At 59.3% G+C, this 115,343-nt stretch carries 93 protein-coding genes and 1 pseudogene (1 of these 94 running past the window's edge); 55 read left to right on the forward strand and 39 right to left on the reverse strand.

Annotation, left to right across the window (positions count from 1 at the left end; all coding sequences use genetic code 11):
• Positions 1-119: 119 nt before the first annotated feature.
• Both GYN01_RS13670 and aptA read right to left on the reverse strand, forming a co-directional pair.
• Positions 120-1,613: a CoA-acylating methylmalonate-semialdehyde dehydrogenase gene (locus GYN01_RS13670; RefSeq protein WP_048400349.1), complete on the reverse strand. Its 1,494-nt coding sequence runs from the start codon at positions 1,611-1,613 to the stop codon at positions 120-122.
• An 81-nt stretch (positions 1,614-1,694) separates the two neighbouring features.
• On the reverse strand, positions 1,695-3,044 hold the full coding sequence (gene aptA, locus GYN01_RS13675) for an omega-aminotransferase AptA (protein WP_048364310.1): 1,350 nt from the start codon (positions 3,042-3,044) through the stop codon (positions 1,695-1,697).
• Positions 3,045-3,167: 123 nt separating this feature from the next.
• Between aptA and GYN01_RS13680 the strand changes: the two genes are divergently transcribed.
• From GYN01_RS13680 to GYN01_RS13690, 3 genes are all read left to right on the forward strand, one after another.
• On the forward strand, positions 3,168-4,088 hold the full coding sequence (locus tag GYN01_RS13680) for a LysR family transcriptional regulator (RefSeq protein ID WP_048400351.1): 921 nt from the start codon (positions 3,168-3,170) through the stop codon (positions 4,086-4,088).
• A 61-nt stretch (positions 4,089-4,149) separates the two neighbouring features.
• Positions 4,150-4,752: an IMPACT family protein gene (locus GYN01_RS13685; protein ID WP_048400352.1), complete on the forward strand. Its 603-nt coding sequence runs from the start codon at positions 4,150-4,152 to the stop codon at positions 4,750-4,752.
• A gap of 409 nt (positions 4,753-5,161) precedes the next feature.
• On the forward strand, positions 5,162-5,845 hold the full coding sequence (locus GYN01_RS13690; RefSeq protein WP_048364313.1) for an SDR family oxidoreductase: 684 nt from the start codon (positions 5,162-5,164) through the stop codon (positions 5,843-5,845).
• A 34-nt stretch (positions 5,846-5,879) separates the two neighbouring features.
• Here the strand turns inward: GYN01_RS13690 and GYN01_RS13695 are convergent, their stop codons facing one another.
• Positions 5,880-6,965: a calcium:cation antiporter gene (locus GYN01_RS13695; protein WP_203307306.1), complete on the reverse strand. Its 1,086-nt coding sequence runs from the start codon at positions 6,963-6,965 to the stop codon at positions 5,880-5,882.
• A 223-nt stretch (positions 6,966-7,188) separates the two neighbouring features.
• Here GYN01_RS13695 and GYN01_RS13700 point away from each other — a divergent pair, with 223 nt between their 5' ends.
• Positions 7,189-8,142 (forward strand): adenosine deaminase, encoded by a 954-nt coding sequence (locus GYN01_RS13700; protein ID WP_048400356.1) that lies wholly within the window; start codon positions 7,189-7,191, stop codon positions 8,140-8,142.
• Between the two features lie 69 nt (positions 8,143-8,211).
• On the opposite strand, the gene GYN01_RS13705 is transcribed toward GYN01_RS13700, so the two are convergent.
• Positions 8,212-9,117: a LysR family transcriptional regulator gene (locus GYN01_RS13705; RefSeq protein WP_059761701.1), complete on the reverse strand. Its 906-nt coding sequence runs from the start codon at positions 9,115-9,117 to the stop codon at positions 8,212-8,214.
• A 122-nt stretch (positions 9,118-9,239) separates the two neighbouring features.
• On the opposite strand from GYN01_RS13705, the gene GYN01_RS13710 reads away from it, so the two are divergent.
• Positions 9,240-10,253: a zinc-binding alcohol dehydrogenase family protein gene (locus GYN01_RS13710; protein WP_048400358.1), complete on the forward strand. Its 1,014-nt coding sequence runs from the start codon at positions 9,240-9,242 to the stop codon at positions 10,251-10,253.
• A gap of 124 nt (positions 10,254-10,377) precedes the next feature.
• The gene (locus tag GYN01_RS22690; protein ID WP_371260596.1) at positions 10,378-10,548 is read left to right on the forward strand and encodes a hypothetical protein; all 171 of its coding nucleotides are present in this window, start codon (positions 10,378-10,380) and stop codon (positions 10,546-10,548) included.
• A 1-nt stretch (position 10,549) separates the two neighbouring features.
• On the opposite strand, the gene GYN01_RS13715 is transcribed toward GYN01_RS22690, so the two are convergent.
• Positions 10,550-11,746: a multidrug effflux MFS transporter gene (locus GYN01_RS13715; RefSeq protein WP_048364318.1), complete on the reverse strand. Its 1,197-nt coding sequence runs from the start codon at positions 11,744-11,746 to the stop codon at positions 10,550-10,552.
• Positions 11,747-11,867: 121 nt separating this feature from the next.
• On the reverse strand, positions 11,868-12,071 hold the full coding sequence (locus GYN01_RS13720) for a heavy-metal-associated domain-containing protein (protein WP_048364319.1): 204 nt from the start codon (positions 12,069-12,071) through the stop codon (positions 11,868-11,870).
• A gap of 145 nt (positions 12,072-12,216) precedes the next feature.
• On the opposite strand from GYN01_RS13720, the gene GYN01_RS13725 reads away from it, so the two are divergent.
• The 3 genes from GYN01_RS13725 to cueR all read left to right on the forward strand — a co-directional run bounded on the left by GYN01_RS13725 (position 12,217) and on the right by cueR (position 15,497).
• Entirely contained in the window at positions 12,217-12,597 is a 381-nt protein-coding gene (locus tag GYN01_RS13725; protein ID WP_048364320.1) for a hypothetical protein, read from the forward strand.
• A gap of 97 nt (positions 12,598-12,694) precedes the next feature.
• The gene (locus GYN01_RS13730) at positions 12,695-15,082 is read left to right on the forward strand and encodes a heavy metal translocating P-type ATPase (protein WP_275296439.1); all 2,388 of its coding nucleotides are present in this window, start codon (positions 12,695-12,697) and stop codon (positions 15,080-15,082) included.
• A gap of 13 nt (positions 15,083-15,095) precedes the next feature.
• Positions 15,096-15,497, forward strand: a complete 402-nt coding sequence (gene cueR / locus GYN01_RS13735; protein WP_048364321.1) for a Cu(I)-responsive transcriptional regulator — start codon at positions 15,096-15,098, stop codon at positions 15,495-15,497.
• A gap of 13 nt (positions 15,498-15,510) precedes the next feature.
• On the opposite strand, the gene GYN01_RS13740 is transcribed toward cueR, so the two are convergent.
• From GYN01_RS13740 to GYN01_RS13750, 3 genes are read right to left on the reverse strand one after another with little or no spacing between them, the layout of a single operon-like run.
• Positions 15,511-16,317, reverse strand: coding sequence for a sulfite exporter TauE/SafE family protein (locus GYN01_RS13740; RefSeq protein ID WP_048400361.1), 807 nt, complete (start codon positions 16,315-16,317; stop codon positions 15,511-15,513).
• A 7-nt stretch (positions 16,318-16,324) separates the two neighbouring features.
• On the reverse strand, positions 16,325-17,890 hold the full coding sequence (locus tag GYN01_RS13745) for a bifunctional protein tyrosine phosphatase family protein/NAD(P)/FAD-dependent oxidoreductase (protein ID WP_082149351.1): 1,566 nt from the start codon (positions 17,888-17,890) through the stop codon (positions 16,325-16,327).
• Between the two features lie 49 nt (positions 17,891-17,939).
• Positions 17,940-18,269, reverse strand: coding sequence for an ArsR/SmtB family transcription factor (locus GYN01_RS13750; protein WP_048364323.1), 330 nt, complete (start codon positions 18,267-18,269; stop codon positions 17,940-17,942).
• Between the two features lie 92 nt (positions 18,270-18,361).
• Between GYN01_RS13750 and GYN01_RS13755 the strand changes: the two genes are divergently transcribed.
• A complete protein-coding gene (locus GYN01_RS13755) occupies positions 18,362-19,225 on the forward strand; it encodes an MBL fold metallo-hydrolase (protein WP_048400363.1) in 864 nt (287 codons plus the stop codon).
• Between the two features lie 46 nt (positions 19,226-19,271).
• Here the strand turns inward: GYN01_RS13755 and GYN01_RS13760 are convergent, their stop codons facing one another.
• Positions 19,272-20,165, reverse strand: coding sequence for a PA4780 family RIO1-like protein kinase (locus GYN01_RS13760; RefSeq protein ID WP_048364325.1), 894 nt, complete (start codon positions 20,163-20,165; stop codon positions 19,272-19,274).
• A 207-nt stretch (positions 20,166-20,372) separates the two neighbouring features.
• Positions 20,373-21,167, reverse strand: coding sequence for an AraC family transcriptional regulator (locus tag GYN01_RS13765; RefSeq protein WP_048400365.1), 795 nt, complete (start codon positions 21,165-21,167; stop codon positions 20,373-20,375).
• 82 nt (positions 21,168-21,249) lie between these two features.
• On the opposite strand from GYN01_RS13765, the gene GYN01_RS13770 reads away from it, so the two are divergent.
• Positions 21,250-22,281 carry a bile acid:sodium symporter family protein gene (locus GYN01_RS13770; protein ID WP_048400367.1) on the forward strand — a complete coding sequence of 344 codons (1,032 nt, stop codon included), beginning with the start codon at positions 21,250-21,252 and terminating at the stop codon, positions 22,279-22,281.
• A 59-nt stretch (positions 22,282-22,340) separates the two neighbouring features.
• On the opposite strand, the gene GYN01_RS13775 is transcribed toward GYN01_RS13770, so the two are convergent.
• A complete protein-coding gene (locus GYN01_RS13775) occupies positions 22,341-23,615 on the reverse strand; it encodes an acetyl-CoA C-acetyltransferase (protein ID WP_048400369.1) in 1,275 nt (424 codons plus the stop codon).
• Positions 23,616-23,737: 122 nt separating this feature from the next.
• On the opposite strand from GYN01_RS13775, the gene GYN01_RS13780 reads away from it, so the two are divergent.
• The 7 genes from GYN01_RS13780 (at position 23,738) to GYN01_RS13810 (ending at position 30,654) form a co-directional block, all read left to right on the forward strand.
• Complete coding sequence (locus tag GYN01_RS13780; RefSeq protein WP_203307307.1) at positions 23,738-25,090, forward strand: 3-oxoacyl-ACP reductase; 1,353 nt, start codon at positions 23,738-23,740, stop codon at positions 25,088-25,090.
• A 3-nt stretch (positions 25,091-25,093) separates the two neighbouring features.
• The gene (locus tag GYN01_RS13785) at positions 25,094-25,948 is read left to right on the forward strand and encodes a MaoC/PaaZ C-terminal domain-containing protein (RefSeq protein ID WP_048400373.1); all 855 of its coding nucleotides are present in this window, start codon (positions 25,094-25,096) and stop codon (positions 25,946-25,948) included.
• A gap of 101 nt (positions 25,949-26,049) precedes the next feature.
• Entirely contained in the window at positions 26,050-26,355 is a 306-nt protein-coding gene (locus GYN01_RS13790) for a MazG-like family protein (protein WP_048364331.1), read from the forward strand.
• The gene (locus GYN01_RS13795; RefSeq protein ID WP_203307308.1) at positions 26,352-27,101 is read left to right on the forward strand and encodes a methyltransferase domain-containing protein; all 750 of its coding nucleotides are present in this window, start codon (positions 26,352-26,354) and stop codon (positions 27,099-27,101) included. The genes GYN01_RS13790 and GYN01_RS13795 overlap by 4 nt, the downstream gene beginning before the upstream one ends.
• Positions 27,102-27,125: 24 nt before the next feature.
• Complete coding sequence (locus GYN01_RS13800) at positions 27,126-27,752, forward strand: DUF4136 domain-containing protein (protein ID WP_048364333.1); 627 nt, start codon at positions 27,126-27,128, stop codon at positions 27,750-27,752.
• Between the two features lie 24 nt (positions 27,753-27,776).
• Positions 27,777-28,376, forward strand: a complete 600-nt coding sequence (locus GYN01_RS13805; RefSeq protein ID WP_048364334.1) for a DUF4136 domain-containing protein — start codon at positions 27,777-27,779, stop codon at positions 28,374-28,376.
• 274 nt (positions 28,377-28,650) lie between these two features.
• The gene (locus tag GYN01_RS13810) at positions 28,651-30,654 is read left to right on the forward strand and encodes a pilus assembly protein TadG-related protein (protein WP_048364335.1); all 2,004 of its coding nucleotides are present in this window, start codon (positions 28,651-28,653) and stop codon (positions 30,652-30,654) included.
• Here the strand turns inward: GYN01_RS13810 and GYN01_RS13815 are convergent.
• Both GYN01_RS13815 and GYN01_RS13820 read right to left on the reverse strand, forming a co-directional pair.
• Positions 30,651-33,404, reverse strand: coding sequence for a PAS domain-containing sensor histidine kinase (locus tag GYN01_RS13815; protein WP_203307309.1), 2,754 nt, complete (start codon positions 33,402-33,404; stop codon positions 30,651-30,653). The two genes, GYN01_RS13810 and GYN01_RS13815, sit on opposite strands and share 4 nt — an antisense overlap.
• The gene (locus GYN01_RS13820; RefSeq protein ID WP_048364337.1) at positions 33,401-33,841 is read right to left on the reverse strand and encodes a TadE/TadG family type IV pilus assembly protein; all 441 of its coding nucleotides are present in this window, start codon (positions 33,839-33,841) and stop codon (positions 33,401-33,403) included. Before GYN01_RS13820 ends, GYN01_RS13815 begins: the two co-directional genes overlap by 4 nt.
• Before the next feature lie 71 nt (positions 33,842-33,912).
• On the opposite strand from GYN01_RS13820, the gene GYN01_RS13825 reads away from it, so the two are divergent.
• Positions 33,913-34,386: a prepilin peptidase gene (locus GYN01_RS13825; RefSeq protein ID WP_203307310.1), complete on the forward strand. Its 474-nt coding sequence runs from the start codon at positions 33,913-33,915 to the stop codon at positions 34,384-34,386.
• Positions 34,387-34,505: 119 nt separating this feature from the next.
• Positions 34,506-35,285, forward strand: a complete 780-nt coding sequence (locus GYN01_RS13830; protein WP_420850434.1) for a response regulator transcription factor — start codon at positions 34,506-34,508, stop codon at positions 35,283-35,285.
• Positions 35,286-35,412: 127 nt separating this feature from the next.
• Here the strand turns inward: GYN01_RS13830 and GYN01_RS13835 are convergent, their stop codons facing one another.
• From GYN01_RS13835 to cpaB, 8 genes are read right to left on the reverse strand one after another with little or no spacing between them, the layout of a single operon-like run.
• Positions 35,413-35,682, reverse strand: coding sequence for a DUF3613 domain-containing protein (locus GYN01_RS13835; RefSeq protein WP_203307311.1), 270 nt, complete (start codon positions 35,680-35,682; stop codon positions 35,413-35,415).
• 13 nt (positions 35,683-35,695) lie between these two features.
• On the reverse strand, positions 35,696-36,388 hold the full coding sequence (locus tag GYN01_RS13840; protein WP_203307312.1) for a tetratricopeptide repeat protein: 693 nt from the start codon (positions 36,386-36,388) through the stop codon (positions 35,696-35,698).
• Positions 36,389-36,402: 14 nt separating this feature from the next.
• The gene (locus GYN01_RS13845; RefSeq protein WP_048364341.1) at positions 36,403-37,287 is read right to left on the reverse strand and encodes a type II secretion system F family protein; all 885 of its coding nucleotides are present in this window, start codon (positions 37,285-37,287) and stop codon (positions 36,403-36,405) included.
• Between the two features lies 1 nt (position 37,288).
• A complete protein-coding gene (locus tag GYN01_RS13850; RefSeq protein ID WP_203307313.1) occupies positions 37,289-38,173 on the reverse strand; it encodes a type II secretion system F family protein in 885 nt (294 codons plus the stop codon).
• Positions 38,174-38,183: 10 nt separating this feature from the next.
• Positions 38,184-39,461: a TadA family conjugal transfer-associated ATPase gene (locus GYN01_RS13855; protein ID WP_048364343.1), complete on the reverse strand. Its 1,278-nt coding sequence runs from the start codon at positions 39,459-39,461 to the stop codon at positions 38,184-38,186.
• A complete protein-coding gene (locus GYN01_RS13860) occupies positions 39,458-40,648 on the reverse strand; it encodes a CpaE/TadZ family protein (protein WP_203307314.1) in 1,191 nt (396 codons plus the stop codon). The genes GYN01_RS13855 and GYN01_RS13860 overlap by 4 nt, the downstream gene beginning before the upstream one ends.
• Positions 40,645-41,871, reverse strand: coding sequence for a type II and III secretion system protein family protein (locus GYN01_RS13865; protein WP_203307315.1), 1,227 nt, complete (start codon positions 41,869-41,871; stop codon positions 40,645-40,647). Before GYN01_RS13865 ends, GYN01_RS13860 begins: the two co-directional genes overlap by 4 nt.
• A gap of 28 nt (positions 41,872-41,899) precedes the next feature.
• A complete protein-coding gene (gene cpaB / locus GYN01_RS13870; protein ID WP_048400391.1) occupies positions 41,900-42,835 on the reverse strand; it encodes a Flp pilus assembly protein CpaB in 936 nt (311 codons plus the stop codon).
• A gap of 349 nt (positions 42,836-43,184) precedes the next feature.
• On the opposite strand from cpaB, the gene GYN01_RS13875 reads away from it, so the two are divergent.
• Together GYN01_RS13875 and GYN01_RS13880 are read left to right on the forward strand one after the other, a co-directional pair.
• The gene (locus GYN01_RS13875; RefSeq protein ID WP_048364347.1) at positions 43,185-43,412 is read left to right on the forward strand and encodes a Flp family type IVb pilin; all 228 of its coding nucleotides are present in this window, start codon (positions 43,185-43,187) and stop codon (positions 43,410-43,412) included.
• 51 nt (positions 43,413-43,463) lie between these two features.
• Positions 43,464-43,874 carry a response regulator gene (locus GYN01_RS13880; RefSeq protein ID WP_048364348.1) on the forward strand — a complete coding sequence of 137 codons (411 nt, stop codon included), beginning with the start codon at positions 43,464-43,466 and terminating at the stop codon, positions 43,872-43,874.
• 109 nt (positions 43,875-43,983) lie between these two features.
• Here the strand turns inward: GYN01_RS13880 and GYN01_RS13885 are convergent, their stop codons facing one another.
• From GYN01_RS13885 to pbpC, 3 genes are all read right to left on the reverse strand, one after another.
• Complete coding sequence (locus GYN01_RS13885) at positions 43,984-45,666, reverse strand: ShlB/FhaC/HecB family hemolysin secretion/activation protein (RefSeq protein WP_203307316.1); 1,683 nt, start codon at positions 45,664-45,666, stop codon at positions 43,984-43,986.
• Between the two features lie 182 nt (positions 45,667-45,848).
• A complete protein-coding gene (locus GYN01_RS13890; RefSeq protein WP_203307317.1) occupies positions 45,849-47,567 on the reverse strand; it encodes a collagen-like triple helix repeat-containing protein in 1,719 nt (572 codons plus the stop codon).
• A gap of 382 nt (positions 47,568-47,949) precedes the next feature.
• Positions 47,950-50,292 carry a peptidoglycan glycosyltransferase PbpC gene (pbpC, locus tag GYN01_RS13895; protein ID WP_203307441.1) on the reverse strand — a complete coding sequence of 781 codons (2,343 nt, stop codon included), beginning with the start codon at positions 50,290-50,292 and terminating at the stop codon, positions 47,950-47,952.
• 87 nt (positions 50,293-50,379) lie between these two features.
• On the opposite strand from pbpC, the gene GYN01_RS13900 reads away from it, so the two are divergent.
• A complete protein-coding gene (locus GYN01_RS13900; protein WP_048364350.1) occupies positions 50,380-50,673 on the forward strand; it encodes a hypothetical protein in 294 nt (97 codons plus the stop codon).
• 47 nt (positions 50,674-50,720) lie between these two features.
• Here GYN01_RS13900 and GYN01_RS13905 read toward each other — a convergent pair whose 3' ends face one another.
• A complete protein-coding gene (locus GYN01_RS13905; protein WP_203307318.1) occupies positions 50,721-55,613 on the reverse strand; it encodes an alpha-2-macroglobulin family protein in 4,893 nt (1,630 codons plus the stop codon).
• A 174-nt stretch (positions 55,614-55,787) separates the two neighbouring features.
• On the opposite strand from GYN01_RS13905, the gene GYN01_RS13910 reads away from it, so the two are divergent.
• A complete protein-coding gene (locus GYN01_RS13910) occupies positions 55,788-57,134 on the forward strand; it encodes an MATE family efflux transporter (RefSeq protein WP_203307319.1) in 1,347 nt (448 codons plus the stop codon).
• A 75-nt stretch (positions 57,135-57,209) separates the two neighbouring features.
• Here GYN01_RS13910 and speA read toward each other — a convergent pair whose 3' ends face one another.
• From speA to GYN01_RS13930, 4 genes are all read right to left on the reverse strand, one after another.
• Positions 57,210-59,126, reverse strand: coding sequence for an arginine decarboxylase (speA, locus tag GYN01_RS13915; RefSeq protein ID WP_048364353.1), 1,917 nt, complete (start codon positions 59,124-59,126; stop codon positions 57,210-57,212).
• A 217-nt stretch (positions 59,127-59,343) separates the two neighbouring features.
• Positions 59,344-59,715, reverse strand: coding sequence for a translation initiation factor Sui1 (locus tag GYN01_RS13920; protein ID WP_048364354.1), 372 nt, complete (start codon positions 59,713-59,715; stop codon positions 59,344-59,346).
• Between the two features lie 218 nt (positions 59,716-59,933).
• Positions 59,934-60,482 (reverse strand): NUDIX hydrolase, encoded by a 549-nt coding sequence (locus GYN01_RS13925; RefSeq protein WP_048400401.1) that lies wholly within the window; start codon positions 60,480-60,482, stop codon positions 59,934-59,936.
• Positions 60,483-60,485: 3 nt separating this feature from the next.
• A complete protein-coding gene (locus GYN01_RS13930; RefSeq protein WP_048400403.1) occupies positions 60,486-61,553 on the reverse strand; it encodes a DUF2333 family protein in 1,068 nt (355 codons plus the stop codon).
• A 285-nt stretch (positions 61,554-61,838) separates the two neighbouring features.
• Between GYN01_RS13930 and GYN01_RS13935 the strand changes: the two genes are divergently transcribed.
• The 14 genes and pseudogenes from GYN01_RS13935 to GYN01_RS14000 all read left to right on the forward strand — a co-directional run bounded on the left by GYN01_RS13935 (position 61,839) and on the right by GYN01_RS14000 (position 80,490).
• Positions 61,839-63,509: a response regulator gene (locus GYN01_RS13935; RefSeq protein ID WP_048400405.1), complete on the forward strand. Its 1,671-nt coding sequence runs from the start codon at positions 61,839-61,841 to the stop codon at positions 63,507-63,509.
• A 1,499-nt stretch (positions 63,510-65,008) separates the two neighbouring features.
• Positions 65,009-65,524, forward strand: a pseudogene (locus GYN01_RS22695) (methyl-accepting chemotaxis protein); the annotation flags it as partial.
• A 124-nt stretch (positions 65,525-65,648) separates the two neighbouring features.
• Positions 65,649-67,421 carry a protein-disulfide reductase DsbD gene (locus GYN01_RS13945; RefSeq protein WP_203307321.1) on the forward strand — a complete coding sequence of 591 codons (1,773 nt, stop codon included), beginning with the start codon at positions 65,649-65,651 and terminating at the stop codon, positions 67,419-67,421.
• A gap of 130 nt (positions 67,422-67,551) precedes the next feature.
• Entirely contained in the window at positions 67,552-68,007 is a 456-nt protein-coding gene (aroQ, locus tag GYN01_RS13950; protein WP_019408789.1) for a type II 3-dehydroquinate dehydratase, read from the forward strand.
• Positions 68,008-68,032: 25 nt separating this feature from the next.
• Positions 68,033-68,491, forward strand: a complete 459-nt coding sequence (gene accB / locus GYN01_RS13955; RefSeq protein WP_003439221.1) for an acetyl-CoA carboxylase biotin carboxyl carrier protein — start codon at positions 68,033-68,035, stop codon at positions 68,489-68,491.
• A gap of 17 nt (positions 68,492-68,508) precedes the next feature.
• Complete coding sequence (gene accC / locus GYN01_RS13960) at positions 68,509-69,870, forward strand: acetyl-CoA carboxylase biotin carboxylase subunit (protein WP_059763400.1); 1,362 nt, start codon at positions 68,509-68,511, stop codon at positions 69,868-69,870.
• 249 nt (positions 69,871-70,119) lie between these two features.
• Entirely contained in the window at positions 70,120-70,998 is an 879-nt protein-coding gene (prmA, locus tag GYN01_RS13965; RefSeq protein ID WP_048364360.1) for a 50S ribosomal protein L11 methyltransferase, read from the forward strand.
• Between the two features lie 30 nt (positions 70,999-71,028).
• Complete coding sequence (locus tag GYN01_RS13970) at positions 71,029-72,264, forward strand: DUF3426 domain-containing protein (RefSeq protein ID WP_203307322.1); 1,236 nt, start codon at positions 71,029-71,031, stop codon at positions 72,262-72,264.
• A gap of 174 nt (positions 72,265-72,438) precedes the next feature.
• The gene (gene dusB / locus GYN01_RS13975; RefSeq protein ID WP_048364362.1) at positions 72,439-73,452 is read left to right on the forward strand and encodes a tRNA dihydrouridine synthase DusB; all 1,014 of its coding nucleotides are present in this window, start codon (positions 72,439-72,441) and stop codon (positions 73,450-73,452) included.
• Entirely contained in the window at positions 73,449-73,769 is a 321-nt protein-coding gene (fis, locus tag GYN01_RS13980) for a DNA-binding transcriptional regulator Fis (protein ID WP_019408796.1), read from the forward strand. The genes dusB and fis overlap by 4 nt, the downstream gene beginning before the upstream one ends.
• A gap of 81 nt (positions 73,770-73,850) precedes the next feature.
• On the forward strand, positions 73,851-75,458 hold the full coding sequence (gene purH / locus GYN01_RS13985; RefSeq protein WP_048400415.1) for a bifunctional phosphoribosylaminoimidazolecarboxamide formyltransferase/IMP cyclohydrolase: 1,608 nt from the start codon (positions 73,851-73,853) through the stop codon (positions 75,456-75,458).
• A 178-nt stretch (positions 75,459-75,636) separates the two neighbouring features.
• The gene (gene purD, locus GYN01_RS13990; RefSeq protein ID WP_048364364.1) at positions 75,637-76,935 is read left to right on the forward strand and encodes a phosphoribosylamine--glycine ligase; all 1,299 of its coding nucleotides are present in this window, start codon (positions 75,637-75,639) and stop codon (positions 76,933-76,935) included.
• 99 nt (positions 76,936-77,034) lie between these two features.
• A complete protein-coding gene (locus tag GYN01_RS13995) occupies positions 77,035-79,812 on the forward strand; it encodes a response regulator (RefSeq protein ID WP_203307323.1) in 2,778 nt (925 codons plus the stop codon).
• A gap of 81 nt (positions 79,813-79,893) precedes the next feature.
• Positions 79,894-80,490 (forward strand): MarC family protein, encoded by a 597-nt coding sequence (locus GYN01_RS14000; protein ID WP_048364366.1) that lies wholly within the window; start codon positions 79,894-79,896, stop codon positions 80,488-80,490.
• A 48-nt stretch (positions 80,491-80,538) separates the two neighbouring features.
• Here GYN01_RS14000 and GYN01_RS14005 read toward each other — a convergent pair whose 3' ends face one another.
• The 8 genes from GYN01_RS14005 to GYN01_RS14040 all read right to left on the reverse strand — a co-directional run bounded on the left by GYN01_RS14005 (position 80,539) and on the right by GYN01_RS14040 (position 92,866).
• Positions 80,539-81,153 (reverse strand): hypothetical protein, encoded by a 615-nt coding sequence (locus GYN01_RS14005; protein WP_125828531.1) that lies wholly within the window; start codon positions 81,151-81,153, stop codon positions 80,539-80,541.
• 7 nt (positions 81,154-81,160) lie between these two features.
• Positions 81,161-81,910, reverse strand: a complete 750-nt coding sequence (locus GYN01_RS14010) for a hypothetical protein (RefSeq protein WP_203307324.1) — start codon at positions 81,908-81,910, stop codon at positions 81,161-81,163.
• Between the two features lie 24 nt (positions 81,911-81,934).
• Positions 81,935-82,732, reverse strand: coding sequence for a hypothetical protein (locus tag GYN01_RS14015; protein WP_203307325.1), 798 nt, complete (start codon positions 82,730-82,732; stop codon positions 81,935-81,937).
• 417 nt (positions 82,733-83,149) lie between these two features.
• Positions 83,150-84,823 (reverse strand): precorrin-3B C(17)-methyltransferase, encoded by a 1,674-nt coding sequence (gene cobJ, locus GYN01_RS14020; RefSeq protein WP_203307326.1) that lies wholly within the window; start codon positions 84,821-84,823, stop codon positions 83,150-83,152.
• A complete protein-coding gene (locus tag GYN01_RS14025) occupies positions 84,820-85,551 on the reverse strand; it encodes a precorrin-2 C(20)-methyltransferase (protein WP_048364371.1) in 732 nt (243 codons plus the stop codon). The genes cobJ and GYN01_RS14025 overlap by 4 nt, the downstream gene beginning before the upstream one ends.
• Positions 85,551-86,177 carry a precorrin-8X methylmutase gene (locus tag GYN01_RS14030; RefSeq protein WP_203307327.1) on the reverse strand — a complete coding sequence of 209 codons (627 nt, stop codon included), beginning with the start codon at positions 86,175-86,177 and terminating at the stop codon, positions 85,551-85,553. Before GYN01_RS14030 ends, GYN01_RS14025 begins: the two co-directional genes overlap by 1 nt.
• Entirely contained in the window at positions 86,170-87,504 is a 1,335-nt protein-coding gene (gene cobG / locus GYN01_RS14035; RefSeq protein WP_276325349.1) for a precorrin-3B synthase, read from the reverse strand. Before cobG ends, GYN01_RS14030 begins: the two co-directional genes overlap by 8 nt.
• A 106-nt stretch (positions 87,505-87,610) precedes the next feature.
• Positions 87,611-92,866 carry a dermonecrotic toxin domain-containing protein gene (locus GYN01_RS14040; protein WP_203307328.1) on the reverse strand — a complete coding sequence of 1,752 codons (5,256 nt, stop codon included), beginning with the start codon at positions 92,864-92,866 and terminating at the stop codon, positions 87,611-87,613.
• A gap of 239 nt (positions 92,867-93,105) precedes the next feature.
• Here GYN01_RS14040 and cbiE point away from each other — a divergent pair, with 239 nt between their 5' ends.
• The 13 genes from cbiE to GYN01_RS14105 all read left to right on the forward strand — a co-directional run bounded on the left by cbiE (position 93,106) and on the right by GYN01_RS14105 (position 106,836).
• On the forward strand, positions 93,106-94,317 hold the full coding sequence (cbiE, locus tag GYN01_RS14045; protein WP_203307329.1) for a precorrin-6y C5,15-methyltransferase (decarboxylating) subunit CbiE: 1,212 nt from the start codon (positions 93,106-93,108) through the stop codon (positions 94,315-94,317).
• A complete protein-coding gene (locus GYN01_RS14050; protein ID WP_203307330.1) occupies positions 94,310-95,407 on the forward strand; it encodes a cobalt-precorrin-5B (C(1))-methyltransferase in 1,098 nt (365 codons plus the stop codon). Before cbiE ends, GYN01_RS14050 begins: the two co-directional genes overlap by 8 nt.
• Positions 95,404-96,132, forward strand: a complete 729-nt coding sequence (locus GYN01_RS14055) for a cobalt-precorrin-6A reductase (RefSeq protein WP_203307331.1) — start codon at positions 95,404-95,406, stop codon at positions 96,130-96,132. Before GYN01_RS14050 ends, GYN01_RS14055 begins: the two co-directional genes overlap by 4 nt.
• A 209-nt stretch (positions 96,133-96,341) precedes the next feature.
• Positions 96,342-96,632, forward strand: a complete 291-nt coding sequence (locus tag GYN01_RS14060) for an addiction module antidote protein (RefSeq protein WP_203307332.1) — start codon at positions 96,342-96,344, stop codon at positions 96,630-96,632.
• Positions 96,633-96,739: 107 nt separating this feature from the next.
• Positions 96,740-97,138 (forward strand): DUF2946 domain-containing protein, encoded by a 399-nt coding sequence (locus GYN01_RS14065; protein WP_048364379.1) that lies wholly within the window; start codon positions 96,740-96,742, stop codon positions 97,136-97,138.
• 47 nt (positions 97,139-97,185) lie between these two features.
• Entirely contained in the window at positions 97,186-97,680 is a 495-nt protein-coding gene (locus tag GYN01_RS14070; RefSeq protein WP_048364380.1) for a copper chaperone PCu(A)C, read from the forward strand.
• 48 nt (positions 97,681-97,728) lie between these two features.
• Positions 97,729-98,097 (forward strand): DUF2946 domain-containing protein, encoded by a 369-nt coding sequence (locus GYN01_RS14075; RefSeq protein WP_048400437.1) that lies wholly within the window; start codon positions 97,729-97,731, stop codon positions 98,095-98,097.
• Between the two features lie 100 nt (positions 98,098-98,197).
• Positions 98,198-100,288 carry a TonB-dependent copper receptor gene (locus GYN01_RS14080; protein ID WP_048364382.1) on the forward strand — a complete coding sequence of 697 codons (2,091 nt, stop codon included), beginning with the start codon at positions 98,198-98,200 and terminating at the stop codon, positions 100,286-100,288.
• A gap of 85 nt (positions 100,289-100,373) precedes the next feature.
• Entirely contained in the window at positions 100,374-101,750 is a 1,377-nt protein-coding gene (locus tag GYN01_RS14085; RefSeq protein WP_048364383.1) for a PepSY-associated TM helix domain-containing protein, read from the forward strand.
• A 166-nt stretch (positions 101,751-101,916) separates the two neighbouring features.
• Positions 101,917-104,043 (forward strand): TonB-dependent receptor, encoded by a 2,127-nt coding sequence (locus GYN01_RS14090; protein WP_203307333.1) that lies wholly within the window; start codon positions 101,917-101,919, stop codon positions 104,041-104,043.
• A gap of 50 nt (positions 104,044-104,093) precedes the next feature.
• Positions 104,094-104,882: an ABC transporter ATP-binding protein gene (locus GYN01_RS14095; protein ID WP_203307334.1), complete on the forward strand. Its 789-nt coding sequence runs from the start codon at positions 104,094-104,096 to the stop codon at positions 104,880-104,882.
• A complete protein-coding gene (locus tag GYN01_RS14100) occupies positions 104,879-105,829 on the forward strand; it encodes an ABC transporter substrate-binding protein (protein WP_048364386.1) in 951 nt (316 codons plus the stop codon). The genes GYN01_RS14095 and GYN01_RS14100 overlap by 4 nt, the downstream gene beginning before the upstream one ends.
• Positions 105,826-106,836 carry a FecCD family ABC transporter permease gene (locus tag GYN01_RS14105; protein ID WP_048364387.1) on the forward strand — a complete coding sequence of 337 codons (1,011 nt, stop codon included), beginning with the start codon at positions 105,826-105,828 and terminating at the stop codon, positions 106,834-106,836. Before GYN01_RS14100 ends, GYN01_RS14105 begins: the two co-directional genes overlap by 4 nt.
• Before the next feature lie 39 nt (positions 106,837-106,875).
• Here GYN01_RS14105 and GYN01_RS14110 read toward each other — a convergent pair whose 3' ends face one another.
• Entirely contained in the window at positions 106,876-110,280 is a 3,405-nt protein-coding gene (locus tag GYN01_RS14110) for a hypothetical protein (RefSeq protein ID WP_203307335.1), read from the reverse strand.
• Positions 110,281-110,576: 296 nt separating this feature from the next.
• Between GYN01_RS14110 and urtA the strand changes: the two genes are divergently transcribed.
• The 4 genes from urtA to urtD form a co-directional block, all read left to right on the forward strand.
• Complete coding sequence (urtA, locus tag GYN01_RS14115; RefSeq protein WP_203307336.1) at positions 110,577-111,842, forward strand: urea ABC transporter substrate-binding protein; 1,266 nt, start codon at positions 110,577-110,579, stop codon at positions 111,840-111,842.
• 134 nt (positions 111,843-111,976) lie between these two features.
• Positions 111,977-113,479, forward strand: a complete 1,503-nt coding sequence (gene urtB, locus GYN01_RS14120; protein ID WP_048400446.1) for an urea ABC transporter permease subunit UrtB — start codon at positions 111,977-111,979, stop codon at positions 113,477-113,479.
• Positions 113,479-114,555 carry an urea ABC transporter permease subunit UrtC gene (urtC, locus tag GYN01_RS14125; RefSeq protein WP_203307337.1) on the forward strand — a complete coding sequence of 359 codons (1,077 nt, stop codon included), beginning with the start codon at positions 113,479-113,481 and terminating at the stop codon, positions 114,553-114,555. Before urtB ends, urtC begins: the two co-directional genes overlap by 1 nt.
• On the forward strand, positions 114,555-115,343 hold the 5' portion of the coding sequence (gene urtD / locus GYN01_RS14130; RefSeq protein ID WP_203307338.1) for an urea ABC transporter ATP-binding protein UrtD. The gene runs 72 nt beyond the window's last position; only the first 789 of its 861 coding nucleotides appear in the window; it begins with the start codon at positions 114,555-114,557; its stop codon lies off the right edge, out of view. Before urtC ends, urtD begins: the two co-directional genes overlap by 1 nt.

A 115,343-nucleotide genomic window follows, 5' to 3' on the forward strand; every position in this document is an offset into this window, starting at 1 on the left:
CCGCTGGAATCCTGCGTCAAGCACTGATTTCATATTTTTGTCATATCGTCATATAAGTGCCGAAATGCAGAGGCCAGCCTTACGGCTGGCCTCTCGTCATCAGCGCACTGACCTGCGCCTTACAGGCTCGGGAAAGCGAACTGCGATGCTTCATGACTGGCGCGTTGCGGCCAGCGCTGAGTAATTGCTTTACGACGCGTATAAAAACGTACCCCGTCCGGCCCATATGCATGCAGGTCACCAAACAAGGAGCGCTTCCAGCCACCAAAGCTGTGATAGGCCACCGGCACAGGTAACGGCACATTAACCCCCACCATCCCCACTTCGATCTCATCACAAAACAGACGAGCCGCCTCGCCATCACGGGTAAAGATGCAAGTTCCGTTACCGTACTCGTGATCATTGATCAACTGCATCGCAGCCTCCAGGCTATTCACCCGAACGATGCACAAGACCGGTCCAAAAATCTCCTCTTTATAGATACGCATTTCTGGCGTCACACGATCAAACAGGCAGCCGCCCAAAAAGAAGCCTCCCTCGTGATCCTTAACACTCAGTCCGCGCCCATCAACCACCAGCTCTGCACCAGCCGCTACACCCTGCGCCACATAGCCGCTGACCTTGTCACGCGCCGGGCCAGATACTAATGGCCCCATGTCCAAACCGCATGAAGTTCCCGCGCCAATTTTGAGCGCCTTGATCTGCGGAACCAGCTTGGCCACCAACGCATCCGCAACCTGATCGCCCACACACACAGCAACAGAAATCGCCATGCAGCGCTCGCCACACGAACCATAAGCCGCACCCATCAACGCACTCACCGCATTGTCCAGGTCAGCATCCGGCATCAGCACCGCATGGTTCTTCGCACCACCCAGCGCTTGCACACGTTTGCCGCGCTTGGTCCCTTCGGCATAGATGTACTCAGCAATCGGCGTCGATCCTACAAAACTCAGGGCTTTGACTTCCGGCGCCTCGATCAGTGCATCCACAGCGGCCTTATCGCCATGAACCACGCTCAAGACCCCCTTGGGCAGCCCCGCCTCTTGCAGCAACTGTGCTATCAGCAGTGTTGAACTTGGATCACGTTCCGAGGGTTTCAAGATGAAACAGTTACCGCACACAATCGCCAACGGGTACATCCACAGCGGAACCATGGCTGGAAAGTTGAAAGGCGTAATCCCGGCAACCACACCTATCGGTTGAAAGTCTGACCACGCATCAATGTTCGGCCCTACGTTACGACTGTACTCACCCTTCAAGATTTCCGGAGCCGAGCACGCGTACTCAACGTTCTCAATCCCACGTTTCAACTCGCCCGCAGCATCCTCTAGCGTTTTGCCATGCTCTTCACTGATCAGCTGCGAAATGCGTGCTTCGTTCTGCTCCAGCAACTGCTTGAACCGGAACATCACTTGAGCGCGCTTGGCTGGAGGCGTATTACGCCAGGCCGGAAACGCCGCCTTGGCCGTGTCTATGGCTTTTTGAATGGTCTCGCGGTTGGCCAAAGGCACCTGGTGAATCACTTTGCCAGTCGAGGGGTTAAACACATCCGCCGTACGACCGGCATCACTCACCATCTCACCATTGATCAAATGTTGAATCGTGCTCATTGCAACTCCAAAAACATGCTTGCAGGCGTGAACGGTACACGCCTGTCCAAAAACGAAAATGTCTCTTCTATATAGAAGGGATCAGTCGACCTGATTCAACGCCTCACCCACTGCATCGAACAATCGATCCAATTCTTGGGGTTTGCTGTTAAACGTTGGCCCAAATTGAAGCGTGTCACCGCCAAAGCGCACGTAGAAACCCGCCTTCCACAGTTTCATTGCCGCATCGAAAGGCCGCACGATCGCATCGCCATCTCGCGGGGCAATCTGAATCGCACCGGCCAAACCATAATTGCGAATATCGATTACGTTTTTAACGCCTTTCAAACCATGCAACGCATTCTCAAAATACGGCGCTATTTCAGCCACGCTTTGTACCAGGCTTTCTTTTTGCAGCAGGTCCAGCGCGGCAATCCCCGCAGCACACGCCACGGGGTGCGCCGAATAGGTATAACCGTGTGGGAACTCAACCGCATACTCAGGCGTAGGTTGATTCATGAATGTCTGATAAATCTCGGTTGTCGCAATAACGGCGCCCATCGGAATCGCACCGTTCGTGACCTGTTTGGCGATGCACATCAAGTCCGGTGTGACGCCGAAGCTGTCAGCGCCGAACATCGAGCCGGTACGACCAAATCCGGTAATCACCTCATCGAACACCAGCAAGATGTTGTGCTGATCGCAGATTTCACGCAGACGTTTCAGATAACCCTGCGGCGGCACCAGGACACCGGCCGAACCCGCCATCGGCTCGACAAACACAGCGGCGATGTTCGACGCGTCATGCAACTCGATCAACTTGAGCAGTTCATCAGCCAACGCAATTCCGCCCAACTGCGGCATACCGCGCGAGAATGCGTTGCTGGCTAATAGCGTGTGCGGTAAATGATCGACGTCCGCCATGGCCTGACCAAACATCTTACGGTTGCCGTTCACACCGCCCAGGCTCGTGCCGCCAATATTCACGCCGTGATAACCACGGGCACGGCCAATCATTTTGGTCTTGGTCGACTGGCCTTTCAGGCGCCAATAAGCACGCACCATTTTCACTGCGGTATCCGCACACTCGGAGCCCGAGTCCGTATAGAACACATGATTGAGCGTACCTGGCGTCAGCTCGGTGATTTTCTCGGCCAACTGAAACGACAGCGGGTGTCCATACTGAAAGGCCGGCGAGTAATCCAGCGTGCCCAATTGTTTGGCGACCGCTTCCTGGATCTCGGTGCGGGTATGTCCAGCCCCGCATGTCCACAGACCTGACAATGAATCGTAAATTTGCCGACCTTTGTCATCCGTCAGATAACTGCCTTTTGCGCCGATGATAAAACGCGGGTCGCGATGGAAGTTACGGTTTGCCGTGTAAGGCATCCAGTGAGCATCCAGCTTGAGCTGGCTAGCCACGTTTAACTCGGCGTTTTCAGGCATGTTCATCAGCAAAACCTCGCAAGACAGAAAGCAGCGTGGGATCGAAATCGTTGTTGCAGCTAAATTGCCACGCCTATAAAGTCGGTGAAATGCAACTTTTCTAACCTTTAGTTAGGCATTTACTAAACTATGAGCAGCCGCCGCTCCGATGCTTTAGCGCAAGTCAGTGACTTTGATATACGCCTGCTACGCATCTTTCGCAGCGTTGTGGAGTGCGGTGGTTTTTCAGCGGCCGAAACCGTTCTTGGCATAGGCCGCTCAGCCATCAGCCAACAAATGAGCGACCTGGAGCAGCGCCTGGGTTTGCGCTTGTGCCAACGTGGGCGAGCAGGGTTTTCCCTGACAGAAGAAGGTCGCGAGGTGTATCAGTCGTCGCTGCAATTGCTCGGAGCCCTTGAAAGCTTTCGTACAGAGGTCAACGGCCTGCATCAACACCTGCGCGGCGAGTTGACGATCGGCCTGACTGACAACCTCGTTACCCTCCCCCACATGCGCATCACCCACGCACTGGCCCAACTCAAAGAGCGTGGCCCGGACGTACAAATCCAGATCCGCATGATTTCGCCGAATGAAGTCGAACAAGGCGTGCTCGATGGACGCCTCCATGTAGGGGTGGTGCCTCAGGCCAGCGCACTCTCCGGCCTGGAATATCAGCCGCTCTACAGCGAGCGTTCGCTGCTTTATTGCGCCGTTGGCCATCCGTTGTTCTATGTGGATGACCATCAGCTACCCGATAAACGGCTCAATGAACAAGACGCCATTGCGCCAACCTTTCGCCTACCGTCCGATATTCAAGCGCACTACCAGGCACTCAACTGCACCGCCAGCGCCTCGGACCGTGAAGGCATGGCGTTTCTGATTCTTACCGGGCGCTACATCGGCTACCTGCCAGACCACTACGCCAGTTTGTGGGTTCAACAAGGCCGCCTGCGCGCACTTAAACCCGCAGCACGCTTTTATGACTTGAGTCTGGCCTCGGTCACCCGCAAGGGTCGGCGCTCGCACCTGGTACTCGAAAGTTTCCTTGAGAGCCTTGAAGCGACACGCTAACGTTCGCCCACCTTGTGCCCCATCGCGATGGTCCTAAACCTGCCTCCAGCCCGGAACTGATATGCCCTCAACCCTGACCGGCCTTTGCGAGTATCGCGAAGAAATCCGTAAAAGCCGCTTTATCACCCTCGCCGCACCGATCACCAGCGCCCAACAGGCACATACGTTTATTGATCAACACAGCGACCTCAACGCCTCCCACAACTGCTGGGCGTGGAAACTGGGCGATCAATACCGCAGCAGCGATGACGGAGAACCCGGCGGCACTGCCGGACGTCCGATTTTGTCCGCGATAGAGGCCCAGGACTGCGATCAAGTTGTGGTATTGGTGATTCGTTGGTACGGCGGTATCCAATTGGGGACTGGCGGGCTGGCCCGGGCCTACGGCGGCGGGGCAAACAAATGCCTGCAAAATGCCGACAAGTTTCCCTTGGTCACGCGGGTGGCACTGCGGTGCGCATGCAGCTTCAGCGAATGGGTGTTAGTCAAACTGCGTATCAGCGAGCTAAATGGCGTACTCAGCGAAGAAACCTTTACCGCTAACGGCGTTGATTTGCAGCTGGCCATAGCCGAAGAACACATTCAGCCACTGCAACAACAACTTGCCGACCTCAGTCGCGGCAGGATTGTGCTTGAACGTTATTCACTCAAAGCGAATGACTGATCGCCCTTATTCCCACACAAACAGTTGCCCACAGCCACTGTGCACCCGACTGTGGATAACCTGAGCACACACGCCTGAAAGCCACGGCCTGCGGGGGTTACAGAAATTTGTACGTTTTATGACCAATTCCACCCACCCCACTTAAAACTGTCCTACAAACAGTGCGTTAAGCGTATTTATTGCCCTAAGACACTTATCCCGCTGCGCTTATAACCCTGCGCACGAGTTGCACACAGTTCCTGTGGAGCAACCTGTGGATAACCCGTGCAAACCCAACGCGAATGCGCTGCCTGTAAAGTCCGCCTCAGTCTGTACGTTTTTTAACCAACCCGTATGGGTGTGCATCCGCCCCGTGAAGGAGTAAAACCTTCAGCGTTGATCCCTTCCTTCCCCTATAAGGACGCAACTTATGACTGTAAAAAAAGCACTCATCATCGGCGCATCACGTGGGCTGGGCTTGGGCCTGGTGAAAGAACTTTTGAACGATGGCTGGCACGTCACGGCCACGGTTCGCAACCCGGACAATGCACAGCCCCTTAAAGCGCTCGGCGCGGTGCGTGTCGAAGAACTGGACATTGACGAGCAACAGGCCATCAAGGCGCTGAGCCAGAAACTGGACGATGAGGTTTTTGATCTGGTCTTTATAAACGCCGGTATCAAAGGCCCGGACGATCAACTCTCGGGGGACGCCAGCCTTGCCGACATCGGCCAACTGTTTCTGACTAACAGCGTGGCACCGATCAACGTGGCACAGGCTTTTGTCAGCAAAATCCAAAAATGCAGTGGCGTTCTGGCCTTTATGAGTTCCGGCATTGGCAGCATCAAGTCACCCGACGCACCAGAAATGGCGCTTTACAAAGCCAGCAAAGCCGCACTTAACTCGATGACCAACACATTTATCGGCCAACTGGGTGAAGACCGCCCTACCGTGCTGAACCTGCACCCTGGCTGGGTGAAAACTGATATGGGCGGTGAAGACGCAGAAATTGATGTGCCCACCAGCACCCGTGGCCTGGTCGAACAGGTAAACGCGTACGCGGGCAAAGGTGGCCATCACTTCATCGACTACAAAGGCCAAACCATTCCCTGGTAAGCAGGCTGGGCGGTAGGCGTCTACCGCCCTTCCGTTAAAGGCCCAACAACGACAGCATGATGAACGTTGCAAACAGCACAAAATGCGTCATGCCTTCAATTGCATTGGTCTCGCCGTCATTCAAGTTGATGGCACTGACCACCAGCGTGATCAACACCATCACCGTTTGCACCGGCGTCATCGCCATCTGAAATGGCTGACCGGTGTACAACGCCATCGCCTCCATCACTGGCACGGTCAAAATAACCGTCGACAAAGAAGCACCCAACGCCACGTTAACCACCGACTGCATCCGATTGGCCAATGCTGCGCGCAAAGCCGTCAGAATTTCCGGGGCCGCAGAGATCGCCGCCACCAGTATCGCCGTGATGACCGGCGGTGCCCCCGTCCCTTCCAAACCAAGGTCGAGGGTCTTGGACATCACTTCAGCCAGTGCGCCGATCACAATGATGCCGAACACCAACACCCCGACCGACAACGTCAAAGGGGCGGGCGAGCCTTCAGGTGCGCGCTTGCGGCCTTTTTTCTCCGGGTAGCTGTAGCTGAAAAAGTAGCTGTGCGGCCCGACTTGCATGCGCAGGAACAAGGTGTAAAGCAGCACCATCGCGCCAATGGTGAACGCCGAGTAAATTTTCCAGTCTGCTTCGGGGATAAATTCGGGCACCACCATCGACACGCCCATGGCGGTCAAAATCATCACACTGTAGGTCCGCGCAGAGTCGTCGTTGTAGGACTGCTCACCGTGTTTGATGCCGCCCATCAACGCAGCCAAGCCGAGGATGCCGTTGATATCGAGCATCACAGCCGAATAGATCGTGTCCCGTACCAACGTCGGTGATGCTTCATTGCTCATCATGATCGCGAGGATTACGACCTCAACCAGTACGGCTGACAGCGTCAGAATCATCGTCCCATAGGGGTCACCAAACTTTTCGGCCAAGACTTCGGCGTGATGGGCCACGCGCATGGAGGCACAGACGATGGCCGCGATCAGCACAAAGCCTGCGATCAATGCCGTCATCTGCCCGCTGCTGAGCAACCAATGCTCCAGCGGGAAGGCCACACACGCCATAACAATCGCCAGCAGCAGGAGTTTTTCATCTTTCAATAAAGTCAGCATCGCGAGCCTTTTACCTGAGAACCAATACACGTCGTTGGGTTACAGACTGCCGCAGCCCGCTAACGTTTCGTTACATATTAGTTCACGACCCGTGTCACTCGATGGATTCAAACCTGTGCAGTCACCGCGCTGTGGCAAATAGCTTGGTCGGGTTTTACCAAATATGTCGCAGCTGACCTGTAGAATGCCGCCATCTGCACCTGATTTGATGAGAAAAACTGTTATGTACGACTGGCTCAACGCCCTGCCAAAAGCTGAACTGCATTTGCACCTTGAAGGCTCTCTGGAACCTGAACTGCTGTTCGCCCTGGCGGAACGCAACAAGATCGCCCTGCCGTGGAACGATGTTGAAACGTTGCGCAAAGCGTACGCGTTCAACAACCTGCAAGAATTCCTCGACCTGTATTACCGGGGCGCTGACGTCTTGCGTACCTCGCAAGACTTCTATGACCTGACGTGGGCGTACCTGTTGCGCTGCAAAGAGCAGAACGTGATTCATACCGAACCGTTCTTTGACCCCCAGACCCACACCGACCGTGGCGTGCCGTTCGAAGTCGTACTCAACGGCATCGCCGCTGCACTCAAAGACGGTGAGCAGCAACTGGGCATCAGCAGCGGTTTGATCCTCAGTTTCTTGCGCCACTTGAGCGAAGAAGAAGCCGAAAAAACCCTCACCCAAGCCCTGCCTTTTCGCGATGCTTTTATTGCGGTCGGCCTGGACAGCTCGGAAATGGGCCACCCGCCCAGCAAGTTTGTGCGCGTGTTTGACCGTGCCCGTGACGAAGGCTTCCTGACCGTAGCCCACGCGGGTGAAGAAGGCCCGCCCGAATACATCTGGCAAGCCCTCGATCTGTTGAAAATCGAGCGTATCGACCACGGCGTGCGAGCGATTGAAGACGAGCGCTTGATGGCGCGCATCATCGATGAGCAAATCCCGTTGACCGTGTGCCCGTTGTCCAACACCAAGCTCTGCGTGTTTGATCACATGTCGCAACACAACATCCTCGAGATGCTGGAACGCGGTGTAAAGGTGACCGTGAACTCGGATGACCCGGCGTACTTCGGCGGTTACATGACCGAGAACTTCCACGCGCTGCACACCCATTTGGGCATGACCCAGGATCAGGCCAAGCGCCTGGCGCAAAACGGTCTGGATGCCCGTTTGGTCAAGCCGTAAACACGAGCGCCACGAACGCTGCGATCGTTTGAGCGAGCACCGCAAAACGATCGCAGCCTTGGGCCGTTGCTACAGGTCACGCGCCAACATTGCACAACGCTCACTGAGCATGTCACGCAACAATTTCACCGGTTTACTCAACTGCGCGCGGTGTGCACATAGCATATTTAACGGCGCCCGCTCGCCCTCAAGCTCTGGCATCAGCACCTTGAGCCTTCCCGCCCGCACATCTGCCGCCACGTCCAGCCAGGACTTGTAAGCAATGCCCGCCCCGGCCAACGCCCATAAACGCACCACATCAGCATCATCGCTGAACCTGTCGCCGCTCACTGTCAGCCCCAACTCTCGCTTGCCATCATGAAACTGCCAATGGTCGTGCACCCGTGTGCCGAGCATGTACAACAGGCAATTGTGTTGCAGCAATTGTTCAAGCTGGCGCGGTTCGCCAGCGCGCGCGATATAGGCGGGCGAGGCACATAACACCCGGCGATTGTCCGGCGCGACCGGCAACGCAACCAAACTGGAGTCCTCAGGTTCGCCATAGCGCAAGACGATGTCCACCGGTTGGCGAAACAGATCAACAATCCGATCCCCAAGCAGCAGCCGCACCGTCAGCTTCGGATGCTCACGCTGAAACTCATCCAGCCACGCCAGCAATACATTGCGCCCGAAGTCCGACGGTGCTGACAGCTGCAACACGCCACTCACTTGATCCTGCCCGCGCGCCAAAAGCCGTCGTCCTTCATCCAGACTGCTCAGCGCCTTACGTGCATAGTCGAGAAAGCCCTGGCCTTCTGCGGTCAAACGCAAGCTACGCGTGGAGCGCGCCAGCAAGCGCGCGCCCAGCTGAGTTTCGATCCGTTTGAGTGCCGCACTCGCCACCGCAGGCGACATGTCCATTACTCGCGCAGCCGCAGACAAGCTGCCCAGGTCAGCAGCGCGCACAAACAATTGCAGATCGTCAAAACGCAGCATGGTGAATAAAACCGTCGATTATCAAAAAAATATTGAAAGAGCCTGCTGTTTTAGCCGGTTTTACTGCGCGGTGAAATAGCGAATCATCGCCTTCTCCAGTTTCCCTTCACAGGATGCGCCCCATGAAAGCTGTCGCTTACTACCATTCGCTGCCGATTCAAGACCCGCTGGCCCTGCAAGACATCGAGCTTCCAGAGCCGGTTGCTGGGCCACGCGACCTTTTAGTGGAGGTCAAAGCGATCTCGGTCAACCCTGTGGACACAAAGGTGCGTGAAAACGTACAGCCCGACGCTGGCACGGCCAAAGTCCTGGGCTGGGACGTGGCAGGCGTGGTCAAGGCCGTCGGCAGTGACGTGAGCCTGTTCAAGGTGGGTGACAAGGTGTTTTACGCAGGTTCCATCGCCCGTGCGGGGGCCAACAGTGAGCGTCATGTGGTCGACGAGCGCATTGTCGGGAATATGCCAAAGAGCCTCGGTTTCGCTGAAGCCGCGGCACTGCCACTGACCGCCATCACCGCATGGGAGTTATTGTTTGAGCGCCTCGCCATCGCCCAAGGCCAAACGGATCTGCAACAAAGTTTGTTGATTGTCGGCGCAGCAGGCGGCGTCGGCTCCATCCTGACGCAACTGGCCAGCCAGCTCACGGCGCTTAAGGTCATTGGCAGCGCCTCGCGCCCTGACACTCAAGCCTGGGTACGCGAGCTGGGCGCCGACGTTATCGTCGACCACAGCCAGCCGTTAAGCGCAGAGCTGAAACGCCAAGGCATCGACGCCGTCACTCACGTGGCCAGTCTGACCCAAACCGATCAGCATCTGGACCAACTGGTCGAAGCGCTGGCCCCACAAGGCAAGCTGGCGTTGATTGATGACCCCAAGGCCCTCGACATCACCAAGCTCAAACGCAAAAGCCTGTCGCTGCACTGGGAGTTCATGTACACCCGTTCGCTGTTCCAAACCCAGGACATGATCGAGCAGCACCACCTGCTGAACCGCGTCGCCGAGCTGATTGATGCTGGCACCCTGCGCACCACGGTCGGCGAGCACTTTGGCGCCATCAACGCGAGCAACCTGCGACGTGCCCATGCACTGCTGGAAAGCGGTAAAGCCAAGGGCAAAATCGTGCTCGAAGGGTTCTGATCAAACACGAGAAGGGACGAATGCGGCCATTTTTCAACCGTCAGTCAGAGACTTGATGCCCGTCATATTTCATCGCGTTTTCGGGCATACACTGGCCTCCTTTGCGAACCTGAGGAGGCCAGAAATGAAAATCCTGATAAAAGCGTTAGCAAGATCCCGCGACTGCCAATGGCAGGTACAAATCGACCAGCAAGCCGTTAACTTTCGCAGTGAATCCGAGGCCAGAGCCTTTGTGGATACACTGCGAACACGCCTGCAAGCCCCGCACAGATTGCCTGAGCGCATGGCGGGGTAGATCAGATCGACGTTTGAGCGGCAATCCGCGCGGTGTACAACCGCCGGGTTGCCACCGCAATCGACACCGCCAGCACACCGCACAAGCTGATGACCATCGCCATCGGCATGGCACTGCCATCATGCAGCAACCCCACCAACCAGGCGGCCGCTGCGGCCACGCTGAACTGCAAGCAACCCAGCATGGCCGAAGCACTGCCAGCACGTGCGCCCTGCCCGCTCATTGCACACGCCGAGGCATTAGGGATGATGCAGCCAAGGCTGGCGATGCAGATAAACAGCGGGATCAATAGCGGCCACAGCTGTTCGGTGTGCAAAGAACTGATCGCCAACAGCGTCAAGCCCGCCGCCAGATACACCCACACCATGCGCGACAGCAAAAAGGCCGGTCCGCGCTTGGCCAGCAAACGGGCGTTGATTTGCGCCACCAAAATAAAGCCTGCGGCGTTACTGCCAAACAGCCAGCCGTAGTGCTCGGCGGGCACGCCATACAACTTGATGAAAACAAACGGCGAGCCCGCGATATAAGCAAACATCCCGGCCATTGCGATCCCGCCGGTCAATGCATGCCCCAGAAACTCGCGATCTTTGAGCAACCGACCGTATTGACGCAGCGCACCCGACAGGGGTTGACGCGGCACGTTGGCCGGCAAGCTTTCCGGCAGGCCCAATGCCACCGCCAAGGCCGCCAGGGCGCTGAAGCCCGTCAATACGATGAAAATCGCTTGCCAGCCATACAGATTGACCAGCAAACCACCGAGCATCGGCGCCAGAATCGGTGCCAGTCCCATGACCAGCATCAGTTGCGAAAAAACTTTCGCCGACCCCACCGCATCGCACTTGTCGCTGACAATCGCCCGCGACAGCACCATGCCCGCACACCCCCCAAGGGCTTGCACAAAGCGCGCCCCGATCAGCCATTCCAGCGATGGCGCAAACGCGCAGGCAAAGGAGGCCGCAGTGAACAGCCCCACCCCGACCAATAAAGGCAGGCGCCGACCGAAACGGTCCGCGATGGGGCCGTATACCAACTGGCCAATGGACAAACCCAGAAAATAAACGGCCAGCGTGAGCTGGATGTGTTTTTCATCGGTTGCGAATGCTTGCGCCATCGCCGGGAAGCCCGGCAAGTAAAAATCGATGGCCAAGGGGCCGAAGGCGCTCAAGGCGCCCAGAATCAGGATGGTTCTAAAATTCATCAGGTGTCCAGGTCAGGCTGCTGTCTGCGCGGCCCGATAGTCTAGCCGTGCCTGAACACCTTGAACATAAAGATAGCGAGCTAGCTAATAAAAACCTGACGCGCCAGCGGCAAAAGTTTATTCACGCATGGGTGCTACGCGCTTCAAACCCGGCCGTGGTGATGACGTCGATGATTTGCACGGCGGGCAGATGGCTATCAACTTTGACCGTATGGCTCGCCAGATCCACGTCCACTTTGGCGTCTTTGTCTAAGCTCTGCACCGCACGGGTCACTGCACCCACACAGCCGCCACAGGTCATACCGTCAACTTTAAATGTTTGCATGATGATTGCTCCTTGGTGAGAGGCTTTGAGTGTTGACCTTGCCATCGTGGCAAGGTCAAGCGTGTTGTTGCCAACCGATGCTGGCAATCTGTTTCGCGGTCGGCCAAGCTGCAAACCTTATGATTTAAAAACAGGATACGTAGCCATGCGCTGGTCCGCTTTGAGCCTAGTCAGCCTTTTGGGCCTTGCCAGCTTGCCGTTGTGGGCAAATGCGAGTGAGGACTACGGGGTGTTAATCATTTCCCGCGAACGTCTTGAGGTGCCCACCAACTGTGAGATTGGTCTCTATGTAAATGACCAATTGGCCGGACGCTTGTTCCAGGAACAAGCCACCTCTTTCAATTTCCCACCGGGCCAAATCAGCTTGCGGCTCAAGCTTTTGCCTGGGCAAGCCCCCGGCTGCTTGCCCGGCATGCTCGCGCCACCCTCACAAGCCATCACCTTGAAGGCAGGCGATGTCCGTAAATATCGCATTGCCCAGAAAGAACACGGGATGTACCTGCTACCCGCCAAGCTGGAGTATTAAGCGCCACTCAAAGGTCGGCCGTAACGATCAACAAGGGGCCTTGACCTTGCCACGGGGTCAAGGTCGATTCTATGGAGAGATAACTTCTTGAGGAGGATTGCTCGTGCCCACCCAATACGACCTGCCTATCGCTGGCATGACCTGCGCCAGTTGTGCTGGACGCGTGGAAAAAGCCCTGACCAAAGTGCCCGGCGTTACAGCGGTCAGCGTTAATTTGGCCACTGAACAAGCCCGCGTCGAAGCGCCCGCCGACAGCCTGCCCGCACTGGTTGAAGCCGTCACCCACGCCGGTTATAGCGTGCCCAGCCATAGCCTGGAACTGAGTATTGGCGGCATGACCTGCGCCAGTTGTGCGGGTCGTGTTGAAAAAGCACTGGCCAAGGTCGCCGGCGTCAAAAGCGTCAGCGTCAATCTGGCCAGTGAGCGGGCACATGTCGACCTGCTGGGCCACGTCGATCCCACCGTACTGATTGAGGCTGTTGGCCAAGCCGGCTACACCGCTCAATTGACCGAAAATGTGCAAGCCGTTGAAGACGATCAACACACACGTCTGCGCCGTGAGCGATGGTCCTTGGTGGCCGCCATTGTGTTGGCGTTGCCGCTCGTGTTGCCGATGCTGGTCGAGCCCTTTGGCCTGCACTGGATGCTGCCTGCGTGGGTGCAATTTTTGCTCGCCACCCCGGTGCAATTCATTCTGGGTGCGCGCTTTTATGTCGCCGCCTGGAAAGCCGTCAAAGCCGGTGCGGGCAATATGGACCTGCTGGTCGCGCTGGGCACCAGTGCCGGTTATGGGTTGAGCCTGTACGAATGGGCCATCGCAGCGCCCGGCAGCATGCCGCACCTGTATTTCGAAGCGTCTGCGGTGGTCATCGCCTTGGTGCTATTGGGCAAATACCTCGAAAGTCGCGCCAAACGCCAAACCGCCAGCGCAATCCGCGCGCTTGAAGCGTTGCGCCCCGAACGCGCCCTGCGAGTGGTCGATGGTCAGGAACAGGACGTAGCCATCAGTGACTTGCGCCTCAACGATCTGGTACTCGTCAAACCCGGCGAACGTTTCCCGGTAGACGGCGAAGTGGTCGAAGGTCAAAGCCACGCCGACGAAGCCCTGATCAGCGGTGAAAGCCTGCCCGTGCCCAAGCAGCCTGGGGATAACGTCACCGGCGGCGCCATCAACGGCGAAGGTCGCCTCGTGATCAAAACCCTGGCCCTGGGCACCGAAACCGTTCTGGCCCGCATCATTCGCCTGGTTGAAGACGCACAAGCCGGTAAAGCCCCGATCCAGAAGCTGGTGGATAAAGTCAGCCAGATTTTCGTCCCGGTGGTGTTGCTGATTGCCTTGGCCACCTTACTCGGCTGGTGGTTCTATGGCGCGCCGATTGAAACCGCGCTGATCAACGCCGTGGCCGTACTGGTGATCGCCTGCCCGTGCGCACTGGGCTTGGCCACACCGACAGCAATCATGGCCGGCACCGGCGTCGCGGCCCGCTACGGCATTTTGATTAAAGATGCCGAAGCGCTGGAGCGCGCCCACGAAGTCAGCGCCGTGGTGTTCGACAAAACCGGCACCCTGACCTCCGGCACCCCGCAAATCGCTCACTTCAGCGCGTTGGATGGTGATGAAGCACGATTACTGCAAGCAGCAGGCGCCTTACAACGTGGTAGCGAACACCCCTTGGCCAAGGCCGTGCTGGACGCTTGCGCTGCGCGAAACCTGAGCGTGCCCGACGTCACCGACAGCCAGTCACTGACCGGGCGCGGCATTGCTGGCACGCTGCTGGATCGGCGGCTGGCGCTGGGCAATCGTCGCCTGCTGGAAGAAACCGGCCTCAACCCCGGCACCCTTGCCGACGCGGCCACCGCCTGGGAGGCCGAAGGCCGCACCTTGTCGTGGCTGATCGAGCAAAGCCCGCAGCCCCAAGTGCTGGGCCTGTTTGCCTTTGGTGACACGCTCAAAACCGGCGCGCTGAGCGCGGTGCAACAACTCACCGAACGCCACATCAGCAGCCACCTGCTGACGGGCGACAACAAAGGCAGTGCCCGGGTCGTGGCCGAGGCGCTGGGCATTAAAGACGTGCACGCCGAAGTGCTGCCCGCCGACAAAGCCGCAACCGTGGTCGAGCTGAAAAAGACCGGCGTGGTGGCGATGGTCGGCGACGGCATCAACGACGCCCCGGCGCTCGCCGCAGCCGATATCGGGATTGCAATGGGCGGCGGCACTGACGTGGCCATGCACGCAGCGGGCATCACGTTGATGCGCGGTGACCCGCGACTGGTGCCCGCCGCCTTGGAGATCAGCCGCAAAACCTACGCCAAAATCCGCCAAAACCTGTTTTGGGCGTTTATTTACAACGTGATCGGTATTCCGTTGGCCGCCTTTGGCTTCTTGAACCCAGTGTTGGCGGGCGCCGCAATGGCCTTCTCCAGCGTCAGCGTGGTCAGTAACGCACTGTTACTGAAGTTCTGGAAACCCAAGGACCTTGAGTGAGGAGACAGTCGTCATGAATATCGGCCAAGCCGCCAAGCACAGTGGGTTGAGCGCCAAGATGATTCGTTATTACGAAGCCACCGGCCTGCTCAAGCCAGCCCACCGCAGTGACAGCGGCTACCGCCTGTACAGTGACGAGGACTTGCACACCCTGGCGTTTATCAAACGCTCGCGGGACCTGGGGTTTTCATTGGAAGAAGTCGGCAAACTGCTGGCCCTGTGGCAGGACCGCCAGCGGGCCAGTAGCGATGTAAAAGCCCTGGCGCGTCAGCACATCGACGAACTGAACCAAAAGATTGTCGAATTGAGCAGCTTGCGCGACACCCTGCAAGACCTGGTTGACACCTGCCAGGGAGATCACCGGCCCGACTGCCCGATCCTCAAAGGGTTGGAGTCGGGGAGTTGCTGCGCCTGAATCGGCTGTTTCGTCAAAGGCTCATCATGAGCACTTTGGCGAACATCAGCACACTGACCGCCGCACATAGCACCGCAAAGCCTTGTTGCAGCACCTGAGCTGACACCTTGGGTGCAATCATTCGCCCCGCGATCATCCCGGCGAGTGTTGCCGCAATAAACAACACACCGTCGCCCGACAGGCTCACGCCCTGACGCATCAAGTTGCCCAACGTACCCAGCGACACCAGCGCCACCACCATCAGCGAAGTGGACACCACCGCGTGGATACGCACGTCACTGAACTTGCGAAAAGCCGGCACGATCAGAAAGCCGCCACCCACACTCAACAACCCGGTCAGCAAACCCGACGTAGCGCCGATCGACACCAGTGTCATGCTGCACCGCGCATTCCAGGTCAAACGCCCGGTGCTCGGGTTGAGCATGCAGTTTTTCTCCAGCACACTTTCGCTCGCGTCCTCCCGCGCATCGGCTCGCGCCTGCCAAAACATGCGCCCCGACACAAACACCATCACCCCGCCAAACAGCAGTACCAGCACCTTGGCCGGTAACAGCTTGGCCAGATACAACCCCAGCGGCGAAGTGATTGAGCCGATCGTCGCCATCAACGCAGCCGCCTTGTAACGCACCAGGCCTTTGCGCAGCCCGTCCAGCGCACCCAACGCCGCTGCCGTGCCCACCGCCAACAAGGCAACAGGCGTCGCTTGCGCCAGGGTCCAGCCCAAACCCAGGGTCAACGCCGGAATCGCCAGAATGCCGCCCCCGGCACCGGTCAACCCCAGCACCACGCCCACCAACATACCTAACAGAATGATCAACATAGCCGGCTCAGTTATCCGCGCAGTCGGTGAACCACTCGCGCCCTTTGAGCATGCCTTGCCAATAAAACCACGGCAGGAAGGACGCCTTGAGGAACCACGCCGACGAGCGTGCCACGGTCGGGTCCAGCGCAAAGGTGGGCAGCAGTTTCCCGCCATAACCGAATTCGGCCAGAATCACTTTGCCTTTTTCGACCGTCAGCGGGCAGGAGCCATAGCCGTCATAACGCTTGGGCAATGCCGCGCCTTTGCGCAAAGCGATCAGGTTTTCAGCCACCACCACGACCTGCTTACGTACTGCTGCGGCGGTTTTGGCATTGGGCGTACCGCACACATCCCCCAGCGCAAATATGTCGGCATGACGCGGGTGTTGCAGCGTGGCCGGGTCGGCCTCAAACCAGCCGCCACTGTCGGCCAACGGGCTGCGGCGAATCACATCCGGTGCTTGTTGCGGCGGGACGACATGCAGCATGTCGAAGGTTTTGGCATGACGCGTGACGTGGCCGTCAGCATCGGTCACCTCAAACCACGCAGTTTTGTTCGGGCCGTCGACCTTCACCAAGGTGGACTGGAAGGCCAGCTTGGCCTTGTAGGCTTCAACGTATTTCATCAGCGGCGGCACAAAGGTGGGCACACCAAACAGCACGGCGCCCGCCAGGTTGAACTCCACGTTCATGGCATCCAGCACCCCCTGCTTGCGCCAATGGTCACAGGCCAAGTACATCGCTTTTTGTGGCGCACCTGCACACTTGATCGGCATGGGCGGTTGGGTAAACAGCGCAGTTCCGCCGCGCAGGGTGCGCACCAGCTCCCAGGTATAAGGTGCCAGGTCGTAGCGATAGTTGGACGTCACACCGTGCTTGCCCAACGTGTCTTCCAGTCCTTCGATTTTTTCCCAGGCCAGCTCCAGCCCCGGGCAGACGATCAATTGTTGATACGCCAGTTCAGAGCCATCACTCAACAGCACCACCTTGCGCTCTGGGGCGAAAGCCGACAGCGACGCCTTGATCCATGTCGCGCCTTTGGGCATCACTTCGGCGGTGGCCCGCACGGTGTTTTTAACGTCATAGGCGCCACCGCCCACCAGCGTCCAGGCGGGCTGATAGTAATGCTCGGCACAGGGTTCGACCACCGCAATGCGCAGCGCTGAATCACGTTTGAGCAAACTGGCACTCACCGAGATACCCGCCGAGCCACCGCCAATCACTACCACGTCATACGCTGCGGCTTCGCGAGGCGGTTGGGTGGCCGCCTCATACAGTTTGGAAGACCGGTTGCCCGTGCGGCAGAAGGCCAGAATCGGTGTGGGCAGTTGCGCCAGCAATGCGCGCATCTGCTCAACATCCTGCGCGGTGGCGCCACGGGTGCTTATCGGCAGGTACACAAATCTTAAGCCCAGAGCTTGCGCCGCCTGCTGCAAGGCTGCGTGCTCAGGTTGTTGGGACCCACCTTCATGATCGGGCCGGTTGCACATCACACTGGCGAATCCCAGCGCGACTAATGAGTGGAGATCAGACTGACCGATTTGACCCGCCACCGAAAAGGACGCGTCGATTCGCTTGATGTTTTGCTCCATTGAGCACTCCAGGCACCGTAAAAATGAAAAGTTCAGGTCTCGCAGCGCATCACTTTTTCAGCGCTTGGCCGCAGTACAAACCCGACAGGGTTTGCATCACAGAGACCACTTCGAAACTGGCGAGCGAGTAAAAAATAAACTTGCCCATGCGCCGGGTATTGACCAACCCTTCATCACGCAAAACGCCCAGTTGTTGAGAAAGCGTAGGCTGTCGAATACCTGTCAGCGCTTCAAGCTCGCCCACGTTGCGCTCACCCTGGGTCAGTTGGCACAGCAATAACAGGCGATCTTCGTTGGCCAGCACCTTGAGCAGCGTGCACGCTTTGGACGCAGAGTCGCGCAGTAGACCGATTTCTTCACCCGTAAGTTGAGCAGTCATGTGAGCCTCCGTGACATGATGCTCGACAGTTTACGACTCGATAATATATGTTTCAATATATTGATAACTGTATCAATTGATGTGAGGCCGCCATGCTCCCCGAAATCAAGGGCTTTTACGATCCCGCGACGTCCACCGTCAGCTACGTGGTGTACGAGACCAACGGTTGCGCCTGCGCGATCATCGACCCCGTACTCGATTACGACGCTAGCGCCGCACGTATCAGCACCCACAGTGCAGACCTGATCGCTGAGTTTGTGCAGGCACAGGGCCTGACCGTGCAATGGTTGCTGGAAACCCACGCCCACGCCGATCACCTGTCCGCCAGTGCCTACCTCAAGCAAAAACTGGGGGGCCAAATCGGCATCGGCGCGCCCATCACTCACGTACAACGGGTGTTCCGCGACATTTATAACCTTGAGCCTGAGTTCAGACAGGACGGTTCGCAATTCGACAAATTATTTAAAGCCGATGACGTGTTTTACATCGGCACCCTCGAAGTACGCGCGCTGCATGTGCCGGGGCACACACCGGCCGACATGGCCTACCAGATTGAAGGCAACAGCATTTTCGTCGGCGACACCTTGTTCATGCCCGATGTCGGCACCGCGCGTTGCGACTTTCCCGGTGGCGATGCGCGCCAGCTGTATCAATCCATCAAACGCCTGCTGGCGCTACCGACCGACACCCGCTTGTTCATGTGCCATGACTACCCGCCCGAAGGCCGTGACGTCGCGTGGTCAACCACGGTTGGCGAGCAACGCGCGAGCAATATCCATGTGAATGACAGCATCGACCTTGAAGGTTTTGTGACGATGCGCACCACCCGTGACGCCACGCTCTCAGTGCCGCAGCTGCTGATCCCGGCGATTCAGATCAACATCCGCGCGGGCAACCTGCCACCGGCCGATGACAGTGGCTTGTGCAGTTTGAAAGTGCCGCTGAACCGGTTTTGAACGGGCACAAAAAATCCGGCCTAAGCCGGATTCTTTATTCCGCGAATCACTGCATCCAGGGCGGAGGCGGCTCTTCGGTTTTGCCAGGGGGCGCATCATCGGCAGCACGTACCGCCTGACGACGTTCTTCGTCCAGACGTGCTGCTTCAATCTCACGAATAACGCCGCCGACATCTGCCAGCTCGTCCGGCTCGTCAAACTCGCCTGTCAACACGCTGCCAGGGTGCAAGGTGCCCGCTTCGTAAAGCGCCCACATTTCCTTGGCATATTTGGTGCTCTTCAATTCAGGCGCAAAACGCCCGAAGTAAGACGCCATGTTGCCCACATCACGTTCCAGCATGCTGAACGCGTGGTTGTTACCCGCTGCATCAACCGCTTGCGGCAGGTCAATAATGACCGGGCCCGTCGGTGTGAGCAGTACGTTGAACTCGGACAAATCACCGTGAACCAGACCGGTGCACAGCATCAGCACAATCTGCTGAATCAGAAACGCGTGGTATTCACGGGCCTGATCCGGCTCTAGCACGACGTCGTTCAGACGCGGCGCAGCGTCGCCGTATTCATCGGCCACCAGCTCCATCAACAGCACGCCCTCAAGGAAGTCGAACGGTTTGGGAACCCGCACACCCGCGCCCGCCAGACGGAACAGGGCGGCAACCTCGGCGTTCTGCCAGGCGTCTTCGGTTTCTTTGCGACCAAACTTCGAGCCTTTGGCCATCGCTCGGGCCTGACGGCTATTGCGAACCTTGCGACCCTCCTGATATTCGGCGGCCTGACGAAAACTTCGTTTATTAGCCTCCTTATAAACCTTGGCGCATCGCAGCTCATTGCCGCAACGGACTACGTACACAGCTGCTTCTTTACCACTCATGAGTGGGCGCAGCACCTCGTCGACCAGACCGTCTTCGATCAGGGGTTCTAAGCGTTTTGGAGTCTTCATCAGCTTTTATTGAGGGTCCTTTATTACCAAACACGCGAATGTCACTCGTTATACGGCAATCCGCGCATCTCGGGGAGAGGGGCACCGTGTTCCAAGTCGCTTGCAAGCACTCCCTGTGCGCATAAATCTCGTCTGTCGCCTCGTGCGTCAAACGCTCTGGATGATAGACGAGCGCCAGATTTTGAACAGCGTCTAATCCTTGCGGCCTCAACCTTGGCGAAACAGCTCCCCCGGTGTAAAGCCAAACATTTTTTTGAACGCCGCGATAAACGCCGAAGTGGACTCATACCCGCAGGACAGAGCGGCACGAGTGACATGCCCACCCTCCTCCAACACCCGCAATGAGGCCAATAAGCGCGCCCGCTGACGCCAGCCGCGAAAGCTCAAACCTGTCTCACGCTGAAACAATCGCATCAGGGTTTTATCTGACATGCCCAAACGGGCCGACCACAGCCCCACGCTGACTTCGGCATCGGGTGTTGCAATTAATTCATTGCACAACACCAGCAATCGCGCATGACGCGGTAACGGCAACGAAAAACCGACCTCAGGCAAGTTCGCCAACTGGTCCAGCAGCACCTGCACCAGCCGCTGCTCGGGGCTACCGCCTTCGGGGTAGTTCACCGGCATTGCACAAAAGCTTTTAATCAACTCGCGGGCCAGTGGCGTGACCTCCAGCACCCGGCACTGTTCGGGCGCCCAAAGACAATCCTCGCGGCGCACATACACGCTGCGCATTTCCGCGCGCATCGAGGTGAGCACCTCATGCTCCAGCCCCGCCGGAATCCAGATGCCCCACTGCGGTGGCGCAAAGAAGCTGCCTTCGTCGGTATGCACGCCCAGCACGCCGCTAATGGCGTAGGAAAACTGCACCCAATCGTGCTGATGGCGTGGCGTCCACGAACCCGCCCCCAAACTCTCGGCACGCGCATAGAGCGGGCGCGGCAGCACAGCAAGCTCAGGTATCGCCCGCTGGGGGCCACGTTGTCCGTTTGGCGGCATGGATTGGCCTTATATCGCAAGACGACTATTAAGGCCGACGTTAGGCTATGTCATCAATTCTTACAATGTCCCGGTACCTGCCATGTCCGTGCTCAAACACTTAAAACGCGTATTCACCGACTGGTTTCTGTGCGGCATGTTGCTGGCGACATTGCTGGCGTATGTGTTTCCGCGTTTCGGCAGCACGGGTGGCGCCATGCACGCCGAATGGGTGATCAACATCGGTGTGTTTCTGGTGTTTTTCCTGCACGGGGTCAACCTGTCCAGCGAGCAAATCAGTCACGGCCTGAAAAACATGCGCCTGCACCTGATGGTGCAAGGCTTCACCTTCATCGTCTTCCCGCTGCTGTGGCTGCTGGCCGACACACTGCTGGGCACACGCATTGCGCCGTTGCTGATGCTCGGTTTCTTCTACTTGTGCGCCTTGCCATCGACCATTTCTTCTTCCGTGGCGCTCACCGGCAGCGCAGGCGGCAACGTCCCTGCGGCGATTCTGAATGCCAGCCTGTCGAGTGTGCTGGGGATATTTTTGACCCCGTTACTGGTGAGTTTCGTGGTGGGCAGCGGCTCGGGCGGGATTGATCTGGGTGCCACCCTGCTCGACCTGTGCGCCATGTTGCTGCTGCCCCTGGTGCTTGGCCAACTGGTGCGCCCGCTGTTGGGGGGCTTCTTCGCCCGTCACAAGCGATACACCAACATCGTCGACAAAGTGGTGATTCTGCTGCTGGTGTACGCCGCGTTCTGCAACTCGATGGTCTCGGGGATGTGGCAACAACAAGGGGCTGCGGTCATCCTTGGCGCCTTCATCGGCAGCGCGTTGTTGCTCGCAGCCATCCTGTGGATGACCACCCGTACCGCCCGCGCCCTGAAATTCAGCACGGCGGATGAAATTGCCGCGGTGTTCTGCGCCAGCAAAAAATCACTCGCCGCCGGTGCGCCGATGGCCGCGCTGATCTTCGGGGCCAACCCGGGGTTGGGGCTGATTTTGCTGCCGATCATGATCTACCACCCATTGCAGTTGATCGTGTGCTCGGTGATGGCAGAGAACTACGCAACGCGCACTCGGCAAGAGGCACAACACCTCGTTCGCGCGGCGGCCCCCGCTCCGTTGTAGGCGCTGGCGAAGGGGGCGAGTGTTTGAACCTCTAAAGGCTCGCAGCCTTCGGGCCTGGGTTAACGTTCGATGATGGCGGTTACACCCTGCCCGCCCGCCGCACAGATCGAGATCAACCCGCGGCCACGGCCTGCGGCGTCGAGTAACTTGGCCAAGTTGGCCACGATGCGCCCGCCCGTCGCGGCAAACGGGTGCCCCGCCGCCAGCGAGCTGCCTTTGACGTTGAGCTTGCTGCGCTCAATGGCACCCAGCGGTGCGTCCAGGCCCAGCCGGGTTTTGCAATACTGGGGGTCTTCCCACGCTTTCAACGTGCACAGCACCTGCGCGGCAAACGCTTCGTGAATCTCGTAGTAGTCAAAGTCCTGCAAGCTCAAGCCATTACGCGCCAGCAGCCGTGGGACGGCATACACGGGGGCCATCAGCAAACCTTCGGCACCCTGCACGAAATCCACCGCTGCCGTTTCGCCGTCCCGCAGATAAGCCAAAATGGGCAACCCTTGGGCCTTGGCCCACGCTTCACTGCCCAGCAACACGACCGAGGCGCCGTCGGTCAGCGGCGTGGAATTGCCCGCCGTCAGCGTGCCTTTGGCACTGCGCTCAAATACCGGCTTAAGGGCAGCCAATTTTTCCAGGGTCAAATCCGGGCGCAGGTTGTTGTCACGGGTCAGCCCCAGAAACGGCGTGACCAAATCATCTTCCCAGCCCTCGTGATACGCCGCCGCCAGCGCCTGATGACTGTGCAAGGCCAAGGCATCCTGCTCGGCGCGCGGGATGGCCCAGGTTTGCGCCATCAGCTCACAATGCTGGCCCATCGACAACCCGGTGCGCGGCTCGCCATTACGCGGGAACGCAGGCTTGAGAAACTGCGGGCGCAATTGCAACACCGTCTTGAGCTTGTCCAGCGGTGCCTGGGTGCGATTGAACTGCAACAGCCATTTGCGCAGGCCGTCATTCAACCCGATCGGCACATCGGACGTGGTGTCGACACCGCCTGCAACCCCGCACTCGATCTGCCCCAGCGCAATTTTGTTGGCCACCAGCAAGGCCGCCTCCAAGCCGGTGCCACACGCCTGTTGCAGGTCGTAGGCCGGGGTTTGCGCGCACAGCCGCGAGCCGAGCACGCACTCACGCGTGAGGCCCAAATCCCGCGAGTCCTTCAGCACGGCCCCGGCCACCACTTCGCCCAACCGTTGGCCGTGCAAGTTAAACCGTTCGATCAGCCCTTCCAGCGCGGCCGTCAACATCGCCTGATTACTGGCGTTCGCATACGGCCCGTTGGCGCGGGCAAACGGAATTCGATTCCCGCCAATAATCGCCACACGGCGCAGAGTCATACGTTTTCCCCTTTGATTGAGTCGCCACTTGTCGTTACAAGCGTAGGCGTTATCACCCTTAACGAACGACCCTTGTCTTTTAGTGGTCAACCCTTTGAACCCCATGTGCCGGAGAGTGTTCCATGTCAGACCGTTATATCGACTTCGCCAACTCATTCCTCGGCCAGCGGCTGGTCAGTGCGGTAGGGCTTGCGTCACCGGTGCGACTGGAACGCTGGCAGGCTGGCCGCTTGCGCCCGGTCGAAGGCCCATTACTGCTTGGCGGCGGACCGTTGGTCGGGCAAATCAATCACTTTGCCAGCAAGCTCACCGACGCGGTTTTCAGTTATGGCCCCGAACCGCTGGTGGTCACCCCGTGGATTCCAGGCCAAGGCCCAACCCTCAAGGCCGTGGTGTTTGATGCCAGCCACCTGCTGCACACCGATCAACTCAAGCAGCTGCGCGAGTTTTTTCAGCCATTGCTGCGCAGCCTGCAACACAGCGCCCATCTCGTGATACTGGGCCGCGCGCCCGAAACCCTGAGCGACCCGTTTGCCGCCAGCGCCCAGCGCGCGCTCGAAGGCTTCAGCCGTTCATTGGCCAAGGAGCTGCGCAACGGCAGCACCCTGCAACTGGTGTATGTGGCCGAGGGCGCCGAGGACCAGCTCGAAGGTGCGCTGAGGTTCTTTCTGTCACCCAAAAGCGCGTTCATCAGTGGCCAAGTGTTACGCCTGACCCCGTGTGCAACCCACGTCACCGATTGGACGCGGCCGCTGGCCGGGCGCAAGGCATTGGTCACCGGGGCGGCGCGCGGCATCGGTGCCGCCATCGCCGAAACCCTGGCCCGCGATGGTGCCGAGGTCACGTTGCTCGACGTACCGCAGGCCAAAAATGACCTTGAAGCGCTGGCTGCGCGTTTGGGCGGGCGCAGCATCACGCTGGACATTTGCGCGCAAGACGCCGCCACACAGCTCATCGGGCAATTGCCGGAGGGTGTCGACATCGTGGTGCATAACGCCGGTATCACGCGGGACAAAACCTTGGCCAACATGACCCCCGAGTTTTGGGACGCGGTGTTGGCGGTCAACCTCAACGCCCCGCAAGTGCTGACCAAAGCCCTGCTGGACAGCGGCACCCTGCACGATGACGGCCGGGTGATTGTGCTGGCGTCCATCAGCGGCATTGCCGGTAATCGCGGGCAGACCAACTACGCCGCCAGCAAAGCCGGGCTGATCGGTTTGGCCCAAGCCTGGGCACCATTGCTGAGCGAGCGCGGCATCAACATCAATGCGGTGGCACCGGGGTTTATCGAAACCCAAATGACCGCGCATATTCCGTTTGTGCTGCGTGAAGCAGGCCGACGCATGAGTTCACTGGGCCAGGGCGGCTTGGCGCAAGATGTCGCCGAAGCCGTGGCGTGGCTCAGCCAACCGGGGTCAGGCGCGATCAGCGGGCAGGCGCTGCGCGTGTGTGGCCAAAGCCTGTTGGGGGCATGAGCCATGAACGTTAAGTGGCTCGACCTCGACACTGCGCCGCACTTGCCCGCGCTCTATGCCCATGCCGCGACCAAACGCAGTATCACCGGTGACACGTTGCCCGAAACAGGATTGCGCTGCTGGGTGGCGGTTCAAGCCAAACCGCTGCAAGCGTTTCGCGCTGTCTGCGACGTGCCCGATAGCCCGCTTTTACCGCCAACGTACCCCCATGTGCTGGCCTTCGGGCTGCAAATGCAGTTGCTGAGCGACCCGCACTTTCCTTTCCCGTTGCTGGGGCTGATTCACCTGAGCAATCAGATTCGGGTGTTACGGCCTATGGGCGGCGTCACCCAATTGCGCATTGGCGTCTACGCCCACAACCTGCAAAAGCATGCCAAAGGCGCGACGTTCGACGTGGTGACACAGGTGGATGACCTGCTCGGCCCGCTGTGGGAAGCGCAAAGCACCTTGCTGTGCAAAGGCGTGGAAATGCCGGGCGAGGTACCCGAGCATGCCGCCAGCGTGGTCAGTGGCATGAGCGAACTGACGCGCGGGTACGCGGCAAACGACATTGGGCGCCGCTACGCGAAAGTGTCCGGTGACTACAACCCGATTCACCTGAGCACTGCCAGCGCCAAGCTGTTCGGTTTGCCGAGTGCCATCGCCCACGGCTTGTGGCTCAAAGCCCGCACGCTGGCGGCACTGGGTTCACACCTGCCCGCAGCGAATATTGAGATCACCGCCGACTTCAAAAAACCGGTGCGCTTGCCCAGCGAGGTGATTTTGCTGACCAGCGCGGCAGGGTCCAGTGGCGACTTTCAGCTCAATGGCCACGGGGACCTGGTGCACATGACAGGCCGCTGGCGACCGTTGGGATAACGCGTAATCGCGGCGGTAAACCCCGTAGGCTGCGACAGCGACTACTTGCACACACGCGCATTCAGTCGCAAGCTTTGCGCCTTCTGGAGAGCACACCTGCAATGAACCTCGACGAACTGACCCAACGCCTGCACCGTATCCGCGATAACAACGACTGGAAACCCTTTCACAGCCCGAAAAACCTGGCCATGGCGGCCAGCGTCGAAATGGCCGAGCTGGTGGAAATTTTTCAATGGCTGAGTGAAGACCAGTCGCGCCAGCTCCCGGCTGAAAAACTGGCGCACGCCGGTCAGGAAGTAGGCGATATCGTGTTGTATCTGTTGTTGCTGTGCAGCGAACTGGGCCTGGACATGAACGAAGTGGTGCGCAGTAAATTAGCCGACAGCGAAAGGCGTTTCAGCAAATGAGTGACCGTCACTTCGATCAACTGGCCACCCGCTTCGCCGAAAAAATCTACGGCGGCGCCAAAGGAGCCATTCGCCTGGCCGTGTTACAGGCCGACCTTGAAGAGTCGCTGCCAAAACGCCCGTTGCGCGTGCTGGATATTGGCGCGGGGCTTGGGCATATGTCGCTGTGGCTGGCCCAGCAAGGCCACGACGTGACCCTGGCCGAACCGGCCGCGCCCATGCTCGACGGCGCACGTGAGCGCTTCGCCGAAGCAGGCCAAAGCGCTACGTTCATTCAAGCCTCATGGCAAGAACTGCTGGGCCAACTGACTGAGCCTTACGACCTGGTGCTGTGCCATGCGGTCCTTGAATGGCTGGCCGAACCCCACGCGATCTTGCCCGTGCTGCATCAACTGACCGCCAAAGACGGCTGGCTGTCACTGGCGTTTTATAACCGCGATGCGCTGATCTATCGCAACTTGCTCAAGGGTCACTTTCGCAAGATGCGCAAGAACGACATGGCCGGCGAAAAACAAAGCCTCACCCCACAGCAGCCGCTCGACCCACGGGAGCTGGCGACGGCGATGCAAAGCTTATGGCAGGTCGAAACACACAGTGGCGTGCGCGTGTTTCACGACTACATGCCGGTCGAGTTCCAGGCGCGCGCCGAACTTGACGCGTTGGTTGAAATGGAACTGGCGCACCGTCGCCATCCCGCCTTCGCAGGTTTGGGCCGCTACCTGCATTGGGTGTGCCGCCCGGTTTAATCGCTCACGTTTGAGGGGAGCCTCATGTATCGCTGCGTTGGGTTAATTGTGTTGAGCCTGGGGCTGGGCGCCTGCCAAAGCCCCAACCCTTATACCGCCACCTCGCTGCCGATGCCGGCTGCACCGGCGCATGCCGCCAATGCAGTGGACTTAAGCGCCTACCCGCCACCGCCCCGCGATTACGGCCGCTACCAAAGCTGGGGCTGGCTCAAGGGTCGCCTGCCCGCAGGGACGGCGTGGGCCGACTCGGCACAGATCGCTGACGCGGTGAACAATGCGCTCGATCAACGCGGCTTGCGCCCGGCGCGGCCCAACCAGGCGCCTGACCTGTGGGTGAGCGCAGATTTACACACAGAAAAACGCTTGCGTCAGGTTCAGGACGACTATGGTTATGGGGCAGGATACGGCGGGGTCTATGGAGACCGTTATGGTCGCTATGGCAACCAATACGGTATGTACAACACCGTGCCCATCGTGCGGACCTACGAAGTGGAAGTCATGGTAGTGCAGCTCAGCCTGTATGACGGTAAAACCGGCGAACCCGTGTGGAGTTCCAGCGCTGAAACCAGCAGTAAGGGCAGCCTGAGCGAACGCGAAAAAGCGTTGCGCGAATCGTTGAACACAGCAACACAGGCCTATCCTCCTCATTAAGACTTGTTGAAGTGGAGAGTCATCATGCTACGTCGTATCGCGCTCGTGGGGCTGGCGCTGTTACTCAGCGCTTGCGAATCCATGCACGTCACACACGATTACAACCCTTCAGTCGACTTTGCCAACTACCAGACGTGGGCCTGGAAAGAACCCGCCCTGCAATTTGTGCCCAATAACCCGATGCTTAAAAGCGACCTGACCCTGCAACGCATCACGCAGGCGGTGGCGTATCAGCTGGACCAGCGCGGGTTGCGCCAGGTGACGCCGGCTACCAAGGCAGACCTGTGGGTGCAGACCTACCTGATCGTCGCCGAGCGCCAGGAGCAAGTGGTCACGAACTACGGTTATGGCTACGGCGGCCCTTGGGGTGGCCCGTGGGGCGGTTATTGGGGCGGCCCATGGGAAGGTTACTGGGGCCGCCCGGCTTACGATGAGGTGCGCAACATCAACTACCAGGTGGGCACATTGCAGATCGATCTGATAGATGCCAAAACCGACAAGCTGGTGTGGCGCGGCAGTGCTGAAAAGGTGGTCGACACCAGCCCGACGCCACAAGAGCGCAGCGCAGCCATCCATGAAGCCGTGAGCAAAATCCTCAGCGACTACCCGCCTAAGCCGAAATAGGGCCACGGGTGCGCATCGTTAATCGCTGACGATTAGTGCGCGGCTGCGTAGCGGTCGTAAACCCTGGAATGCGGTGCATCAAGCACAGCGCCTTCATCAGGTTAACGATCGCTTCGCACTCGCACGTTGCCTTCGCCCACTGCGACGGTGGGCATTAGTTGCCCGCTCAGTCACCAAAGCTGGCAACTCGCCAGCGCACGGCGCACACCTTGACTACACTCCTTTTCACCCTTGGAGAGTTGCGCTCGGCAGCAAGCCGGCAAAGGAGTGCTCGATGTCTCCCCAATTGCGTGGCGTGTGCTTAAGCAGCCCCCGGCAACAACGGGGTGCAATCGGCTTGATCGCAGCACTGACCCTGGGCTTGGTGCTGTTGTTCATGTTGCTGGTGGTGGACAGCGGCCGTTTGTATCTGGAACAACGCAAGTTGCAACGGGTCGCCGATGTGGCCGTGCTCGAAGCCGTCAGCCGGGGCGGTAATTGTGTAGCCGCCGCTGGTTCGAACACCGCCACGGTCTACTCCGTCGCCAGCGCCACACGCAACAGCTTCACGCCCTCCACCACACAAACGGTGAGCGCCACCTGCGGCACGCTGATTACCGGCAGCGACAAACTGCGCACGTTCAGTGCCGATGCGAGCAAGTCCGACGCCATCCGCGTGATCACCACCACGGTGGTCCCGACCAGCGTCGCGGGTGGGTTATGGGATCTGTTTTCCAAAGGCACCTTTGGCTTTAACACCCGGCTAACGGCCAGTGCGGTGGGGGCGTCACCCAACGCCACACTGGCGCAAATCAGCATTCGCAGTACGTTGGCGAGTGTCACCACAAATTCACAGGCCGCCGTGCTCAACGCAGTGATCGGCGGGCTGGCAGGGGGGAGTCTCAACCTGACCGTGGGGGGCTGGGATGGACTGATCAAGAGTGATATCAACTTGCTCAGCTATATGAACCAGTTAGCCATTGACCTGAAATTAAGCGCAGGGGATTACACCAGTCTGCTTGCAGCCAAAACCAACCTGACGCAACTTATCCAAACCGCCGCCACCGTAATGAACATTAACGGCGCCACAGCAGAGGTGAAAGCCGCCTTACTGGGCTTAGAGACCGCCGTGAAACTGAACCCGGCCGTGGTCACATTAGGGGACTTGCTCAAGCTGCAAACTGCAAGTTCCACCGCCGGGCTAGACGCCAATCTACAACTGATGCAGTTGCTTCAAGCATTCCTTCAGGTGGCGAATGCCAACAATGCCGTAGCCCTGACGTTGCCGGTCAATATCCCGGGCGTTCTGAGCGTCACCGTGCGTTTGAAAGTGATAGAACCACCGCAATTTTCAGTGGTGGGCGACCCAAGCAAGCAAAACCTCTTCGTACGTACAGCGCAAGTTCGGGCACTGATTTCGTTGAACGTTCCGTTATTGAGCAACATCGCCGGTTTAACCAATGCCATCACCGACCTCGTCGGCGGTCTGACGCCGGTCCTCAACAGTCTGCTAAGCCTCAATCTGGTCACCACACTGGGTAATGCGCTTTGCCTGCTGGGTGCTGGTTGCCAACAGCTCGACGTTCTTCTGCTACCCACCCCGCAAATTGATATCAGTGTTGATGCCGCCTCTGCCACTGCGCAGGTCACAGGGTATACCTGCCCGACAGGCAGCAGCGGCACCAAGAGTTTGACGGTTGCAACGACCAAGTCGTTGGCAACCATCCGGGTAGGTAAAATTGATCCTGTCACGGCATTCGCTTCCAGCGCCCCGCCTACGCCTCTGGCGGTGCCGATTGTGGATGTGGGGATAAAAACGTGTCACCGCATTCTGGGCCTGATCGGCACCTGCGGCGATCGCACCCCATTCGCAGGGGGCGGAATCGGCCTGACGGTGAACGCACAGGTTGCTCCGTCGCCCTCTTCGCAGACGCTGATCTTCTCTAAAAACAGCGTCCCGGATTCCACCCCTACAAATCTCAAGCTGCCACCGACCATTCAAAGCACACCGGCCACCCAAGACGTTATCAACAGCCTGGGTACGACCCTGGCGGGTGTGAAAATTCAGGCGTATACCCCGTCGAACAATAATCCGTTAAGCACCGTTGTCCAAACTGCGACAAACGCCATCAGTGGAGTTGTGACGCTGCTTTTACCTTCGCTGACCAGTTTGCTGGGTTCTCTGCTGGACCCCATTGTTAACAGTCTGCTAAAGACCCTCGGCATCAGCCTGGTCGATGTACAAATCGGCGCGAACCTCACCTGCGGGCAAGGCGGGCGTGCTCAGTTGGTGCTTTAAGCGGTTGCAACCGCGCCCGGCAACGTCACGCAAAACCGTGCCCCGTGTTCGGTGTTGCTGACGCTCAGACGCCCGCCCATGTTGTCGATGATCCCGTAGCTCACCGACAGCCCCAGCCCGGTGCCAACGCCAATCGGTTTGGTGGTGAAGAAAGGCTCAAAAATGCGTTCCAGCAACCGCGGATCAATCCCGCCCGCGTTGTCTTGGACCCATAGCTTTACAGCGTCGTGATCCGGTTGCAGGCCAAGGGCGATCCAGGGCTGGAAGTCGCGATCAGTCTCACGTTTGCTCAGCAGCGCATCACGGGCATTGACCACCAGGTTGATCAGCACTTGCTCCAGTTGATCGACGTGACCGCGCACTTGCGTCAGGCTGTCCAGCCCTTCACAACGCACCTCAACCCCTTTGCCCCGCAACCCTTCACTGAGCAACGACAAGGTGCCTTCGACGGCAACGGCAGGGTTGAACAGGTGTTGCTCTATTTCCGAACGCCGCCCAAATACCCGCATGTGATCCACCACCCGCGCAGCCCGTTGCACTTGGGCGTCGATGCGGTTGAGCTTGTCTTGCAAGTAATCAATTTGCACGTCCCCGTTGCTCAGGCGTTTGAGCACGTTGACGATGGCCATGCGCATCACGTTCAACGGCTGGTTGATCTCGTGCGCCAGCCCGGTCGCCATCTCGCCCAAGGTGGCCATTTTCGCGCTTTGGGTGAGTTGCTGTTGCGCACGGCGCACCTCGGTGTTGTCGCGCCCCACGGCCTGCACTTCGATCAATTGCCCCTGCGCATCAAATACGCCACGGTCCGACCACACCCACCATGCGTGTTCACGCCCCGGCAGTTGCAGGCTGATTTCGGCGGTGCTGACCGGGAACTCGGGGGTCAACGTGGCCAGGCGCTGTACAAACGCCTGATGCTGCTGCGCCGATAACCAACGGCTCAAATTGATCCCCGGCAGTTGTTGCGGCGCGCACTCCAGATAAGTCGCCAAGGGGCGGTTGCCAAAGCTCAGGGTCAAGTCGGGGCTGTAGCGACAAATCATCGCCGGGGAGTCTTCGACCAGCATGCGGTAACGCTCTTCGCTGTGCCTGACCCGCTCAGCGGCCTCGCTCGCTTCGGTGATGTCCAGCCACAAGCCCACCGCTTCGACAGGCAAGCCCAAATCGTCGCGCAGCAGCCTGGCCTCATCGAGCAGCCAGTGATAAGCGCCGCCTCGATCACGCAGTCGATAGCGGCTGCTCACGCTGCCTTCACGCAGCAATTGGCGGGTGCGTGCGAAGTACTGTTCGCGGTCGTCGGGGTGCACCCACTCAATTAATTCGGCTGCCGTGCATTCTTCCAGCGTCCAGCCCAGCAAGGGCTGCAAACTGGCGCTGAAGAAGACGGGCAGTAACGCGCCCTCGGCATAACGTTGTACATAAATCACTGCGGGCGAACTGGCGATCAGGTTGTCGAGCCGGGCATGCGCCGCAGCCGCCTGTTGCTGCTGGTTTTTAATGTCGCTGACATCGAGCATATAACCCACGATGCGTCGCGCGTCGCCTGCCCCCAGCACTTGCCCCTGAAGGCGATACCACATCGCAGGTTGTGTGCTGTCAGCCTGATGCAACCGGGCGCACAGCAAGCAGGCCTTGTCATGCACCAGCAGCTCATTGAAACGGCTGGCCACTTCATCGCGATCGGCCGGGTGAAACAGTCCCAGCCATTGCTCGCGAGACAAATAAGCGCTCTGCCCCGGCACCACACTGGCCGCCAATGGCGGCGCCAGCTGGAGTTGCTCAAGGGCGGGCGACCACTCCCACCAGCCGCTGCCCAGTAACCCTTGCAACGCCTCCATGCGCTCCATCTGCCGGGCATGTTGAACCTCACGCAAGCGCCCCAGCAACGGCCCTGCCAACGCCGCGCAGACTTGCAACCAATCGTTATCGCCCATCGCGGGCGGATGCGCAGAGGCCGGGTACATCCCCAACAACAACCACGCGCACACGCCCTGATGATCGCTGTAAGGCACCAAAAAACCGTCGGCATTGCCGAACAACCCGTTGAGCCTTGAATGTTCGCGGTTGCCGTGAAGGGGTTCAAAGCGCTGGGGAGCCTGGCCGTAAAGGCTGTCGAGTGCGCTGCCGGCGGGTTGATCGACCTCCCAGAGCGCCGGGGCGTCATGGCGATGAAACGCGCTGTAGATCGTCCATCCCGTTTGCGCGTTATCCGCTAAGGCCAAGGCGACGCACGGCACATGCCAGAGCTGCGCCACCTGTTGCAGCATGTCGCTCACCACCGCCTGTAAACGTGAAGGGATGCATTGGCGCACTTGCTCGCTCATGTGCGTGGTGAGCAGTTGGCAACGTTCACGACTGCGGGCCTGTTGATTGCCCAGCAAGAGGTCGCTGATGTCCAACAGTTGCAGCAGCCAGCCGTCAGCCTGCGGTTGCACCCAGCCCCGGGTGTGCACAACGTGGCTGCCTGCCCCTTGAAACGTGAGATCCAGGCTTTGGCCCTGCCAGTCCACTGGCGTGCCTTCGAGTGCCTGCGTGCTGCCGGGCACCAGATAATCAATCAACAAACGCGCAGGGCCATTGCCCATGACCACACCGTGATGCTGCGCGCCGTGTATTTCCAGAACATGGCCCTGGGGGTCGAGCCGCACTTCAATCCCCGCCTCCAGGCGCGGCGCCGAACGGGCGGGCACAGGTAAACCCTCATGAGTACGACCCAGCAGGCGCCCGAACAAACGCTCGCCGGTGATCAAAATTGCAGGCTCGACTGGGCCGTCAACGTCGTCGGCAGACTGGGCACCCTGATGTTACCCGGCAGCACCAGCACTGGCAGGACCGCACTCAGCGCCGACGACGGCAGGCTGACTGTGACCGTCAAAACACCCGCGCTGTAAACCGCCGTTTTCTGCACGCTGCCCTTCAGGCCCGCAGGGACCCATGACAGTTGTTCGCCCAGCACGGTCAGCGCGCGCGCCTGCACATCCGCGGTGTACGTACTGGGTGACACGGTGGGGTCCAGCGCCACACTGCGGCGCACCGCCTCAGCTGTCGAGTGATGGAATGATTGCATCAGCAACAGCGGCAAGCTGTAGCTGACAACCGCGTAAAAAACTGCAAAAAACACCACAAACACCAGCGCAAACTCGATGGCAGCCGCGCCTTTTTGTTTTGTGCGAAGGCCTGTTTTCATGACTGCGTCTACCCTGACAACCACACGTCATATCAGCATAGAATCATTCGCCAAAAAGGGACGCCGAATACGTGACGCAATTAATCGTTCTGTTCATGTGGTTATCGGCGTGTGCCATTCAAGACCTGTATCAGCGCCAGATCGCCAACACCTTAACGTTGGGTGGCACAGGGCTGGCGTTGTTGTACCTGATCTGGAACGGCCATACCTGGCTCGGCGCACCGGCCAGCGAGGGCGGCTTGGCCCTGCTGATTGTGCTGCTGTTGACCCTGCCCGGTTACGCGCTCCATAAATTCGGCGCCGGTGACGTGAAGCTGCTGATCGCACTTGCTCTGGCAACCGATCGTCTGACGGTACTGGGCACGTTTATCGGTGCCGGTGTGTGCTTGCTGTCGTGGACTCTTTTCGCGTCAAAAATATTCCCGCTGATCTATCAACGGGTTACACCCTCTGAAACCCCGCCCCTGGATGCTGCGCCAAAAAAAGTCCCCTTCGCGCCCTTCCTGCTAGCAGGTTTTAGCCTGACGACACTGTGCCTGGCGTAGTTCAAACGTAGGATTAGCTCCATGTACAGCGTGGGAAAGTAGGTCTACTTTTAAACAAGCTTCCTCAAGAAGAGGACAGCTGGACGCCCTTAATTGGCTTGCCAGGCATGGAGTAACGCGTGAACACGCCCAGTCCTCTAATAAAAGTAATGGTGGTCGATGATCAACCGTTGATTGTCGAAGAACTCTGCGAGTTTCTGGAGAGCAGCGGTTACCGTTGCGTGCCATGTGAATCGGGCCGTGAGGCGCTCGAAAGCTTCAAGGACGACCCTGAGATTGGTCTGGTGCTGTGTGATTTGCACATGCCCGACATGAATGGCATCGAACTGACGCAACACCTGCAAAAATTCGCGGGCAAAAAAAGGCTGTTTGAAAGCATCCTCCTCACCGGTCGCGCAGACAAACAAGACGTGATCAAAGCGTTGCGTTGCGGGGTCGCCGACTACTATCAAAAACCGGTCGACCTCAACGAATTACTCGAAGGCATTCAGCGTCAGGAAGCACTGTTGCGCGAACGAATGAAGAATGAGCAACTCGGGCATATGAACCAGAAGCTACAGTTCCTGGCCGACTCCATTGACGACCTCTACCAAGACATGGAAGCCGTGCGCCGCCCGCCTCGTGCCACCTCCAGCGACACGGGCTCCAGCGATGACAGCAACGCCTTGATGCCTGCCATCCTCCAGCAACTGTCGCCGCGCCAATTGGACGTGGCCCGGTTGGTGGGCAAAGGCCAGACCAACTATCAAATTGCCTGTGATCTGGGCATCACTGAAAACACCGTCAAATTGTATGTCTCACAGGTACTGCGCCTGACCCACATGAACAACCGTACTCAGTTGGCACTGGCCTTGTCCCCCAACGCCAACGCGCAGCAGCACCGGTTGACGGCGCACTGACCCTTTGCGTTCTGTAGGCGCTCCGCCAGCCGGAGCGCCGGGGTTGAAGCCGCCGCACGCAACCTGCGCTAGCGGCTACGCACTGCCTCCAGGCCGTCATCCGATACCTGGGCCGTGACAGCCCCCATCAATTAGACGTGCCGCTCCCGCCACTCGATTCCTGTTTGTAATACTCGGGAATCTCATGCTCATAACTTTTCAACAAGCGTTGCAGGCTTTGTTCGCGCTCTTGCGGGGTGACCGTCTGCGGCACGGCTGACTGCGCCTTACCACTGACCTGTAACTGCAACCAGTTTTCGGTTTCTTGCTGATAGGTGGACGACGGCCCGGGCTCGATGGCCCACACGCTCATCGGCATGACGGCCAATAACAACCCCATACGCACGGTTAACGACATGGCACACCTCCAATTATTTTATGGCTGCAACCTGATCACTGGCCGCTTTGGCTGGCGCCTTGAGCGCTTGGGCGCGCGTTTGGGCATCGCTCACGTGTTGCGGGGTCAAACCGGCACGCGTGACCAGCTCCGCCGCCTGCTGCCAGTTGTCTTGATAGATCAACAACGTCACCAAATTCAACGCCGCCAACCCGTCATCTTCCTTGCTCAGTTCCAATGCCGTCAGAAACTCAAAACGCGCATCGTCAACACGCAACAAATTCAGATACACCACGCCCAAGTCATTGCGGATGTTGGCATCGGTGGGCGCCAGCCGGGCGGCATTTTGCAGATAAGTCAGCGCCTGTGCGTTGTCCCCACGCCCCACCGCCAACTGGCCCAGGCCATGCTCACCGTCAGCCGCCAAACAGGTGCCCAGCAATCCGCGATACAGCGGCTCAGCTTCGCTGCGCCCCAACTGGCGATAAATGCGCGCCTTGCGCAACTGCACTTGCCCGTAGCGCTCGGGCAGGCTTTGCAGGTTGGCCAGGCTGGCGTGCAGCTTGCCTTGCTTGGCCATGTCATCCGCCAGGTTCATGGACAGCTCCTGATCGCCACTCAACTTGGCGCAACTGCTGTTCAGGGCCAGCCACGGCGGGTTACTGGCCCCAGGGGTCGCGCAGCCGCCTAACATCAGCAGCCCAAACGCAGCGATCACAGCTTTCATGCACACACTCCTGATCATGAGCCAAAGGCCCGTGAGATCGCGATAATGCTCGGCCCGCCCAATACCATCAGCAAGGCCGGGAACAGAAACAACATCATGACCACCGACATCTTGGCCGACATTTTTGAGATGTATTCCTGCATACGTGTGAGGCGTCGGTCATCCAGCAGGCTTTTCAGTGCCTGCAATGACTTCATCGCGCCGCCCCCCTGTTGAATCAACTGCTGAAGAATCACACACGTATCATCAAACTCGTCCACGGCCAGCAAGCTCGCGGCTTTTTGCAGTTCCTGGCTCAGCTCCAGCCCCGAGTCCACCCGGGCCAGCACCAGTCGCAACTCTGCTGTCAGCACCGGCAATAACTGTCGTGCTTCTTGGCTCAGCACCCGCAAAGCCTGCTCAACCGCCATGCCGGACTCAAACAGGATGCGCAGCAACGGGATAAACGTTGAAACTTCAGTGGCCACCTGCCGCTGACGCCGGGCAGCCGCGAAAGCCAATAACCGCTTGGGCAGCAGATAGCCGACAGCCATGCCTAAAAGCAACACGGCCCACACGTTGCCCGAGCGTGGATACAGCACTTCATGGCCCACAAACGTCAGCCCGGCCACCACCAACGGGGTGCCAATCTGAAACGCAGCAAACAGCGAGCGCTGACCCGCTGTGCGCCAGCCCACGCGGTTGAGCAGTGTCTGCGTTTCGGTGTCGAGGGTGATCGAGCGCTGGCCGATTTTGCTATTGCCCATCGCCCGCAGCCACACATTGAGCTTGCCGGCCCTGGTGGTCTCACCTTGTAATCGCTGGACCACACGCTGCTGACGCAGACGTTGCCGGATCACAGCATTGATCACCAGCGCCAAAGCGCACAGCAGTAAAACGGCACTGATCAGCAACGCCATGTCATACGCTCCTTACCATCCGCCACAGCGCTAAACTGCCCATCACCTGCATAGCCAGTGCCGCCAACAGTAAATGCTGCCCCGCTGAGTCGTTCCATAACTTGGGCAAATAGCCCGGGTTGGTCAGTGAGAAATACGCCAATAAGAGAATCGGCAGCACGCCAAGCACGATGGCCGTGATGCGCGTTTCACCGGTCATGGCCTTGAGTTGACGAGCGCCTTGGTCACGCTCGCGAATCAGCACAATCAGGTTTTCCAGCAATTCGCTGGCGTTGCCGCCATAGCGATGGTTGACCCTCAAGCCGAGCGCAAACAGACGAAACTCTTCACGTTCATACAACTGGGCAAAGTCTTGCACCGCGTCGGGCAAGCTCACGCCCAGCTGTACGTTGCGCGACACACGGCTGATGCCCGTTTTAAGCGGATCACTCGACGCCTCAATGGCCAGGAGCACGGCGTCAGCCAACGTGCGACCGGCCTTCAAGCTGCGCACGCAGTGATCAAGCAACTGCGGCAGTTGCTCAACCATGCGCCGCACCCGTCGGTCATAGCGCCAACTGATGAACACCCTCAACAGCAACGGCGGCAGCAACACACTGGCGATGAAAAATGACCACCCGCCCAGCAAACCAGCCACCGTGATCACACCCGCCCACAGGCCAATCCACAGCCCCAGGCGTTCAGAGGGGCGCCCTAACCCGGCTTGCAAAAAGGCCCGGTCCAACCAGGCCACGCCCACCGCCTTTGCGCCCGATTGAGGCTGCCCTTCGGCCAGGCGATCAAGCACCCGGCTGGTGGCAGGATCGCGCATCACATGAAAAACAATAAACAGCCCCAAACCGAACATCAGCACAGCGAGCAAGAGCAATATCAGGGCCGGGATCATGGGCAGCGCCTCAGCCGTGGAGATTCACAATCGGTTCACGACGCAATTTGTCGCCCGCCGGGTTGAGTGCTTCGCGCATAAAGCCAAAACCGGTGCGCCGGTCCAGTCGAAACAGGGTGTTAGTCACGTAGACGTCATCGCGCACGCCGACCACTTCCAGCACCTCGCTGACACAGCGGCGTCCATCGGGCATGCGCGTCAGTTGAATAATCACATCCAGGGCGGCGCAGATCATTTGGCGCAAGGTTTTCTCTGCCACCGTACGCCCGGTCAGGCCCACCAGGGTTTCCAGGCGCAACAGGGCATCCTGCGCGGTGTTGGCGTGCACGGTGCTCATCGAGCCGTCGTGGCCGGTGTTCATCGCCGTCAGCACATCGAGCACTTCGACGCCGCGAATCTCCCCCAGAATGATGCGGTCGGGGCGCATGCGCAGGGCGTTGCGAATCAAGTCGCTGGCTTTGACTTCGCCGTGGCCTTCGGCATTCGGCGGGCGGGTTTCCAGACGCACGACGTGCGGGTGCCCCAACTGCAATTCGGCGACGTCTTCAATGGTCACCAGGCGCTCGTACGGGTTGATCAACTGGCTGAGGATGTTGAGCAGCGTGGTCTTGCCGGTGCCCGTACCGCCGCTGATCAAAATGTTGCAGCGCTGGCCAACCGCCTCTTGAATAAACGCGTAAATCGCCTGGTCGATGGTTTGCATCGCCATCAGGTCAGTGCTTTTAAGCATGTCTTTACGAAACTTTCGAATCGACAGGCACGGGCCGTCCAGCGCAATCGGCGGGATGATCGCGTTCACTCGGCTGCCGTCCGGCATGCGCGCATCCACCATCGGCGAGGACTCATCGAGCCTGCGCCCCAGCGGCGCCAAAATACGCTGCATCACCCGTTCAACGTGGTGATCGTCAATAAAGCGCAGCTCGCTCTGGTGCAGGATGCCGTCGCGTTCAACAAACACCCGGTGCGGCCCGTTGACCAGAATTTCGGTAACGGCCGGGTCGCGCAGCAGCACTTCCAGCGGGCCGAAACCGGTCAGTTCGTCGACGATTTCTTCCGCCAAACGCTCCATTTCATAGCGCGAGATCGCCAGGTGCAGGCGGGATACGTACTCGGCAACTTTGTCCGTCACAAATTGCGACAACGCCTGACGGGAGTCTTCAAGCAGGTTTTTGCCGGACTCTTCGATCGCATCGATGATGTAGCGATGCAGCACCAGTTTCAGGCTGTCGTGATCGGCATGCCCATTCTTGGTATGCAGGCCCGCGCCGAATAATTTTTCGCCGCTCATTTAACCCCCCACAGACGGTTCAACCATTTGGCAGACGGTTTTTCCAGCCCCTCGGAACGTTTGGCAAAGCGCTCGCCCAAGGTTTTGAGGCCCTGACTCAGCGCTTCTCGCGGGGCCAACTCGAACAGGGTGGTGGCCTGGTTTTTGGCGTTCATGCGCAGTTCGTCGCTGGGGGGCAACGTGGCCAGTACTTCAAGGCCAAAACTTTTGGCCAGTGCATCGGCGTCCGGCGCGACGCCGCGCAGGTAACGGTCCACCAACAGTCGCGCATGTTCGAGCTTCATGCCCTTGGCGCGCCACAGGTTGAGAATGGCCAGGTTGCGGCGGCAATCGAGTACGTTTTGATCGGTGTACCACAGCAACTTGTCGCAATGGCTGACAAAGGTGCGCAAGGCTTCACTGTCAGGCTGGCCCGTGAGGTTCACCACAATGTGCTGAAAGTGCTGACGCAAGGCGCTGAGCAACATGTACAACTCGGCGGCGCTGGTGTGCTCCAGCGGTTCGTCGCTGTCACTGTAGGCCAAAATCCGCAGCCCGCCGGGGGCGGTGGTAAAGGCACTGTCGATCAGCGTGCTGTCCAGGCGGCGCAAATGCCGCAAGGCGTCGCCAAAGTAGAACGTGCTTTCAAGGCCCAACATCGCGATGCTGTCGCCACGCGGCAAACCCAAATCCAGCAACAGCGTGTGTTGACCGCTCTTTTGCACCACCAGCCCCAGATGACTGGCCAGCAACGCGCCGTCCGCATTGCACTGCGCGCTGTACATCACGGTCAGGCCACCCAGTTGCGCGTTCGGCGTGACCGCTGGCAGACGCTTGCTCAGGCGCCGCACCAGCCCTGAGACCTCGCTGGAACGCGAGCCATAGGCGACAAAGTCGCGCGCTCCGGCGCGCATGGCGTTGAGCACCAGTTGGTTGTCCATGCCATCGCCCAACGCAACAATCGCCAGCATCGGCTTGGCTTCCAGCGCGCCTTCAATCAACGCGCACTGGGCCACAACTTTTTCGCGGTCCAGCCCCACAAACACCAGCCCGGCGAAGGTCACATCCACCAGTGCCAGCAGCTCGTCCAGGCTGCTGGTGCCCGCCCCCACCACTTGCCCCAGCGGCGCCAGCGCCCCCTGTAACCATTCAAGATCGGTGTTGTTGCGCGTCAGTGCGAGAAACGTCTGGCTCAGGCTTTCGCTCATTTGGATAACCCGCTACGGCGATTGAAATTGCCGTTTTCAAGGAAATACAGGCGATACCAATTGGGGTCGTAGTTGCGCAGTTTTTCGCCAGGCAACGACGGCAGTTGCGCGTTGGCCGCCAAGGGTTGAATCAAATGCGGGGTGACAATCATCAGTAACTCGCGTTCTTCGCGGCTGATGTTGGAGGAGCGGAAAAACGCCCCTAGAATCGGGATATCGCCCAGGCCGGGGAATTTATCCACCTGGGAGCTGTTGCGCGAGCTGATCAACCCACTGATGACAAAACTCTCGCCATCGGCCAGGGATATGCTGGTGTCGGTGCGTCGCACCGTCAGACCGGGCACCAGCGTACCGGCGATGTTCACCGCATTGGTGTAATCCAGCTCGCTGACTTCGGGGGCGACTTTGAGCAGGATGCGATCACGGCTGACCACCGTCGGGGTCAAGGTCAGGCGGATACCGAACTCCTTGTACTCAATCGACACGTTATCGCTGCCGCTACTGGGCACCGGGATCGGCACCTCGCCTCCCGCCAGAAACGTCGCACTTTGACCGCTCAACGCGACCAGGCTTGGACGCGCCAGGGTGTAGGCAAAACCGCTGCCTTCCAGAGCATTGATCATCGCCCTTACCCGCCCGCCGCCAAAACCGATGTTGAAGTACTTGTTATTGGCGGGAGGGCCGCCCGTGATGATGTTTTCGGCCGTGGTAATCAGCGCGCCCGGCGAGCCGAGCAGAAAGTTGCTGCCCATGCCAAAAATCGAAGTACTGGCTTCCTGAAGCTTGGTGCGGCTGACTTCGACAAAACGAATGTCGGTCTGTACCTGACTGGGCAAGGTCGGGTCTTCAGAGGGTGCAAGGGACGCCGTGGTGAAGCCGCTGCTGGCCTTGCCTTTGACGAACACCATGCTCTGGCGTGGCGATTTGGAGCACGCGGTCCAGACCATCAAGCTGGTGGTGCCGGGGGCGACGCCCGTGAGCACAAAGGCACTGTCGCCATTGGCCTGCACATCGGCAATGGTCGGGTCGCCCACTGCAATGCGGGTAATGCTGACCGGGGAATCCAGTGCTTGCTGGGTGCCTTGCCCCACTTCCAATACGGAGGGCAATGCCCCCAATGACGCGCAACTGCCCGAGGCCGCCGAGGCCATTTGCACACACACACCAGTTAACACCAGCGTCCAGACAGCGCATTTGAACAGCGGCACACAACGTTGACTCATGCTGGGCTTCCTTGCAGATCAGGAATTTTTATTGGGCAGGCTGTTGGGCGGTTTGAGCGCCCCGAATAATCTCGATACCGCGCACCCGAGGGGCGCCAGCAGGGCGAGTGGCCGGGGCTTTGACCGGGCTTGCCATGGCTAATTGATTGAACTGATAAAGCCCGCGCCTGGCCGCTTGCACATTGCTGGAGGCGTCTTCATCGCCCGACCAGTACTTGCTCAAACGCTGCTCTTGCGCGCTGCGCACGGCCAGACGCAACGTCCCGGCCTGCGTCGCGAGCATTAATTGATTGACCAACGGTTCGGGAATGGCGAGCACCACCGTGCGTGCACTGACCCGGCGCGCCGCTTGCTGTTGAGCCTGCTCGGGCGTGGGTGCCGCACTGGCGGGCTGGCCGTCACTGGTCAGCCCCAGTTCATCGCCCAGACTCAACACCCGCACCGCCGGCAGCACCAGTTGCGCCGAGGGTTCAGGGTTGGCGGTGTCCTGGCGCAGAAACAACAAAATATCAACGTAATCACCGGGGCCAAACTGCCCGGCAGCACCGCTCACCTCGTCAATTGCCACGGCCAGCGCACGCTCATCCGGGCGAATCATGCGCGCCAGCGGCCCGCCCACTTCGAAGCTTTGTTCGGTCAGCCAAGTGCCTGCATTGAGAGCGCGCCACGGCGTTCGCCCCACCGCCTGTTCGATAGAGGTCAAGCTGCCAATGGGCGCTGTGCGCAATTTTTCCAGCGTCAAATCTTCGGCAGTCAGGGCCACATGCGGGGCTACATCACGGCTCAACACCACCACCGATTGCTTGGTCTGATCCTCAAGATTAGCGGCGCCCTGCTCCACCACTTGGGCCACAGGAACGGGGGCAACCGGCTGATTGCGGGTCAACATCAACCCCCAAAAACCGGCAGCAATGGCGCCTAAAAAAAGGACGCCGGCCAGTACCAGACTGCGACGATTGTTCATATTGGCACTCCCTTCCCACTGCGTATGGCAGACGAAAAATCATTCGCAATCAGGTAGCTATGAACGTCAAGACGGCTTGCAACCATTTCGCTATTTGAAGGTAGCGCAGCTAGGACAAAACGCCATTACTGAGCGGATTATTTCTAGCTGATAAATCAGACACTTTGATTTGTTTACCTTTTTTGGATCCGCTTCGCCTGACTTGGATGGATTAATACTTTGTGATTAATCCTTTCTTACAGTTGTGAGCTTGAGCTTTGTTGACAATGCTGTGGTGGCAAATAGGAATTATGTCGCACCACCGTTACACAGTGCCCGCCTCGGCGCACTAACACTAAGGAGAAGTCTGATGCTTTTAGATACTGTTCTTAAAGTGTATGCGCCGGCTCAGGCGTTCTGTGTCTATCACACCCAACAACTGATTAAGCGCAAGGACGGGGCGGCGGGTATTGAATACGTGGTGATTGTGGGGATCGTTGCACTGGCAATTATTCTTTTTGCAACCCCCTTTACAGATGCTATTAAAAGTACTTTAAACAAAGTCGTGACTGCCTTGGGCGGCACGACGGTGACGTAAGAGCACAGAGGGGAAATATATTTGACCGTTCCATTTTTACAGGACAGCAAGATGACAACCTCTTCGTCACGCCAACAACTGCTTCTCGTGGATGACGAAGAGGACGCACTTCTGGAGCTGGCCGAGCTGCTGGAGGGCGAGGGTTTTTGTTGCTTTACCGCGGTGTCAGTCAAGATCGCGCTGCAACAGCTGACCAAACACCCCGACATTGCGCTGGTCATCACCGACCTGCGCATGCCTGAAGAAAGTGGTATTTCGCTGATCAAGCGCCTGCGCGAACACACCGCCCGCCAACATCTGCCGGTGATTGTCATGTCGGGCCATGCCGACATGGACGACGTCAGTGATTTGCTGCGCTTGCAGGTGTTGGACCTGTTCCGCAAACCCATTTACCACGCACGCCTGCTCGACACCCTCAACAACCTCTTCCCATTGCCCACCCTAAGTCTGGCTGAGCACTGATCCTCCCGTTATTACGAGCGCTGCACCCCGCGTAGGAACTGCCGCTGGCTGCGATGTTTAACGTGGCAGGTCCAACATCGCAGCCTTGGTCAGCCACCCCAAGTACGTCTTACAACTGGTAACTGAAGCTCAAGGTGTAGCGCGGGCGACGGTTGAAGCTGTCCAGCGCCATGTCGGACATGGGTTTGGCCACTTCGAGGGCGATGTTGTAATAACGCTTGTCGCCAAAACGCAGACCCACGGCCGCCGATGACATGTCCGAACCTTTGAACGGTAAATCGTTGAACCAGGTTTTGGCCTTGTCCAGCACCCCATACGGTTGCAGCAATTTCACCCACTCACCGTCCCGGTTGAAGCTGTAGTTGACCTCATATGCCACCCCCCAGCCTTTGTCGCCGGAGGCTTGGTCATCGGGGTAGCCACGGCCAAAGTTCTGCCCGCCAAACACCGCGCGCTCACTGTCGGGCAGGCTGTCGCTGCTCCAATACAACGCGCCGGACATCACGCCCTGCCAGTTTTCAAAGAAGGTGTCACTCTGTACGCCCGACAGGCGCAGGCGGAAAAAATCGAGGTCGTATTGGTTACCGGTCAGGCTGGTTTCGCTCTTGGCACCCAAGCCATTCATGCCCTGGTACAAACCGGCGCTGACGATGCGCAATTGCTTGGCATTGGATTTGCGCCAATCCCCCTCAAACGCCAAGGCACGCACATCGGTTTTTTCACTGATGCTGACCGGAAAACCGACCACATCGTAATCCGTCCTGTCGTTCACGCCATACAGACGCGAGCCGACGCTGAGCCACTGGTTCGGCGCGGCAATCAGCGGGTGGCTGACGCCAATCGAGAAGCGATCATTCTCGCGGTGCGGTTTGAGTTCAAAGCCGTCGCTGGTGGCAATGCTGCTGCCGGGGTCGCTGCGATAGCGCGCACCGTACAGGCTCAACTGAGTGCCTTCGGCATTCAGGTATTGGCTGTAGTCGATGCGGTAGTAATGTTCTTTGTCGTTACCCGGCGGGAACAGCCCGCTCAACGTCAGTTGCTCGGCCATCGCCGTTTGCGAGTTGCTGCTCACACCCAACAACGCCTGCGTGCTGTCACGGCTGCCTTGGGTGAGGCTCATGCTGGTGGTGAACGGCTTGCGGCTGGCGTTGATGGTCAGGGTTGAGGCGCCATCGGTGGTGCCCGGTGGCGGCACTTGCGCTTGCAGGGTGACGCCCGGAATGCGGCCCATCAACGTTGCGTAACGGTCGAAGGTTTTACGCGTCAAAGGGCGCTCGCCCTTGAGCTTGTCCACCAACTCATCAATAAAGCCTTTCACCCGACCGACATCGCCTTGCACGGTGTAGTCACGAATGTAGCCTTCCACCAGCACCACCCGGACCAGCCCTTGCGCAAAGTCCTGCGGCGGTAGATAGGCGTAAGACAGCAGATAGCCATCGGTTTGATAGCGCGTGGTGAGGGTGCGCGTGGCATCGATCAGTTGTGCCAGGCTGATTTCATGCCCAAGCAGCGGTTGATACGCCGCGCCCAACTCCTTGAGCGGGTACACCGTGCCCCCTTCAATCTGCAATTTACGAATGGTCAGCTTCGTGCCCATGACCAGCGGCGGTGGTTCGACGGCCCCAGGCTTAGGGAGTTGCAACGCAGGCTTTTGCGGGCGATAAGCATCGACCGGCAGGTTGGGCGTGGGCAGGGTTTGCATCGTGTCGTTGCTGTTGAGAAAACGCGGCAGCGGCTCAGCCAACGCATACGGGGTCAAAGCCAGACACAGAAGAGGAACGCAAGTACGCATATGACACTCCTTGGTCAACAACCGCGACATGACGAGGTGGACGCGTCGTCTGACTGCAACGCTACCCGGTGCAATTCCTACATTCCTCGCATGAAAAAAGACGAGAGATTCATCTGAACCTCTCGTCTCAACCAACTGTAGGCGCTGTAGGTAAGGCCGTCGAACCGGCCAGGTGCAATTCGTTAGTTTTTCTTGCCCAGATTGCCCAGGCCACCGAGTACGCCACCCAGACCACCGGTTGCAGCCCCGCCCTGGGCGGGTGTGCCACCGTTCAACAGCCCCCCGACAGCCCCCACTGTAGCGCCCACGGTATTGACCGTTTGACCGACCGCGCTCACCCCTTGATTGTTGCTGCCCGCATCCACTTTGACCCCGACACTGCTGACGGCACCGCCCACTTGATTGAGCAGGCCACTGACCGGTGCGCCCACGCCCGTCGCCGCCCCGACGTTTTGCGTGACCGTCGTCACCGCACTGGTAACCGGGTTAAGCGCTGTGCCGACCGTGGTGGTGACTGCGGCCAAAGGCGCTCCGGCTGCGTTATTTGCGACACCTGTGCCGCCCAACGCCCCACCGATGGACGCCACGGTATTGCCGATGGCATTGCCATTAGCCCCCGCCGCATCCACCACACCACTGGTGCTGCCACCTGCCAGACCGGTGCTGACACCGTTGACCACGCCACCGACGGTTTCCAGCAAGCCGGCGCCAGCGATGCCCGGCAAACCACCTGAACCACCCCCCGCGCCACCACCGGTGGCCGGAGCAGGATTGACATAGCCCCCGGCTTTATCGGTTGCACCCGCGACGCCGCCCAGCACACCCCCTACCAGGCTGGTGAGCGGGTTGCCATTACCCGTGCCCGCCACCTTGTCACCGAGGCCACCGACCACCGTGCCTACTTTGTTCAGCAAACCGTCCACGGGAGCGCCAACGCCTGTCGTTGTGCCCACTTTGCCGGTGACGTTTTCCACCAGCGAGATCACCGGCACCAGCACTTTGTCATTCACCCCACCCGTCACCTTACCCAACGGTCCGGTCGTGACAGAGCCGGTCAAGGTATTGCCAAGCATCGTGACGGTATTGCCCAAATTGCCCACCACACCGCCAGTTGCGTCCGTGACTTTATTCACGACACCGCCCACCACCGGTATCTGGTTGATCGGCGTGTTGTCGATCAGGGTGCTGACACCCGTGCCCAGCGATGTGACGCCTTTACCCAGGTCGCTCACCGCAGTCGTCGCGCCTGCCACAGTGATGCCCAGCGAGTCTTTGTCAGTGCCCAGGGTGCCGATGCCCTTGTTGATACCGTCTGTGACCGAGGTCACCGCATTACCGGTATTGACCACCAGACCGCCGGCTGCGCCTACCACGGGTACGGCGGTCAAGGTGTTGCCCAGGCCACTGACCGTTGTGCCCACACCGCCGAGCGCCGTGCCAATCTGGCTGACAACCTGACCGGTGACTAACGGCGTGGTCCCTGCGCCTGTGCCGCCGCCAGTTCCGCCACCGGTGCCACCGCCCGTGCCACCGCCAGTTCCGCCACCGGTGCCACCGCCCGTGCCGCCGCCAGTTCCGCCACCGGTGCCACCACCGGTGCCGCCGCCAGTTCCACCTCCCGTGCCGCCGCCTGTGCCACCACCAGTTCCGCCACCGGTGCCGCCGCCTGTGCCACCACCAGTTCCGCCACCGGTGCCGCCGCCCGTTCCGCCATCGCCACCGCCAGTTCCGCCATCGGTTCCGCCGCCCGTACCGCCATCGCCTGCGCCTGTGCTGCTGTCGGGAGTACTGGCCGCTACATGACTTTTAGAACCGCCACCGCCGCTGCTGCAACCCGACAGGCTGACAGTCATGACCAACAGTAAGGCAGTACTTGTTTTTAACCACAGTTGAGTATTCATGATCGATTCCCTTGCACCTGCTTGCCTGAGTTCGAAGGTTCTCTGCTCTGTCGTCAGAGATACGTTCATCCGTTACAGACATAACAACCCCAAGGGCCTGTTTGAACAATTCACAACTTGGTATTAACCCCTTCTATAACGAGGCGTTTAATGCTCTTTGGGATTAATACTTAGGGAGGGATCGGGGTTAAAAAAACCCTGAAATATCACGGAATTCTCACGCTTTAAAAAAACTTCGTCAGCCGACTATAACGAACGCTATAACCGCAATTGACACCGTGGCTGTAGTCGCTGCCGCAGGCTGCGATGGACTGCCTGGCAGGCCCGTTTCCTCGACAACCCCACGGGCTTAATCGCAGCCTGCGCCAGCCACTACAGCGAGTTACTCCACCACGCTGAACCCGACTCGCGCAGTTTGCCCGCCTTCGTCGAGTACGCTCAGCTCATAACGCCCGCGTTGCTCCAGCGTAGTGCTGAGTGAGTCCTGGTGAGCGCTGTCGCCCAATGGCGCACCATTGAGAAACCACCAACGGCGCCCGTCCCCACCCAACGCCGACACCGTGAGCCGTAGCGCTTGCACACTGGCGGCAGGCTGGCGCAAACGGTCACCGTCGCGCACGCCCACAATCGACAGCGGCGTGACCGAATGCAGCGCAGCCGGCGGGCACTGTGTGGAGGCTTTGGGCAAGCGCGCTTCACGTCGCTCAACCCTGGGCAGCCACGGCTCCAGCGGCGCAGGCCACAGGGCGACGTCTTGCTCCTGCGCGCCGGGGCACTGCGCGCCCACACGTAAACCTTGTGCATTGACCCATATCGTTTCGCGCAAGCCCACGCCCAAAGGTTGGTCCGCCGCCAGCAAGGTGGGCGGCGTGGTGTGATCCAGCGTCCAGGCAAAGCGCTGGCGTCGGCAGTTAGGATCTGCCTTGTTCAGCGGCTGCCCCAACGGCCAACAAATGGCCGCCACCCCGACATTGCCCGGCACCGCTTGCACCGGCGCGACAATACCGCGCTGGCTGTCGCGGTTACTCAATACATCGTGCACTTGCAGCATCAGCGGTGCTGCCGACGCCAGGCCGAACTGGCCGGGCACCGGCGTGCCGTCCGGGCGCCCGATCCACACGCCAATCAAATAACGCGGCCCTACGCCTATCGCCAGTGCATCGCGAAAGCCATAACTGGTACCAGTTTTCCACGCCAGCAACGGCCGCTGTACCAGTTCGGCACGAGGATCACGATCAGGGCGTGCCTGACCACTGAGGATGCGCCGGATAACCCAGGCTGAACCCGGCGATAACAAACGACGCTCATGAAGTTCATCGCTGGGTTGCAAGCGCACATTGGCGCTTTTACCGTCGCGCGCCAATGCACTGTAACCACTGACCAGGTCTTCCAGTCGGCTGCCTGCGCCGCCCAGAATCAATGCCAGGTTGGGCTCCGCCAGCGCAGGCAAACTCAAGGGCACGCCGCCATTGCGCATGTCCGCGGCGAACCGTTTCGGCCCGTAGGCTTCGAGCAATTGCACCGCAGGCAGGTTAAGCGACATGGCCAACGCCGCACTGGCCGACACCGGGCCACTGAAGCCCATCGAGAAATTCCCCGGCCGGTAATCGCCGTAGCGCCGTGGCACGTCTTGCAACAGCGACTCGGAATGAATCAGCCCTGCGTCCATCGCCATGCCGTACAAAAACGGCTTGAGCGTGGAACCCGGCGAACGCAGCGCGCTGATCATGTCCACATGGCCAAAGCGCCGCGTGTCGTTGATGTCCACCGACCCCAAGTACGCACGCACCGCCATGTTCTCGGTCTCGACCACCACAATGGCCGCCGAGGTGTGGTCGGGCAACCGGGCGCGCCAGCCCAGCAGCAGGTCTTCAAGGCGACGCTGCAAGTTGGCATCCAGTGTGGTGCGGATCAGCGGCGGGCTGTGGGGGCGATTCAAGCGCCGCGCCAGCAACGGCGCCAGGCTTGGCTCCAGACGTGGAGCCAGCAACAACGGCTCTTGCAGTGCTTCGTCCACCGCCGTTTGTGGCCACACCCGGTACTCGGCCACGCGCCGCAGCACTTTGTCGCGCGCCACCTGCGCCCGCGCCGGGTGCCGGTCAGGGCGCAACCGGCTCGGGGCTTGTGGCAGCACGGCCAACAGCGCCGCTTCGGAATGCGTGAGGTGCTGCGGCGACTTGCCCAAGTAGGCCCAACTGGCCGCCGCAACACCTTGCAAGGTGCCGCCAAACGGCGCGCGATTGAGGTACAGGTTGAGGATCTGGTCCTTGGACAAATGCCATTCCAGCTGGGCCGTGCGCCACAGTTGGCGCACCTTGCCGGTCAGTGTGCGCTCGTGCGGATCGAGCAGGCGCGCAACCTGCATCGACAAGGTGCTGCCGCCCGACAACACGCGCCCACCCGTGAGGTTCTGCCACGCCGCACGCCCCAACGCCAACGGGTTCACGCCGGGGTGACGGAAAAACCAGCGGTCCTCATAGGTCAGCAACGCATCGAGGTAATACGCCGACACCTGGTCCGTGCTCACCGGGTAGCGCCACACGCCGTTGGCATCGGCGAAGCGCCACAGCGGTGTGCCGTCTTCGGCCAGCACCACGCGGGCCAAGTCATCCTTGGGCAACGGCAGCGGCCACAACCGGTCGGCCAGCCACAGCAAGGCGCACGCCAGCAGCACGCTGGCGAGGCTGCAGCACAGGATCTTTTTAAGCCGGGTCGACACTAACATTCGCCGGTTACGCAACTTTGCATCCTGACTGGTTGCCCAATGGGTATCTCTGGCACAGTGGCCGTCTTATTAATCGGAACATCCCCCATGCACGTCGAAAGTTTTGTTGGAAATCTGGGCCTATGGTTGGGCACGTTGGTGCGCTGGATCGTCGAAAGCCTGAGTGGTCTGTTCAACGCGATCACCCAGGCGGGCGGTAATTTCATCGATGGCATGGCCCGTGCGCTGGGCATGGACACCTCGATCGTGAGCATCGCCGTGCTGGTCATCGGGTTGCTGTTTTTGTACAACGCGGTACGCGCCTTCATGCGGGCGTCCATCATCGGCGGCGTCATCTGGCTGCTATTGGGGCTGTGGGTGTTGAGTTGGGTCATTAGTTAAAACACCGTGCAGCAGGAGCGAGCGGGCCTCACTCCTGCTGTAGGGGGTTAGCGGCCCTTGATCACCATGTCACCCGGTGTTTCGCCTACGGCTTGCCAGTTGGGGCGGTACATCGACTCCACTTGCGGTGGCGGCACACGGTAGGTGCCAGGCGTCACGGCCCGCGCCAGGTACAACAAGTGCGCGGTGCCATAACCGTTCAGGTTGAGGGCGGCCACATAACGGTCGTCGCGATACTCCTGATGCTGCACGCTGGCGTTCTGCATCGACTCGCGCCATTGCTTGACCTGGCTGCTGGCGTTTTCAAGGCTGGCAGCGCTTTGGCCCAGGTTCTGGTTTTCCAGTTCAAGCCCCGCTGGCAGCAAGTCCACCACCAAGGCATCCGGTACGCGCTGCTTGGCCGTTACGGCCAGGTGCACCAATACCAGATCGCCGCTTTGCAAGTTTTTCAGGTTCAACGGTTCGCCGTTCATGCCCAGATAGTCACGGCGGATGCTCATGTTTTCACCCCCCGCGGCGGGTGCCTGCTGTGGATAACCCGAAATCGTCAGCTGTTGGTACACCGGCACGCTGCCTTGGTTGCGCAGGGTCAGCGGTGATGCCAACAGCGGCCCCTCCAGTTTGAGCCCCGGCTGGGCGTTGTTCAGCTCACGGGTTTGTCCAGCGCTGGTGAGTTGCGCCGACCAGTCCTGTTCAGGTTTGCTCAACAAATCACGACCGGCGAGGAACAGAGAGTTGCGCTCCTGGGTCGACAACCACTGGTTTGCAGCCAGTTGGTCAGACAGCGCGAACACACGGGCTTCGCGCTGGCCGCTCATCAGGTTGTTTTCTTCGAGCAGGGCCAGAATCAGCGCCTGATCACGCAGTGGGCTGCCGTAATCACCCAGCCACTCATTGGCTTTGCGGGTCACGGCCAAACCCGCCACCAAGGCTTGATCGGCGCGAGGCTGGTCACCCATCTTTTGCAAGGCAATCGACAGCTGCACCAGCGGCAGACCTGAACGGGCATCACTGCGACGCTCAAAAATACTGCGCAGCGCCCCCAACGGTGCTTGCTGACTGCGCGCCAATACCAGGGCGGCGTACGCTTGCACGGCAAAGCGGGTGTGATCGAGGTTGTCGCTGTAATCGGCTTCGATCAGGTTGCGCTCCTGCACGTAACGCAGCAGGCGCTCGCTGGCCTTTTTCAGCGCGTCAGGCGGCACCGCGTAACCTTGGTCGCGGGCGCGCAACAGGAAGTCGGTGACATACGCCGTCAGCCAATACTCTTCCTGACCGTCTGCGCCCCACAGGCCAAAGCTGCCGTTGTAACGCTGCATGCCCAACAGGCGTTCAATGCCCATCTCGATTTTGCGTTTACGCTCGGCATCTGGCTCGCCTTCAAGGCCCAGCCGTTTAAGCAAGGCTGCATCGGCATACAACGCCGGGTACAAACCACTGGCGGTTTGTTCGGAGCAACCGTACGGGTACGCCTTGAGCGCACGGATCTGTTCGCCCAGGTTCAACGGCGGACGGCTCGACAGGCTGAGCAAGGCTTCACGCCCCGCTGGCTCGAACGCGTGCAACTCGCCTTCAGGCAGGCTCCACGGCTGATCGTTAAGCACGGTGCGGTAATGCTTGAGCAGCGCCGGGTACGCCGGGCGTACGCCCAAGGTCCATTGGCGGGTGAACGGTGCCAGTGTTTCACCCGGCAGGTTCAGCCCGTTGACCGTGACGTTCACCTGCCCGGTGCCGTAGCCACCCAGGGCTTTGACCGGGATCTGCAAGGTGCTGCGCTGACCGGGGCTGAGCGTCACTTTTTGCGTGTCCAGGCCCAGCAGGCTGAGTTGACCTTCGGTGTTCAAACGCACATCGAGGGTTTGCGGGGTGTCGGTGAGGTTGGACAGGTCCAGCGCCAGCCGGGTCTCGTCGCCGCCCGCCATGAAACGCGGCGCAGCCAGCTCGGCCACCAGCGGTGCGGCGACCACGGTGGTGGCTTGCGCCATGCCGTAGCGGTCGTCGGTCCACGCTTGCGCCATCACGCGCAGCTCGCCGTTGAAGTCGGGAATGTTGACGCTAACTTCGCCTTCGCCCTGCTCGTTCAGGGTCACGGGGGCGCTTTGCAGCGCGACGATGGTCACGCTGGTGGCCGGGCGCTTGCCGCCTTTGGCCAGCGCCGCGTCACCGCCGAACGCCATGCTGGCCAAACGGCCCTGCCCGGCTTCGATCAGTTGCCCGTAAATATCCAGTTGGTCAGCACCATAGGCCTTGCGCCCAAACAGGCTGGCGTACGGGTCGGGTGTCGGGTAGTCGGTGATATTGAGTACGCCCACGTCCACCGCCGCCAGCAACACATGGGCTTGTTTGGGGATACTGCCGTCTGCGTTTTTGGCGCGGATCTTGACCGTCAGCGGTTGCTTGGGGCGCATCTTTTGCGGGGCATCCAGCGTCAGCGCCAGCTTACGCTGTGAACGATCCAGCGGCAGGTGCAGCACGCCCACGGCGCGTTTCGGGGTGATGTTGGTTTTGCGCTCGCCGGGACGAATCACCAGCGCGCTGACATACAAATCGTGACGCGCCCAGCGCGGATCCAGTTTGACATCGAAGGTTTTGCCCTCGGCTGGCACGTCGATTTCTTCCCACCACAGCGGGCCATCGCTGCCTTCAACCAGCAAGTAGCCTTTGCCTGCGGCGGGCGGTGTGACGGTGACGTTGGCCGTGTCGCCATCGGCATACGCGGCTTTGTCCAAGGCCAGCTTGACCTGATCGGGACGCACAGCACCGCCTTCGGCGTTGTCTTGTGCCTGATACCCGGCCCAGAATCGCAGGCTGCTGATCAGCCCGGTTTTCGGGTCTTGCACTTCAACCCGGTACGGGCCCCATTCCACCGGGAAACTGACTTTAGCCGTGCCGCCTGCTTTGAGGCTCACGGTTTCTTCGCCCAGATTCAAAAACTTCTCGTTGTAGTGATAGCTCCAGCCATCGTTGTCCGAGTAGTTCCAGTAGTAGTCACGGCGCTCACGAATCAGGCGCACGTTGACGTTATCGGCCGCCAATTTGTTGCCCGCGTTGTCCGCAATCAGCACCTCGAATTCAGCCGGGCCGTCGCCGTTGGTTTCCGTGCCCTCAAACAGGCCGCGCACCCCCGGCAGGCGTTCGGCAGGCCACACCGGTTGCACCAGTCGGCGGGTAATGGGGCGCCCGCCCGACTCTTGCAAACTGGCTTGCACGATCAATTGCAGCGGCGATTTGGCGTCACTCCACTTGCTTTCAAGGCTGATGGTTTCTTCGCCTTGCGCGTTGAGCACGCTTTCATCGAGCTCAAAGTCCTGGGTCAATTCCTGTTCAGTCACCGAACCAAATTGATAGCCGGGCAAGGCTTTAACCGCTTCACGCAAAGGACGCACATAGACCTGACCACTCAGGCGATTACCGGCCGCCGGGGCGCCGTACAAATAGCGGCCATTGACCTGAATCTCGGCGGTTTGATCGGGGCGCAGCGGCGTATCGCTGCCCTTGAGTTCCAGCGCCAGGCGTTCGGGCAGGAAGTCTTCAACCAAAAACTCATAGAGCTGCGGTTTGCCGTCACCCAGGTCAAACACCAGTTGCCAGCGCCCGGTCGGGGCTTCGCTGGCCAGTTGCAGCGGGTATTGGTAGAAACCCGACGCATCCGGCTCCCAGACAAACTTGCGGCTGACCTGCTCGTCCGGGCGACGCACTTCAACACTCACCGGCTGTGGCTTGACCGGGTTGCCATCACGGTCGCGCAGCAAGGCGTTGAGCAACACGGTTTCGCCGGGGCGATACAAATCACGCGGGCCAAACACAAAAAATTGCAGCGGGTGTGCCTGCGGGCCGCCGATGTCGAACTCGGCCAGGTCCAGCGCGGCGGTGTTCAAACGCAGCAGGCTGGTTTGATCGCCCTGACGCGCCAACAGCACCTCGGCCTTGGGCGGCAATGCCAGCTCGGCATGGCCGTCCTTGCCGGTCTTGCCTTGGGCGAGCATTTTGCCTTTGCCGTCGAGCAGTTCCAGCGCCACGTCGCCTAGCGCACTGCCGCCTTCCAGCGCCTGCGTGAAGACATCCAGACGCTTCTGATAACGGTGTACCGAAAGGCCAATATCACTGAGCGTGAACAGGGTGGCGGGGGTTGAATAGTTGTAAGTGCCGCTGGCTTTCATCACCGCCAGGTACACCCCCGGCTGCTGCAACGGTTTGATGCCCGAGGTGGGCAGGATCACGGTTTCGCGGGTATTGCGTGCCGGATTCAGGTCAAAGCGCGCGCCGTATACCAGGTCGGCCATGCCCAGCAGGTCCTTGGCCTCATAGCTTTGCAGGCTGCTGTTGCGGCCCCATTGGCTGAGAAACGCCGGCAAGGATTCGGGCTTGACCCGAAAGAACTCCACATCGACTTTATCGACGTTCAGCGCAATGACGGGCAAGCCTTCGGCCAGACGGGTCGGTAGCAGCGTGCCGCGGCTGGCGAAGCCGACAGTGGGTTGCAGGTCGCGGGTTTCGAGACGGCTGACATACTCACCAGCCAGTTTGGCGTCGTTGACTGCCCGCAAGCCGGGGTCAACCGTGAGGATCAATTTGCGCTGCGGCTCAAGGTGGCGCAGACGCAATTCCATCAAGTTGTCGGAGAGTTCCCAGGCACCGTCGACCTTGCCGGTCTTGGCATCCACCAGATGCAATTTATCGCCAAAATGTTGCTGCGGGTCCAACGGCACCGAGAAACTCACAGACAAGGTGCTGGCACCGTCCAGTTGCACTTCGGAAACATCCACCACGCTTAACTCGCGCCCGGCGTAGCGCTGGGCGAGGGTTTTGACATCCTGCACCGGTTTGGCGGCTTGCGCTGCAACTGACGCCGAGGGCGCCGCAGGCTTGCCGGAAGACGAAGAGTCGCAAGCGCTCAGCAGCGCCAGCGCGCAGGCCAGGAACAGTCCTTTGTTAAGCATGGTGTACTCGTTGGCTAGGCATTTAAGGGAGGGACTATATAACAGCGCGCCCCGTGTAGTCGCGGTCGAGGCACGACGGCTGCGATCGATGGTCGCCTCTCGACGCCTTCGTGCCTCAACAGCGACTACGCCAGCCATCCTCCGGTTACAATGCCGCCCCCTCAAGGAGCCTGCATGTCATCTTCCCTGCTTGCCGACTGGCGCGACCGCCTTACCCATCGCCGGGTTTGGGCGCTGGCGGCGCCGATGATTTTGTCCAATATTTCTGTGCCGCTGGTGGCGCTGGTCGACAGCACGGTCATCGGCCACTTGCCCCACGCCCATCAATTGGGCGCCGTCGCCGTGGGCGCCAGCCTGTATGTGTTCCTGGCCTGGATGATGGGCTTTTTGCGCATGGGCACCACCGGTTTCGCCGCCCAGGCCGCCGGGCGCGGAGACGGTACGGCGTTGCGGCAAATTTTGTTGCAAGGCTTGTCTCTTAGCGTGTTGCTCTCCCTGTTTCTGGGGGCCATTGCGATTCCGTTCAGCGGGGTCGCGCTGAGCGTGATGCAGCCCTCAGCCGAGCTGCACGCGTTGACGCTGGACTTCTTCCACACACGCCTGTTTGGCTTGCCCGGTGCGTTGGCCACGTATGCGTTGGTCGGCTGGTTTTTGGGCACGCAAAACGCGCGGGCACCGCTGGCGATTTTGCTCACCACCAACCTGGTGAACATCGCCCTGAACCTGTGGTTTGTCCTGGGGCTGGACTGGGGCGTGGTCGGTTCGGCGCGCGCCTCGGTGATTGCCGAGTGGAGCGGCGCCCTGCTCGGCCTGTGGCTGACTCGCGGCGCACTGCGCCGGTTTCCGGGCACGGTGGTGTGGGCCGCGCTGCGGGTGTGGCACAACTGGAAACCGCTGCTGGGGGTCAACCGCGACATTTTCATCCGCAGCCTGATGCTGCAATCGGTGTTCTTCCTCATCACCTTGCAAGGTGCGCGACTGGGCGATGCCACGGTGGCGGCCAATGCGCTGCTGCTCAACGGTTTGCTGTTGGCGGCGCATGCGCTGGACGGTTTGGCGCATGCCGTAGAAGCCCTGTGCGGCCACGCCATCGGCGCCCGCGATCGCACCGCCTTGCGCCGCTCGATGGTGGTGGCCAGCGGTTGGTCGCTGATTGCCAGCGCAGGGTTTGCGGTGCTGTTTTTGTTCGGCGGGCATTTGTTTATCGCCATGCAGACCGACATCCCGAGCGTGCGCGACACGGCCTTCCAGTACGTGCCGTACCTGGCGCTGTTGCCGCTGATCGCGGTGTGGAGTTACTTGCTGGACGGGTTGTTTATTGGCGCCACCCGTGCCCGTGAAATGCGTAACGCGATGGTGATCAGCGTGATCATCGCCCTGCCCGTCGCCTGGGCGTTGCACCAGTATGGCAATCACGGGCTGTGGATAAGTTTTCTGCTGTTCATGGTGCTGCGCAGCGTCACGCTGGGTGCGTATGCATGGCACATGCAGCGCAAAGACGGATGGTTCCATCCCCGCTAATCAGCGCACTTCGCCAGCGCCTGCGCAAAACAAAAACGCCGCCCAATGGGCGGCGTTTTCAAGGCTTGGCGAAACTTACGAAGACAGGTACGACGAACGCGTCAGGCCCAGGCGCAAGGCGTCCAGGTACTGGGCGCGCTCTTTGACGCTGATGTTGGCGCTGGCCACTTTGTCACGGTAGTGGTTCATCAACTCCTCGGGCGACAAGTGCACGTAGCGCAACATGTCTTCGATGGTGTCGTGGGTCTCGATACCGGCGTGGTACACGCTGCCGTCAGCGTTCTGGTAGATGTTCACCGAGTCGGTGTCACCGAACAGGTTGTGCATGTCACCGAGAATTTCCTGATAAGCGCCCACCAGGAAGATGCCCAGCAAATAGTCTTCGCCTTCGTTCAGGCTGTGGACCGGCAAGCTGGTCTCGATGCTTTGCTCGTCGACGTATTGCTTGATCTTGCCATCAGAGTCGCAGGTCAAATCTTGCAGCACGGCACGGCGCAGCGGCTCTTCGTTCAAACGGTGCAACGGCAAAATCGGCAGTACTTGGCCAATTGCCCAGGTGTCCGGCAGGCTCTGGAACACCGAGAAGTTGCAGATGTACTTGTCGGCCAGCTTGTCATTGAGTTCGTCCAGCACTTGGCGGTGCGAACGCTGACGCGCTTTCAAGGAGTTGTGCAGGCGACGGCAAACGGCGAAGTAGCACTGCTCAGCCAAGGCTTTTTCAGCCAGGGATATCTTGCCGTCTGCGTACTGGGCGGCAATGTCACTCATGTAGTGCGTGGCACGCCAGTAGGTTTCGGTGACCATTTCAATGTCGGTCGGGCCCAGCAGGTCCACCAGCCATTGCACGGTTTCAGGCAGGCTTTCTTTGTTCTCGATGAGCGGCACGTCGTCGTTGTGTTTTTCGACGTCGGTCACTTGCACCACCAGCATGGCGTGGTGCGCGGTCAGGGAGCGGCCGCTTTCAGAAAAGATGTTGGGATGCGGCAGGTTTTGCGCGTCGCAGAACTCTTTGAGCATGCCGACCACAACACCGGCGTAATCGTCCATGTCGTAGTTGATCGAGCTGGCGTTGCGCGAGTGCGTGCCGTCGTAATCCACGCCCAGACCGCCGCCCACGTCGATGTGGTCTACCGGCAGGCCGAGGTTGCGCAGCTCGCCATAGTAGCGAATCGCTTCTTTGAAGCCGTGCTGATAGTCAGCCAGGTTGGCGATCTGCGACCCCATGTGAAAGTGCAGCAGGCGAATGCCTTGGTCCAGACCGGCGGCGCGGAAGCGCTCAACCACCGACAACAACTGCGCCGCCGACAAGCCAAACTTGGACTTCTCGCCGCCGGTGTCTGCCCACTTGCTGGAGGCCAGGGACGACAGGCGCACGCGCAGGCCCACTTGAGGCTTGACCTTGAGCGAGGCCGCCTCTTCGATCACCAGGTCCACTTCGGACTCTTTCTCGATCACGATGAACACGTTGTGACCCAACTTCTGGCCCATCAGCGCCAGACGAATGAACTCGCGGTCCTTGTAACCGTTGCACACGATGGTGCCGCCTTTAGGGGCCAGCGCCAGCACGGCCAGCAGCTCAGGCTTGGAGCCGGCTTCAAGGCCAATCGACACGTCTTTGGTGGCGATGATGTTTTCGATCACCGCCTCTTGCTGGTTCACCTTGATCGGGTACAGCGCGGTGTACTTGCTCTGGTATTCCAGACGCTCGATGTTGGCATCGAAAGCGCCGGTCAGCTGGCGTACACGGTCTTGCAGGATATCCGGGAAACGCACCAGTAACGGCAAGGACAAACCGCTGCTTTTACGCAGTTCGTCGACTTGCTCGTACAGATCGATGGGCGAGCTGTTCGGGCCGTTCGGACGGACTTCTACGCGACCGGCTTCATTGATCGCGAAATACCCGGCCCCCCAATGGCGAATCCCGTAAACACTGCGGCTGTCCGCAACTGTCCATTGGCTGCCATCGTCTTTGCGTGTGCGTCGTACGGACATCGAAGTCCCCTATAAATAAGTCAAATAGCCCAGCCTGAAGGCAAGCTGGCGCAGTCTAAAGCGTGAATATGAAGATTCGTCTGCACAGGGGTAGACCCTGATCACAGCGTGGAGTTTAGAAACCCGTCGTAACAGGCTCTGTGAAAACCATGGCCAGCGGTGACTGTCAGTCCGGAGGGGCAACAGCCTGGCTCAGCGGTGGTTTTCACAGAGGCTGCTAGCCGCCGGACTTCTTGGCTTTAAACCCGAGTTTGACCAATTCGGCTAACAGCAGATCAACGTGCTCGCCCTGGATCTCGATGATGCCGTCTTTCAACGCACCACCGGTGCCACAGCGTTTTTTCAACGTAGTGGCCAGGTCTTTGAGGGCATCTTCAGCCAGCGGCACACCGGTGATGGTGGTCACGGTCTTGCCGCCACGGCCTTTGCTTTCGCGGCGCACGCGAGCAATGCCGTCACCTTCGGGGATGCGGGTTTGTTTGCAGGTACAGGCGTCCACCGGCTGACGACAGTCCGGACAGTGACGACCTGCGTCGGTGGAAAATACCAAGCCACCAAGGGCGGCGAAGGATGCGGCTTTTTTGGCCACCGGCAATCCTCTAGATGGAGGACGAAAAATTGGCCAGCACATGACGCGGGAGCATCAGGGGTTACCGACCGCGAAGCCCCACTCTGGCAGGGGCAGCGCAACTCAGGCGGCGAACCGCTTGAGCCTGAAAAGGTCGCGCAGTGTAACGACAAAATCGCCGGTGCCCAAGAGCCAATCAGCGGCAATTTACAAACGTTTTCACACCACGGCGCCTGCGCCTACGAAGAATTTTTTCGGGTCTGGACCAGGTAACGTTTGAGCGCCGCCAATGAGTCAGGGCAGTACGACTGGATTTTACTAAGGAACAACGCCTTGCCCACCGAAATAAAGCGGGCGCTTTGCACTTCTTCAGGCTGGATCTGCAACGGCCCGTCCCAGATGGCTGAAAACACCGCACACCACAGGTGATTATTCGCACTGTCAAAGTAGAAACGCTCATGGGCGGTCAACGGCACGCCGCTGACACCCAGCTCTTCTTGCAGCTCACGGGCAGCCGAGTCGGCGTAGCTTTCATCCGCCCCCACCATGCCGCCCGCCGCCACGTCCCAGTAGCCGGGGTACAGCGCCTTGCTCAGCGTGCGCTGATGCACGCACAGCTCACCCGCCGAATTGAATAACAGTATGAACGTGCCGCGCCCGATTAAACCTCGATCGCGCAGTTCGGCACGAGGCAAGACACCCAGTAACCGGTCTTCACGATCGACCCAGGCGACTTGCTCGGCATCAGAGGCCGCACGGTGCGCGGCCTCCAAGGCTGAAATAGCCATCACTTATCCTTGTGAGAGCAATTGACGAAGGTCCATGACCGCCGCGTTGGCGCGGGAGATGTAGTTGGCCATGACCAACGAATGGTTGGCCAACATGCCATAACCGCTGCCATTGAGAATCATCGGGCTCCATAGAGGCTCTTGTGCTGCTTCCAGCTCGCGAATGATCTGACGGACACTGACCGTTGCATTCTTTTTAGCCAACACGTCGGCAAAGTCAACTTCGATGGCGCGCAACAGGTGCGACAACGCCCACGCCTGACCGCGTGCTTCATAGAACACGTTGTCAATCTGCATCCACGGTGTTTCGACGATTTCTTCATCCACCACCGGCACTTGGCCCGGTTGCAAGGACTCGGTTTTCAGCGTGCTATTGAGCTTGACCCGGCCCACACTGGCCGACAGGCGCTGCGACAACGAACCCAAACGCGTGCCCACATCACCCAGCCAGTTGTTCAGGTTGTCGGCACGGGCATAGAACAGTGCGTTTTTCTGGTTCGGGTCGGACAGGCGCGCCTGGTAGCGGCTCAGCGAGTTGATGCCTTCCTGATACTCAGACTCGCTGGACGGCAGCATCCAGCTCTTGTTGTCGAAGTTGAAGCGTGGCTCGGCCTTGGCCAAATCCGCATCTTCGGCCGACTGCGACTGCGAGCGGGCGAAGTCTTTGCGCAAGGCGCGGGTCAGGTCACGCACTTGCACCAGCACGCCGTATTCCCAGCTCGGGATGTTGTCGAGCAGCACGCCTGGCGGGAAGCGGTCATTAGACAAATAGCCGCCCGGCTTGTTGAGCAGCGTACCGGCCACGGTTTTGAGGGTTTCAACCGTGGTGAACCCCGGCACCATTTGCTTGCCGTCACGGTCAGCCGCCTGCTGGGCATTTTGCTGCACAGGGAACAGGTCAGGCTCCTGACTCCAATACCAGCCAAAGCCCAGGCATACCAGCACATACACGCCCAACAGCGTCGCGATTGAGCGGCTTAGCAAGATGCTTTTGAAATAGCCACGCGGCGCTGTTTTGGTCTCTTTGACCGATTCGCGGGCGCTGCCCTCACGTTTTTTCCAGTCCAGCATGGCTATATCCTTTCGATTACTGAATTCAACGGTTCGACCACAACCCTAACCCATCGTGCCTTCGGTGCTTGCTTTAAATCGCCTGCACGTTGATCTGCAACAAGACGGTCTGGTGGCGCGAGCGGCACTATAAATCATGCTCGCGACGCTGCCACACCCATCGCAACGATTAAAAATGGCACGCTGACAGTTAATTTCAAGCGGGGACTCGTGCATTTTGAAAGAGGTGCTAGCATAGAGCCACCAGTCGAACCTCAGCATGCCCCCTCACGAAGCAGTCAGGATATGACCGAGCAAGAAGACCCTAGCCGCGAGCGCCTAAAGAACCACTTTGCCCAACGGGTCATCCACCAGGCACGTCAAATTCTTGAGATCTGGCAACGCTTGCAAGGTAACGAGTGGTCCCCGCCAGACCTGGCCGAACTCAGCGAGGCGAATCAACGCCTGCTGCGCTTTGCCGAACGCTTTGAACAACCCGAGCACTCACAACTGGCCGGCGCCATCAGCGACGCACTGCAACACGTTGATGCCAATGGTGGGCGGTTGAGCAGCACGCTGATTAGCGACCTCAACCGTTTGATGCAGCGCCTGTCGCGCACCGGTTTGCGCCACGGCGATCAACTGGAGCAGACGTTCCTGCCGCCGCTGCGCAAACCCGTCTACATCTTGTTGCAAGACCTTGACCGTGCTGAACGGTTGGCTAAACAGCTGGATTTCTTTGGCCTGGGCGCGCAATCAATCTCCAGCGTCAAGGCGTTTCGCAGTGCAATGGTCGAACGCTTGCCGGCCGCGATTGTGATGGACGTGGACTTCAGTGGCGCAAACCTGGGCCTGGAGCTGGCGGCACAAGCCCAACTGGGCCTGGAGCAAAAGCTGCCCCTGTTATTTTTCAGCCTGCACGAAACCGACACCCCGACCCGTCTGGCGGCCGTGCGCGCAGGCGGGCAAGAGTTCCTGACCGGCACCCTCGAAGCCTCCAGCCTGATGGAAAAAATCGAGGTACTGACCTGCGTGGCGCAGTACGAACCGTACAAAGTGCTGATCATCGACGATTCAAGGGCGCAAGCGCTGCACACCGAGCGCCTGCTCAACAGCGCCGGCATCGTCACCCGCACCCTCATCGAACCGATTCAGGCGATGGCTGAACTGGCGGATTTTCAGCCCGACCTGATCATCCTAGACATGTACATGCCCGCCTGCACCGGCACCGAACTGGCCAAGGTGATCCGCCACAATGATCGCTACGTCAGCGTGCCGATCATTTACTTGTCGGCCGAAGACGATCTGGACAAGCAACTGGACGCCATGAGCGAGGGCGGCGACGACTTTTTGACCAAGCCGATCAAGCCGCGCCATTTGATTACCACCGTGCGCAACCGGGCTGCCCGTGCGCGCCACCTTAAAGCGCGCATGGTGCGTGACAGCCTCACCGGCCTGTACAACCACACTCACATTCTGCAACTGCTCGAAGACTGCACCTTTCGCGCACGCCGCGAAGACCGTCCGCTGAGCTTTGCGATGATCGACATCGACCATTTCAAACGGGTCAACGACTCCTACGGCCACCCAATGGGCGACCGCGTGATCAAAAGCCTGGCGCTGTTTCTCAAACAACGCCTGCGCAAGACCGATTTCATTGGCCGTTACGGCGGCGAGGAATTCGCCATCGTCATGCCTGACACGGATCAGGAGGCCGCGCACAAAGTGCTGAACACCATTCGCCAGCGCTTTGCCGAAATCCATTACCCGGCGCAACCGACCGATCTGTGCTGCACGTTCAGCGCAGGCGTGGTTGAACTCAAGGACGACACTGACGGCCTGATCATGGCCTCGCAGGCGGACGAAGCGCTGTACCGCGCTAAAAATAATGGACGCAATCTGGTCGAGCGCTACCACCCGGCAAGGCCAATTGCCACTATTTGCATGGAATTGCAGGATTCCGTCACATCGCTGTAACGCCAGTGCAATAACTTCAGCCGCTTCTCAATGCGTCGTAGGCAAAATCCCACATGCGCCTGAAGCTGCTTACCAACCTCAATACGGCGTTGCTGGTCGCCGTCTGCCTCGCTCTCGGCGCTACGTTGTGGTGGTCGCAACACGCGCTGGAGCGGCCATTTTTATTGATGGAGCGTTACGTCAACCTGTCACAGCAGTTCCAGAATCAGGTCGCGCGCAATATTGAAGATTATTTGGCCAGCGGCGATGCCCTGCGTTTAAGCGATGCCACGACGGCGCTCGACACGCTGAAAACCGAGTTAGCCCCCTTACCGCCCGCACTGGCCAGCGCCTTGCGCCCCAGCCTTGAAAGCCTGAGCACCTACAGCAACAGCGAGCTGCTGGCGGCGGGCAAACTGGCCGGCGACCCGCAAGCGTTGCTGATTCAGGCCGAGCGCGAGCTAGGCGCCACTCTGGAGCAACTCGCCCAGTACGCCAGCCAAGGCTCAGCCCCCGCCGCACAGGACTATTTAAGCCCTCTGGTTAAGGCGTTTCAGCACGTGACCACGTTATCGCTGAGCCGCGAAAAACTGGTGAGCAGCGGGCGCAGTGAACTGGCCTCTGACGTGGAACGCGAGTTGGCAACTCTCCAGGCTCAAGCCCACACCCTCGACGCACTGCCCTTGCTCGGCGTCAGTGCCAAAAGCGCCTCGGCCAGCGATGATTTTGCCGCCCTGATGGGGCTTGAGTCCCAACAGAGCGGGCAAGCAGAGGACGCTGCTGTCAGCCTCAAGCGCGAGCTCAATAATCTGCTGAACCGCTACCCTGGCGAACTTAAACGCACGCAAACACAAATCGAACAACGCACACAACTGGCCGCAGCCACCCATTTGAAACTGGACGCGGTGCAACAGGCCATTGCCGGGCTTGAGCCGGTGGTGCGCGCCGAACACGGGCAGATCCAGCAAGAAGTGCGGTTGATTCAAGCCGTGATGATCGCCCTCATCCTGCTGATCGCGCTGTTGATCGACACCCTGCAACGCAAGCTGGCCAAGGTACTGACGCACCTGGCGCCGATGCTCGGGACGTGGGCGCAAGGGGACTTCAGCCGCGATATTCAACTGGGCAACACCAACCGCGAGTTGCACGACATTCAGGCTTCACTCAATCGGCTGCGCACGTATCTGGTCAATCTGGTCGGCACCTTGCGCGTAAACGCCGAACAAGTGGCGGGCAGCAGCCAAACCTTGGCCGAACTGAGCAACGGGCTGCACAGTGGCGCCGAACGGCAAGCGGGGGACACGGCTCAAATCCGCGATGCGCTGGGCGAACTGGAAGCCACGATTTCTCAAGTCGCCGGGGACGCCAGCCAAGCGGCCGATGCCAGCCGCAGTGCCGGACTGGCCGTGGCGCAGGGTCAGCGCGTGATCGGTCAAAGCCTGACCGGCCTGCATGCGCTGGTGGGCGAGGTGCAAGGCAACGCGCAAATGATCGAGCAGTTGGCCGAAGAGTCCGCCACGATTGGCGGCGTGTTGACGGTGATTCGCTCGATTGCCGACCAAACCAACCTGTTGGCGCTCAACGCCGCAATTGAAGCCGCCCGCGCAGGCGAGATGGGCCGCGGCTTTGCCGTGGTGGCCGAAGAAGTGCGCACCTTGGCGCAGCGCACAGCTGGCGCCACCGGGGAAATTCAAACCTTGATCGGCGGGCTGCAAGCAGCCGCGCGCCAATCGGTAGAAGGCATGCGCGCCCAAGTGGTACACGCACAGGCGACAGCACAACAGGCTCAGGCAGCGGACGGCGCACTGGATGAAATCGTCGGGGCGATTGCCACCATCGCTGACACCGCGGTGCGCATTGCCGACGTCACCGCGCAGCAGAGTGGCGCGGTCAGTGAGATCCGCGATCACAGTGAACGCATTCACCAATTGGGCGACGACAACCTGCAACGCATCGGCCAGGGCCGTGATCAGGGCGAACGTTTGCTGGTGCTGGGCGGCGAGCTGAACGCCGCCGTCCAAGCGTTTCGGGTGTGACCCCGTAGCCGCGCGACCGACGGCGAAGCGCTCGTAACGGCCACAGGTTTACGTGCTCGAAGCTGACCTGCACAGTGTTTCTCAGTCCGTTATCATGGCCGCACGTTTGATTTGCGAGATCACTATGCGCCGCCTGCTTTTGCTTATGTGTTTACTCTTCGCCGTGCCAGCCCTGGGCGCGGGGTTGCTGGATAACCGACCCAGCGCCACGCTGGGGGCGATCAATAACAGCCGCGATTTCCTGCCGGTCAGCGAGGCGTTCAAGCTCAACCTGATCCAGAGCACCCCTGAAAACATCAAGCTGCGCTTTGTACCGACCGACGGTTATTACCTGTACCAACACCGTTTCGCGTTCAAGGCCGAGCCTGACGATGTGGCTCTTGGCCCGGTGCAATTGCCGCCTGGCGAACCCAAGCATGATGAGTATTTCGGCGATGTGCAGGTCTATCACGGCATCGTTGACGTGGACGTGCCACGGGCGGCCAACGATCCACGGGCGTTCACGCTGGTGGTCACCTATCAAGGCTGCGCCGACAAGGGCTTGTGCTACCCGCCCGAAACCGTGCGCCTGAATATTGAAGGCACGCCAGCCGCCGACACCGCCACTCCCGGCGCCCCGACTGCGTCCTGGAGCTGGCGCGAGCTGGCGATCTTTTTCCTGGCGGGGCTGGGCCTGACCTTTACCCCGTGCGTGCTGCCCATGCTGCCGATTCTGTCGGGGGTGGTGTTGCGCGGCCAGGTCGGCGGGTGGCGCGGTTTCAGTCTGTCGCTGGCTTACGTGCTGCCAATGGCTGCCTGCTTTGCCCTGCTCGGCGCGCTGATGGGCATGTTCGGCGCTCAGCTCAATCTGCAAGCCCGCTTGCAGTCCGCCTGGGTGCTGGTGCCGTTCGCGATGTTTTTTGCGGTGTTTGCGCTGGCGATGTTTGGCGTGTTCGAACTCAAACTGCCACGCGCCCTCAGCAATCGCCTGGACCGTGTGGCCAATAACACCCAAGGCGGCTCGTTGTGGGGCGCCGCCGTACTGGGTGTGATCTCCAGCTTGCTGGTATCGCCTTGCGTGTCGGCGCCGCTGGCCGGTGCGCTGCTGTATATCAGCGCCAGTGGCGATGCATTGGGCGGCGGCTTGAAGTTGCTCGTGTTAGGGCTGGGCATGGGCACTCCGCTGGTGATCGTGGCCACCGGCGGCGCGGCCTGGCTGCCTAAAAGCGGACCGTGGCTGGTCACGGTGAAAAATGCCATTGGCGTGTTGCTGCTGGGCTTGGCCATCGGCCTGCTCAGCCGCGTTCTGCCCGGCCCGGCCACCTTGCTGTTGGTCGGTTTTCTGGCCGCCGGGGTGAGCCTGTTTCTCGGCACGCTGGAATTTATCGACAAGTCCCCTCGCCAGCGTCTTGCGCAATTGGTGGGCCTCTTCCTGCTGGTTTATGCGCTCATGTGTTGGTATGGCGCATTAAGCGGCCAGGGCGATCCCCTCAAACCTGGACCTGGCCAGACCCCTAGCGCAACCCAGGGCAGCGCCGCACAACCCGCCAGCCAATGGCTCACTGTCAGCACCCCGGCACAGCTTGACGCCGCACTGGCCCAAGCCAAAGCCGCAGGGCAACCGCTGTTGCTCGACTGGTACGCCGACTGGTGCATCAGTTGCAAAGTAATTGAGCACGAGGTGCTGAACAACCCGCGTGTGCTGGACTTACTCAAAGGCTATCAACTGGTGCGTTTCGACATCACCGCCAGCAACCCCGAGCAACGCGCCCTGCTCGACCGCTACCAACTGTTCGGGCCTCCTGCACTGATGTTCTTTGACAAAAAGGGCTCAGAAATCAGTGACCAACGGGTCATTGGCGAGATCAATGCACAAGACTTCGCCGAACGTGTCGTCAAGGCGAATGACCAGATCTAGCACCCGAGTCACAAACTTTGCGCGAACATCGGTCATCGTGCTGGCTATTGCAGTTAACTGGACAGCGATTATGCTTTTGGGCATAGTCGCCCGGCACTGACAACTGCACACAGATAATAAGGAACAGCACATGGCGACTTTCCTGGTGCTACACGGCCCCAACCTGAACTTGCTCGGAACCCGCGAGCCGGGCGTCTACGGCGCCACGACGCTGGCGCAGATCAATCAGGATCTGGAACAACGGGCCCGCGAAGCCGGTCACCATTTGCTCTACCTGCAAAGCAATGCCGAGTATGAATTGATCGACCGGATTCACGCTGCACGCGATGAAGGCGTGGATTTTATTTTGATCAACCCGGCGGCGTTCACCCACACCAGCGTGGCATTACGTGACGCGCTGCTGGCGGTGAGCATCCCATTCATCGAAGTGCATTTGTCTAACGTGCACAAACGCGAACCTTTCCGCCATCACTCCTACTTCTCCGACGTTGCGGTAGGTGTGATCTGCGGCCTTGGCGCCAGCGGTTATCGACTGGCCTTGGAGGCCGCCCTGGAACAGCTTGAACTACAAGCTAAACGCCCCTGACCGACCCATTGGGAGTTGACGATTCATGGATATCCGTAAAGTTAAGAAACTGATCGAACTGCTGGAAGAGTCCGGCATCGACGAGCTGGAAATTAAAGAAGGCGAAGAGTCGGTACGCATCAGCCGCCACAGCAAGACTCCTGCTCAGCAGTTCTACGCCCCGGCTCCAATGCAAGCGCCTGCCGCAGCGCCAGTGGCTGTTGCTCCGGTTGCCACCGTGACTGAAGCCCCTGCTGCACCAAAACTGAACGGTTTTGTGGTCAAGTCGCCAATGGTCGGTACGTTCTACCGCACCCCGGCGCCTACCTCGCCTGCCTTCGTTGAAGTGGGCCAGACCGTCAAGGTCGGCGACACCATTTGCATCGTTGAAGCGATGAAAATGATGAACCACATCACCGCTGAAAAAGCCGGTGTTATCGAGTCCATCCTGGTAGAAAACGGTCAGCCGGTTGAGTTCGACCAACCGCTGTTCACCATCGTTTGAACCACGGGGAGCCAACGATGTTGAAGCCTCAGAAGAAGCTGGAAAAAGTCCTGATCGCCAACCGTGGCGAGATTGCTTTGCGCATCCTGCGGGCGTGCAAAGAAATGGGGATCAAGACGGTCGCGGTGTACTCAACTGCCGACAAAGAGCTGATGCACCTGGGCCTGGCTGACGAAACCGTCTGCATTGGTCCGGCACCGGCCAACCTGTCTTACCTGCACATTCCGGCCATCATCGCGGCCGCTGAAGTGACCGGCGCCACGGCGATTCACCCAGGCTATGGCTTTTTGGCTGAAAACGCCGATTTCGCCGAGCAAGTCGAAAAATCCGGCTTTGCCTTCATCGGCCCTAAAGCTGACACCATTCGCCTGATGGGCGACAAGGTATCGGCCAAGCACGCCATGATTGCTGCGGGTGTACCTACGGTTCCAGGTTCTGACGGCCCACTGCCTGAAGACGAAGAAACCGCGCTGCGTATCGGCCGTGAAGTCGGCTACCCGGTGATCATCAAAGCCGCTGGCGGCGGCGGTGGTCGCGGCATGCGCGTTGTACACCGCGAAGAAGACCTGATCGAAGCGGCCAAGCAGACTCGCGAAGAAGCGGGCGCCTGGTTCAGCAACCCGATGGTCTACCTCGAAAAATACCTGACCAACCCACGTCACGTGGAAGTCCAGGTTATTTCTGATGGCCAGGGCAATGCGATCCACCTGGGCGACCGCGATTGCTCGCTGCAACGTCGTCACCAGAAGGTACTCGAAGAAGCGCCCGCACCGGGCATCGACGAAACCGCACGCGCCGAAGTGCTGGCTCGCTGCGTAAAAGCATGCGTCGACATCAACTACCGTGGCGCGGGCACCTTCGAGTTCCTGTACGAAAATGGTCGCTTCTACTTCATCGAGATGAACACTCGCGTGCAAGTAGAGCACCCGGTGTCCGAAATGGTCACTGGCATCGACATCGTTAAAGAGATGTTGAGCATCGCCGCCGGTAACAAGCTGTCCTTCACCCAGGCTGACGTGAACATTCACGGTCACTCGCTGGAATGCCGGATCAACGCTGAAGACCCGGCGACGTTCATGCCCAGCCCAGGCATGGTCAAGCACTTCCACGCGCCTGGCGGCAATGGCGTTCGCGTCGATTCGCACCTGTACAGCGGCTACAAGGTTCCGTCCAACTACGACTCCCTGATCGGCAAGCTGATCACGTGGGGCTCGACCCGTGACGAAGCCATGGCGCGCATGCGCAATGCCCTGGACGAAATCGTGGTCGACGGGATCAAAACCAACATCCCGCTGCACCGCGATCTGGTGAATGACGAAGGCTTCTGCAAAGGCGGCGTCAACATTCACTACCTGGAACACAAACTGGCTAACCAGTAAGTTTGTGCCCTGATCAACAAAGCCGCTTTCGAGCGGCTTTGTTGTGTCTGGCAATCGCAAAAATCGCAGGCTGCGATCTGTTGAGCGTTAAAAGATCGCAGCCAGCACCCGCTTCTACCCATATTCTGCGATTACCGTCAGCAGCGTTTTTCATCGCTTTTGATTACCCGTCACGCCCCTGCTCGCGTAAACTTGCGCGCTTCTCGCAGCCCGACGGCTGCACACTTCTATTTTTCAAAGGTGCCCGCCATGCCTTGGCTGCAAGTACGCCTCGCCATCAGCCCGGAACAAGCCGAAACCTACGAAGACGCGTTCCTCGAAGTCGGTGCCGTTTCGGTCACGTTCATGGATGCCGAAGACCAACCGATCTTCGAACCTGAACTCAATACCACGCCACTGTGGTCGCACACCCATTTGCTGGCACTGTTCGAGGGCGGCACCGAAGCCGAACTCGTGCTGTCCCATCTGGCACTGCTGACCGGCTCACCACTGCCAGAACACCACGCCGAAGTCATCGAAGACCAGGACTGGGAGCGCAGCTGGATGGACAACTTCCACCCGATGCGTTTCGGTCAGCGCCTGTGGATCGTGCCAAGCTGGCACGCCGCACCGGAGCCGGGCGCGGTGAACCTGCTGCTTGATCCGGGCCTGGCCTTCGGCACTGGCACCCACCCCACGACCGCGCTGTGCCTTGAGTGGCTCGACGGCCAGGACCTCAAGGACTGCAACGTGCTGGACTTCGGTTGCGGCTCGGGCATTTTGGCCATTGCGGCCCTGCTGCTGGGCGCCAAAGAAGCCGTCGGCACCGACATTGACGTGCAGGCGCTCGAAGCCTCCCGCGACAACGCCGGCCGCAACAACATCGACCCAGCCCTGTTCCCGCTGTACCTGCCGCAAGACTTGCCGCACGTACAGGCTGACGTGCTGGTCGCCAACATTCTGGCTGGACCGCTGGTCGCACTGGCGCCACAACTGTCCAGCCTGGTGAAACCGGGTGGCCGCCTGGCACTCTCCGGTATCCTCGCCGAACAAGGCGATGAAGTGGCCGCGGCCTACGCTCAGGACTTTGATCTGGACCCTATCGCCAATCGCGATGGCTGGGTGCGCATCAGTGGTCGTCGGCGCTAGAATGCACGCCTGTCTAACCCGGATGGCCGCATGAGCGATAGCTTCGTAACACAGTGCCCCCATTGCCAAACCAGCTTTCGCGTCAGCCATTCTCAATTGAGCATGGCCCGTGGAGTGGTGCGCTGTGGCGCCTGCCTGCAAGTGTTCAATGCCGCACAGCAATTGCTCAACAAGAGCACTGAAACAGAGCAGCAGCCTGTCGCTGCCGCCCCTGTTGCAGTCGTGCCCGAGGCCGTCGAGCCACCCGCCAGGCCCGAGCCGATCAGCCAGACGCAATGGCAGGCAGGCGAACTCGACCTCGAGCATCTGGATCTGGACAAAGAGCTGGCCAAGCTTGAGGAGCTGGAAATTCAGCCCAGCAAAAGCTTTGGCCAGCCGCACACACCTAAAGAAGACACGCTGAGTGCGCACCGCGAAAGCGACACCGGCGAAGACAACCCTTGGCCCGACAGCCTGTTCAGCGACTCGGCCGCAGAGCGCGCCGACACCTCGGCATTGGCGCAAACACCGGCTGAGCCGACGAAACCCGGTCGCACCGAGCCGTCACTGTCACGCGATCTCGAGGAGTCCGATGACACGCCGCCCCTTGAGCATTCGCGGCAAGAGGAGCAAATGCCGCCGTTGAGGCCTATGTCCGCTGTGGATGACGATGACGACGAGCCAATCGCCGCGCCGCCTCTCACCAAGGGCAAACGCAAGCGTAACGAACCGGGTGTACGCGAAGAACTGCTCCAGGACTTGGTCGATGACCCGCTGCAACTGGATTGGCAAAAGCGCAGTACGCCGTGGGGCAAGCGTCTGCTGTGGCTATTGCTGGCGTTATTGGCTGGCGCCGCACTGGCCGGGCAATACATCGCGGGCCACTTCGAAGAGCTGGCCCGACAAGACCAATATCGCCCGCTGTTTCAGCAACTGTGCCCGACGCTCGGCTGCACCGTGCCATCCAAAGTCGACATTGATCGCATCAAAAGCAGCAACCTGGTGGTGCGCAGCCACCCAGAGTTCACCGGTGCGCTGGTGGTGGACGCGATCCTGTACAACCGCGCGCCGTTCTCGCAACCCTTCCCGCTGCTGGAACTGCGCTTCGCTGACCTGAACGGCAAAATGATCGCCAGTCGTCGCTTCAAACCCGGCGAATACTTGGGCGGCGACCTGGCCAAACAAGCCGAAATGCCGCCCCAGACGCCAATCCATATCGCCCTGGACATCCTCGACCCAGGTCCGAAAGCCGTGAACTACAGCCTGAGTTTTCATTCCCCGGAATGATCCCCTGCGCGCCGGGTGGCAAACGACACGCCTGAAGGTTGTCGTTTGCCATTGGCTTTATGCCTAAATTGTTCAAAAAACATCCAACCCAGCCTTTATCCAGTCATCGAGAGCGGGTATCATGCCAACCCTTTTTCGAACTCCCAAGATCCGGCCCCACAACAGGGAAGTCCTATGTCGGCGGTACGCATCGGCCCATATACATTGCACAACGGTTTGATTCTCGCCCCGATGGCGGGAGTCACCGACCAGCCCTTTCGTCAGCTTTGTCGACGGATGGGCGCAGGCCTGGTTGTTTCGGAAATGGTCACCAGTGACATGAGTCTCTGGAACAGTCGTAAATCGCGCCTGCGCATGATTCACGACGGTGATCCCGAGCCGCGCTCGGTACAGATCGCCGGCGGTGATGCGCAAATGCTGGCAGACGCCGCCAGGGCCAATGTGGAACTGGGCGCACAGATCATTGATATCAACATGGGTTGCCCGGCAAAAAAGGTCTGCAACAAGGCCGCCGGTTCCGCCTTACTGAAAGACGAAGCATTGGTGAACGAGATCCTGCAAGCCGTTGTGGCTGCGGTTGATGTGCCGGTCACCTTGAAAATCCGTACCGGCTGGGACCGGGACAACAAAAACGGCCTTACGGTGGCCAAGATCGCCGAACAGGCAGGCATTACAGCACTGGCGGTACACGGCAGAACCCGTGCCGACCTTTACACCGGCGAAGCCGAATACGACACCATCGCCGCGATCAAGCAGGCCGTGTCGATACCGGTCTTTGCCAACGGCGACATCGATTCACCCCACAAAGCCCGTCATGTGTTGCACGCGACCGGCGCTGATGGACTATTAATTGGCAGGGCGGCTCAAGGGCGGCCCTGGATTTTCCGCGAAGTTGATCATTTTCTGCGAACCGGCCAGCTGTTGCCGGCACCGCCGATGAGCGAAGTGGAACGTATTCTGCTAGAGCATCTGGCCGCCTTGCATGCCTTCTATGGGGAGGTATTGGGCGTACGTATTGCCCGCAAGCATGTCGGCTGGTATCTCGCAACCTTGCCGGGCGCCAAGGAGTTTCGCGCCCACTTCAATCGTTTAGAAGACACGGAAGCACAATGCGCCAACGTTCAGGCGTTTTTCGCCGAACGACACAAGAGCCTGGGGACAGGGGACGAAGGATGGGTGGCCGCATGACGATGATGACCGAGACATTAGTGAGTGGAACAACGCCCGTGAGCGACAACGTCAATTTGAAACAGCACCTCAATACGCCGAGCGAAGAAGGCCAGACCCTTCGCGGGAGTGTCGAAAAGGCGCTGCACAACTATTTCGCCCACTTGGAGGGCGCTGAAGTCACGGACGTATACAACCTGGTACTTTCCGAAGTCGAGGCCCCCCTGCTCGAGTGCGTCATGAACTACGTCAAGGGCAACCAGACCAAAGCCTCCGAGATGCTGGGCCTCAACCGCGGCACGCTGCGCAAAAAACTCAAACAGTACGATCTGCTGTAAGCATTCAATCAAACCTGAAAGGCGTCCTCGTAAAACGGGCCGCCTTTTTTGCTGACTCCTTTGCTTTTGATGGAAATCGAGATGACCGATCAGACTACCCGCCTGCCGATCCGCCGCGCTTTAATCAGCGTTTCCGACAAAACCGGAATCCTTGATTTCGCCCGTGAACTGGAAGCCCTCGGCGTCGAGATCCTGTCCACTGGCGGTACGTTCAAGTTGCTGCAAGACAACGGCGTGGCCGCAGTTGAAGTCGCCGATTACACCGGCTTCGCGGAAATGATGGACGGTCGGGTGAAAACCCTGCATCCCAAAATCCACGGCGGCATCCTGGGCCGTCGCGGCATTGACGACGACATCATGAACGAGCACGGCATCAAGCCGATCGACCTGGTCGCGGTCAACCTCTACCCGTTCGAAGCCACCATCAACAAGCCGGGTTGCGACCTGCCTACCGCCATCGAGAACATCGACATCGGCGGCCCGACCATGGTCCGTTCGGCGGCTAAAAACCACAAAGACGTGGCCATCGTGGTTAACGCCAGCGATTACGCCAACGTGCTGCAAAACCTCAAAGCCGGCGGCCTGACCTACGCTCAGCGTTTCGACCTGATGCTCAAGGCCTTCGAACACACTGCTGCCTACGACGGCATGATCGCCAACTACCTGGGCACCGTGAACCAGGCCGCCCAAACCTTGAGCACTGAAGACCGCGGCCAATTCCCGCGCACCTTCAACAGCCAGTTCATCAAGGCGCAAGAAATGCGCTACGGCGAGAACCCGCACCAGAAAGCGGCGTTCTACGTTGAAGCCAAGCCTGCCGAAGTCAGCATCGCTACCGCGACTCAGCTGCAAGGCAAAGAGCTGTCGTTCAACAACGTGGCCGACACCGACGCTGCGCTGGAATGTGTGAAAAGCTTCGTCAAACCGGCGTGTGTGATCGTCAAGCACGCCAACCCGTGCGGCGTAGCCGTCAGCCCGGACGCCGAAGGCGGCATCCGCCAGGCTTACGAACTGGCGTATGCCACCGACACCGAGTCCGCATTCGGCGGCATCATCGCCTTCAACCGCGAGCTGGACGCCGAAACGGCCAAGGCCATCGTTGAGCGTCAATTCGTTGAAGTCATCATTGCCCCGTCCGTAAGCGCCGAAGCACGCGCCATCGTCGCCGCCAAAGCCAATGTACGCTTGCTGGCCTGTGGTGAGTGGAGCGCAGATCGTGCACCGGCATGGGACTTCAAGCGCGTCAACGGTGGTTTGCTGGTGCAAAGCCGTGACATCGAAATGATCGGCAGCGAAGACCTCAAAGTCGTCACCCAGCGCGCACCCACCGAGCAAGAGATCAACGACCTGATCTTCGCCTGGAAAGTGGCCAAGTACGTGAAGTCCAATGCGATCGTTTACGCCAAGGGCCGTCAAACCATCGGCGTGGGCGCGGGCCAGATGAGCCGCGTAAACTCGGCGCGCATTGCGGCCATCAAGGCCGAACACGCGGGCCTGCAAGTGCAAGGCGCGGTCATGGCGTCGGACGCTTTCTTCCCGTTCCGTGACGGTATCGACAACGCCGCCAAAGCCGGTATCACGGCCGTGATCCAGCCGGGCGGCTCGATGCGTGACAACGAAGTGATTGCAGCTGCCGACGAAGCGGGTATTGCCATGGTGTTCACCGGCATGCGCCACTTCCGTCATTAAGCATTATTGAAGGCGCCGCATAGTCTGTAGCCGCTGCCGCAGGCTGCGATAAGACCCGAAGGGTCTTCAGCGATCTAAACATCCTGCAACCGCTTCGCGGTTGATCGCAGCCTGCGGCAGCGGCTACAGAGCCTGACGTGCGCCCCACAGAATTCAGCGTCATCCGAGGTTTTTTGAAATGAATGTTTTGATCATTGGCAGCGGTGGCCGCGAACACGCACTGGCCTGGAAAGTAGCTCAGGACCCCCGTGTCGCCAAAGTATTCGTTGCCCCTGGCAACGCCGGCACCGCCACCGAAGCCAAGTGCGAGAACGTCGCCATCGACGTGCTGGCCCTTGAACAGTTGGCCGACTTCGCCGAGAAGAACGTTTCCCTGACCATCGTCGGCCCCGAGGTGCCATTGGTAGCGGGCGTGGTCGATCTGTTCCGCGCCCGTGGTCTGGACTGCTTCGGCCCGACCGCTGGCGCTGCCCAGCTCGAAGGCTCCAAAGCGTTCACCAAAGATTTCCTGGCGCGTCACAAGATCCCGACCGCCGACTACCAGAACTTCACCGAAATCGAACCGGCGCTGGCGTATCTGCAAAAAGTCGGCGCGCCAATCGTGATCAAGGCTGATGGCCTGGCCGCCGGTAAAGGCGTCATCGTTGCCATGACCCTGACCGAAGCCGAAGACGCTGTGCGCGACATGCTCGCGGGCAATGCGTTCGGCGACGCCGGTTCGCGCGTGGTGATCGAAGAATTCCTCGACGGCGAAGAAGCCAGCTTTATCGTGATGGTCGACGGCAAGAACGTGCTGCCAATGGCCACCAGCCAGGACCACAAACGCGTCGGCGACGGCGACACCGGCCCCAACACCGGCGGCATGGGGGCTTACTCCCCTGCCCCGGTGGTCACCGCACACGTTCACCAACGTGTGATGGACCTGGTGATCTGGCCGACCGTGCGCGGCATGGCTGAAGAAGGCAATGTCTACACGGGTTTCCTGTACGCAGGGCTAATGATCGACAAAGCCGGCAACCCGAAAGTCATCGAATTCAACTGCCGCTTTGGCGACCCCGAAACCCAACCGGTGATGTTGCGTCTGCAATCGAGCCTGGTGCTGCTGGTTGAAGCCGCATTGGCTCAAGCACTGGACAAGGTTGAAGCACAATGGGACCCGCGCCCCAGCCTGGGTATCGTTTTGGCAGCAGGCGGCTATCCTGGCGACTACGCTAAAGGCGCGGTCATTCACGGACTGGACGCCGCTGCAAAGCGCGAAGGCAAAGTTTTCCACGCCGGCACGGCGCTGAATGCCGCAGGCGAAGTGGTGACAGCCGGTGGTCGCGTGCTGTGTGCTACGGCGATGGGTGACACGGTCCAGGCCGCTCAGGAGCACGCGTACGCCTTGGCCAAAGCCATCGAGTGGGACGGCTGCTTTTACCGTAACGACATTGGCTACCGCGCCATTGCACGCGAACGCGGTGAAAACAAGGAGTAAGCCATCCTTATGGATAGGCAGGGGTGCCCAACCCTTGCCTAACCATTCCAGCGCCGCGCATAGTTATCATTAGGCTTTATTCTACGAAGGGACTTCGCCGTGCGCTGGCTCAGGATCGCCACAGGTTTTATTGTCAGTTTACTGACCGCCATGCTCATCTTTCTGCCGGCACATGCTGCCCAAGGCAGCAGCTGGTCAGTGCTCTCAGATCCTGAAGGCACCTTGCAAATAAGCGACGTGCGTTCTGCCCGATTTTCCAATCAATTCAGCCCTGTCGAACTCGATCAGCTCAAAGCTGCTGAGGCGGGAGAAGCGTTGTGGGTGCGCTTTCGACTGGTGCCCGACAAACACGAACAAATCCTGCGCGTTTTTGCCCCCGACTTGTCCCGCTTGGACATGTACGTACTTGATGATCAAAAACTGATCAACGAAGTGACAACGGGCAATAATCTGTCCCAAGCCGACAAACCACTCCCCAGCAGTGACTATATGTTGCCGCTGCCTCAAAGCAGTCACACGCTGGATGTGTACTTGCGCATGGTCTCCGATCATCAATTGCGCCCTTACATCACCCTCGACACAGCGGTGATGCTCGCGGCCAATCAGGGCAAGCCTCTGCTCTATGGTTTGTTACTGGGTTGCATGATGATGTTGGTGCTGCACAACCTCACCCGTTTTGCGTTCACCCGCTCCATCAGTAGCCTGTGGCTGGCGGTGTGTGAAGGCTTGCTGCTCAGCAGCTCGGCCTTGTTCCTGAACCTGATAGGGCCTTGGCTGCCCGAGTGGCATGGCGCGCAGACACCGGGGGCGTATCTGGCGCTGCTGCTGACCGCACCGTGCGGTTTGATGTTCGCCTACAGTTTTTTCTCGACCCGTGGTCCGCATCCACTCAACCGCCTGCTGCTCGCCGACATTCTGATCATCAGCCTGGGGGGCTTGCTGCTGCTGTTCATTGACAGCCTGCCGCTGAACCTGATGACGTATGCATTCGTCGCCCTGGCCAGCCTGAGCATTTTGCTGGTCTCGGTGTATCACCTGCAAAAAGGCTATCGCCCCGCGCGCCTGTTCGTGATTGCCATTGCGATTTTCAATATTGGCACGCTGGTGATTCTGCCCGCCCTGTTGGGCCTGACGCTGATTGCTCCCCAAGAACTGGTGCTGGCGCTGATGGCCATTGTCTGCATCAGTGGTTTTCTGATGAGCCTGGCCTTGAGCGAACGCAACCGCAGCATCACCGAGGATGCGTTCAGCATCAGCCGCGAACTGGCTGCCAGTAATGCGGAGGTTAATGCCAAAGCCGAGTTTTTGGCCAAAATCAGCCACGAGATTCGCACCCCCATGAACGGCGTTCTGGGCATGACCGAGTTGCTGCTTGGCACACCGCTGTCGGTCAAACAGCGCGATTACGTGCAAACGATCCACAGTGCAGGCAACGAGTTGCTGACACTGATTAACGAAATCCTCGACATCTCCAAACTTGAGTCCGGGCAAATCGAGCTGGACGACGTGCAATTCGATCTCAACGCCCTGATTGACGATTGCCTGAGTATTTTCCGCACCAAGGCCGAACAGCAAAACGTTGAACTCATCAGCTTCATTCAGCCACAAGTGCCGCGCGTCATTAGTGGCGACCCGACTCGCTTGCGGCAAACCTTGCTCAGCCTGCTCGAAAGCGCACTGAAGAAAACCGACGAAGGCGAAATCCTCATCGTGGTTGCCCTCGAAGAGCGAACCGGTCCGCCGCGTCTGCGCATTACGGTTCAGGACTCCGGCCAACCGATGGATGAGCAGGAACGGGATGCACTGCTGCACGCTGAACTGCACAGCAAGAACTTCCTGGCGGCCACTCGCCTGGGCGGACACCTGGGGTTGGTGATTGCCCGCCAGTTAATCATGTTGATGGGCGGTGAGTTCGGCATTAAACCCGGCCTGAGCAAAGGCAGCAGCTTGTGGATGACCCTGCCTCTTGACCCGCAGCATCTGGAGCACCAGACCTCAGACCTGGACAGCCCGCTCAAAGGGGCACGGGTGCTGGTGGTCGACGACAACGACACCTGCCGCAAAGTGCTGGTGCAGCAATGCACCGCGTGGGGCCTTAACGTCAATGCCGCCGCCTCGGGCAAAGAAGCCTTGGCCTTGCTGCGAACCAAAGCTCACTTGCGCGACTATTTCGACATTGTGTTGCTGGACCAGAACATGCCCGGCATGACTGGCATGCAACTGGCCGCCAAGATCAAGGAAGACCCGAGCCTGAACCACGACATTTTGCTGGTCATGCTGACGGGTATCAGCAATGCCCCCAGCAAGATCATTGCGCGTAACTGCGGGATCAAACGCATCCTGGCAAAACCGGTGGCCGGCTATACCCTCAAAACCACCCTCGCCGATGAACTTAGCCAGCGCAACAAAGGGCATGCCACCAGCAAACCCCAGCCTAGCCACCCGGCATTGCCGACGACGGTGCCGAGCGACTTCCGCATTTTGGTGGCCGAAGACAACAGCATTTCCACTAAAGTTATCCGCGGCATGCTGGGCAAACTGAACTTGCAACCCGACACCGCGTGCAACGGCGCCGAGGCACTGAAGGCCATGAAAGCCGAGCGCTACGACCTGGTGCTGATGGATTGTGAGATGCCCGTGCTGGATGGCTTCTCGGCAACCGAACAACTACGCGCCTGGGAAGTCAGCCATCAACGGGTACGTACACCCGTGGTGGCGCTAACCGCCCATATTCTGGCCGAGCACAAGGACCGCGCCCGCCAAGCGGGAATGGACGGCCACATGGCCAAACCGGTTGAGTTATCGCAGTTGCGCGAACTGGTCGAGTATTGGGTGGCGCAGCGTGAGCTGCGTCAATCCCAGATACAGCCTTCCTAGCTACATTACCTGTATGCCTGCCGACAGAGTTCCAACTGCCTGATAGACTTTCGGCGCCTTCCTTCGATGTGAGCTCATACCATGCTCCATGTGCTGTTCAGTGTGTATTTGAAGATGCTGGTGCTCTACAGCCCGTTCTTCGTGCTGTCGTGCTTTATCAGCCTGACGCGTGGCTACTCGAACAAGGAACGCCGCCGCCTGGCCTGGAAGGTCGCCCTCGCGACGTTGATTTCCAGCGTGTTGCTGTACTTGTTTGGACGCACGATTTTCAACGTGTTCGGCATCACCGTGGATGCCTTCCGCATCGGCGCCGGCAGCGTGCTATTCATCTCGGCGCTGGGGATGGCCCAAGGTAAATCAGCCGTGCAAACCGACAACGTTCAGCAAGACGTCACCATCGTGCCGCTGACCATTCCGTTGACGGTTGGCCCGGGCACCATTGGTGCCTTGTTGGTCATGGGCATCAGCCAGCCGCACTGGGACGACAAGCTGATGGCGATTGTCAGTATTGCCCTGGCGAGCCTGACAGTGGGCGTGGTGCTGTACTTGTCCAACCGGATTGAACGCATCCTGGGGGAGCAAGGCTTGCAGATTGTCAGCCGCTTAATGGGCCTTTTTGTGTGTGCGCTGGCTGCACAAATTATCTTTACCGGCGTTAAAGGCTACATGGTGCCTTGAACAAAAAACCGCTGCTCAAGCCCTAGAAGCCAGAGACAGCGGTTCTATTTACAGCTCAACCTCTTTAATCATTGTCGCTGCCCAGTCACCCACTACCTGCTGCACCTCAGTTCGCCGGTTTTCATATACTTTCGGTTCGAACAGAAAACTGCCGCCTTTCGCATTCAACTGCACCAAACTCAACCTTGAGTTAGCCCTTGAAGACGTGCAGGTAAGCTGCAACCCGCACACAAAAATCTGGAACTCACCGTTGCGTGTCATTTCACACGGAACACATTGATAGCGGGTTAAACGCGCCTCACCAGGAGGATTCATCAAGTAACTCAGGGCATCACGTTCCAGGTCCAAAGCAGCAAACATCGCCCCCAAATGCTGAGCCAGGGGCTGGGTACTTTCCATGCCCGCGATCTGCACCTGGTAATCACGTACTTGATGAGCATTGGAGATCAGTAAAGGCCGCTCGACTATATAAGACCTGAGGGTCAAGCCCAGGCTTAACAGCGCATATTGATAATGCGACAACCATGCCCAATCTCCGGCCTCAGCCCCCCGATTTGCAAACACTGCGGCATACAAAAGGCAATCCTGAATACCCTGTTTATGGCTTTCGGGCATACCAGGGGTGAACGTGACGAGCGTATCGCCAATTAGAGTTGCGTTCATGGGCTTGTCACCCACGGAACCTGGTTAAGTCAAGCGGCGGGTCCGGCAGCCGCGCTGAGCTCCAGGGCATCACGTATTGCCCTGGCTTATCCCCTAACTTTTTGACCACCGTGCCCCTGAGATTGGCGTAATTACGCCTACTCATCTCATACGAATACGCTTGAAGCTCTAACTTGCTTTCAGGGTCGATCACGAGTGTTTGGTTTAAAAAATCCGTGGCCAATACCGTATGCGTTGTAAAACTTAGCATCAGGGTGTGAATCACTGGCCCCACGCCCATAAGTGCAAACTTCATACACACCTGGAAGCGATCGGGTACGGGGCACTCGGTGCTCTCTAAATGCTCCGTGTGCAAGGGCCACACCGTCTGCTCGCGCCATACATTCAATGCGCGCTCTGAAGGCGGCGAGGTTTTGAGCGAGGCGACCAATGCAACAAACCCAGCCCTCACATCAGCCGTAAAAAGACCGCCACTTTGGTTTGTTACAACGTCGTCAATGCTTAAGGTTTGCACGCCGTCCAAAGCAAAGTAAGGCTCGTTCAGTCTGATCCAGTACACATTGTCCAGCATCGTCTGGCAGGCCTGCTCTCGCTCAAGGTGCTGCGACACTTGTGGGTACTTGGCTCGCGCACTCAACTGTGCCAACAACAATGAATTCGAAACATCAGCTATTTGCTGCGCGGGCATGACGTCCCCCGGCAGCGGCGCTATCACCACGCCTGCATTTACAAAAATGTGTTTAGGTTGCTTAAACATCGAGACGTCCTCGCTGACCAACTTTCAAAGTTCTATGTTTTCAATATAGTTTTTCCCCGACGCTTCAAGCTTATTAATGATGGTCTGTCGAACTACCGCGTATTGTCGTTGGTTAAGCGTGGAATTACTTGCCGCCGCGTACAGGTCAACGTTGCTGTGGTTCCATTTCCAAAAAAGGACTCTGGTCACCCGGGAGGAGGACTTGAACTGCATACACGTTTTGATCATGAGCACCCCGCCGTCACGGGTCGCGATACACGGCAGAATCTGAAAGTTGCCCGAATTCACACCCTTGGTTTCATTTTCAAACAGGTTCAGGGCTTTGGGCGTGTCTTTGAGTGCGTTTAACACTTGGGCAAGCACATCCAGAATCACCTTATTAGGCCCCACCACACTGGCAATGATTTCCAGAGCCACTTGATCCATGGTGAACGCCTGCTTAAGTCCGGTCACTTTGTGCATGGCCTCACCGGTTGTCGTCCAGCCGCACTTACTGAGAATTTCATTGTAGTAATTGAAACGCTCAACACGGTGCGTGTCTTTATTGGGGTACTTCTTGTCGACGGCCAATTGAGCAAATAACACGCCATCTTGCACATCCTGTTTCAGCTGCTCACTCAGGCCACCAACAAACGACACCACGCTGTTACCCGTCACCAGCGCACTGTCGCCGTCCGCCTCCATTGTTTTTAAAGCCGTGGCCCTGAGGGTCTTGAAGCGGGGAATCAGCGAGGGGGCTACCACGGGAAGTTCCAGACTGCTCACAAAACCAAGACGTTCCACGTCATCAATGCCGTTCACATCACTGTTTTCAATGTCCATATCATTCACCTTGTCGGCCATCATGGCCCTTAAATGTTTATTACTGCCTGCCGGATGCAGACAATAAAAACATTAGACACCCCACCTGCTTGCGTCCAATGCGCTGAATAATTAACTGTGCAAATACCGTGCAACACTTAATCAAACTTCCCTGAGTTATATATTTACCACTCGCCGGCACAACCTATGAAAACACACACTTACACACTCCCCCTGCTTTTTATTTATTCACGTCAAAATATGAAAAAACAATACACCCCGCACTTCAACACGCTCTATTACCTTAATCAGTAACTTTCGAAGACTTATTGCACGCGCACAGGCGAACATTCTGACGTCGCTACCCCATCAAAATGAATGAACTCTTTATTCAAAAATGAGAGCTATGGCCCTGTGACGGGCCATAACGTCATGAGGTCAGGGCTTATCGCCATACCAGCGTGGTGTATAGACCCACTCGCGCCCGTCAGCACGTGGGAAGGTGCAGGTGGTCGATGAGCCAATAATGACCATCGTGCGCATATCCACTTGGTCCGGCGTCAAGTCTCCCAGGGTGGTCACCCGTAACGTCTGACCCGGCCGCCCGATATCACGCCCCAACACGACAGGTGTTTGCGGTGTGCGATGGCGGGCGACGATTTCCAGCGCCACGCCCAGTTGCCAGGGGCGTGAGCGTGAAATGGGGTTGTAGAACGCCAATGCCAGGTCCGCCTCGCCCGCCAGATCCAAGCGTTTCTCGATGATGCTCCAGGGCTTGAGGTTGTCAGAGAGCGACATCACGCAGAAGTCGTGCCCCAAAGGCGCACCGGCCTGTGCGGCGGTCGCCAGCGAAGCCGATACGCCGGGCAATATTTCAAGGTCAACGCTGTGCCATTGCGGGTCGCTGGACGCGTGCAACGCCTCAAGCACTGCGGCCGCCATCGCGAATACGCCGGGGTCGCCAGAGGACACCACCACCACTGAGCGACCTTGTGCGGCCAACTCGAAGGCATGCCGGGCGCGCTGCATTTCTTCGCGATTGTCCGTGCAATGCAGCACCTGATCTGCATGAAACGGCCCGGCCATGCGCACGTACGTTTCATAGCCCAGCACGTCATTGGCCTGTGCCAGCGCTGCCTTGACCGCAGGCACCATCAGCTCGGCTGCGCCAGGCCCCAGCCCAATCACCGCCAAACGCCCGCGTGCGCGGCCTATTTGCTGGAGATCCAACGGCAAAGACGCTACCCCCAATACCACGCCATTCAGCGGATTTCGCCAGGTTAACGGCTGAGCGCAGAAGTCATCACTGGCTTGGGCAAAACGCAATGGCACCTCCCACTCAGCAGCCAGCTCATGCAGTTGAACATCTGCCATCAATGTGTCGTCGGCCACGATACAAGCCAGGGATTGCCAGGCCAGTTTCGCGTCCTGCAAGGCTTCACGTATGGCCTGAGCGCTAACCACTGTGTCCAGTCTGGCCACTACATTGCGCGGGTAGATCCGCAGCTCGTCAGCCACGGGATCGCGCTCATCACTGCCCACATGAATCGCCAGACGCGCCTGCGGACTGACCGCCAATTGCGCGCTGGCCAGCCACGGGGCGTCACCTTCAATGCGCACCGACTCACCGGCCAACAAATCTGAAACAAAACGTTTGCCCAGTTCCAGATCGCCCAACGCGTAGCCACTTGGCGGGTTCAGCAAGCAGGTCCCAAATCGCAGTTCGCCGCTGGTGGTGATGGCGGGTGCAATGCCCAAACCGACAGCGATCTTACGCGCCAGATCATTCACTCCGCTCAACCCGCCCAACAATGGCACTACTGCGCTGGCGTCTTCGGCCACCGCCAACACGGGTGGTTCGGCGCCTTTTTCCAGCAACAGCGGTGCGAGGGTGCGGATCACGATACCCGCCGCACACAGCGCAATAATCGGTGTGTCCTGCTGATACAGCTGACGCAGGTTGGCGCCAAAGTCGCTGTAGACGCGATCAGCACCGTCAACCCGTTCGGCCAGGCCATGAATCAATGCATCCGGGTACAGTTGCTGAATACGCCGTGCTGTCGCCAGGCTGCCATTGCCCAGAATGACAATGGCCGGTGCGGTACGACTCATCCTTGCCACCGTTCGCCAGGCACGATGATCAGCGAGAAGTACGGCGATGACATCGGGTCGACCTCATTGAACGGCACAACTTTCTGATTGCTCATGGTCGCGCGCTCTACGTACAGGGCACGGTCGGCCAACCCCAATTCGGTCAGGACTTCACGCACCTTATGAAAGTTGCGCCCCAGTTTCATGATGACGGCAGCATCGGCATCGGCCAAACGACGTTTGAGTTCATCGTGCGGCAAAACGCCCGACAACACTGACAGGCTCTGGTTACGGTAAACCAGCGGCACACCGAGCACTGATGCGCCACCCAACATCGAACACACACCCGGTACCACTTCGGCCTCGAACTGGTGTGCCAGTCGGTCGTGCAAGTACATGTAAGAACCATAGAAGAACGGGTCGCCTTCGCAGATCACGGCCACATCGCGGCCAGCTTGCAAGTGCTGCGCGACGTCTTCTGCGGCCTGATCATAAAAATCGCTGATCACTTGCTCATACGACAGCGGTGCGGGCAGCACTTCGGTGGTTACCGGGTACACCAGCGGCATCAAGCTTTGCGCGCCTTGCAGGTGAGCCTCAATGATGCCGAATGCGTTGCCTTTTTTACCTTTGGCCACGAAATAGGCCACCACCGGCGACTCGCGCAGCAGGCGCAAGGCTTTGACCGTAATCAGTTCAGGATCGCCAGGGCCAACACCCAAGCCGATCAAACGTCCAGGCTGCGTCATTACTCGATCTCCGTCGCCAGTGCGTTTACCGCGGCCGCAGCCATGGCGCTGCCGCCACGACGACCCTGCATGATCACAAACGGCACGCCACGGCTGTCTGCCGCCAGCATGGCCTTGGATTCGGCCGCCCCGACAAAACCGACCGGAAAGCCGAGGATTAACGCAGGCTTTGGCGCGCCGGCGTCGATCATTTCCAAGAGGTAAAACAGTGCGGTCGGTGCGTTACCAATCACCACCACGCTGCCTTCCAGGTACGGGCGCCACAGTTCAAGGGCCACGGCGGAGCGGGTGTTGCCCTGCTCTAGGGCCATCTGGGCCACACCGTCTTCTTTAAGGGTGCAAATCACCTTGTTGTTGGCAGGCAAACGGGTGCGTGTGACCCCTTCAAGCACCATGCGCGCATCGCACAAAATCGGCGCGCCAGCGGCCAGCGCATCGCGTCCGGCCTTGCCTGCACCCGGTGAGAAACGCAGGTCTTCGACAGCGTCGACCATGCCGCAGGCGTGAATCACGCGCACAGCAAGTTTTTCGAGGTCAGCCGGGATGCTGTCGAGGTTGGCCTCGGCCCGAATAATGGCGAACGAATTGCGATAGATCTCTTGACCGTCGCGGATGTAATCAATCATCGGTGTTGCTCCGTTGGCGGGCCTCAAGCCAGGCGCCTGCCGCTTCAATAGTGAGGTTGCACCCGCGCAGAACGCCAAAACCGGCGTGTTCTGGGGCGCGTAAATAGAGGTCGTAATGACCGGGCGCTACGGCCAGCAATGTGACCGGCGCAATGTGGGCAGCCGCGCAGGAACGCTGGCAGCCACTGAGGTGGATGTTGAGAGGTTGTGACAACAGGGTCGCGAGCTGACGCGCATCCTGCTTGGTGTCTGCCAAGCCTTTGGCACAGGCGCTGGACCCGGTGCAGGCGACCAGGTGCGACAGCGGATCGGTGACATCACACAGCAAGCCCAGGGCTATTAGTTGTTGGGTCACTTCGGGCGCCAGTTCGGCGCGTATATGGGGCAACAGCACGCTCTGCCATGGGGTAAAGCGCAAGGTGCCATCGCCGTAATCGCTGGCGATCTGCGCCAACCCATTGAGCATGGCCGCGTTCAATCGTCCCAACGGCGGCACAGCCCCCACATACACCCGGCCCGTTTCACGTTGTGGATACGTGCCAATGTGCAGAGGCGTCTCAGGGGTATGACGGCGCCATGCGGCCAGTTGAACTGGCGCAACACTGAGGCGTTCTGCCAATTGCTGGACGAACTGTGTAACAGGTACCTCTTTGAGCAGGTGGCGCATGCGCGTGTGCTCAGGGCGCGCCCTATCAAGGAACAGGTTCAGCACGGCCATGATCAGCTCATGCCCCTGTGCAACCGGCACTGCCGCCAATGCCGCGTCGTGTGCCGGACAACCTGCCAGACCAAAACCCAGCAGCACCTGCCCCTCGTGCTCAAACGCGGATAACCACAGATCATGCGGATGCTCAAGCATTGCCAGCGCTTCCCCCCCGTCGAGCTGAACAGCGAACTTGGCTGACAATTCGGACAACCTTGGGGTTGTTTCCAAACTGGCGAGGACCTCTTGGGCCAATGGCCAAGTGTCCAGTGCCATTGCCGGATCAATGCCCGCACTGGGGCTGAGCATCAGATTACGCACTTCATCACTGGCCGCCGTGTTCGGGCCAAGCCCCGCTGCCAGCAACGGCGCAATCAGTGCCGAATGCTGCGGGCCTACCCCGCGAATTTGCAGATTGGCGCGGTTAGTGGCTTCGATCACCCCGCTGGCATAGTGCATGGCCACATCGGCCACTGCCCGTGCCTGACTGGCTGTGATTGAGCCTCCGGCCAGTTTGACCCGACATATACCGCCGTCCATTGCCGGAACAATGCGCAGCAACCCCGGGCACCCCGAGGGGCGAACAGGCGTTTGGGACGGGGTATTTGATGAGGGTGTGTTCACGGGTTAACCAAGGCAGGCAGTACGCTCTTTGAGGGCGCGTATTATGCCTGCTTTGGACAACAGCATGAAAAGCTTGCCGGACGGAATGACAGGGGCTACCCCGACGTTACGCGGATACGGGGTAATTACGCCCCAAACGCAATAACAGCAAAACGACTGTATCGGCATTGGCCAACATTAAGTCGACGCGTTTGGCAGGATCATGTTTGAAAACCTGCCGCGCTTCTTCCAGCGTGTTCACGCCGGCAATACTTTTGACCTTCGCCTTGGCAGGTCCTGACGGTATGTCCGACCACCCCATCGTGTCGGGATCAAGCTTTTGAAAAATATGTTCGAGGGGTAATTGGGGGGTGTGGCATTGCTGGAAGGTTTCGGTCATATCTTTCAACTCACGCCCAAGAGGCTCGCTCGTGTCGAACAAGTCCAGATAGGGAAAGCCCGCGTTCAAATAATGAATGTCTTCAGTACCCAATACCTGATGCGTTATTTCGTGCAGCAGAAATGATGCCTGCAGCTGGCGGCTGACTGGAAAGGGGGGAACTGTTTGTTTCAGGTAGGGATGGCTCAACAGATACGGCTGCTCAAACACCGGGCTGAAAAACTCCTCGGTCAAGTACACACGCTTGGCTCCATCCAATCGGTTGACAAAGGCTGAGGAATGCGAACCGAATCGAGACCGGCACACCACGTACTTATTGGACGTGTGTGGCGACATTTCGGGGTGCATAAAACGCGCAAGCATGTCGTCGAAAGCGCGACTGAGCTGATCTTCCAGGGCTTGATCGACACTGCCTACATCAAAGAAACGGGAGATCCATTGACGATTTTGTACAGCCTCTGCGTCTGGCCCATGCAACGTTTGCAACGCACGCCTGCTGCGTTGCAAATAACCGATCGCCATTGAATGAGCCTCGCGGATGGCAAGTGCCTTGTGGGGGTAGCGCCGCTCAATACTTTCCATGCCAATGGCTCGGATTTCATAACTCAGCGCATTTACCGCCAGGTTGGTATAGCCGTCCAGCCGCGAAAGTACGGCGCCCCCGAACAGAAACTCGTCTGCATCTACCTCCCAGACCTGTTGAGTGTTGAGTTTGATCAATGGCCCTTCACGGTGCTCACCCATATAAATGCGCCACCGCTGGCGCCACGGGTAAATGCGAAACACTTGCCCTCGCCAGTGCACATATTTAAGGCCCGATCGCGGATCGCTGTAGATCTGGCTGTCGAGGTCCTTATTCAGGTCTCTCAGAGCAATGTCATTGGCCTGGAAAGGCGTAAGCGCCGCTTGCTGTTTTTCACGCGTGGTCTGTGTCTCAGAGGGCAACCTGCGCTGCGCCGGTTTTAAGGTCACGGTGCTGTTTTCAAGGCCAGGATGAAGCGTGCGCCGGCTTGAGGCCAACATCACCAAGGCGAGTGCAAACTGCTCAACCGATAAGACCCAGTCACCTTTTTTAAAGGACGCGACCCCTTCACGCGCCAAGCCAACACCTTGCCAAACAACGAATGGAATACTCAATTTGCCAGGCACGAACATGATTGCGGTGCTGACCACCAACGTAAGCAAATACTTAAACGACTCCCAGTCTTTCTCGGCAGTGGTTTTGGACTGCAAGGCCGCCATCGCCAACAGTAAATGGTAGTTGTCGCTGTAGAGCTGTAGAAACAGATTCCCCGCGATGGGCCGACTGGCCAGCGTGACAGGTGCCGGTGTTGACAGGTCACCCAACACCGTTGAATCGATATAGCGCGGTAAGTGTGGCTCGACAAAACCACCGTTGGCGTAAGTTTTGTGCTCACTGGCGGGCAGACGCTGCAACAGCAGGGTTTGCAACGCGGCACTGCTGTGTATATCAGCCAACACAGCCGTTTCGCTGGCATATTCGGTCAACGAAAAACGCTGGCTGTACATCACCCACAGCAGGCACGGCCCGGTTTGAGCGCCCAACGGGCCAATCATGTAAATACCGGTTGCCGGGTCCGGCTCTCGCCCGGTATCCGCTATGAGCTCCAGGGGTTTAATGATGACCGCAACATCCGTGAGCGCCTCGCGCGCTGTTCCGTCTGGGCGGCTCAGCACATGCTCCAGATAACGATAAGCGGTCTCGCTGAGCCTGCCACTGAGCTTTCCTTGCAGCCCTTGCTCCAATGTTTGCAAAACGAGCTGTTCGGCAAACTGATGCTGGCGCAAAGCGACCCCTTCATGCCCTGGGGCCAACCGGGTTTTCAACACCTGTTGGTACGCCCCCCCTATGTCCAATTTTCTGACCATACGCTTGAGGTAGCCGGCGTCCAGCGCTACCGGTAACGCGGCTCCATTGCTTGAGCGTAAAAAAATCGCCCCGCCCACCAGTCGATAAAAACCGTTGAGCGCAAACTGTGTGAGGGTCTGGACTTCACGAGAGGTGGCCGCCGGTAAAAAAGACGGTGTACTGCCAACAAGAACCGGCGCCGCATCGTAAGTATCAACCACCACCTCAATAGCATCGGGGTCAAGCACAAGGCCGGGGAAGTCTACGAGCAGGCGCGCCTTGAGGTGTGTTCTTGAATAGTCGTTGATGTCAGGAATGTCTCGCAGGTAGTAGCCTTTTCCCTGCACAACATATTGATAGCGTTGAAGCAGGTTGGCGTATTGCAGTTGCTCATCTGCCGAGGCATTTTTCAGCCAGTCAGGCAGCGAAGCCTTGAACACTTGTGCATCTGCCAAGGCTTGCGCATAACCAAATGTGACCCCGGCACGCCCCTCAACCAGCTGACTTAGCGCCATATTCTCAAACGCTTGCGCACTCATCTTTGCCTCGTGCGCGCGCAGGCACAGGTAATCGGCGTCTTTAAGCATTTTGCCAATGGCCAGGTTTTGGCTATCGCGCACAAAGTCAGATTCGATCCGGTCAAAATAAAGCCACGGCTCACGCTCTGCGGGGTGTCCGTCTTGCTGCCGGTCCAAATACGCCTCGACCAACGGTTGTTCCGCGCAGCTCACATGGTTCAGCAGCCCCCCGCGCAAGGTCTTGTCCAGCCAACGCGCCTCAAGCCCGGCGCGACAAACGTCCAGAGATTCGAACCCCTCAAAACCCAGGAGCGGCGTCCAGATAATCGCGCGACCCGCATGGATCGACTCCAACCCTCCACGCTCGGTGACCAGAAAACAATTGGCCACGGCCACTGCGTTTAGCATGCCTCCCAGTGCCAACGAGAAGCGATAAACATCGGGCACGAAATGCTTGAGAGCAGGTCGGGCAGTACTCACCGGATAACCCAGAACGGTTTTGACAATTGCCTGGTCAGTCAAACTCAGACTGTTGTCCAGATAGTTGAGGCGTACTTCAGCACGTAGCATCACCATCCTTAACATCGCCAACCGACTCGCCAGAGAGTCATCTGCCAGCGGGTTGCGCCGGGCAAAAAAGAATGCCGTTAGCTGTTGCTGATAATGCGGGGCAAAATTCTTTACCGCCTGGTCCAGCACCGTCAGCAACTTGGTCCCGCCGAATTTTTTTAGCGGCTTTACTTCGTCACTGACCTTCGATGTCACCCCGACCTGAATGTGCGCAGGATCAAGGGGAAAAGCATGGCGCCCCGTAAAATGCTCTAAAAATGCATCAACCAGCGAACTCGCACGATGCACCACTGCACCCGGGGCCTGTGGGGGCCTGTCGAAAATCTGGACCACAGTATGGGTAATATCCAGTCCAGCGTGCCCTGCTCGCATCAAGGGTTCCAACAACTGCTGTCGGGCAGCTGAACGAGGTGTTGGCCAGTGTCGCAGCAGTGCATCGCGCTGCGCTTGCACTATTGGCAGCTTGAGGCTGAGCAAGTCTGCCAGGCCGCCATTGTCGTTGCACGACAGCCTTAACCCATTGGTATTGGGCACAAAACGACTGTCCCAGCGGCCTTGGGTATTGCGCCGCAAAAATGCGGGGTCGATCAGGCCTCGAATATCAAGCGCATGGTCCAACGCCGCCAGCACTTGAGTTTGAACCTGATATTGGTGCAACAAGTAGCCAAAGTCGCGAGCTTGTTTGAGGCGAATATCCAGCATGCATTGGTCGAACACATCACCTTCGATATTTTCGACGCTCAGACGCGGCGCAGACATACCCGCCAACAACGCCTGCTGATCCAGGGGGGCGTGATGTGCAATGGACTCGTATGCCGAAGGGTCCCTGAGTGGATTTAGCACATACGCCTTGAGCCGGGCGCGAGAGGACAGCTTTGTCAAACCCGTCGATGCGCTGAACAAAAACACCTCCGAGGTTTGGCCCGGAACAAAAATCCCCAACAGTGCACAGAGCAACACCTCGGCCCCGTCCACTTGGAACACCCGTAACCGGATCGCCTGGATCTTACGGGGACCACTTGCACCGGACGCCAGCTGCTTCAAATCCAGGAACTGTTCGGCGCTTATTTCCCCGGCATGATGTGCCTGCACGGCGTGCTGAAAAAAAATATCCCTTAACCGGGCGACACAATAAGCGTGCGCGGTGGGTTTAGGTGCCTGCGCTTCGCGCCAATAATCTGCCAAAGCCTCATTCATCTGCATGGGCAGTTGCTCGGTTGCAGCCCGTAATACGCCGGTAAATCGGGTCAGCAACGTGTCATCGTCATCCTGGACATGCTGAATAAACGGGCCAGAGAATCTGTGATTCTCATCCGCCGCCAGCTGGCCCTTGACGAAAAAATCCAGGGCGACACTGCTCAGGCTGGTCACTGTTTCACTGGGCACAGAAGAATGAGCCCCCCGCCGGGTGCTGTGAACCCGAATGCTATGAGCGTCTAACGATTGCCCCGCAAACGCTCGCTCCAGCTGCACCTTCAGTTGGGCATCCAGCAAAGAACGCAAGGACGGGACAGCGACCAGTGACGCGAGTGTGTCCTCCTGACTTTGTTGCACTAAGCCAGCCATGCTCTGGCTGGCGTGAGCCTTGATCGACAATGACAAGGGTTGAGTCAGTAACTGGATCTGACCGGGTTGCGCCAACGCCGGCCGAACATCTACCGGGACCACATGCAGCCATTCAACGCGCTTGACCGGATCATCCAGTGCCTGTTCAAGCCCATGACGCAAAGCATCGACATTGACGTATCGCTCTAACCCGCCCAGTACTGTCAGTAAAAACACATATTCATCCGGGCAAGCATTGTCTCGGAGCATGTAAGCGCCAGCCAACAGCGCAGGTCGGGACTGATGTCGGGATACAAACAGGCTATTGGCCCAAAGCCCGGTGTCATCCTCAAGCACCTGTTTTAACCACGCGCCCTCAAGTGCAGTAATGACACCTGATGACTCAGCGGCCGCAAGCCCGCTGCGAAAGGTGTCTTGCAGGGACTGCGAAGCATAAAAAGAATGTCCTGTCAGGTTCATGGGGTATTCCTGAAAAAGAACTCAGACGCTACCCACCTGCGTGATCAGGCATGCGTTACATAGTTAGTGCATCAGGCGCGCTTTTGTAAGCATGTGCATATCGGTATACCCCCGTCTGCACGCTGAGCGACCACACGCAAGGGCAGCTCCGCGTCAAGCCGCGTATCATGTGGCCCTTATCGCCCGGCCTTTGATCGGTACGGCGAGCAGACAGATTGATCTTGAACATGAGGATTGGCATGGCGCCCTGGCTAACAGTTGTGGGAATCGGTGAAGACGGCTTCAGCGGTCTGGGCAAAAACGCCCGGCGAGCGCTGTTGAGCGCGAGCACAGTGATGGGCAGCCAGCGTCAGCTGGATCTGCTGCCTGTGTGTATGCGTGCCGAACGCCAACGCTGGCCAAGCCCCTTTTCACTCACGCCCGTGCTGGCGCTTCGTGGCAAGCCGGTCTGTGTGCTGGCCAGTGGCGATCCCATGCTGTTCGGCGTGGGCGCCAGCCTGGCGCGCACCGTTCCCGGCGATGAAATGCAAATATTGCCGTCACCTTCTTCGTTTTCATTGGCCGCCGCACGCTTGGGCTGGGCCTTACAGGATGTGATCACGTTATCGGTGGTGGCGCGTCCCCTCGCCGCCCTCAACGCCCACTTGCACAGTGGTGTACGCCTGCTGGTATTGAGCAATGACGCCAGCAGCCCCGCCGCCATCGCAGCGCTGTTGCGCGAGCAAGGCTTTGGGCCTAGCCGCCTGTGCGTGCTTGAACATCTGGGCGGCCCGACCGAACGACGCGTCCAGGCGTGCGCCGCCGACTGGGAAAACCCGCCCCTCGCCGATCTGAATGTGCTGGCAATCGACTGTGTGGCCGATGCCAGCGCACAACCGCTGTCGCGTATCGGCGGCCTGCCCGACAGCGCTTTCAAGCATGACGGCCAACTGACCAAACGCGATGTGCGCGCTATCACCCTCGCCCGCCTCGCACCCTTACCCGGTCAACTGCTGTGGGACGTGGGCGCGGGCAGCGGTTCCATCGGCATCGAATGGATGCGCTGCTACACCAGCTGTCGCACCGTGGCCATTGAGGCGGACAGCGGCCGCCAATCGCTGATCGAACACAACCGCGACGCGCTGGGCGTGCCCGGCCTGCAATTGATTCGCGGCAAAGCCCCGCAGGCGCTCGACGGACTGGAGCGACCGGACGCCATTTTTATCGGCGGCGGCGTGACCCGTGAAGGCGTGCTCGACACCTGTTGGCAGCAGCTCAAGCCCGGCGGGCGGCTAGTGGCCAATGCCGTAACCCTGCAAAGTGAACTGTTGCTGATGAGCTGGCGCGAACAACATGGCGGTGAGCTGACGCGCATTCATATCGCCCAGGCGCAGCCCTTGGGCGACTTCGACACCTGGCGCCAAGCACTGCCGATAACCCTTTTAGACGTGACCAAAGCCCTTGATGCGTGACGAAACCGCCGAACAACCCGCACCGCTGCGCAGCGGTCTGACCACTGGTAGCTGCGCGACGGCGACCAGCCTGGCCGCCGCCCGCCTGCTGCTGAGTGGCATAAGCCATGACGCGGTTGAAATCACCCTGCCCAAGGGCAAAGTCGTGACCATGCGCCTGGAATTCTGCCGCCTTCACACGCAGGGTGCCGAAGCCGGAACCCTCAAGGACGCAGGCGACGACCCAGATGTGACCCATGGGGCGCTGTTGTATTCGCATGTGCGCCTGCTACCGCAGGCGGGCATCTCGTTTGTCGCCGGTCAGGGCGTTGGCACCGTGACGCGCCCCGGCCTGGTGCTGGCTGTAGGCGAGCCTGCGATCAACCCGGTGCCGCGCAAGATGATCAGCGATCACTTGCTGCAATTGGCCGCAGAGCACGGTTACGGCGGCGGGTTTGAAGTCACGGTCAACGTGCGCGATGGTGAATCGCTGGCGCTCAAAACCATGAATCCACGGTTGGGGATTCTGGGCGGGCTGTCGATTTTGGGCACCAGCGGCATCGTGCGCCCATTCTCCTGTGCGGCCTACATCGCCTCAATCCATCAAGGCATCGACGTGGCCAAAACCAATGGCTATCTGCACATTGCCGCCTGCACCGGCAATGCCAGCGAAGACACCATGCGCCGCGTGTACCACTTGCCGGAAATCGCCCTGATCGAAATGGGCGACTTTGTGGGGGCGGTGCTCAAGCACCTGCGCAAAGTCCCTGTGGATAAGTTGAGCCTGTGCGGCGGCTTCGGAAAAATCAGCAAACTGGCCGCCGGCCACATGGATTTGCACAGCCGCCATTCCAGTATCGACTTGGCGCAGTTGGCGCAATGGGCCGCCGCCATTGGCGCCGACGCTGAGTTGCAAGCCGCTATCCGTGCGGCCAATACCAGCCAGCAAGCCTTGGCCATGGCCAGCGCGGCGGGCATCGCGCTCGGAGACGCTGTGTGCCAGCACGCACTCAATTTTGCCCGCAGCGTGGTGCCTGCGCAGGTGCAAGTCGAAGTCTTCGCCATCGACCGTCAAGGGGTCATCGTTGGCCACGCCGGAGCCTTTACATGACGCGCATTTTATTACTCGGCGGGGTCACCGAAGCACTGGCCATTGCCCGCACGCTGGGGCCGCAACACGTTTACAGCCTGGCGGGTATGGGCCGCGTACCCACTGACTTGCACTGCCAAGTGCGGGTCGGGGGGTATGGCGGCGCAGAAGGATTGGCACAGTACATTCGCGAGCAACGCATCGACCTGCTGCTGGATGCGACCCACCCGTATGCCGCGCAAATCAGCCACAACGCGGCCGAGGCGGCCCGCTGCTGCGCCATTGCGTGCTGGGCCTTGCGCCGCCCGGCCTGGCAGGCCCAGGCCGCTGATGACTGGCGTGAAGTTGCCGACTGGGCCGAACTGGTGGCCGCCCTCACACCGTTCAAACGACCGCTGTTTACCTTGGGCAAAGAACCGCTGGCGCACCTGCATGAGATTCCAGCCGATCAGTTCTGGACCTTGCGCGCGCTGGACCCGTATCCCGGCAATGAGCGCTGTGAAGTCATCGGCGCACGCGGTCCGTTCAGGATTGAGGACGAACGGTTGCTGTTTGAGCAGCGCCACATCGACGTACTGATCAGCAAGAACAGCGGCAGCAGCGCCACCGAACCCAAATTGCAAATCGCCCGTGAGCGTGGGGTGCCCGTGTTGATACTCAAGCGCCCGGCACTGGCGAAGGTAGACCGGGAGTTTTGGACGGTGAGGGATGTGCTGGAGGCATTGAAACAGAAAAAATATTTTTGAATGTGTAATTGATGGCGTGGGTGTATCCCGAGGGATACGATTCGCCACATGATAAATTTCGAACACACCCATGAATGCTCAAAATGGCTAAGCGCGTTAAAAGACAAGGTTGGGCAAGCACGTATTCTGGCTCGCATCCGAGCCGCAGGATTAGGCCATTTCGCTGACTGCGAGCCTGTGGGCATATGTTGGGTAATGAGGGCTGAACCATGACCGAGCAACTTACCCGTTTCGATACCGTTGATTACTTGAAAAGCCGTGAAGAAATGGCGGCCTATCTCGATGCATGCTTCGAGCAAGACCCAGGTGACGGCAGTCTGATTCGCGCTGCACTTAACGATATCGCTCGCGCTCAAGGCATGAGCCAGCTATCTCGGGACACAGGGCTGGGCCGCGAGAGCCTCTACAAAGCACTCGGCAGCAGTGGCAATCCGGAGTTCGCGACTGTCATCAAAGTCATGAAAGCACTGGGACTCAAACTGCACGCGAGCGCAGCCTGAGGCTGCGCCACGGTATCTAGCGACACTTCGCCGCACGCGCTCTTTTTACTTACGCTCACCATTCAGGCTAAATAGCCGCCTTGGTCGCGTAACTCACGGAACCCGTCATGTCACGACAACGCTTTGCATTTGCCTGGATCGCCTGCTTTGCAGTGCTATTCAACATGCTCGCCATGTCGATGGCAGGCGCGATGACTGATGCCACCTCGGCCCCCACCGAACAGTTCATGTGGAGCAGCTTTTGCACTTCTACCGGCACCCAGATGGTGGCCGTGTCGTTAGGCAAAGTTGACGCTGGCGACAGCCAAAAAGACGATCACTCGACGATGCAGCACTGCTGGTGCTGCTCAGGCTCGGCGCCGTTAGTCGCCTTGCCGGCGCATATCCCCACGCTGTATTTCGCCGCCATCGAGCATGGCCACAGCCTGATCGCCGACCACCTGAAGCGCCCCACCCCGCGCCAGCAATGGCCGAGCCTCAACCCCCGCGCCTCGCCTCTGGTCTGATTCAGCCTCGCAACCCCTTTGCGTTTGAATCGTTCCGGAGAACTGCCATGTTGAACCTGTCACTGGTCAAGCACGCCCTGATTGCGGCGGCTGTGTTATTGCCTGCCTGCTTTGCCAACGCCCACGAATATAAAGTCGGCGCACTGCAAATTGCTCACCCGTGGTCACAAGAGTTGCCACCGAATGCGCCCACTGTGGCGGCGTATTTCGTCATCAAAAACACCGGCAACAGCGCTGACCGTTTGCTGAGTGCCGAGACGCCAATTGCCGAAAAAGCCGAGATTCATGAACACGTCATGCAGGGCGACCTGATGAAAATGCAGCATGTGCCCACGGTTGATATCCCGGCAGGCGGCACTCTCACGTTCGCGCCAATGGCCTATCACGTGATGCTGTTCAACCTCAAAGACCGCAGCCTGCTGCAGGACGGTAAACACTTCCCGCTGACCCTGAACTTTGAAAAGGCAGGTGCGGTGCACGTGGACGTGAATGTGCAAAAACAACCCCCAGCCGCCAGCATGGAACACCTGCACGCCCACTAACGGCCAAGGTTTTTAAACCCGGTGCGCGCGTCTCGCGCCAGGCCGCCCATGTCGCAGATTCGCGGCAGTTGGCTGAGCCTGTTTGCCATGTTGATGATCTTCATCGGCCCGCTGATTTCCCAAGCGATGCCGATGGATCATCACGCCTCCATGCCCATGCCGATGGACATGCGCATGGCTGCGCACAGCGAACACGCAGAGCCTCAGCAACCGCCCGAGGACCATCACGCGCTCTGGGAAAAGTGCGGCTATTGCACGCTGCTGTTCAGTTGCCCCGCACTGCCCGGTGCCGTTGATCTGGTCCTGTTCGATACGCCAGCCCCCAAAACGTACCTGGCGTCCAACCCACGGCTAGGGCATGCCCGCCAACCGGTGTTCCCCGGCGCTCGCTCCCGCGCCCCGCCTGTATTCCTTTAAGCAACGACACCACATCAACCCCCGTGCCCCCCTGTATGCGCTGCTGTAGACAGCCGCAGGTAGGTGGCCGAGTTGTATTCGCTTGAATATTGGAATGCTTATGTCCCGTTTTACTGCTGCCTCCCGTTTGCCTCACGCCCAAACGGTGTTTCCTTTCGCCCTCAGCGCCCTGTGTTGCGCAGTGTTTGCACCCGCGGCGCTGGCTGCTGAGCCGGTAGATGCACACGCCACACACGTGCGTGAACTCAGCCCGACCGTGGTCACCGCGGTAGCTCCCAGCTCGCCGCTGACCATCGTCACCAACCCCAAAGACCCGCGCCAGCCGGTGCCCGCCAGTGACGGCGGCGATTACCTGAAGACCATTCCCGGCTTCGCCCTGATCCGCAACGGCGGCACCAACGGTGACCCGGTGTTGCGCGGCATGTTCGGCTCACGGCTCAACATCCTCACCAACGGCGGCATGATGCTCGGTGCCTGCCCCGGCCGCATGGATGCACCCACCTCCTACATCTCGCCGGAAACCTACGACAAACTGACGGTCATTAAAGGCCCGCAAACCGTGCTCTGGGGACCGGGTGCCTCGGCAGGCACGATCCTGTTTGAACGTGAACCAGAGCACTTTGGCGAACTGGGCACACGGGTCAATGCCAGCGTGCTGGCCGGCTCCAACGGCCGCTTTGACAAAACCATCGACGCCGCCGCCGGTGGCCCGCTGGGCTATGTCAGGGTGATCGGCAACACCGCACACTCTGACGATTACAAAGACGGCAATGGCGACACCGTGCCCTCGCGCTATGACAAATGGAATGGCGACATCGCCCTGGGCTGGACCCCCGACGCCGACACGCTGCTGGAACTCACCGCAGGCAAGGGCGATGGCGAAGCGCGTTCGGCAGGACGCGGCATGGACGGCAGCCAATACAAGCGCGAAAGCCTGGGCCTGCGCTTTGAAAAGTCCAACATCGGCGAGGTGCTCGACAAGATCGAAGCGCAGGTTTACTACAACTACGCCGACCACGTGATGGACAACTACACCCTGCGCACCCCGTCGGGCACCGGCATGATGGCGGGGCCGATGGCGTCCAACGTCGACCGCCGCACCCTCGGTGCACGGATCAAGGCCACTTGGCGCTGGGCCGACTACCAGTTGATCAGCGGCCTCGACGCGCAAACCAACGAACACCGTAAACGCATGGGCATGGGCATCAACACCTACAAGGATCAGAACTGGAGCAAAGACGCTGACTTCCACAACTATGGCGCCTTTGGCGAACTGACCTGGTACGCCGCTGACCGCGACCGCGTGATTGCGGGTGCCCGCATAGACCGTGCCTCAGCCAAGGACTTTCGTGCCCGCATTGGCTCGGGAATGATGAGCAAGCCCAATCCGACGCTGGATAAAACCCGCGCCGATACTCTGCCCAGCGGCTTCGTGCGCTATGAGCACGACCTGGCCGACAGCCCCACCACCGTTTACGCAGGCGTGGGCCACACCCAGCGCTTCCCGGACTATTGGGAGCTGTTTTCACCGACCTCAGGCCCCGCGGGTTCGGTGAACGCATTTGATGCGATCAAGCCCGAAAAAACCACCCAGCTCGACATGGGCCTGCAATACAAGACTGAGAAAGTGGAGGCGTGGGCCTCGGTGTATGCCGGAGAGATTCGCGACTACATCCTGTTTGACTACGCCAAGGGCTCGTCACAGGCACAGAACATCAACGCGCGCGTGATGGGCGGCGAGCTGGGGGCCGCGTACCAGCTGACGTCCCACTGGAAAGCCGACGCGACCCTGGCCTATGCCTGGGGTAAAAACACCAGTGATGGCAAGGCATTGCCACAAATGCCGCCGCTCGATACCCGCCTCGGTCTGACCTACAGCGAGGACGACTGGAGTGCCGGTGCCTTGTGGCGTGTGGTCGCGCGCCAGGACCGTATTGATCGCAACGCTGGCAACGTGGTGGGCAAGGACTACGACAAAAGCGCGGGCTTTGGTGTGTTCTCGCTCAACGGCGCCTACCGCCTCAACAAAAACCTCAAGGTCAGCGCCGGGGTCGACAACCTGCTGGATAAAAACTACAGCGAGCACTTGAACATGGCAGGCAACGCGGGCTATGGCTACCCGGCCAGCGACCCGACCCCGATCAACGAACCCGGCCGCACGTTGTGGACCAAGATTGATGTGAGCTTTTGATAGCCCTGTGACCTTCTGACCCCAACCCTCTCCCTCAGGGAGAGGGCTTCAATCACAACACACGCTAACTTGCGGAGCCGCTCACATGAGCCAACCCACACCGTCTTTCTACAACCTGGCCTGGCGATGGCATTTCTACGCCGGGCTGTTTGTCGCCCCCTTCATGATCCTGCTGGCCCTGACCGGGATTATTTACCTGTTCAAGCCCCAGCTCGACCCGCTGCTCTACGACCACCTGATCAACGTCAGCCCGGGCCATCACCGCCTCAGCGCCGACCAACAACTGCAACGCGTCCAAACCACTTATCCACAGGGCCACATCAGCCAGTACCTGCCAGCGCTCAACCCGCAACGCAGCGGCCAGTTCGTTATTCATAACGCTGGCCGCGAGCTCAATGTGTTCATCAACCCCTACAGCGGCGAAATACTGGGCGAGCAAGATGCCAAGCTCAACCTGCAAGCCGTGGCCCGCGCGCTGCATGGCGAGTTGATGATCGGCACCCTCGGCGACCGGCTGGTGGAGCTGGCCGCTGGCTGGGGCGTGGTGCTGGTGATTTCCGGCCTGTATTTATGGTGGCCGCGCGGGCAATCAGCGGCCGGGGTGTTATGGCCTCGCTTGAGCCGGCGCGGACGCGTGCTCTGGCGCGACCTGCACGCGGTAACAGGTTTTTGGGGCGCCGCCTTGCTGCTGTTCATGTTGATCAGCGGCATGACCTGGACCGGTTTTTGGGGCAAGCAATATGCCGACCTGTGGAACCAGTTCCCGGCCGCGATGTGGAACAACGTCCCTCAATCGGACTTGCAAGCGCGCAACCTTAATACCGCCACCCGCCAAACCGTGCCGTGGGCCATGGAAAACACGCCCATGCCGCTTTCGGGCGCCCACGCCGAACACAGTGGCCACACTGCTCACGCCAGCGGCCCCGCCGCACCGCGCGTGACCCTGCAACAAGTGGTCGACACCGCGAACAGGCGCAACGTCGAACCCGGTTACAGCATCACCCTGCCGACCACCGCTGAAGGGGTTTTCACCGTCGCCGTCTTTGCCGATGACCCGCGCAACGACGCCACGCTGCATGTCGATCAATACACGGGCGAGGTGCTGGCCGACGTGCGCTGGCAGCATTACAGCAACGTCGCACGCGCCACGGAAATGGGCGTGATGCTGCATGAAGGCAAACTCTTTGGATCGCTGAATCAAATCGCCATTTTGCTGGTGTGCCTGATGATTCTGCTCAGCTCGATCAGCGGCCTGGTGATCTGGTGGAAACGCCGTCCACAGGGGCGTTTAGGCATACCGCCGCTGCGTCACGCACTGCCAACCTGGAAGACCGGCGTAGCGATCATGCTGCTCCTCGCTGTCCTCTTCCCGCTGGTGGGCGCCTCATTGCTTGCAGTCTGGGCCGTGGACCGCTTGCTGCTGATTATTCGTTCAAAACAGCAACATGAGCGCCACTCATAGGCAACGTGAATGCTTCGAGAGATCCCGTCTAGAGACTTGGGGATAATGGCGCCCTGATAAAACGCCCGAAAAGAGTTGTTACTTTATAACGGCTTTATTTAAGCTCCATCACCCGCCGCCAGGAGGCAGCGGGCATACCCCCAGAAAAAAGCGACTGACCGCCCCGATGAATAAGTACCTGCTTTCCAGCCTTTGCCTGTTGGCGATCAACCACGCGCACGCGGATGACACTGCGCCGTCGCTGATGCTACCCGCCGCCGCCATTACCGCGCCTGAAGTCGATGCCGAACACATTGACCTCAAAACCGCCACCAGCGCCGGTTCGCGCCTGAACCTCAACAGCCTCCAAACCCCCGCCAGCGTTGAAAACCTGACCGGCGAGCAGATTCGCGCACGCGGGGACCGCAGTGTGCAGGACGCCGTGACCCGCACGACCGGCATCAGTTTTACCGGATCGCCCGGCAACGGCGGTTCGGCGTATGCGGCCCGGGGCTTCGTCGGCGAAGGCTCGGTCATGCAGCTTTACGACGGCGTGCGCATGTACAGCGGTGCGGGCACCGTGACCTTCCCGGTGGACGACTGGTCGGTAGAGCGCATCGACGTGCTGCGCGGCCCGGCCTCGGAGTTATATGGCGAAGGTGCGACTGGCGCCGTGATCAACGTGATCCCGAAAAAGCCCTTCAGCGGCGACATCGAAAACCAGGTGCGCATCGGTTACGGCTCCTACGACACTCGGCAACAGGCGCTGGACAGCGGCGGTTCGCTGACCGACACCCTGAGCTATCGCTTGAACATCAACCACCTCCAGAGCAACGGCTGGATCGACCACGGTGATTCGCAAAAAACCTTCATCAGCGCCGCCCTGCGCTGGCAGGCCACCGATGACCTGGCGTTCACCCTGAGCCACGACTACGGCGATCAGGAGCCGCAAAACGACTTCGGCGTGCCGTTGATCAATGGCCGTTATCACAAGAGCCTGCGTGACAAGAACTACAACGTGCGTGACGCCAAGCTGCACTACAACGACCAGTGGACACGTCTCAACAGCGAATGGCAGATCAGCGACAACCTGAGCGCCAGCAACGACCTGTATTACCTCAAGGCCCAGCGCCGTTGGCAGAACGCCGAGAACCACGGTTGGGATCAAGACCGTCAAACGTTATTGCGCAGCGGCTACTTCAGCATCAAGCATGATCAGGAACAGATCGGTGACCGTCAGACGTTCACCCTCAACCATGATCTGTTCGGGCTTAAAAGCAGAAGCCTGGTGGGCATGGACTACAACCGCATCCACTTCAGCCTGCACAGCAACTCGCCGTATCACGATGTTGATTCAGACGGGCAGCCCGTTGATCTGTACCACCCGGATCGCGGCGAATTCCAAAGCGCGTCGCCCTACCGCGACCAGTTCACCACCACCACGCAACAGGTGTCGCTGTTCGCCGAAAACCGCACTGAGCTGACCGATCAACTGTCGCTGGTCACCGGTGTGCGCCGTGACATCGTGCACCTGGACCGCGACGACTTTGCCGCAAACGGCGACACCACGCGCAGTGACCGCAGCCTGTCAGCCAACAGCTGGAAAGTCGGCCTGGTGTACGAACTGACCCCGGACATGTCGATCTACGCACAACAAGCCACCAGCGTCGATGGCGTCGGCGGGTTGATCAGCCTGGACGCAGGTCAGCAAAACTTTGATCTGGCCCATGCGCGTCAAACTGAAATCGGCTTCAAACAGATGTTCTGGAACCAGCGTGGCGAGTGGACCTTGGCGGCGTACCACATCGTCAAAAAGGACTTGCTGACCACCGACCCCAACAACGCGACTCGCACCCTGCAAGTGGGCGAGCAGTCCTCTAATGGCCTGGAAGCCAGCCTTGACCTGCAACTGCCCAACCGTTGGGCACTGCAAGCCAACGCGTCGATCGTGCGCGCCGAGTACGACACCTTCAACGACGACGGCGTGTCGCGCAAAGGCAACCGCCCCACCGACGTGCCGCGCCGTACCGCCAACCTGTGGCTGAGCAACGCCATCACCGACGACGTGCGCGCCGGCGCAGGTGTGCGTTATGTCGATTCACGCTATGCCGACACCGCCAACAACGTCGAGCTGCCGAGCTACACCGTGGTTGACGCCACCGTGAGCTGGAAAGCCTTGCCTAAAACGACTCTGGGCGTGCGACTGAACAATTTGTTCAACCGCCAATACGCCGTAAGCCAATACAATGGCGGCCAACAATGGATCATGGGCGAGCCGCGCTCGTTCTTTGTGACTGCCGATTACGCCTTTTAAGCACACCAGTTCCTGCACTGATCAGCGTTAACTCAAGCCCCGGATGCTTTATGACCCGTCTCACCCTCACTCAGCTCGCCTGGTCGCCTTTGGGCCACGGCCATTGCCATCACCAGTTCCACCTGCGTGATGCCAGCCTGCACGTGGCCGCAGGGGAGTTCGTGGGGTTGATCGGGCCTAACGGCAGCGGCAAAACCAGCCTGCTGCGCTGCGCCTATCGCTTCAGCAAGCCTGAATCCGGCAGCGTGCATCTCGAACAGCACAACCTGTGGCAACAGTCGCCCCGCTGGTGCGCACAACGCATCGCCGTGGTGTTGCAAGAATTCCCCGATGCTTTTGGCCTGACCGTCGACGAAGTGGTCGCGATGGGCCGTACCCCGCACAAAGGCTTGTTCGACGGCGACACCGAGGCCGATCGCCAACTGGCGAAAAACGCCCTCGAATCGGTAGGCCTGCACGGCTTCGAAGACCACGCCTTCGCCACCTTGTCCGGCGGGGAAAAACAACGCGTGATCCTGGCCCGCGCCCTGACCCAGCAACCCGACCTGTTGGTCCTCGACGAGCCAACCAATCACCTCGACCCGCGCTATCAACTGGCGTTGTTGCAACTGGTCAAACGGCTGAACATCGCCACCCTGGCCAGCATCCACGACCTCAACCTGGCCGCCGCCTTTTGCGACCGCCTGTATGTCATCAACCACGGCAACATCATCGCCAGCGGCACGCCCCGCGAAGTACTGACCGTGGAGCTGTTGCGCGAGGTGTTTGGCGTCGAGGCGCTGATCGACGACCATCCGCTGTCCGGCTACCCGCGCATCACCTGGATAACCCAACCATGAACCTGATCCGCCTCGCTCTATGCTTAAGCGTGTTGTTCGGTGCCCAACTGGCCCAGGCCGACGCCACCCACTACCCGCTGACGATCAAAAGCTGCAACCGCGACGTGACCTTCAACGAGGCGCCCAAACACGCGGTCAGCCACGACATCAACATGACGCAAATGATGCTCGCTCTGGGCCTCAAACCGCACATGGTCGGCTACAGCGGCATCAGTGGCTGGAAGGCCGTGACGCCGCAGATGAACGTGATCCTCGACGGGCTGCCGGAGCTGGCAAGCAAGTACCCGTCAGTCGAGACCCTGCTCAACGCCAACGTTGATTTCTTCTTCGCCGGTTGGGACTACGGCATGCGCGTGGGCGGCGATCTCACCCCGCAAACCCTGACCCCACTGGGCATCAACGTTTACGAGTTGACCGAGTCGTGTGCGTTTGTGATGAAACGCCCACCCGCGAGCATGGAGGACACCTATAACGACCTGCGCAACCTCGGCAAAATTTTCGATGTACAAGATCGCGCCAACGCCCTGATCGCACGCATGCAGCAGACAATCGCCGAGGTGCAAAAGACCCTGCCGGCTACAAAGCCGCGTGTGTTTTTGTATGACAGTGGCGAAGACCGCGCCATGACCTCGGGCAAACTGGGTATCCCCCATGCCTTGATCGAAGCCGCAGGCGGCAACGACATCCTGAGCGATATTGACGCCAGCTGGACCCGCATCAACTGGGAGACCGTGGTCGAGCGCAATCCCGAGGTGATCGTGATCGTCGATTACAGCGAAGTCAGCGCCGAGCAAAAACAGCACTTCCTCCAGACCAACCCTGCGCTGCAATCGGTCGATGCCGTTCGCAACCAACGCTTTATCGTCATCCCTTACGTGCAAGCCACGCCGGGCATCGACAACGTGCTGGCCATCGAAACGCTCGCCAAAGGCTTTCATCCTCAATGATGTCTCGCCGCTACGCGCTGTTACTGCTGAGCCTTGGCGCACTGCTGCTGGTGTCATGCGTGGTGTCGCTGGGCTTTGGCCCGGCGCGGGTGCCCGTGGACGTGGTCTGGCACATCGTGCTGCACAAGCTGTTGGGCATCGGTGAGGTGAGCTGGAGCGCGGGGCAGGAACATATCGTGTGGCTGATCCGTGTGCCGCGCATGCTGCTCGGTGCCTTGGTCGGCGCCGGACTGGCGTTGATCGGTGCCGTGCTGCAAGCCGTGACGCGTAACCCGCTGGCCGATCCACACCTGCTGGGCGTGACCAGTGGCGCCACGTTGGGCGCGGTGATTGTGGTGCTGCACGTGGGCGAAATCGTCGGCCTGCTGACCTTGCCCATCGCCGCCTTTATCGGCGCACTGTTGAGCATGGTGCTGGTGCTGGCCATCGCCAGCCGTCACGGCCGATTAGACAGCGACCGCCTGTTGTTATGCGGGGTTGCTGTGTCGTTTGTGATGATGGCCGTGGCCAATACCTTGCTGTTTTTAGGCGACCATCGCGCCAGCTCCGCCGTGTTGTTCTGGATGCTCGGCGGCCTGGGGTTGGCGCGCTGGGAGCTGCTGGCCATCCCCAGCGCCAGCGTGCTGCTGGGGCTGATTTTACTGCTGGGCATGGCCCGCCCGCTCAACGCGTTGATGGCGGGCGAGCAAACCGCTGTCACCCTGGGACTGAATGCGCGCAATGTGCGGCTCAAGGTGTTTTTGATCGCCTCGTTGATGACCGGTGTCCTGGTGGCCATCAGCGGTTCAATCGGCTTTGTCGGGCTGATGATCCCGCACATTGCCCGCCGCTTGGTGGGCGCCGAGCACCGGCGGTTATTGCCTGTTTCAGCGTTGCTGGGCAGCGTGTTTCTGGTGTGGGTCGATGTGGCTGCACGCACCCTGATCGCTCCCGAAGATTTACCGATTGGCGTGGCCACGGCGGCGATTGGCGGGTTGTTTTTTATCGGGTTAATGCGCAAACGCTAACCCCTCGTACTCACCGCCAGCGACTCTGCCTGCCCTGTCTTACAACTCATCTTTGTTGATAAGCGCAGGCGAACGCACCCACGGTAACTCAGGCTTGACCTTGGCAGGCTCCGTGGCTTGCCAGTTAGCCGTTACCCACCCCACTTGCGCCCAATTTGTACCGGGGCTGACAACCACCAGCTCGCCTGCCTTGAGCAACTTGGCGATGTACTGACTTTTTGTTTCGAGGCCTTTATCAACCCAGTCCTGATCCTGGTACTGGTTTTCCCAATAGTCATAGCCCACGACCGACTGGCATAAATCGTTTTCAGCCTGACCGGGACGTCGTACGTATTTCAACAGTGCGCCGTCATTGCCTGACAAGAACGCGAGATTCACTGAGAACTCCAGCCGCTCCAGGTTCTTGACCACATAGCAAATGTCCATCGGCCAAAACATGTGGTCGACCCAGTTGCGCTGCTGCGGCCTGGCAATACTCGGTTTGATTGGTGGGTGCGCATTGTGAACCGCGATCGGCCCATACCCGGACGGCAATCGGGGGAGCGGACGTGCGGAACCCGAAGACCGCTCAAACAAGGCATTTAAAAAAATGCGGTCCTGAGCGTTTGCGGGCACACCATTGATCTGAGTTTCGAGGGGCACATAAAGGGTATCTGCCGATGAATAAAACACGGCCCCCACAATTTTTTGGGCGTGCGGCAAGACCATTTTCCGGTGGCTATAAAGTGCCGCATCGTCAACGTGGCTAAACATCGGGCCAAGCGCCGGTACATTCGGCGTGGGTTCATTGCTGAGGGCGGCAGCCGGTGCGTAGGGCTGCCATGCACTCGTCACACGGCCCGGTGCAGCCCACACGTTGTTGGTTAAGAGGACGTCCATATGCCCACCGGACGCTACTTTACGGATGTAATCAGGGGATCGAAGCATGTGATTGTTCAACAACACCTGCACGGGCGTGTGAGGCCCCGACGCGCTGTCCAGTACCAACAAGGTGTTGAGGTTTTCAGTGCGGTAACTCAGCAGAGCGCCATTGCGGGTGGAGATATACATCTGTGGATAATCGCTGCGCCAGGGTGAGTGGTCGCGGGCCATGCTCGACAGCACTGCAAGGTCTATCAGGTCAGAAGGGGCTATGAAGTCGGCAAAGACGTCGTCTGTTGCCAGAGCCACGGGGGTTTTTGGCGTGGCCATATAGACAGCGTTAAGGATGAAGCCGGCCGCAAAGCTATAGTCTGTCGAGCCAAAAGGGCGAGGGAAAATCTGCCCCAACAGTGCACTGCGTGCGGGCAGTGGCTCTGTGACGAGATACTGCTCACTGTGCTCGCGCTTGAGAATCACCCCGAACTGAGACGTTGCACGCGCGCCCATCCGCGCATGAACGTAGCGCATGGCGTCTTGAGCCTGCGAAAAAAGCGGGCCGTACGCAGGTTGCAAACTGAGGCGGCTCATCACGACAGGTGGCGGGGCGGGTTTCCAGGTCGGCGTCACCGGGCCACGAGCGCCCCATAACGGGCTGCTCACCACGACACTCAACCCACCTGCACGGGCCACCTGCGCTACGTATTGAGTCGGGGTCAGTGTGTTGGCACGCAGCTTGTTCTGCGTCTGATTGTTGCGCACCTGTTCGGGGTGCGCCTCTGGCGGTGAAAGCCGCGCAAGTAGTTTTTTCTCACTATCAGAGCCAGTCGATGCGTACTTGAGCAGCGCGCCGTCTTGCGCTGAAAAATAACTCACCCGCCCGCGACGATCGAGGATGGCCGCGCGCAGTTCATGCGCCCCGAACATGTTGCGATTCACACGCTCCTCATTGGCCGTGCGCCAAAGTTGAAGAGGGCGAACGCGGTGCGTGTGATACACGGCGACGATCAGGCACCCATAAGGAATATATGCCGCCAACTCCGGTGGAAAAACCATTTGGGGATCAAAGGTTTCAGTGTTGACAGCCAGCGGCTCTGTCACGACAAAGAGATTGTCTTCGCGCTTGAGGACCAGCCCTCCGTAGGTGAAGTCCACCCGTCGGTCGATCTGTTCATGGGCGTATCGCGCGGCATCGTCCATATCCACAAAAACCGGGCTGAGCGTGCGTCGCATAAAGCCTTCAAACGGCTTCCAGGCGTACGACACTCGCCCTTCCCGGCCCCACACATCGCTGCGGCGTAACACCTCCAACTGACCTGCATAGGCCAACGCATGGACCAATACATCGAACTTCTCGGCGCCCGACAACACGTTGTGAAGCAGTTTCAAGCCACCGCCTTGACTCTGTGGCAATTTTGCAAACTGCATGTTCTCCACCGGATGAGACTTGGAGATGTACTTCAACAGCGCGCCGTCACGGGTCGCAATATAAAGAGGCAACGCATCAATCTGATCCGCAGGGCCCAGCCCTTGTGCCAGCGAGAGGGCCTTTTCCAGTGCTTCGGGGTGCAAGAAGTTTTTAAACAACGACACCTGCTCGTGCGGTAAATGGGCGGGATCGCGGTATTCAGAATCACAGCCATACAAGGCCACAATCGTAAAGTTTGCAGGCAATTGTGGGCGCCGTTCACTGTCAAGGGTAAACGCCCGTACCAGCGCAAAGTCCAGCGCTTCGGTCACCGGTTGCGAAACCACAAATTCATCACGCGTGCTGTTTTTGAGAATAAAACAGTAATGCTGACTCGACGTTTTTGCGCTAAGCGATAGCGCATATTCAAGAGCCAATTGCTCACTGGCCAGCACCGGGCCATACGCTGGCCGTTGAATAATCACATCATCCGTATCGAGGGCGCGCAAAGGCAAAGAAAAGAACCCCGGTGATAGCCTGCCCGTTTGCCCGCTCCACACCTCAGTGGACTCAATGACGTCAACCTGCAACGTGTCAACCACTTGCTGGAAGAAGCCCTGCAATCCGTTCGACTGATCGTCTTCCTCGACCTGCGACAGAAAAGCGAAGAGTTCTTTAGCATCGTCTGTGGGCCGCGCTTGAACCTTGAGCAGCGAGCCATTGAAACCGGACAAGTAATGCACATCCGCAAAGCGGCCCATACCCAACAGGCTGTGAATATTGGCCGGTAAAAAAAAGTTGGCCAGCGTGATCACTTGCTCCCTGGACACTTTGGCGGGCACCGTTTCTCCCCCGCCAAGTTGATGCGACCTGGAGTAATAAAAGCCGTAACACCTGAAGCCTTGAGGTTGTTTGAGCTGACCTTTGTCATCCACTGAAATAAATTGAGTCGGGCTAAAACTCTCGCCTGCCATCTCCACCGGGCGCGAGGCCAGGTAGCGGCCTTGGGCATTTCTTAAAATCACCCCGGCGTACTCCACCTCACGCTTGTCACCTATCAATTGATGGGCAAATCGCGCGGCATCATCGGGGGTCAAAAAAGGCGGGCTCAAGGTCGGCAGACGGCCCTGGGTATTGCGCGGGTAAAGCACCTGCGCAATGTCATAGACGGGTTCCATCGCTAAAAACTCCTTTATTGAGTCGTGACCGGCATGTGCGCGGTCACGCTCATACTTCGCTTCGCAAGGAGTGCGCAGGTGGTAGTTAGTTAGCGGCCCCGGCCCACAAGCACCAAGGCAGCGCACGCCAGCGCACTGCACCTCCCCTCGAGCGCCAAACGGGTGCACCGATGCGCCCCTTCTTTGCGCAAGGCCCCGGTCTTGAGCGCTGTTTCAATCCCGGCACAGCCTTTGCAAAAGCTTGCTCATCGTTCGAATCCATCCCTGATGAACCTCGAGTTCCTGGAGATCGCACCATGAAGCGTCGCAGCCTGATCAAAGCGTTCACCTTGTCGGCCTCCATTGCCGCTATGGGCCTGACCTGGACGGTGCACGCCGCCGAGACCATCAAGGTGGGCATTCTGCATTCGTTGTCCGGGACCATGGCGATCTCTGAAACATCACTCAAAGACATGGCCCTGATGACCCTCGACGAGATCAACGCCAAAGGCGGGGTCAACGGCAAAATGCTCGAAGCGGTGGTGGTTGACCCGGCGTCCAACTGGCCGCTGTTCGCGGAAAAAGGCCGCCAGTTGCTGACTCAGGACAAAGTCGCGGTGGTGTTCGGCTGCTGGACCTCGGTGTCACGCAAGTCCGTGTTGCCGGTGTTTGAAGAACTCAATGGCTTGCTGTTCTACCCGGTGCAATACGAGGGCGAAGAAATGTCGCCCAACGTGTTCTACACCGGCGCTGCGCCCAACCAGCAAGCGATTCCGGCGGTTGAGTACCTGATGAGCGAAGACGGCGGCAGTGCCAAGCGCTTTGTGCTGCTGGGCACCGACTACGTCTACCCGCGCACCACCAACAAAATTCTGCGCGCATTCCTGCACGCCAAAGGCGTGGCCGACAAGGACATCGAAGAGGTCTACACCCCGTTCGGGCATAGCGATTACCAGACCATCGTGTCCAACATCAAAAAATTCTCGGCGGGCGGTAAAACCGCTGTGATCTCCACCGTCAATGGCGACTCCAACGTGCCGTTCTACAAAGAGTTGGCCAACCAGGGCATCAAGGCCACCGACGTGCCGGTGATTGCGTTCTCGGTGGGTGAAGAAGAACTGCGCGGCATCGACACCAAACCGTTGGTGGGCAACCTGGCCGCGTGGAACTACTTCGAGTCGGTTGAGAACCCGGTCAATCAGAAGTTCGTCGCTGACTGGAAAGCCTATGCCAAGGCCAAAAACCTGCCGGGCGCGGACAAGGCCGTGACCAACGACCCGATGGAAGCCACCTACGTGGGCATTCATATGTGGGCGCAGGCGGCTGAAAAAGCCAAGTCCACCGATGTGGATAAAGTGCGCGAAGCCCTGGCCGGCCAGACCTTCGCGGCACCCTCGGGTTACACCCTGACCATGGACACGACCAACCATCACCTGCACAAGCCGGTAATGATTGGTGAGATCCAGCCAGACGGTCAGTTCAGTGTGGTGTGGCAAACCGAAGGCCCGATCCGCGCACAGCCGTGGAGCCCCTTCATTACGGGCAACGACAAAAAACCGGATTACGCGGTGAAGAGCAACTAGTCACTTAAAAGCCCCTCTCCCCCCTCTGCCGGAGGGCGAGGGGCTGATGTGTGGCGTTTAGTCCCCTCTCCCTCTGGGAAAGGGCCAGGGTCAGCGCCCTGAAGCTCGACCACCTGCAAACAGGGACACTCGCTATGCCCACTGCCCTTTATCGTTTGATCCTCGCGTTGCTGCTGTGGCTGCCCCTGGCCGCCCACGCCGATGACGCCAGCGACTTTGCTGCGGCCAACCTGCCACAGCAGGTCAAGCTGCTGGAAAGCTGGGCCGCCCAGCCCGACCCGGCGCGTACCGAATTGATCATGGCCCTGCAACAGGGCCAGATCACGGTCGACGGCCAACCCAAAACCGTGCGTTTGAACAACCGCCTGCGCGGTTTGATCGACACCGCACTGGCCAGCCATCAACTGCTCTCGGCCGACCCCACGCTGCGCCTGAGCGCTGCGCAACAATTGCAAAAGAGCGCCAAGCCTGCGCAGTGGGTGCTGCTCAACCGCCGCCTGACCCTCGAAGCGGACGACAAGGTATACGCAGCCCTGAACCTGGCGCTGGCCAATTTGCAGTTGGTCGATGCCGACCCGACGGTGCGTTTAGCCGCCGTGCGCCTGCTCGGCGAAACCGGCGAGCCATTGGCCCGCACCCGCCTTGAAACCCTGTTGCAGCCCGAGGTCGAGACCGACGCCCGCGTGCGCACCGCCGCCGAGACCAGCCTGGCGCAAGTCAAACGTAAATTGTTGATCGGCGACCTGCTGGGTCAAGCATTCAGCGGCCTGTCACTCGGCTCGATTCTGCTGCTCGCGGCTCTCGGGCTGGCCATCACCTTCGGCCTATTGGGGGTGATCAACATGGCCCACGGCGAAATGCTGATGCTCGGTGCCTACTCCACGTATTGCGTGCAGTTGCTGTTCCAGCGCTTCGCCCCCGGCGCCATCGAGTTTTATCCGTTGCTGGCCTTGCCGGTCGCGTTCTTCGTCACGGCGGGCGTGGGCATGGTGCTGGAGCGCACAATCATTCGTCACCTCTACGGCCGCCCGCTGGAAACCTTGCTCGCCACGTGGGGCATCAGCCTGATCCTGATCCAGTTGGTACGTGTGCTGTTTGGCGCACAGAACGTTGAAGTGGCTAACCCGGCGTGGCTCTCGGGCGGCATTCAAGTGCTGCCCAACCTGGTACTGCCCTACAACCGTCTGGTGATCATCGCGTTCGCGCTGGCCGTGGTGTTTCTGACGTGGTTGCTGTTGAACAAAACCCGCTTGGGTCTCAACGTTCGCGCCGTCACTCAAAACCGCAACATGGCTGCCTGCTGCGGCGTGCCCACCGGGCGCGTTGACATGCTCGCGTTCGGTCTGGGTTCGGGGATCGCCGGGCTGGGCGGCGTGGCCTTGAGCCAGGTCGGCAACGTCGGCCCCGACCTCGGCCAGGGCTACATCATCGATTCGTTTCTGGTGGTAGTGCTGGGCGGCGTCGGCCAACTTGCAGGCACGGTATACGCCGCATTGGGACTGGGTATCGCCAACAAAATCCTCGAACCGCAGATCGGTGCCGTGCTCGGCAAAATCCTTATCCTGGGGCTGATCATTCTGTTCATTCAGAAACGCCCGCAAGGTCTCTTCGCGCTTAAAGGACGGGTGATCGACTGATGAATCAGCCACTGATGCTCACCGCAACCCAAAAAGCAGGCCCGGCCCTGACAGCACTGATTGGCGGACTCGTCCTGCTGGTGCTGCTGGCCTTGCCCTTACTCTCACTGCTGCCCGCCGACAGCCCGTTTCAAGTCTCGGCGTACACCTTGACCCTGGTCGGCAAAATCCTCTGCTATGCCATCGTTGCGTTGGCACTCGACCTGGTGTGGGGCTACGCCGGGCTGTTGTCGCTGGGCCACGGTGTGTTCTTCGCCCTGGGCGGTTACGCGATGGGCATGTACTTGATGCGTCAGACGTCGGACGATGAATTGCCCGCGTTTATGACCTTTTTGTCGTGGACTGAATTGCCGTGGTACTGGGTCGGCACCGAGCATTTTTGGTGGGCCATGTGCCTGGTGGTACTGGCGCCCGGTTTGCTGGCGCTGGTGTTTGGGTTTTTCGCCTTTCGCTCACGGATCAAGGGCGTGTATTTCTCGATCATGACCCAAGCCCTGACCTTCGCCGGGATGCTGCTGTTTTTCCGCAACGAGACCGGCTTTGGTGGCAACAACGGCTTCACCAACTTTCGCAGCATTCTGGGCTTTGGCATCACCGAACCCGACACTCGCGCCGCGCTGTTTTTCGCCACGGTGCTGTTATTGGCGGGTAGCCTGTTTGTGGGCTGGCGCCTGGCGCGCAGCAAGTTTGGTCGGGTACTCACCGCAGTGCGCGATGCTGAAAACCGCCTGATGTTTTGCGGCTATGACCCGCGCGGTTTCAAACTGTTTGTGTGGGTGTTGAGCGCCGTGCTGTGCGGTTTGGCCGGAGCCTTGTATGTACCGCAAGTGGGCATTATCAACCCCGGCGAAATGTCCCCCACCAACTCCATCGAAGCGGCGGTATGGGTCGCACTGGGCGGGCGCGGCACGCTGATCGGCCCGTTGCTGGGCGCAGGCGTGGTCAACGGCATGAAAAGCTGGTTCACCGTGGCCTTCCCTGAATACTGGCTGTTCTTTCTGGGTGCACTGTTTATCGTCGTGACCCTGTACCTGCCCAAAGGCATCATCGGCTTGCTGAAAAAGAGGGGCGAATAATGCGCATCACGCCAACGGCAGCATTTATGCTCGAACCCGCATTTGACCCCAACAAAGACGCCGGCAGCAGCCGCGACGCCATCGGCCTCGGCCACGCGGCAGGCAAAGGGTTGAATACGCGCCACGGCACGATCCTGACCCTGGAAGGCATCAGCGTCAGCTTTGACGGGTTCAAGGCGCTCAACAACCTCAACCTGTACATCGGCGTCGGCGAACTGCGCTGCATCATCGGCCCCAATGGTGCGGGCAAGACCACGATGATGGACGTCATCACCGGCAAGACGCGCCCCACCGAAGGCCAGGCCTGGTTCGGCGAAACCCTGGATTTACGGCACATGAGCGAAGTGCAGATCGCCCAGTCGGGCATCGGCCGCAAATTTCAGAAACCCACCGTGTTTGAAGCCCTGAGCGTGTTTGAAAACCTTGAGCTGGCGCAAAAAACCGACAAGTCGGTATGGGCCAGCCTGCGCGCCACCCTCTCGGGCGAACAAGCCGACCGCATCGGTGAGGTGCTCAACACCATTCGCCTGACGAGTGCGGCGCATCGTCCGGCAGGGTTGCTGTCTCACGGGCAAAAGCAGTTTTTGGAAATCGGCATGTTGCTGGTGCAAGACCCGCAGCTGTTGCTGCTGGACGAACCGGTGGCGGGCATGACTGACGCTGAAACCGAGTTCACCGCCGAGCTGTTCAAAAGTCTGGCGGGCAAGCACTCGCTGATGGTGGTGGAGCACGACATGGGGTTTGTCGGTTCGATTGCCGATCACGTCACCGTCCTGCATCAGGGCAGC

Origin of the sequence: Pseudomonas weihenstephanensis (assembly GCF_016812185.1) — a bacterium.
Classification (GTDB): Bacteria; Pseudomonadota; Gammaproteobacteria; order Pseudomonadales; family Pseudomonadaceae; genus Aquipseudomonas; species Aquipseudomonas weihenstephanensis.

Bases quoted from the DNA above. Each gene is read 5' to 3' on its own strand.
- GYN01_RS13670 (WP_048400349.1), bottom strand. From the start codon at position 1,613: ATGAGCACGATTCAACATTTGATCAATGGTGAGATGGTGAGTGATGCC.
- aptA (WP_048364310.1), bottom strand. From the start codon at position 3,044: ATGAACATGCCTGAAAACGCCGAGTTAAACGTGGCTAGCCAGCTCAAG.
- GYN01_RS13680 (WP_048400351.1), top strand. From the start codon at position 3,168: ATGAGCAGCCGCCGCTCCGATGCTTTAGCGCAAGTCAGTGACTTTGAT.
- GYN01_RS13685 (WP_048400352.1), top strand. From the start codon at position 4,150: ATGCCCTCAACCCTGACCGGCCTTTGCGAGTATCGCGAAGAAATCCGT.
- GYN01_RS13690 (WP_048364313.1), top strand. From the start codon at position 5,162: ATGACTGTAAAAAAAGCACTCATCATCGGCGCATCACGTGGGCTGGGC.
- GYN01_RS13695 (WP_203307306.1), bottom strand. From the start codon at position 6,965: ATGCTGACTTTATTGAAAGATGAAAAACTCCTGCTGCTGGCGATTGTT.
- GYN01_RS13700 (WP_048400356.1), top strand. From the start codon at position 7,189: ATGTACGACTGGCTCAACGCCCTGCCAAAAGCTGAACTGCATTTGCAC.
- GYN01_RS13705 (WP_059761701.1), bottom strand. From the start codon at position 9,117: ATGCTGCGTTTTGACGATCTGCAATTGTTTGTGCGCGCTGCTGACCTG.
- GYN01_RS13710 (WP_048400358.1), top strand. From the start codon at position 9,240: ATGAAAGCTGTCGCTTACTACCATTCGCTGCCGATTCAAGACCCGCTG.
- GYN01_RS22690 (WP_371260596.1), top strand. From the start codon at position 10,378: ATGAAAATCCTGATAAAAGCGTTAGCAAGATCCCGCGACTGCCAATGG.
- GYN01_RS13715 (WP_048364318.1), bottom strand. From the start codon at position 11,746: ATGAATTTTAGAACCATCCTGATTCTGGGCGCCTTGAGCGCCTTCGGC.
- GYN01_RS13720 (WP_048364319.1), bottom strand. From the start codon at position 12,071: ATGCAAACATTTAAAGTTGACGGTATGACCTGTGGCGGCTGTGTGGGT.
- GYN01_RS13725 (WP_048364320.1), top strand. From the start codon at position 12,217: ATGCGCTGGTCCGCTTTGAGCCTAGTCAGCCTTTTGGGCCTTGCCAGC.
- cueR (WP_048364321.1), top strand. From the start codon at position 15,096: ATGAATATCGGCCAAGCCGCCAAGCACAGTGGGTTGAGCGCCAAGATG.
- GYN01_RS13740 (WP_048400361.1), bottom strand. From the start codon at position 16,317: ATGTTGATCATTCTGTTAGGTATGTTGGTGGGCGTGGTGCTGGGGTTG.
- GYN01_RS13745 (WP_082149351.1), bottom strand. From the start codon at position 17,890: ATGGAGCAAAACATCAAGCGAATCGACGCGTCCTTTTCGGTGGCGGGT.
- GYN01_RS13750 (WP_048364323.1), bottom strand. From the start codon at position 18,269: ATGACTGCTCAACTTACGGGTGAAGAAATCGGTCTACTGCGCGACTCT.
- GYN01_RS13755 (WP_048400363.1), top strand. From the start codon at position 18,362: ATGCTCCCCGAAATCAAGGGCTTTTACGATCCCGCGACGTCCACCGTC.
- GYN01_RS13760 (WP_048364325.1), bottom strand. From the start codon at position 20,165: ATGAAGACTCCAAAACGCTTAGAACCCCTGATCGAAGACGGTCTGGTC.
- GYN01_RS13765 (WP_048400365.1), bottom strand. From the start codon at position 21,167: ATGCCGCCAAACGGACAACGTGGCCCCCAGCGGGCGATACCTGAGCTT.
- GYN01_RS13770 (WP_048400367.1), top strand. From the start codon at position 21,250: ATGTCCGTGCTCAAACACTTAAAACGCGTATTCACCGACTGGTTTCTG.
- GYN01_RS13775 (WP_048400369.1), bottom strand. From the start codon at position 23,615: ATGACTCTGCGCCGTGTGGCGATTATTGGCGGGAATCGAATTCCGTTT.
- GYN01_RS13780 (WP_203307307.1), top strand. From the start codon at position 23,738: ATGTCAGACCGTTATATCGACTTCGCCAACTCATTCCTCGGCCAGCGG.
- GYN01_RS13785 (WP_048400373.1), top strand. From the start codon at position 25,094: ATGAACGTTAAGTGGCTCGACCTCGACACTGCGCCGCACTTGCCCGCG.
- GYN01_RS13790 (WP_048364331.1), top strand. From the start codon at position 26,050: ATGAACCTCGACGAACTGACCCAACGCCTGCACCGTATCCGCGATAAC.
- GYN01_RS13795 (WP_203307308.1), top strand. From the start codon at position 26,352: ATGAGTGACCGTCACTTCGATCAACTGGCCACCCGCTTCGCCGAAAAA.
- GYN01_RS13800 (WP_048364333.1), top strand. From the start codon at position 27,126: ATGTATCGCTGCGTTGGGTTAATTGTGTTGAGCCTGGGGCTGGGCGCC.
- GYN01_RS13805 (WP_048364334.1), top strand. From the start codon at position 27,777: ATGCTACGTCGTATCGCGCTCGTGGGGCTGGCGCTGTTACTCAGCGCT.
- GYN01_RS13810 (WP_048364335.1), top strand. From the start codon at position 28,651: ATGTCTCCCCAATTGCGTGGCGTGTGCTTAAGCAGCCCCCGGCAACAA.
- GYN01_RS13820 (WP_048364337.1), bottom strand. From the start codon at position 33,841: ATGAAAACAGGCCTTCGCACAAAACAAAAAGGCGCGGCTGCCATCGAG.
- GYN01_RS13835 (WP_203307311.1), bottom strand. From the start codon at position 35,682: ATGTCGTTAACCGTGCGTATGGGGTTGTTATTGGCCGTCATGCCGATG.
- GYN01_RS13840 (WP_203307312.1), bottom strand. From the start codon at position 36,388: ATGAAAGCTGTGATCGCTGCGTTTGGGCTGCTGATGTTAGGCGGCTGC.
- GYN01_RS13845 (WP_048364341.1), bottom strand. From the start codon at position 37,287: ATGGCGTTGCTGATCAGTGCCGTTTTACTGCTGTGCGCTTTGGCGCTG.
- GYN01_RS13850 (WP_203307313.1), bottom strand. From the start codon at position 38,173: ATGATCCCGGCCCTGATATTGCTCTTGCTCGCTGTGCTGATGTTCGGT.
- GYN01_RS13855 (WP_048364343.1), bottom strand. From the start codon at position 39,461: ATGAGCGGCGAAAAATTATTCGGCGCGGGCCTGCATACCAAGAATGGG.
- GYN01_RS13860 (WP_203307314.1), bottom strand. From the start codon at position 40,648: ATGAGCGAAAGCCTGAGCCAGACGTTTCTCGCACTGACGCGCAACAAC.
- GYN01_RS13865 (WP_203307315.1), bottom strand. From the start codon at position 41,871: ATGAGTCAACGTTGTGTGCCGCTGTTCAAATGCGCTGTCTGGACGCTG.
- cpaB (WP_048400391.1), bottom strand. From the start codon at position 42,835: ATGAACAATCGTCGCAGTCTGGTACTGGCCGGCGTCCTTTTTTTAGGC.
- GYN01_RS13875 (WP_048364347.1), top strand. From the start codon at position 43,185: ATGCTTTTAGATACTGTTCTTAAAGTGTATGCGCCGGCTCAGGCGTTC.
- GYN01_RS13880 (WP_048364348.1), top strand. From the start codon at position 43,464: ATGACAACCTCTTCGTCACGCCAACAACTGCTTCTCGTGGATGACGAA.
- GYN01_RS13885 (WP_203307316.1), bottom strand. From the start codon at position 45,666: ATGCGTACTTGCGTTCCTCTTCTGTGTCTGGCTTTGACCCCGTATGCG.
- GYN01_RS13890 (WP_203307317.1), bottom strand. From the start codon at position 47,567: ATGAATACTCAACTGTGGTTAAAAACAAGTACTGCCTTACTGTTGGTC.
- pbpC (WP_203307441.1), bottom strand. From the start codon at position 50,292: ATGTTAGTGTCGACCCGGCTTAAAAAGATCCTGTGCTGCAGCCTCGCC.
- GYN01_RS13900 (WP_048364350.1), top strand. From the start codon at position 50,380: ATGCACGTCGAAAGTTTTGTTGGAAATCTGGGCCTATGGTTGGGCACG.
- GYN01_RS13905 (WP_203307318.1), bottom strand. From the start codon at position 55,613: ATGCTTAACAAAGGACTGTTCCTGGCCTGCGCGCTGGCGCTGCTGAGC.
- GYN01_RS13910 (WP_203307319.1), top strand. From the start codon at position 55,788: ATGTCATCTTCCCTGCTTGCCGACTGGCGCGACCGCCTTACCCATCGC.
- speA (WP_048364353.1), bottom strand. From the start codon at position 59,126: ATGTCCGTACGACGCACACGCAAAGACGATGGCAGCCAATGGACAGTT.
- GYN01_RS13925 (WP_048400401.1), bottom strand. From the start codon at position 60,482: ATGGCTATTTCAGCCTTGGAGGCCGCGCACCGTGCGGCCTCTGATGCC.
- GYN01_RS13930 (WP_048400403.1), bottom strand. From the start codon at position 61,553: ATGCTGGACTGGAAAAAACGTGAGGGCAGCGCCCGCGAATCGGTCAAA.
- GYN01_RS13935 (WP_048400405.1), top strand. From the start codon at position 61,839: ATGACCGAGCAAGAAGACCCTAGCCGCGAGCGCCTAAAGAACCACTTT.
- GYN01_RS13945 (WP_203307321.1), top strand. From the start codon at position 65,649: ATGCGCCGCCTGCTTTTGCTTATGTGTTTACTCTTCGCCGTGCCAGCC.
- aroQ (WP_019408789.1), top strand. From the start codon at position 67,552: ATGGCGACTTTCCTGGTGCTACACGGCCCCAACCTGAACTTGCTCGGA.
- accB (WP_003439221.1), top strand. From the start codon at position 68,033: ATGGATATCCGTAAAGTTAAGAAACTGATCGAACTGCTGGAAGAGTCC.
- accC (WP_059763400.1), top strand. From the start codon at position 68,509: ATGTTGAAGCCTCAGAAGAAGCTGGAAAAAGTCCTGATCGCCAACCGT.
- prmA (WP_048364360.1), top strand. From the start codon at position 70,120: ATGCCTTGGCTGCAAGTACGCCTCGCCATCAGCCCGGAACAAGCCGAA.
- GYN01_RS13970 (WP_203307322.1), top strand. From the start codon at position 71,029: ATGAGCGATAGCTTCGTAACACAGTGCCCCCATTGCCAAACCAGCTTT.
- dusB (WP_048364362.1), top strand. From the start codon at position 72,439: ATGTCGGCGGTACGCATCGGCCCATATACATTGCACAACGGTTTGATT.
- fis (WP_019408796.1), top strand. From the start codon at position 73,449: ATGACGATGATGACCGAGACATTAGTGAGTGGAACAACGCCCGTGAGC.
- purH (WP_048400415.1), top strand. From the start codon at position 73,851: ATGACCGATCAGACTACCCGCCTGCCGATCCGCCGCGCTTTAATCAGC.
- purD (WP_048364364.1), top strand. From the start codon at position 75,637: ATGAATGTTTTGATCATTGGCAGCGGTGGCCGCGAACACGCACTGGCC.
- GYN01_RS14000 (WP_048364366.1), top strand. From the start codon at position 79,894: ATGCTCCATGTGCTGTTCAGTGTGTATTTGAAGATGCTGGTGCTCTAC.
- GYN01_RS14005 (WP_125828531.1), bottom strand. From the start codon at position 81,153: ATGAACGCAACTCTAATTGGCGATACGCTCGTCACGTTCACCCCTGGT.
- GYN01_RS14010 (WP_203307324.1), bottom strand. From the start codon at position 81,910: ATGTTTAAGCAACCTAAACACATTTTTGTAAATGCAGGCGTGGTGATA.
- GYN01_RS14015 (WP_203307325.1), bottom strand. From the start codon at position 82,732: ATGGACATTGAAAACAGTGATGTGAACGGCATTGATGACGTGGAACGT.
- cobJ (WP_203307326.1), bottom strand. From the start codon at position 84,823: ATGAGTCGTACCGCACCGGCCATTGTCATTCTGGGCAATGGCAGCCTG.
- GYN01_RS14025 (WP_048364371.1), bottom strand. From the start codon at position 85,551: ATGACGCAGCCTGGACGTTTGATCGGCTTGGGTGTTGGCCCTGGCGAT.
- GYN01_RS14030 (WP_203307327.1), bottom strand. From the start codon at position 86,177: ATGATTGATTACATCCGCGACGGTCAAGAGATCTATCGCAATTCGTTC.
- GYN01_RS14040 (WP_203307328.1), bottom strand. From the start codon at position 92,866: ATGAACCTGACAGGACATTCTTTTTATGCTTCGCAGTCCCTGCAAGAC.
- cbiE (WP_203307329.1), top strand. From the start codon at position 93,106: ATGGCGCCCTGGCTAACAGTTGTGGGAATCGGTGAAGACGGCTTCAGC.
- GYN01_RS14050 (WP_203307330.1), top strand. From the start codon at position 94,310: ATGCGTGACGAAACCGCCGAACAACCCGCACCGCTGCGCAGCGGTCTG.
- GYN01_RS14055 (WP_203307331.1), top strand. From the start codon at position 95,404: ATGACGCGCATTTTATTACTCGGCGGGGTCACCGAAGCACTGGCCATT.
- GYN01_RS14060 (WP_203307332.1), top strand. From the start codon at position 96,342: ATGACCGAGCAACTTACCCGTTTCGATACCGTTGATTACTTGAAAAGC.
- GYN01_RS14065 (WP_048364379.1), top strand. From the start codon at position 96,740: ATGTCACGACAACGCTTTGCATTTGCCTGGATCGCCTGCTTTGCAGTG.
- GYN01_RS14070 (WP_048364380.1), top strand. From the start codon at position 97,186: ATGTTGAACCTGTCACTGGTCAAGCACGCCCTGATTGCGGCGGCTGTG.
- GYN01_RS14075 (WP_048400437.1), top strand. From the start codon at position 97,729: ATGTCGCAGATTCGCGGCAGTTGGCTGAGCCTGTTTGCCATGTTGATG.
- GYN01_RS14080 (WP_048364382.1), top strand. From the start codon at position 98,198: ATGTCCCGTTTTACTGCTGCCTCCCGTTTGCCTCACGCCCAAACGGTG.
- GYN01_RS14085 (WP_048364383.1), top strand. From the start codon at position 100,374: ATGAGCCAACCCACACCGTCTTTCTACAACCTGGCCTGGCGATGGCAT.
- GYN01_RS14090 (WP_203307333.1), top strand. From the start codon at position 101,917: ATGAATAAGTACCTGCTTTCCAGCCTTTGCCTGTTGGCGATCAACCAC.
- GYN01_RS14095 (WP_203307334.1), top strand. From the start codon at position 104,094: ATGACCCGTCTCACCCTCACTCAGCTCGCCTGGTCGCCTTTGGGCCAC.
- GYN01_RS14100 (WP_048364386.1), top strand. From the start codon at position 104,879: ATGAACCTGATCCGCCTCGCTCTATGCTTAAGCGTGTTGTTCGGTGCC.
- GYN01_RS14105 (WP_048364387.1), top strand. From the start codon at position 105,826: ATGATGTCTCGCCGCTACGCGCTGTTACTGCTGAGCCTTGGCGCACTG.
- GYN01_RS14110 (WP_203307335.1), bottom strand. From the start codon at position 110,280: ATGGAACCCGTCTATGACATTGCGCAGGTGCTTTACCCGCGCAATACC.
- urtA (WP_203307336.1), top strand. From the start codon at position 110,577: ATGAAGCGTCGCAGCCTGATCAAAGCGTTCACCTTGTCGGCCTCCATT.
- urtB (WP_048400446.1), top strand. From the start codon at position 111,977: ATGCCCACTGCCCTTTATCGTTTGATCCTCGCGTTGCTGCTGTGGCTG.
- urtC (WP_203307337.1), top strand. From the start codon at position 113,479: ATGAATCAGCCACTGATGCTCACCGCAACCCAAAAAGCAGGCCCGGCC.